This window comes from Velazquezella soli (genome assembly GCF_977018685.1).
Genome location: NZ_CDRNXF010000004.1, coordinates 3,086,651 through 3,201,438, shown reverse-complemented (window position 1 = coordinate 3,201,438; position 114,788 = coordinate 3,086,651). Strand labels below are relative to the sequence as shown.

The 114,788-nt window shown below is 61.6% G+C and carries 103 protein-coding genes, 1 tRNA gene and 1 pseudogene (2 of these 105 running past the window's edge); 50 read left to right on the top strand and 55 right to left on the bottom strand.

What is annotated here, in order from left to right:
- The 10 genes from AC0JZ8_RS19190 to AC0JZ8_RS19145 form a co-directional block, all read left to right on the top strand.
- Positions 1-281 carry the final stretch of a glycine--tRNA ligase subunit alpha gene (locus AC0JZ8_RS19190; RefSeq protein ID WP_192087167.1) on the top strand. The gene continues 655 nt to the left of window position 1, outside the view, so the window shows 281 of its 936 coding nt (coding positions 656-936); the start codon falls outside the window, past its left edge; its stop codon occupies positions 279-281.
- 94 nt (positions 282-375) lie between these two features.
- Complete coding sequence (locus AC0JZ8_RS19185; RefSeq protein WP_113109574.1) at positions 376-927, top strand: LemA family protein; 552 nt, start codon at positions 376-378, stop codon at positions 925-927.
- Positions 928-941: 14 nt separating this feature from the next.
- Positions 942-2,855 (top strand): DUF2207 domain-containing protein, encoded by a 1,914-nt coding sequence (locus AC0JZ8_RS19180; RefSeq protein ID WP_471893214.1) that lies wholly within the window; start codon positions 942-944, stop codon positions 2,853-2,855.
- A gap of 51 nt (positions 2,856-2,906) precedes the next feature.
- Complete coding sequence (locus tag AC0JZ8_RS19175; protein WP_192076508.1) at positions 2,907-3,170, top strand: type II toxin-antitoxin system RelE/ParE family toxin; 264 nt, start codon at positions 2,907-2,909, stop codon at positions 3,168-3,170.
- A 30-nt stretch (positions 3,171-3,200) separates the two neighbouring features.
- Complete coding sequence (locus AC0JZ8_RS19170) at positions 3,201-3,497, top strand: HigA family addiction module antitoxin (RefSeq protein ID WP_062579372.1); 297 nt, start codon at positions 3,201-3,203, stop codon at positions 3,495-3,497.
- Between the two features lie 96 nt (positions 3,498-3,593).
- Entirely contained in the window at positions 3,594-5,750 is a 2,157-nt protein-coding gene (gene glyS / locus AC0JZ8_RS19165; protein ID WP_471893213.1) for a glycine--tRNA ligase subunit beta, read from the top strand.
- 60 nt (positions 5,751-5,810) lie between these two features.
- A complete protein-coding gene (locus tag AC0JZ8_RS19160) occupies positions 5,811-6,062 on the top strand; it encodes a type II toxin-antitoxin system ParD family antitoxin (RefSeq protein WP_471893212.1) in 252 nt (83 codons plus the stop codon).
- Positions 6,055-6,360, top strand: coding sequence for a type II toxin-antitoxin system RelE/ParE family toxin (locus AC0JZ8_RS19155; protein WP_092661418.1), 306 nt, complete (start codon positions 6,055-6,057; stop codon positions 6,358-6,360). Before AC0JZ8_RS19160 ends, AC0JZ8_RS19155 begins: the two co-directional genes overlap by 8 nt.
- On the top strand, positions 6,357-6,842 hold the full coding sequence (locus AC0JZ8_RS19150; protein ID WP_471893211.1) for a 2-thiouracil desulfurase family protein: 486 nt from the start codon (positions 6,357-6,359) through the stop codon (positions 6,840-6,842). Before AC0JZ8_RS19155 ends, AC0JZ8_RS19150 begins: the two co-directional genes overlap by 4 nt.
- A gap of 227 nt (positions 6,843-7,069) precedes the next feature.
- A complete protein-coding gene (locus AC0JZ8_RS19145; protein ID WP_471893210.1) occupies positions 7,070-7,636 on the top strand; it encodes a DUF6101 family protein in 567 nt (188 codons plus the stop codon).
- 70 nt (positions 7,637-7,706) lie between these two features.
- Here the strand turns inward: AC0JZ8_RS19145 and ubiA are convergent, their stop codons facing one another.
- The 3 genes from ubiA to AC0JZ8_RS19130 form a co-directional block, all read right to left on the bottom strand.
- On the bottom strand, positions 7,707-8,666 hold the full coding sequence (gene ubiA, locus AC0JZ8_RS19140; RefSeq protein ID WP_471893209.1) for a 4-hydroxybenzoate octaprenyltransferase: 960 nt from the start codon (positions 8,664-8,666) through the stop codon (positions 7,707-7,709).
- A gap of 129 nt (positions 8,667-8,795) precedes the next feature.
- Positions 8,796-10,052 carry a class I SAM-dependent methyltransferase gene (locus AC0JZ8_RS19135; RefSeq protein WP_471893208.1) on the bottom strand — a complete coding sequence of 419 codons (1,257 nt, stop codon included), beginning with the start codon at positions 10,050-10,052 and terminating at the stop codon, positions 8,796-8,798.
- A gap of 154 nt (positions 10,053-10,206) precedes the next feature.
- Entirely contained in the window at positions 10,207-12,507 is a 2,301-nt protein-coding gene (locus tag AC0JZ8_RS19130) for a Tex family protein (RefSeq protein ID WP_471893207.1), read from the bottom strand.
- A 223-nt stretch (positions 12,508-12,730) separates the two neighbouring features.
- On the opposite strand from AC0JZ8_RS19130, the gene AC0JZ8_RS19125 reads away from it, so the two are divergent.
- The 4 genes from AC0JZ8_RS19125 to AC0JZ8_RS19110 all read left to right on the top strand — a co-directional run bounded on the left by AC0JZ8_RS19125 (position 12,731) and on the right by AC0JZ8_RS19110 (position 16,979).
- The gene (locus tag AC0JZ8_RS19125) at positions 12,731-12,946 is read left to right on the top strand and encodes a hypothetical protein (protein ID WP_092661426.1); all 216 of its coding nucleotides are present in this window, start codon (positions 12,731-12,733) and stop codon (positions 12,944-12,946) included.
- 81 nt (positions 12,947-13,027) lie between these two features.
- Positions 13,028-14,299, top strand: a complete 1,272-nt coding sequence (purD, locus tag AC0JZ8_RS19120) for a phosphoribosylamine--glycine ligase (RefSeq protein WP_471893206.1) — start codon at positions 13,028-13,030, stop codon at positions 14,297-14,299.
- Between the two features lie 105 nt (positions 14,300-14,404).
- Positions 14,405-14,914, top strand: a complete 510-nt coding sequence (locus AC0JZ8_RS19115; protein ID WP_471893205.1) for a plant virulence effector HPE1-like domain-containing protein — start codon at positions 14,405-14,407, stop codon at positions 14,912-14,914.
- Positions 14,915-15,143: 229 nt separating this feature from the next.
- Complete coding sequence (locus AC0JZ8_RS19110) at positions 15,144-16,979, top strand: methyl-accepting chemotaxis protein (protein WP_471893204.1); 1,836 nt, start codon at positions 15,144-15,146, stop codon at positions 16,977-16,979.
- A 4-nt stretch (positions 16,980-16,983) separates the two neighbouring features.
- Here AC0JZ8_RS19110 and AC0JZ8_RS19105 read toward each other — a convergent pair whose 3' ends face one another.
- From AC0JZ8_RS19105 to AC0JZ8_RS19090, 4 genes and pseudogenes are all read right to left on the bottom strand, one after another.
- Positions 16,984-17,376 (bottom strand): winged helix-turn-helix domain-containing protein, encoded by a 393-nt coding sequence (locus AC0JZ8_RS19105; protein WP_471893203.1) that lies wholly within the window; start codon positions 17,374-17,376, stop codon positions 16,984-16,986.
- A complete protein-coding gene (locus tag AC0JZ8_RS19100; protein WP_471893202.1) occupies positions 17,373-18,818 on the bottom strand; it encodes an FAD-binding oxidoreductase in 1,446 nt (481 codons plus the stop codon). The genes AC0JZ8_RS19105 and AC0JZ8_RS19100 overlap by 4 nt, the downstream gene beginning before the upstream one ends.
- Before the next feature lie 27 nt (positions 18,819-18,845).
- Positions 18,846-19,823: an L-threonylcarbamoyladenylate synthase gene (locus AC0JZ8_RS19095; RefSeq protein WP_471893201.1), complete on the bottom strand. Its 978-nt coding sequence runs from the start codon at positions 19,821-19,823 to the stop codon at positions 18,846-18,848.
- A 33-nt stretch (positions 19,824-19,856) separates the two neighbouring features.
- Positions 19,857-20,477 (bottom strand): annotated as a pseudogene (locus AC0JZ8_RS19090) (DUF6656 family protein).
- A gap of 405 nt (positions 20,478-20,882) precedes the next feature.
- On the opposite strand from AC0JZ8_RS19090, the gene AC0JZ8_RS19085 reads away from it, so the two are divergent.
- Complete coding sequence (locus AC0JZ8_RS19085; protein WP_092661436.1) at positions 20,883-22,127, top strand: aromatic ring-hydroxylating oxygenase subunit alpha; 1,245 nt, start codon at positions 20,883-20,885, stop codon at positions 22,125-22,127.
- A gap of 73 nt (positions 22,128-22,200) precedes the next feature.
- Here the strand turns inward: AC0JZ8_RS19085 and AC0JZ8_RS19080 are convergent, their stop codons facing one another.
- Positions 22,201-23,211 (bottom strand): transporter, encoded by a 1,011-nt coding sequence (locus tag AC0JZ8_RS19080; RefSeq protein WP_471893200.1) that lies wholly within the window; start codon positions 23,209-23,211, stop codon positions 22,201-22,203.
- Between the two features lie 202 nt (positions 23,212-23,413).
- On the opposite strand from AC0JZ8_RS19080, the gene AC0JZ8_RS19075 reads away from it, so the two are divergent.
- From AC0JZ8_RS19075 to AC0JZ8_RS19065, 3 genes are all read left to right on the top strand, one after another.
- Entirely contained in the window at positions 23,414-25,195 is a 1,782-nt protein-coding gene (locus tag AC0JZ8_RS19075) for an acyl-CoA dehydrogenase (protein ID WP_471893199.1), read from the top strand.
- A gap of 10 nt (positions 25,196-25,205) precedes the next feature.
- The gene (locus AC0JZ8_RS19070) at positions 25,206-25,982 is read left to right on the top strand and encodes a crotonase/enoyl-CoA hydratase family protein (RefSeq protein ID WP_471893198.1); all 777 of its coding nucleotides are present in this window, start codon (positions 25,206-25,208) and stop codon (positions 25,980-25,982) included.
- Between the two features lie 92 nt (positions 25,983-26,074).
- A complete protein-coding gene (locus AC0JZ8_RS19065) occupies positions 26,075-26,392 on the top strand; it encodes a hypothetical protein (RefSeq protein WP_062453659.1) in 318 nt (105 codons plus the stop codon).
- 17 nt (positions 26,393-26,409) lie between these two features.
- Here the strand turns inward: AC0JZ8_RS19065 and AC0JZ8_RS19060 are convergent, their stop codons facing one another.
- The 3 genes from AC0JZ8_RS19060 to AC0JZ8_RS19050 all read right to left on the bottom strand — a co-directional run bounded on the left by AC0JZ8_RS19060 (position 26,410) and on the right by AC0JZ8_RS19050 (position 30,141).
- Positions 26,410-28,014 (bottom strand): peroxidase family protein, encoded by a 1,605-nt coding sequence (locus AC0JZ8_RS19060; RefSeq protein WP_062579399.1) that lies wholly within the window; start codon positions 28,012-28,014, stop codon positions 26,410-26,412.
- 133 nt (positions 28,015-28,147) lie between these two features.
- Positions 28,148-29,395, bottom strand: a complete 1,248-nt coding sequence (locus AC0JZ8_RS19055) for a class I SAM-dependent RNA methyltransferase (protein WP_092661441.1) — start codon at positions 29,393-29,395, stop codon at positions 28,148-28,150.
- On the bottom strand, positions 29,392-30,141 hold the full coding sequence (locus AC0JZ8_RS19050) for a TlyA family RNA methyltransferase (protein ID WP_062579403.1): 750 nt from the start codon (positions 30,139-30,141) through the stop codon (positions 29,392-29,394). The genes AC0JZ8_RS19055 and AC0JZ8_RS19050 overlap by 4 nt, the downstream gene beginning before the upstream one ends.
- Before the next feature lie 132 nt (positions 30,142-30,273).
- Here AC0JZ8_RS19050 and AC0JZ8_RS19045 point away from each other — a divergent pair, with 132 nt between their 5' ends.
- Positions 30,274-31,284: a DUF4424 domain-containing protein gene (locus tag AC0JZ8_RS19045; RefSeq protein WP_471893197.1), complete on the top strand. Its 1,011-nt coding sequence runs from the start codon at positions 30,274-30,276 to the stop codon at positions 31,282-31,284.
- A 103-nt stretch (positions 31,285-31,387) separates the two neighbouring features.
- Here the strand turns inward: AC0JZ8_RS19045 and dxs are convergent, their stop codons facing one another.
- From dxs to AC0JZ8_RS19020, 5 genes are all read right to left on the bottom strand, one after another.
- Positions 31,388-33,307, bottom strand: coding sequence for a 1-deoxy-D-xylulose-5-phosphate synthase (gene dxs / locus AC0JZ8_RS19040; RefSeq protein WP_062453654.1), 1,920 nt, complete (start codon positions 33,305-33,307; stop codon positions 31,388-31,390).
- A 294-nt stretch (positions 33,308-33,601) separates the two neighbouring features.
- Positions 33,602-33,886, bottom strand: coding sequence for a HepT-like ribonuclease domain-containing protein (locus AC0JZ8_RS19035; RefSeq protein WP_062453653.1), 285 nt, complete (start codon positions 33,884-33,886; stop codon positions 33,602-33,604).
- Between the two features lie 67 nt (positions 33,887-33,953).
- Entirely contained in the window at positions 33,954-34,265 is a 312-nt protein-coding gene (locus AC0JZ8_RS19030; protein WP_471893196.1) for a nucleotidyltransferase family protein, read from the bottom strand.
- Positions 34,266-34,333: 68 nt separating this feature from the next.
- A complete protein-coding gene (locus tag AC0JZ8_RS19025; protein ID WP_192076524.1) occupies positions 34,334-34,600 on the bottom strand; it encodes an exodeoxyribonuclease VII small subunit in 267 nt (88 codons plus the stop codon).
- A gap of 5 nt (positions 34,601-34,605) precedes the next feature.
- Positions 34,606-35,538, bottom strand: a complete 933-nt coding sequence (locus tag AC0JZ8_RS19020; RefSeq protein ID WP_430250376.1) for a histone deacetylase family protein — start codon at positions 35,536-35,538, stop codon at positions 34,606-34,608.
- A 133-nt stretch (positions 35,539-35,671) separates the two neighbouring features.
- Here AC0JZ8_RS19020 and AC0JZ8_RS19015 point away from each other — a divergent pair, with 133 nt between their 5' ends.
- On the top strand, positions 35,672-36,070 hold the full coding sequence (locus tag AC0JZ8_RS19015; RefSeq protein WP_062453650.1) for an acyl-CoA thioesterase: 399 nt from the start codon (positions 35,672-35,674) through the stop codon (positions 36,068-36,070).
- 4 nt (positions 36,071-36,074) lie between these two features.
- On the opposite strand, the gene AC0JZ8_RS19010 is transcribed toward AC0JZ8_RS19015, so the two are convergent.
- From AC0JZ8_RS19010 to AC0JZ8_RS19000, 3 genes are read right to left on the bottom strand one after another with little or no spacing between them, the layout of a single operon-like run.
- Positions 36,075-36,638 carry a biotin transporter BioY gene (locus tag AC0JZ8_RS19010; RefSeq protein ID WP_062453649.1) on the bottom strand — a complete coding sequence of 188 codons (564 nt, stop codon included), beginning with the start codon at positions 36,636-36,638 and terminating at the stop codon, positions 36,075-36,077.
- Between the two features lie 29 nt (positions 36,639-36,667).
- Entirely contained in the window at positions 36,668-37,273 is a 606-nt protein-coding gene (locus AC0JZ8_RS19005) for an energy-coupling factor transporter transmembrane component T family protein (RefSeq protein WP_471893195.1), read from the bottom strand.
- On the bottom strand, positions 37,270-37,947 hold the full coding sequence (locus tag AC0JZ8_RS19000) for an energy-coupling factor ABC transporter ATP-binding protein (protein ID WP_471893194.1): 678 nt from the start codon (positions 37,945-37,947) through the stop codon (positions 37,270-37,272). The genes AC0JZ8_RS19005 and AC0JZ8_RS19000 overlap by 4 nt, the downstream gene beginning before the upstream one ends.
- A 109-nt stretch (positions 37,948-38,056) precedes the next feature.
- On the opposite strand from AC0JZ8_RS19000, the gene AC0JZ8_RS18995 reads away from it, so the two are divergent.
- Entirely contained in the window at positions 38,057-39,247 is a 1,191-nt protein-coding gene (locus AC0JZ8_RS18995) for a winged helix-turn-helix domain-containing protein (protein WP_471893193.1), read from the top strand.
- Between the two features lie 55 nt (positions 39,248-39,302).
- On the opposite strand, the gene glgB is transcribed toward AC0JZ8_RS18995, so the two are convergent.
- From glgB to AC0JZ8_RS18960, 7 genes are all read right to left on the bottom strand, one after another.
- Entirely contained in the window at positions 39,303-41,510 is a 2,208-nt protein-coding gene (gene glgB, locus AC0JZ8_RS18990; protein WP_471893400.1) for a 1,4-alpha-glucan branching protein GlgB, read from the bottom strand.
- Positions 41,510-44,854, bottom strand: coding sequence for a maltose alpha-D-glucosyltransferase (gene treS / locus AC0JZ8_RS18985; RefSeq protein ID WP_471893192.1), 3,345 nt, complete (start codon positions 44,852-44,854; stop codon positions 41,510-41,512). The genes glgB and treS overlap by 1 nt, the downstream gene beginning before the upstream one ends.
- Before the next feature lie 23 nt (positions 44,855-44,877).
- Positions 44,878-48,132, bottom strand: a complete 3,255-nt coding sequence (locus AC0JZ8_RS18980) for a maltotransferase domain-containing protein (protein WP_471893191.1) — start codon at positions 48,130-48,132, stop codon at positions 44,878-44,880.
- 133 nt (positions 48,133-48,265) lie between these two features.
- Positions 48,266-48,757, bottom strand: coding sequence for a cupin (locus tag AC0JZ8_RS18975; protein WP_062580184.1), 492 nt, complete (start codon positions 48,755-48,757; stop codon positions 48,266-48,268).
- A gap of 225 nt (positions 48,758-48,982) precedes the next feature.
- Complete coding sequence (gene ribB, locus AC0JZ8_RS18970) at positions 48,983-50,083, bottom strand: 3,4-dihydroxy-2-butanone-4-phosphate synthase (RefSeq protein WP_062453643.1); 1,101 nt, start codon at positions 50,081-50,083, stop codon at positions 48,983-48,985.
- Positions 50,084-50,093: 10 nt separating this feature from the next.
- Positions 50,094-51,191: a chorismate synthase gene (aroC, locus tag AC0JZ8_RS18965; protein ID WP_471893190.1), complete on the bottom strand. Its 1,098-nt coding sequence runs from the start codon at positions 51,189-51,191 to the stop codon at positions 50,094-50,096.
- Positions 51,192-51,350: 159 nt separating this feature from the next.
- On the bottom strand, positions 51,351-54,494 hold the full coding sequence (locus AC0JZ8_RS18960; protein ID WP_471893189.1) for a putative bifunctional diguanylate cyclase/phosphodiesterase: 3,144 nt from the start codon (positions 54,492-54,494) through the stop codon (positions 51,351-51,353).
- Between the two features lie 297 nt (positions 54,495-54,791).
- Here AC0JZ8_RS18960 and AC0JZ8_RS18955 point away from each other — a divergent pair, with 297 nt between their 5' ends.
- Positions 54,792-55,052, top strand: a complete 261-nt coding sequence (locus AC0JZ8_RS18955) for a DUF1344 domain-containing protein (RefSeq protein WP_062453640.1) — start codon at positions 54,792-54,794, stop codon at positions 55,050-55,052.
- A gap of 24 nt (positions 55,053-55,076) precedes the next feature.
- Here AC0JZ8_RS18955 and AC0JZ8_RS18950 read toward each other — a convergent pair whose 3' ends face one another.
- From AC0JZ8_RS18950 to AC0JZ8_RS18935, 4 genes are all read right to left on the bottom strand, one after another.
- Entirely contained in the window at positions 55,077-55,667 is a 591-nt protein-coding gene (locus tag AC0JZ8_RS18950) for a histidine phosphatase family protein (protein ID WP_174195751.1), read from the bottom strand.
- 7 nt (positions 55,668-55,674) lie between these two features.
- Positions 55,675-56,493: an enoyl-ACP reductase FabI gene (gene fabI, locus AC0JZ8_RS18945; protein WP_471893188.1), complete on the bottom strand. Its 819-nt coding sequence runs from the start codon at positions 56,491-56,493 to the stop codon at positions 55,675-55,677.
- Between the two features lie 150 nt (positions 56,494-56,643).
- On the bottom strand, positions 56,644-57,813 hold the full coding sequence (locus AC0JZ8_RS18940) for a DnaJ C-terminal domain-containing protein (RefSeq protein WP_471893187.1): 1,170 nt from the start codon (positions 57,811-57,813) through the stop codon (positions 56,644-56,646).
- 223 nt (positions 57,814-58,036) lie between these two features.
- A complete protein-coding gene (locus tag AC0JZ8_RS18935; protein ID WP_244474003.1) occupies positions 58,037-58,489 on the bottom strand; it encodes an RT0821/Lpp0805 family surface protein in 453 nt (150 codons plus the stop codon).
- A gap of 63 nt (positions 58,490-58,552) precedes the next feature.
- Here AC0JZ8_RS18935 and pdxH point away from each other — a divergent pair, with 63 nt between their 5' ends.
- Entirely contained in the window at positions 58,553-59,173 is a 621-nt protein-coding gene (pdxH, locus tag AC0JZ8_RS18930; RefSeq protein ID WP_062579430.1) for a pyridoxamine 5'-phosphate oxidase, read from the top strand.
- 21 nt (positions 59,174-59,194) lie between these two features.
- Here the strand turns inward: pdxH and AC0JZ8_RS18925 are convergent, their stop codons facing one another.
- From AC0JZ8_RS18925 to AC0JZ8_RS18905, 5 genes are all read right to left on the bottom strand, one after another.
- Positions 59,195-60,235: a polysaccharide deacetylase family protein gene (locus AC0JZ8_RS18925; protein ID WP_471893399.1), complete on the bottom strand. Its 1,041-nt coding sequence runs from the start codon at positions 60,233-60,235 to the stop codon at positions 59,195-59,197.
- 92 nt (positions 60,236-60,327) lie between these two features.
- Positions 60,328-61,119 (bottom strand): sulfite exporter TauE/SafE family protein, encoded by a 792-nt coding sequence (locus AC0JZ8_RS18920; RefSeq protein ID WP_471893186.1) that lies wholly within the window; start codon positions 61,117-61,119, stop codon positions 60,328-60,330.
- Between the two features lie 76 nt (positions 61,120-61,195).
- Entirely contained in the window at positions 61,196-61,636 is a 441-nt protein-coding gene (locus AC0JZ8_RS18915) for a bleomycin resistance protein (protein ID WP_062453634.1), read from the bottom strand.
- On the bottom strand, positions 61,633-63,048 hold the full coding sequence (gene tldD / locus AC0JZ8_RS18910) for a metalloprotease TldD (RefSeq protein WP_062453633.1): 1,416 nt from the start codon (positions 63,046-63,048) through the stop codon (positions 61,633-61,635). Before tldD ends, AC0JZ8_RS18915 begins: the two co-directional genes overlap by 4 nt.
- Before the next feature lie 122 nt (positions 63,049-63,170).
- Entirely contained in the window at positions 63,171-63,842 is a 672-nt protein-coding gene (locus AC0JZ8_RS18905; RefSeq protein WP_471893185.1) for an invasion associated locus B family protein, read from the bottom strand.
- Between the two features lie 326 nt (positions 63,843-64,168).
- Here AC0JZ8_RS18905 and coxB point away from each other — a divergent pair, with 326 nt between their 5' ends.
- The 11 genes from coxB to AC0JZ8_RS18850 all read left to right on the top strand — a co-directional run bounded on the left by coxB (position 64,169) and on the right by AC0JZ8_RS18850 (position 73,472).
- Entirely contained in the window at positions 64,169-65,053 is an 885-nt protein-coding gene (coxB, locus tag AC0JZ8_RS18900) for a cytochrome c oxidase subunit II (protein ID WP_062453631.1), read from the top strand.
- Positions 65,054-65,070: 17 nt separating this feature from the next.
- Entirely contained in the window at positions 65,071-66,807 is a 1,737-nt protein-coding gene (gene ctaD / locus AC0JZ8_RS18895) for a cytochrome c oxidase subunit I (protein WP_062579435.1), read from the top strand.
- 72 nt (positions 66,808-66,879) lie between these two features.
- The gene (gene cyoE / locus AC0JZ8_RS18890; protein WP_471893184.1) at positions 66,880-67,836 is read left to right on the top strand and encodes a heme o synthase; all 957 of its coding nucleotides are present in this window, start codon (positions 66,880-66,882) and stop codon (positions 67,834-67,836) included.
- Positions 67,833-67,973, top strand: coding sequence for a hypothetical protein (locus AC0JZ8_RS18885; protein ID WP_162734883.1), 141 nt, complete (start codon positions 67,833-67,835; stop codon positions 67,971-67,973). The genes cyoE and AC0JZ8_RS18885 overlap by 4 nt, the downstream gene beginning before the upstream one ends.
- A gap of 25 nt (positions 67,974-67,998) precedes the next feature.
- Complete coding sequence (locus tag AC0JZ8_RS18880) at positions 67,999-68,643, top strand: cytochrome c oxidase assembly protein (protein ID WP_471893183.1); 645 nt, start codon at positions 67,999-68,001, stop codon at positions 68,641-68,643.
- A 61-nt stretch (positions 68,644-68,704) separates the two neighbouring features.
- Positions 68,705-69,580: a cytochrome c oxidase subunit 3 gene (locus AC0JZ8_RS18875; RefSeq protein ID WP_062453626.1), complete on the top strand. Its 876-nt coding sequence runs from the start codon at positions 68,705-68,707 to the stop codon at positions 69,578-69,580.
- 114 nt (positions 69,581-69,694) lie between these two features.
- Entirely contained in the window at positions 69,695-70,462 is a 768-nt protein-coding gene (locus AC0JZ8_RS18870; RefSeq protein WP_471893182.1) for an SURF1 family protein, read from the top strand.
- 72 nt (positions 70,463-70,534) lie between these two features.
- Entirely contained in the window at positions 70,535-71,560 is a 1,026-nt protein-coding gene (gene ispH / locus AC0JZ8_RS18865; RefSeq protein ID WP_471893181.1) for a 4-hydroxy-3-methylbut-2-enyl diphosphate reductase, read from the top strand.
- A gap of 79 nt (positions 71,561-71,639) precedes the next feature.
- Positions 71,640-72,605 carry a homoserine kinase gene (locus tag AC0JZ8_RS18860; protein WP_471893180.1) on the top strand — a complete coding sequence of 322 codons (966 nt, stop codon included), beginning with the start codon at positions 71,640-71,642 and terminating at the stop codon, positions 72,603-72,605.
- Complete coding sequence (gene rnhA, locus AC0JZ8_RS18855) at positions 72,602-73,042, top strand: ribonuclease HI (RefSeq protein WP_209900065.1); 441 nt, start codon at positions 72,602-72,604, stop codon at positions 73,040-73,042. The genes AC0JZ8_RS18860 and rnhA overlap by 4 nt, the downstream gene beginning before the upstream one ends.
- Positions 73,043-73,163: 121 nt before the next feature.
- Positions 73,164-73,472, top strand: coding sequence for a Dabb family protein (locus AC0JZ8_RS18850; RefSeq protein WP_062453619.1), 309 nt, complete (start codon positions 73,164-73,166; stop codon positions 73,470-73,472).
- Between the two features lie 96 nt (positions 73,473-73,568).
- Here the strand turns inward: AC0JZ8_RS18850 and AC0JZ8_RS18845 are convergent, their stop codons facing one another.
- Positions 73,569-74,054, bottom strand: a complete 486-nt coding sequence (locus tag AC0JZ8_RS18845; RefSeq protein ID WP_062453618.1) for a peroxiredoxin — start codon at positions 74,052-74,054, stop codon at positions 73,569-73,571.
- A gap of 84 nt (positions 74,055-74,138) precedes the next feature.
- On the bottom strand, positions 74,139-74,981 hold the full coding sequence (locus AC0JZ8_RS18840; protein WP_245341481.1) for a protein-disulfide reductase DsbD domain-containing protein: 843 nt from the start codon (positions 74,979-74,981) through the stop codon (positions 74,139-74,141).
- A 280-nt stretch (positions 74,982-75,261) separates the two neighbouring features.
- On the opposite strand from AC0JZ8_RS18840, the gene AC0JZ8_RS18835 reads away from it, so the two are divergent.
- The 3 genes from AC0JZ8_RS18835 (at position 75,262) to AC0JZ8_RS18825 (ending at position 77,449) form a co-directional block, all read left to right on the top strand.
- Positions 75,262-75,891, top strand: a complete 630-nt coding sequence (locus AC0JZ8_RS18835) for a YqgE/AlgH family protein (RefSeq protein ID WP_062579450.1) — start codon at positions 75,262-75,264, stop codon at positions 75,889-75,891.
- A 103-nt stretch (positions 75,892-75,994) separates the two neighbouring features.
- Complete coding sequence (locus tag AC0JZ8_RS18830; RefSeq protein WP_062453615.1) at positions 75,995-76,186, top strand: CsbD family protein; 192 nt, start codon at positions 75,995-75,997, stop codon at positions 76,184-76,186.
- 111 nt (positions 76,187-76,297) lie between these two features.
- The gene (locus tag AC0JZ8_RS18825; RefSeq protein WP_471893179.1) at positions 76,298-77,449 is read left to right on the top strand and encodes a zinc-binding metallopeptidase family protein; all 1,152 of its coding nucleotides are present in this window, start codon (positions 76,298-76,300) and stop codon (positions 77,447-77,449) included.
- A gap of 95 nt (positions 77,450-77,544) precedes the next feature.
- Here AC0JZ8_RS18825 and AC0JZ8_RS18820 read toward each other — a convergent pair whose 3' ends face one another.
- The 4 genes from AC0JZ8_RS18820 to thrC form a co-directional block, all read right to left on the bottom strand.
- Positions 77,545-80,382: an EAL domain-containing protein gene (locus AC0JZ8_RS18820; protein ID WP_471893398.1), complete on the bottom strand. Its 2,838-nt coding sequence runs from the start codon at positions 80,380-80,382 to the stop codon at positions 77,545-77,547.
- Positions 80,383-80,453: 71 nt separating this feature from the next.
- Positions 80,454-81,065 (bottom strand): GNAT family N-acetyltransferase, encoded by a 612-nt coding sequence (locus AC0JZ8_RS18815; RefSeq protein WP_062453614.1) that lies wholly within the window; start codon positions 81,063-81,065, stop codon positions 80,454-80,456.
- A gap of 36 nt (positions 81,066-81,101) precedes the next feature.
- Positions 81,102-82,400, bottom strand: a complete 1,299-nt coding sequence (locus AC0JZ8_RS18810) for a M16 family metallopeptidase (protein ID WP_430256175.1) — start codon at positions 82,398-82,400, stop codon at positions 81,102-81,104.
- A gap of 41 nt (positions 82,401-82,441) precedes the next feature.
- Positions 82,442-83,836, bottom strand: coding sequence for a threonine synthase (thrC, locus tag AC0JZ8_RS18805; RefSeq protein WP_062453612.1), 1,395 nt, complete (start codon positions 83,834-83,836; stop codon positions 82,442-82,444).
- A 149-nt stretch (positions 83,837-83,985) separates the two neighbouring features.
- Between thrC and AC0JZ8_RS18800 the strand changes: the two genes are divergently transcribed.
- Both AC0JZ8_RS18800 and AC0JZ8_RS18795 read left to right on the top strand, forming a co-directional pair.
- The gene (locus tag AC0JZ8_RS18800) at positions 83,986-84,543 is read left to right on the top strand and encodes a PilZ domain-containing protein (protein WP_471893397.1); all 558 of its coding nucleotides are present in this window, start codon (positions 83,986-83,988) and stop codon (positions 84,541-84,543) included.
- A 126-nt stretch (positions 84,544-84,669) separates the two neighbouring features.
- Positions 84,670-87,462 (top strand): autotransporter outer membrane beta-barrel domain-containing protein, encoded by a 2,793-nt coding sequence (locus AC0JZ8_RS18795; RefSeq protein ID WP_471893178.1) that lies wholly within the window; start codon positions 84,670-84,672, stop codon positions 87,460-87,462.
- Position 87,463: 1 nt separating this feature from the next.
- Here AC0JZ8_RS18795 and AC0JZ8_RS18790 read toward each other — a convergent pair whose 3' ends face one another.
- The 3 genes from AC0JZ8_RS18790 to AC0JZ8_RS18780 form a co-directional block, all read right to left on the bottom strand.
- Positions 87,464-88,150 (bottom strand): HAD family hydrolase, encoded by a 687-nt coding sequence (locus AC0JZ8_RS18790; RefSeq protein WP_471893177.1) that lies wholly within the window; start codon positions 88,148-88,150, stop codon positions 87,464-87,466.
- A gap of 112 nt (positions 88,151-88,262) precedes the next feature.
- A complete protein-coding gene (locus AC0JZ8_RS18785; protein WP_471893176.1) occupies positions 88,263-89,900 on the bottom strand; it encodes a Na+/H+ antiporter in 1,638 nt (545 codons plus the stop codon).
- A 176-nt stretch (positions 89,901-90,076) separates the two neighbouring features.
- Positions 90,077-90,373, bottom strand: a complete 297-nt coding sequence (locus AC0JZ8_RS18780; protein ID WP_471893175.1) for a nucleotidyltransferase family protein — start codon at positions 90,371-90,373, stop codon at positions 90,077-90,079.
- Positions 90,374-90,519: 146 nt separating this feature from the next.
- Between AC0JZ8_RS18780 and AC0JZ8_RS18775 the strand changes: the two genes are divergently transcribed.
- Positions 90,520-91,650 (top strand): site-specific DNA-methyltransferase, encoded by a 1,131-nt coding sequence (locus AC0JZ8_RS18775; protein ID WP_062453606.1) that lies wholly within the window; start codon positions 90,520-90,522, stop codon positions 91,648-91,650.
- A gap of 232 nt (positions 91,651-91,882) precedes the next feature.
- Here AC0JZ8_RS18775 and AC0JZ8_RS18770 read toward each other — a convergent pair whose 3' ends face one another.
- The 3 genes from AC0JZ8_RS18770 to mutY form a co-directional block, all read right to left on the bottom strand.
- A complete protein-coding gene (locus AC0JZ8_RS18770) occupies positions 91,883-92,317 on the bottom strand; it encodes a VOC family protein (protein WP_062579460.1) in 435 nt (144 codons plus the stop codon).
- A 93-nt stretch (positions 92,318-92,410) separates the two neighbouring features.
- On the bottom strand, positions 92,411-93,025 hold the full coding sequence (locus AC0JZ8_RS18765; protein WP_062453604.1) for an HAD family hydrolase: 615 nt from the start codon (positions 93,023-93,025) through the stop codon (positions 92,411-92,413).
- A gap of 18 nt (positions 93,026-93,043) precedes the next feature.
- Positions 93,044-94,168, bottom strand: a complete 1,125-nt coding sequence (gene mutY, locus AC0JZ8_RS18760) for an A/G-specific adenine glycosylase (RefSeq protein ID WP_062453603.1) — start codon at positions 94,166-94,168, stop codon at positions 93,044-93,046.
- 92 nt (positions 94,169-94,260) lie between these two features.
- Here mutY and AC0JZ8_RS18755 point away from each other — a divergent pair, with 92 nt between their 5' ends.
- The 3 genes from AC0JZ8_RS18755 (at position 94,261) to smc (ending at position 99,279) form a co-directional block, all read left to right on the top strand.
- Positions 94,261-94,773: a DUF721 domain-containing protein gene (locus AC0JZ8_RS18755; RefSeq protein WP_471893174.1), complete on the top strand. Its 513-nt coding sequence runs from the start codon at positions 94,261-94,263 to the stop codon at positions 94,771-94,773.
- A 288-nt stretch (positions 94,774-95,061) separates the two neighbouring features.
- Positions 95,062-95,766, top strand: coding sequence for a DsbA family protein (locus tag AC0JZ8_RS18750; protein WP_113109616.1), 705 nt, complete (start codon positions 95,062-95,064; stop codon positions 95,764-95,766).
- A 51-nt stretch (positions 95,767-95,817) separates the two neighbouring features.
- A complete protein-coding gene (gene smc, locus AC0JZ8_RS18745) occupies positions 95,818-99,279 on the top strand; it encodes a chromosome segregation protein SMC (RefSeq protein WP_471893173.1) in 3,462 nt (1,153 codons plus the stop codon).
- Between the two features lie 275 nt (positions 99,280-99,554).
- Here smc and AC0JZ8_RS18740 read toward each other — a convergent pair whose 3' ends face one another.
- On the bottom strand, positions 99,555-100,535 hold the full coding sequence (locus tag AC0JZ8_RS18740) for a VOC family protein (protein WP_062579471.1): 981 nt from the start codon (positions 100,533-100,535) through the stop codon (positions 99,555-99,557).
- Positions 100,536-100,712: 177 nt separating this feature from the next.
- On the opposite strand from AC0JZ8_RS18740, the gene ppdK reads away from it, so the two are divergent.
- Positions 100,713-103,385, top strand: coding sequence for a pyruvate, phosphate dikinase (gene ppdK, locus AC0JZ8_RS18735; protein ID WP_192086908.1), 2,673 nt, complete (start codon positions 100,713-100,715; stop codon positions 103,383-103,385).
- 4 nt (positions 103,386-103,389) lie between these two features.
- Here ppdK and AC0JZ8_RS18730 read toward each other — a convergent pair whose 3' ends face one another.
- Positions 103,390-103,659 carry a hypothetical protein gene (locus tag AC0JZ8_RS18730; RefSeq protein ID WP_471893172.1) on the bottom strand — a complete coding sequence of 90 codons (270 nt, stop codon included), beginning with the start codon at positions 103,657-103,659 and terminating at the stop codon, positions 103,390-103,392.
- Positions 103,660-103,805: 146 nt separating this feature from the next.
- Here AC0JZ8_RS18730 and AC0JZ8_RS18725 point away from each other — a divergent pair, with 146 nt between their 5' ends.
- Together AC0JZ8_RS18725 and AC0JZ8_RS18720 are read left to right on the top strand one after the other, a co-directional pair.
- Positions 103,806-104,174, top strand: a complete 369-nt coding sequence (locus tag AC0JZ8_RS18725) for a hypothetical protein (protein WP_471893171.1) — start codon at positions 103,806-103,808, stop codon at positions 104,172-104,174.
- A 77-nt stretch (positions 104,175-104,251) separates the two neighbouring features.
- A complete protein-coding gene (locus AC0JZ8_RS18720; protein WP_471893170.1) occupies positions 104,252-105,148 on the top strand; it encodes a DUF1499 domain-containing protein in 897 nt (298 codons plus the stop codon).
- 7 nt (positions 105,149-105,155) lie between these two features.
- Here the strand turns inward: AC0JZ8_RS18720 and AC0JZ8_RS18715 are convergent, their stop codons facing one another.
- A complete protein-coding gene (locus AC0JZ8_RS18715) occupies positions 105,156-106,073 on the bottom strand; it encodes an MBL fold metallo-hydrolase (RefSeq protein ID WP_471893169.1) in 918 nt (305 codons plus the stop codon).
- Positions 106,074-106,267: 194 nt separating this feature from the next.
- Here AC0JZ8_RS18715 and AC0JZ8_RS18710 point away from each other — a divergent pair.
- Positions 106,268-106,341 (top strand) — tRNA-Gln (locus tag AC0JZ8_RS18710).
- Positions 106,342-106,593: 252 nt separating this feature from the next.
- On the top strand, positions 106,594-107,205 hold the full coding sequence (locus AC0JZ8_RS18705) for a helix-turn-helix domain-containing protein (RefSeq protein ID WP_162759497.1): 612 nt from the start codon (positions 106,594-106,596) through the stop codon (positions 107,203-107,205).
- Between the two features lie 264 nt (positions 107,206-107,469).
- Here the strand turns inward: AC0JZ8_RS18705 and AC0JZ8_RS18700 are convergent, their stop codons facing one another.
- Positions 107,470-108,165, bottom strand: coding sequence for a DUF6656 family protein (locus AC0JZ8_RS18700; RefSeq protein ID WP_113489988.1), 696 nt, complete (start codon positions 108,163-108,165; stop codon positions 107,470-107,472).
- Between the two features lie 522 nt (positions 108,166-108,687).
- Here AC0JZ8_RS18700 and AC0JZ8_RS18695 point away from each other — a divergent pair.
- Positions 108,688-109,860, top strand: coding sequence for a polysaccharide biosynthesis/export family protein (locus AC0JZ8_RS18695; RefSeq protein ID WP_471893168.1), 1,173 nt, complete (start codon positions 108,688-108,690; stop codon positions 109,858-109,860).
- Positions 109,861-110,205: 345 nt separating this feature from the next.
- On the opposite strand, the gene AC0JZ8_RS18690 is transcribed toward AC0JZ8_RS18695, so the two are convergent.
- From AC0JZ8_RS18690 to AC0JZ8_RS18680, 3 genes are read right to left on the bottom strand one after another with little or no spacing between them, the layout of a single operon-like run.
- Entirely contained in the window at positions 110,206-111,555 is a 1,350-nt protein-coding gene (locus tag AC0JZ8_RS18690) for a KpsE/RkpR family capsule polysaccharide export protein (RefSeq protein ID WP_209900112.1), read from the bottom strand.
- Positions 111,556-111,557: 2 nt separating this feature from the next.
- On the bottom strand, positions 111,558-112,217 hold the full coding sequence (locus AC0JZ8_RS18685; RefSeq protein WP_092661524.1) for an ABC transporter ATP-binding protein: 660 nt from the start codon (positions 112,215-112,217) through the stop codon (positions 111,558-111,560).
- Positions 112,214-112,930 (bottom strand): ABC transporter permease, encoded by a 717-nt coding sequence (locus AC0JZ8_RS18680; protein ID WP_430243913.1) that lies wholly within the window; start codon positions 112,928-112,930, stop codon positions 112,214-112,216. Before AC0JZ8_RS18680 ends, AC0JZ8_RS18685 begins: the two co-directional genes overlap by 4 nt.
- A gap of 284 nt (positions 112,931-113,214) precedes the next feature.
- Here AC0JZ8_RS18680 and AC0JZ8_RS18675 point away from each other — a divergent pair, with 284 nt between their 5' ends.
- The gene (locus AC0JZ8_RS18675; protein WP_471893167.1) at positions 113,215-114,543 is read left to right on the top strand and encodes a capsular polysaccharide export protein, LipB/KpsS family; all 1,329 of its coding nucleotides are present in this window, start codon (positions 113,215-113,217) and stop codon (positions 114,541-114,543) included.
- A gap of 36 nt (positions 114,544-114,579) precedes the next feature.
- Here the strand turns inward: AC0JZ8_RS18675 and AC0JZ8_RS18670 are convergent, their stop codons facing one another.
- On the bottom strand, positions 114,580-114,788 hold the 3' portion of the coding sequence (locus AC0JZ8_RS18670) for a hypothetical protein (RefSeq protein ID WP_062453565.1). It continues 151 nt past the right edge of the window; 209 of the gene's 360 nt are visible here — the last part of the coding sequence; its start codon lies off the right edge, out of view — the gene reads right to left on this strand; the stop codon is at positions 114,580-114,582.

Sequence of the window (114,788 nt, the reverse complement as noted above, 5' to 3'; positions counted from 1 at the left end):
ACCGTCACTTCATCGATGCCGAAAAGGAATGCCAGGCGCTGCTCGCTTTCGGCGCGCCGAGGGATCAGGCGAACCAGATGCTGCACAAATGCGTCTTCCCGGCCTATGACCAGTGCATCAAGGCATCCCACGTGTTCAACCTGCTGGATGCCCGCGGCGTGATTTCGGTCACCGAACGCCAGAGCTATATCCTGCGGGTGCGCACACTGGCCAAGGCCTGCGGCGAAGCCTTCCTGCTGACGGATGCCGGCGGCGCCAAACTCGGCCGGGAAGCTGCCTAGAGCGTTTCCGGGCTAACCCACCGATTTCCAGTGACAATTCACTGAACCCGACTTAGTCTCCGCCCGGCTATTGTTATCCGGGGGAGTTCTCGTCATGTATATCGCGCTCGGCATTCTTGCCCTCGTGGCTGTCTATCTCGTCGTCATCTATAACGGCCTCGTCAAGGCGCGACAGATGGCCGAGGAAGCCTGGTCCGGCATCGACGTGCAGCTGAAGCGTCGCGCCGATCTGATCCCCAACCTGATCGAGACCGTCAAGGGCTACGCGGCCCACGAAAAGGGCACGTTCGAAGAGGTGGTGCGGCTGCGCAACCAGGCGCAGGCGGTGCCGGCCGGCGACGTCGCGGGCCGTGCCCAGGCCGAAGGCATGCTTTCTCAAGCGCTCGGGAAACTGTTTGCACTCGCGGAAGCCTATCCGGATCTCAAGGCCAACCAGAATTTCTCCGAGCTGCAGGCCTCGCTCGAAACCATCGAAAGCGAAGTCCAGATGTCGCGCCGCTATTACAACGGTGCTGCGCGCGAACTGAACGTCAAGGTGGAAACCTTTCCTAACAACCTTGTTGCCGGCCAGTTCGGCTTCTCCAAGCGCGAATACTTCGAGATCACCAACGAAGCCGATCGCGCCGTTCCCACCGTGAAATTCTAAAGAGGAGCCGGCTGATGGTTCGGCGCCTTGTTCTCGCTGTTGTGCTTGTCTGCGCGGCATGGCTTCCGGCCGCTGCCGAAGAGTATATCCGCAGCTACCATTCCGAAATCGCAGTCGCGCCGGATGGCGAGCTTAAGGTGACCGAGACGATCGTCGCCACGTCGGAAGGTAACCGCATCCGCCGCGGCATCTTCCGCGATTTTCCGCTGACCATGGTCGATGCTGAGGGACGCACGGTCCGCGTCGGCTTCGATATCGTCTCCGTCACCCGCGATGGCCGCGATGAGCCCTACCGCACCGAGACGATCGCCGGCGGTATCCGCATCTATTCCGGAGACCAGGACGTTTTTCTGCGCGACGGCGAGCATACATTCGTGCTCACCTACAAAACAGACCGGCAGATCCGCTACTTTACCGATCACGACGAACTCTACTGGAACGTCACAGGCAACGGCTGGGATTTCCGCATCACCCAGGCCTCGGCCAGGGTCACGCTGCCGGATGGCGGGCAGGTGCAGCAGACGGCCGCCTTCACCGGCCCGCTCGGCTCGACCGCCCGCAATGCCCGCATGCAGGCAAACGGTGACAATGCTGTCTTCTCGACGACGCGACCGCTCGGCCCGCAGGAAGGGCTGACGATTTTTGCCGGCTTTCCGAAAGGTGTCGTGGCCGTACCCTCCAAGGATCAGGAACGCAGCTGGTGGCTACGCGACCATATGGGCACGCTGATCGCCGGCGCCGGCCTCCTAATCGTGCTGGCCTACTATTTTGCCGTCTGGAAACGCGTCGGCCGCGATCCGGCGCGCGGCATCGTCGTTCCGCGCTGGGATGCGCCGGAAGGCCTGTCCCCGGCGCTGGTCAACTATATCGACAACAAGGGCTTTTCCGGTGGCGGCTGGACCGCCTTTGCGGCGAGCGCCATCGATCTTGCCGTCAAGGGCTATGTCGTGCTCGATGATCTCTCAAAGCAGATCGTCATCAGGCGCACCGACAAGGGGAGCGGCCGCGATCTGCCCGCCGGTCAGTCCGTGATTCTCTCGGCAGTCGGCGGCAAGGGTGAAAGCTTCGTCATCGACAAGAACAACGGCACCACTGTGCAGACCGTCGGAAAGAATTTCCGGCAGGCGATCGAACGCGAACATCGCGGCAAATATTACAACGCCAACTGGGGCTATGTGCTCGGCGGCATCGGCCTCAGCGTCATCTTTCTCATAGCCTTGCTCGTGTTCGGCAATCTGGATCCGGATATGGTCGCCGTGCTGATTGTGCCGGTCTTCGTCGCTGTCTTCTTCGGCTTCATCGCGGTCGGCTTCGGCAAGAAGCTGCGGCGCGGCTCGTCGCTGTTTGGCCGCATCATGACCGTAGTCGTGCTCGGCTTTATCGGCCTCGTCGCGCTCTCCATCGTCTCCTCGGTTCTGGTGGCGCTCGTCTCCGAACTCACCGGCACCGATCACTGGCCGCTGCTCGTATCGGTCGGCGGCATCGTGCTCGCCAACGTCATGTTCTTCTTCCTGATGGGCGCGCCGACACCGATCGGCGCCAAGCTGATGGACGGGATCGAAGGCCTGCGCCTGTATCTGACCGTCGCCGAGAAGGACCGCATGAACATGGCCGGCGCACCGGAAATGTCGCCGCAGCATTTCGAAAAGCTTTTGCCCTATGCAGTAGCGCTCGGCGTCGAGAAGCCGTGGAGCCAGGCATTCGACACCTGGCTTGCGGCAGCCGGTCTCGGCGCCGCCTACACCGCCGCCTGGTATCACGGCGGCGGCTTCAACAGTTTCGGAGACCGCATCGGCGGCTTCTCCTCCTCCATGGCCTCGACCATATCCTCGACCCTGCCACAACCCACATCCTCCTCATCCTCAGGCTTCTTCACCGGCGGCTCCTCGGGTGGCGGCGGCGGTGGAGGCGGGGGAGGCGGCTGGTAAGCGCGACCCGTTGATGATTGTATCATGGCATGATACAGAAAGGTCTGCGACGTGATACGATCCTTCGGCAATGCGATGACCGAAGCGGTTGCCAACGGCAAACTGCCGAAAGGATTTCCGTCGGATATCGCGCGGCGCGCTGTTCGAAAGCTGACCATGATCGAGAACGCCGTGGAACTCATCGACCTTCGCTCGCCACCGGGTAATCACCTGGAAGCCTTGAGGGGAGATCGCTCGGGCCAGCATTCGATCCGCATCAACGATCAGTGGCGCGTGTGCTTTACGTGGTCGGATGGCGGCGCCGAACAGGTCTAGATCGTCGATTATCATTGAGGGAGAACAGTCATGGCAAGTGTCCTTCCACCGGTGCATCCGGGTGAAATCCTCCGCGAGGAATATCTCGTTCCCTTGCGGATGAGCGCCAGTGCGCTGTCTAAGAAACTCAACGTTCCCCGCACACGGATTGAGCGCCTGGCCGCAGAGCAGACGGCAGTGACGCCAGATACGGCCCTCAGGCTCGCGCGCTTCTTCAATACGACGCCCGAATTCTGGATGAACCTGCAGATCAGCTACGACCTGAAGATCGAGATTGCGGCAAAGAAGGATGAGATCGCGGCGATCCCCGTCATGAGTGCTGCCTAAGCATCGACAGACTTTCACCAACCCAAGTGATGACTTTTGCCGGCGGGCTTGCTAAGTCCGCCGCGACGTTATTTTCCAGCGCAAAGACATGAAACCATGCCCGATCTGCTCCTAGAACTCCGCTCCGAGGAAATTCCGGCCCGCATGCAGCGCAAGGCTGCCGGCGATCTGAGGAAACTCGTTACCGATGCGCTGGTGGATGCGGGCCTGACCTATGAGGGCGTTCGCGAATACTGGACGCCGCGGCGCCTCACGCTGGATATCCGCGGCCTCAATGCGCGCTCGGCCGATCAGCGCGAGGAGATCAAGGGCCCATCCACCAAGGCACCGGAACAGGCAATCGCCGGCTTCCTGCGCAAGGCCGGCCTCACCGATATTGCGCAAGCCCAAGTCGCCAGCGATCCGAAAAAGGGCGATTTCTACGTGGCCGTCGTCTCCAAGTCCGGCCGTGCGGCGGAAGAGATCATCGAAGCTGTTATGCCCGGCATCATTCGCTCCTTCCCCTGGCCGAAATCCATGCGCTGGGGTGCCGCCTCCATGCCGAAGGGCGCAAGCTTCGGCGGTATCGAGGGCAAGGGGTCTGAAAGCCTGCGCTGGGTGCGCCCGCTGCAATCGATCGTCTGCATGTTCGGCACCGAGCATGAAGAAACCAAGGTCATTCCGTTCCAGATCGACGGCATCACCGCAGGCAATGTCACCTATGGCCACCGCTTCCATGCGCCTGAGGCCATAACCGTGCGCCGCTTCGACGACTATGTGTCGAACCTCGAAAAGGCGAAGGTCATGCTCGATGCGGATCGCCGCAAGGACATGATCCTGCACGATGCCCGCGACATCGCGTTTGCCAACGGTCTCGACCTCGTCGAGGACGAAGGCCTGCTGGAGGAAGTCTCCGGCCTCGTCGAATGGCCGCATGTTCTGCTCGGCACGTTCGAGCAAGACTATCTGGAAATCCCGGCCGAGATCATCCGTCTCACCATCAAGACAAACCAGAAATGCTTCGTCACCCGTCGTCAGGGTGCTGACGATGGCAGCCTGTCCAACCACTTCATCCTCATCTCGAATATCGAGGCCAAGGATGGCGGCAAGGAAATCGTTCACGGCAACGGCAAGGTCGTGCGCGCGCGCCTCTCCGACGCCCGCCATTTCTGGACCCGCGACCAGGGCGACCTGCCGGATCTCGCGACACTCGAAGCCTCGGCCCAAAAATTCGGCCTCGATCTCAAGAAGCCGCTCGACCAGCGCATGGCAAAGCTCGATGCGCTCAACGTCACCTTCCACGCCAAGCTCGGCAGCCAGGGTGAACGCGTCACCCGCATCCGCGCACTGGCAAAGGAACTGGCACCGATCACCGGCGCCGATCCGGTTCTGGTCGATCGTGCCGCCGTGCTCGCCAAGGCGGACCTGCGCACCGAAGCCGTCGGCGAATTCCCGGAACTGCAGGGCCTGATGGGCCGCCGCTATGCGCTGCTGCAGGGCGAAGACGCATCGGTTGCCGCCGCCATCGAAGACCACTGGAAGCCGAACGGCCCCTCCGACCGCCTGCCGGAAGACAAGGTCGGCCTGACGCTCGCACTCGCCGACAAGCTCGACACGCTCGTCGGCTTCTGGGCCATCGACGAAAAGCCGACAGGCTCCAAGGACCCCTATGCGCTGCGCCGTGCAGCGCTGGGTGTCGTGCGTATTTTGCTCGAGCGGAAGGTGCGGTTGCCGTTGCTTGCGGTCACCAAGGATGCAGACCTCCTCTCCTTCTTCCACGACCGCCTCAAAGTCTATCTGCGCGACCTCGGCGCCCGTCATGACATCATCGATGCGGTACTGACGCCGGATGCTGACGATCTGCTGCTGGTCGCCCGTCGTGCCGAAGCGCTGACGGCCTTCATCACCTCCGAGGACGGAAAGAACCTGCTCGCCGGCACCAAGCGCGCCACCCAGCTGTTGGCCGCCGAGGAGAAGAAGGGCACCGTCGTTGCCGATGGCGTTTCGGAAGCTCTCCTGACGCTCGATGCCGAAAAGGCGCTCTGGGCGGCGATTTCGCAAGCCTCGAAGGAAGCCTCCGACGCGGTTGCCAAGGAAGATTTCCGCTCGGCCATGGAAGCCCTGTCGAAGCTCCGCGTCCCGGTCGATACGTTCTTCGGGGATGTTCTCGTCAATGACGAGGATGCAGCGATCCGCGCCAACCGCCTCGCTCTCCTGAAGGCGATCCGCGAGGCGACAGCCACCGTTGCGGACTTCTCCCGCATCGTGTCCTAACCTTTGTTCTCCATCGGCTCCGTGCTATCTTCATAGCGTGGAGCCGATAGGACAAAGCCCATGAACAAGCCCGTGCAGATCACCCTCGGCGAACCCTTCGCAGACTTCGTCGAAAACGAAGTGGAAAGCGGCCGTTTCGCCTCGCCCCAGGCCGTCATCGAAGCCGGCTTGCGCCTGCTCGAGAAAGACCACGCCAAATATGGAAAGCTGCGCGCGCTTCTGATCGAGGGCGAAAACAGCGGTCCGGCTGAGGTTTTCGATCGCGATGCGCTCATGGCATCGATAAAAAAGTCCTGGCAAGAACGTGGTTGATGTCCGGATACGTAGAACGGCTAAGGTCGACCTGCACGATATCGGCAAATATACCCGAAGCATCTGGTCGGCCAAGCAGGCAGAACGATATATCGATGACATCATGGACGTGATCGAGCTGATAGCGGAGCATCCGCTGTCGGGGCAGAACCTGTCTGGGATCCGCCATTCCTATCGCCGGCGCCGAGCCGGACATCACCTCGTATTCTACGCAGTCGTTCCGGACGGATCGGTCGAAATCATCCGCATCCTGCACGAAAAGAGCGACGCCCTCCGGCATCTCGATCCATCCGCATGACACGACAAAAGATCCTCATCAGCGCCTGCCTTCTCGGCCATGCCGTCCGTTATGATGGCACGGGCAAGCCGCTCGTTCATCCGGCGATCGAGCGGTGGCGGGAGGAGGGGCGTCTGGTGACGATCTGTCCGGAGCTCGCGGGCGGCATGAGCGTGCCGCGTCCGCCAGCCGAGATCGAGAATGGCATGACGGGCGAGGACGTGCTTGCCGGCCGCGCCCGCGTGCTCGAAATCACCGGCAGCGACGTGACGGCGGAGTTTGTGGCCGGTGCCCGCCGGGCGCTGGATTTTGCCAGGGAAAACGGTTGCACCCATGCGCTGCTGATCGACGGCAGCCCGTCCTGCGGCTCGGGCCTGATCTATGACGGGTCGTTTTCCGGGAGAAAGCACGCCGGCAACGGCGTCACCGCGGCGCTGCTTATCTCCGCGGGAATAGAGGTGTTTTCCCATACCGAGATCGACCGTCTCACTGTGCGGGTCTGATCCGTCCCGATGGGGCACACACTTGATCCCGTTCATCCTTCGGAAACTTAAAGCATATGCGGTTTCGCTAACCATTCAAAACGGCAGGTTTTCCTTAACCGCGATTTTTAAGCAGTCTCGAACAGCGCCCGCTTATTGTGAGCCTATCAGAGGACATAAGTCCCGCAGAGATACGCAGCCGGAAACACCGGAAACGGCTCTCAGGTAAAACAAGGGTAGCACAACCGATGACGAATACCGTTCTGAAGCCCGTCTGGGCAGGGTCGACATTGAGGATCGATCCGTCACGTTTTCCGCAGCAGGTCACCTATGCGATGAACGAGACGTCAGGAGATGTAACAATCACCATCGACGAGCGCGGAGCTGTTCTGCGCAAGATCCTGCCGGAAAGCGGTCTGCCGCTTTCCTTCGCTCTCCCGGCCCGCGCCTTCAAGGGTGTGGCCGCCCGCGCCATCGATCATGGCGATGGCGACGTCACTGTCACGCTTGAACTGCATCACGATGATCCGGATCTCTGCATCCCGCTTCTCGTCGCCCACGATCTCTGCGATATCGCTGCAGACTGGCGCAGCTGGTCGGATGCGTTCCGCATTCCGATGCTGATGGTCGAAGCCGATGGCATTGCCCGTCCGCTGGAAAACCACCTCGGCGACATTCGCACCGCCACGACCAAGCCGCGCCGCCGCCATTCCTATTTCGCAGAGCGCCGCCCGCGTTTCCTGGTGCGCCGCGCAACCGGCAGCCTCGGTGTTATCATGAAGATCGAAGGCAAGGAAATCATCGCGCGGCGTTAAGAGACGTACTCTTAAGAACCACCGCCCGCGAAAGTGCGAAGCCCGGCCGAACAGCCGGGCTTTTCCATGTTTACAATATAAGGCCCAAAATCAGTCCGCCGAACAGGACGGCGCCGACTTGTGTATTGAACTTGAACAGTTTGAGACACTGGTCGGGATTGTCGATATCGATGATCAGGATCTGCCAGGCGAGCATGACGGTCGCGGCGATCAATCCGACATAGGCGAAGAAACCCGCATCGCCGGCAATGTAGGAAAACAGCAGAAACACCAGCGTCAGACCGTAAAGCCCGATCAGCCAGGCCTTGGTATTGTCCCCGAACAGTCTTGCCGTGGAGCGCACGCCAACCAGAGCGTCGTCCTCCTTGTCCTGATGGGCATAGATCGTGTCGTAACCGATCGTCCAGGCAACGGCTGCCGCATAAAGCCATATCGGCGCCCAGGAAAGGCTCCCGAACACGCCGGCCCAGCCCATCAGCGCACCCCAGGAAAACGCCAGTCCCAGAAAGAACTGCGGCCAGTCGGTAAACCGCTTGGCAAACGGATAGATCGCGACGACCAGAAGCGACGCAATGCCGAGAAGGATGGAAAACGTATTGAACTGCAACAGCACGATCAGGCCGACCAGCGCCTGAACCGCCAGAAACACCTTCGCCTCGAAGCGGGAGACCCGGCCGGAGGGAAGTGGCCGCGAGCGGGTGCGCGCCACCTCATTGTCAATTTCGTGGTCGATCAGGTCGTTATAGGTGCAGCCGGCGCCGCGCATCGCCACGGCACCGATGAAGAACAGCACCAGATGCGAGATCAGCTGCCAGGGCTGGAACAGCCCCTCGTCCACCGCGGCATTGGCGGCAAGGGCTGCCGACCAGAAACACGGCCACATCAGCAACTGCCAGCCGATCGGCCGGTCCCAGCGCGCCAGCTGCGCGTAGGGCCAGGCGGCGCGCGGCAGCACCTGATAGACGAAATTGTCGGATGGAGCGTCTGAGACGCGGCCGCCGAAAGCATCGGAATTTGGTTTCTCGGTCATAGCCGATGTCATGCCCCCCGTGGTGGAAATCGTCAAGCGGGACGATCCGGACAGGGTGGTGCGACCCGCCGCGAGCCGTCTCTTCCAGCCTATGATCTTCCCCATAGACCCCGCTCAGCGCGTCCAGCCTCAACCTGCAATCTGCTCGAGCGGCATGCGGCCCTGTTCGAATGCGTAGAGCTCGGCCTCCCGCTTATAGATATAGTCGCGATTGTCCGGTACGGCCGTCCGCTTCTTGACGATCTGGATCTGGAAAATGTGAAAGGCCTCATGCGTGAAGGCCATTTCCGACGCGGCCAGATAGAACTCCCACATTCTCGCGAAGCGTTCGTCATAGAGCGCGATTGCCTTGTCCCGGTTCGCCATGAAGCGCTCGCGCCAGTGCCGCAGCGTATGCGCGTAGTGCATCGGCAGGATCTCGATGTCGGAAACCAGAAGTCCCGCTTTCTCGATCGCCGGCAGAACTTCTGAAAGCGAGGGAATGTAGCCACCCGGAAAGATGTATTTGTCCATCCAGGGATTGTTATAGACCGCCGGGTAGGGCTGGCCGATCGAGTGCAGCACCATCACGCCGTCGTCGGACAGCACGTCGGTGACCTTGTTGAAGAACTTTCGGTAGTTCAGCCGTCCCACATGCTCGAACATGCCCACCGAAACGATCCGGTTGTAGCGCTGGTCGGCGGGAAGGTGATAATAGTCCTGCAGCTCGAAGCGCACACTGCCCGCAAGCCCGCGTCGTGCCGCACGCTCTTTGGAAATCTTCAGCTGTTCGGTGGAAAGCGTGATGCCGGTTACGTCGACGCCGGACGATTCCGCCAGATACATCGCCATGCCGCCCCATCCGGAGCCGATCTCCAGGGCTTTGTGCCCGGGTTCTGCCAGAAGCTTTGCCACGATATGACGCTTCTTGGCGATCTGGGCCTCATCCAGCGAAATACCGGGCGGGTTGAAATAGGCGCAGGAATATTGCCAGTCCTCGTCCAGAAACAACGCGAACAGCCGTTCGTCGAGGTCGTAATGGTGGGCGACGTTGCGGCGGTTGTGGTTGATCGGGACACGATTGCGAAACTGCGATGCGATTATTCTGCCAAGGCTGCGCATGAGGATCTGGAAGGTCAGTCCTTCCTTCAGCGTGTTGTCCTTGATGAGCGCCAGGAACTCGTAAATGTCGCCCTGTTCGACGATGATCCGGCCGTCCATATAGAGTTCGCCGAGCTGCAGTTGCGGGTCGGAAACCAGCGCCTTTTCAGCCGCTTCATCGGTAAAGCGGATTGCAACGGTCCGTCCGCCGCCGCTGCCGTAATAGGTTTCCCCGCCCGAGCCGCGGACGATGAGAGTGCCATTTCTGATGATCTTGGAAAGCAGTCTGTGAAGGGACAAGGTCATGGACCCACTTCCTGAACACGATGGATGCCTTGCTGATCATCAAAATCTACCGTCTTTCAATTCAACTGCAAGCGCAAAAAAACGCAACTGGAAGTAGCTCCGTCGAGCCAGTGCTCAACGGAGTGCTTTCGAGGTTATCCAGGGCGTCGCAGGCTCAGCGGCGCTTCATAGCTTCGGCAAGCGCTGCACCGAACGCGCCCTGAGATGGCTCGCTGTCGGTCTTTGCAAACTTCGGATTGACGGGCTTGTCGCGATCACCGCCGCGGGGGCCCGGAGGCGGGGCTTCGCCGCCGTCCTTGCGCATGCTGAGCGCGATGCGTTTGCGCTTCACATCCACCTCGACAACGCGCACCTTCACCACGTCGCCGGCCTTCACCACCTCATGCGGGTCCTTCACGAACTTGTCCGCCAGCTGGGAGACATGAACCAGCCCGTCCTGATGCACGCCGATATCGACGAAGGCGCCGAACGCCGCCACGTTGGTGACGGTGCCTTCCAGCTGCATGCCGGGCTTGAGGTCGGTGATCTCGTCGATCCCGTCGGCAAAGGTCGCGGTCTTGAAGCTCGGACGCGGATCGCGACCGGGCTTTTCCAGTTCCGCGATAATGTCCTTGATCGTCGGCAGACCGAACGTTTCGTCGATGAACTGGCGCGGATCGACGGATTTGAGCGCTGCGCTGTCACCCATCAGAGAGCGCAGGTCGCGGCCGCAGGCGGCGACGATCTTCTTCGCGACACCATAGGCTTCCGGATGCACGGAAGACGCATCGAGCGGCTCTTTGCCGTTGACGATGCGCAGGAACCCGGCCGCCTGTTCGAACGTGCGGTTGCCGAGCCTTGCGACCTTCAGGAGCTCCCGGCGCGTGGTAAAGGCACCGTTCTGGTCGCGATGGGCGACGATCGCCTCGGCAATCGATTTGCTGAGGCCCGACACGCGCGACAGAAGCGGTGCCGATGCCATATTGAGATCGACGCCGACGGCATTCACGGCATCTTCCACAACGGCTTCGAGCGAACGCGACAGCTTGTTCTGATCGACATCGTGCTGGTACTGGCCAACGCCGATCGATTTCGGCTCGATCTTGACCAGTTCGGCAAGCGGATCCTGCAGCCTTCGGGCAATCGACACGGCACCGCGCAGCGACACGTCGAGACCGGGGAACTCGTCTGCTGCCGCCTGGGATGCCGAATAGATCGAAGCGCCGGCCTCAGACACGATCACCTTGGTCGGTTTGTTGCCCGGCAGGTTCGCCAGCATGTCGGCCACCAGCTTTTCCGTTTCGCGGCTGCCGGTGCCGTTGCCGATCGAGATCAGTTCTATTCTGTGCTTGGCGATCAGTCTTGCGAGTTCCGCCTGGGTGCCGCGCACATCGTTGCGGGGCGGGAAGGGGTAGACGGTGGTGGTTTCGAGAAGCTTGCCCGTGGCATCGACGATCGCCACCTTGACGCCGGTGCGGATGCCCGGATCGAGGCCCATCGTCGCGCGCGAACCGGCGGGAGCGGCCAGCAGCAGGTCTTTCAGATTGCGGGCAAACACATGGATCGCCTCCTGCTCTGCGCGTTCACGCATTTCCCGCATCAGGTCGAGCGAGAGCGAGACGGAGAGCTTCACCCGCCACGTCCAGCCGGCAACCTCCATCAGCCAGCGGTCGGCGGCACCCTTGTCGCTGATGTGGAAGGCGAGCGCGATGATCCGCTGCGCCGGCTTGATCGGCGAGGTGTCGTCGGCATCCACTTCGATCGTCAGCGTCAGGAATTCCTCGTTCCAGCCGCGCAGCATGGCAAGCGCACGGTGTCCCGGCGTGGTGGCCCAGCGCTCCGTATGCTCGAAATAGTCGGAGAACTTGGCGCCGGCCTCCTGCTTGCCGGCAACCACGCGGGCTTTCAGCACAGCACCGTCGCGCATGTGCTGGCGCAGCCGCTTCAACAGGTCGGCATTTTCCGAGAATGCTTCGGCGACGATATCGCGCGCGCCATCCAGCGCAACCTTCACGTCGGTCACTTCACCCTTGACGAATGTCTCGGCTAGCTTGGCCGGATCGAGCGTGCGGTCGGCCCAGATCGCATCGGCCAGCGGACCAAGACCGCGCTCGCGGGCGATTTCGGCGCGGGTGCGGCGTTTGGGCTTGAAGGGAAGATAGAGGTCTTCGAGTTCGGCCTTGGTCACCGCCTTGCCGATCTTGGCCGCAAGCTCGTCGGTCAGCTTGTCCTGGCCTTTGATCGAATCGACGATCGATGCGCGGCGTGCTTCCAGTTCGCGAAGATAGATCAGCCGTTCGGCAAGGTTGCGCAACTGGGTGTCATCCAGTCCGCCGGTCACTTCCTTTCGGTAGCGCGCGATGAAGGGCACGGTTGCGCCTTCGTCCAGAAGCCCGATTGCGGCAATGGCCTGGTCCGGGCGGGCGTTGATTTCCGCGGCGATCACGGCGGCGAGAAGGCGGTTTTCGACGGCCATGCAAGTCCTCGTTGGATAGGAGGCGAGACCATAGTCAAACTTTGCGGCAAGACAACCGACCATCGGAACGGTTCACAGCTTACCCAGGCAGTCGTCTCGGAATGGGGCGTCATTTACCGGTCGGTAACCGCGAACCGGTGGAAAAAGAGATGACACCTTCTCGCATTGTGCCAGAATCCTATAGTTGCTCCTGCCACATGATTTGGCGTGTAAGGAGGTATGAATGCCTAGCAAAATAGCCCATATACTGGCGTCCGACGATGCCGTTGGCTCCGAAGAACTGGAGGCGGCGATCATCTATCTCGACGAAAAACTGCAGGACGCGGCGCGGCGCAACGAGCCTGTCCCATTTCTGGCCTTTCGTAACAAAGTGATATTCAAAGCAACGTTGAGATTGCGCAGCGACAGTTATCGTCAGCAACCGGACCGGCCGTCTTGAATGCCGCTTTTGCCGGCGAGACTTGACCTTTTCCGTCCCTCGCCTTAACCGCCAGCACAGATGATAAATCGAGGGCGGCAGATGAAGGTTCTTCTTATCGGCACGGGCGGTCGCGAACATGCGCTGGCATGGAAGCTTGCCCAATCACCGAAACTGACGAAACTCTTTGCCGCTCCCGGCAATCCCGGCATGGCCGAAAATGCCGAACTGGTCGCGCTCGATGTCGACGACCATGAGGCGGTCCTTGCATTTTGCCGCAGCGAGGCCATCGATTTCGTGGTCGTCGGCCCGGAAGCGCCGCTGGTCGCCGGCATTGCCGATCGCATCCGGCAGGCGGGCATCGCCGTCTTCGGGCCATCCGCCGCCGCCGCCCAGCTCGAAGGGTCCAAGGGCTTCACCAAGGATATCTGCGCCCGCTACAATATCCCGACCGGCGCCTACCAGCGCTTTACGGACGGCGCAGCCGCCAAAGCCTATGTCGAGGCGCAGGGCGCTCCGATCGTCGTCAAGGCCGATGGTCTGGCGGCCGGCAAGGGCGTCACCGTCGCCATGACCGTGGAAGAAGCGCTGGCGGCGATCGACGACTGTTTCGATGGCGCCTTCGGGGCCGCCGGTGCCGAGGTCGTGGTCGAAGCCTATCTCGATGGCGAGGAAGCAAGCTTCTTCTGCCTCTCCGACGGCAAGACGGCGCTGGCATTGGCAACCGCGCAGGATCACAAGCGAGTCGGCGATGGCGATACCGGCCCCAACACCGGTGGCATGGGTGCCTATTCGCCGGCCCCGGTGATGACGCAAGATATGGTCGAGCGCACCATGAAGGAAATCATTGAGCCGACCATTCGCGGCATGGCGGAAAGCGGCTATCCGTTCACCGGCGTGTTCTTCGCAGGCCTGATGATCACGGCCAAGGGGCCGGAACTGATCGAATACAATGTCCGCTTCGGCGATCCGGAAACCCAGGTTCTGATGATGCGGCTGAAGAGCGATCTCCTGGAGATCCTTTACGCCGCCGCCACCGGCACGCTCGACGAGGTGAAGGCGGAATGGAGCGACGATGTGGCGCTCACCGTCGTCATGGCCTCGAAAGGTTATCCGGCCGCCCATGACAAGGGAACGCCGATCGCCTCGCTGCCATCAGCAGGCGAGGGCGAGAAGATCTTCCATGCCGGCACGGCGATGAAGGATGGCGCGCTGGTCGCAACCGGCGGCCGCGTACTCAACGTCACCGCGACAGGCAGAACGGTTGCGGAAGCCCAGGCAAACGCCTACCGGCTGGTCGACGCGGTGGACTGGGAAAACGGCTTCTGCCGTCGCGACATCGGCTGGCGCGCCATCGAGCGCGAAACCCGCTAGAGACGGTTCAGCAGCCGCGGTTTCGTTCAAAATTTACCAATTCTCCTGACGGGTTGGAAACGAAGCATTGCTATAGATTGTCGGACCAAACTCGGGAGTCCGGCGATGCATCGCGTTCTGATCACGGCAGCAACGGTAGCCGCAGCACTGCTGGCCGGCGGCGCACAGGCGTCGTCCGTCACCGCAACCAATGGCAGTCAGAAATCCTCGAGCATCGTATCGTGGCATTGCAGCGACTGCGAGCCTCCGGCCGCAAAGCCCGATCTGTCCAACTACAAGGTTCCGGTCCTCGAGCCCGGCACACAGAAGACCGAGATCATCGAGATCAACGGCGAAAAGCGTCTTGTCCGCACCGAAGCATGGTTCGGCGGATCGCCCGTCGTCTTCGTCGGAAAAGTACCGGCCTGGATGGACGCCGGAAAAACCATTGCGAACGTGCCGGCGCCGACCTCCACCTCGTTCGAAGAGATGATCGAGAATGCGCCACCGCCGCGCGATGGCATCGATCTGGAGGCCACCACGAGCGCTGTTGCGCCAGCCCCTCAAGTTGCGGAAGCCTCGGTGAAACCGATCACTTTCGAAGACTTCAGCCTCAGGCTGAAACGGGCTGAATAAACAGTCAGCAAGTCGTTGCAGGCAGTCAAGAAAAGGCCGCACAGTTACTGTGCGGCCATACGTTTTTCTGCGTTATTGTGTGATTAAATAATTATTTATGCATCGCTCATATGGTTGTTGCACTGCAATCATTGCAGACGACATGGTGCAGAATGTGCCGCCTCCCACAAACATCATTTTTCCCAAGGTGCGGCCTACGCGGTCGCTGCCGGTCACAGGTGAGCGGACCATGAAGAACCTCAAAATCTCCCACCAGCTGCTGCTGCTCGTGCTTTTGCTGATCGCCGGCTTTGCCGCTGCCACATACATGCAGCTGCGCACGTCCACCCAGGCGATCTACGCCGAACGTTACGGCATGCTGCGCACGCAGGTGGAATCCGGCATCGGTATCTTCAAGCGTTTCCAGGCTCTCGAGGCCTCCGGTGCGATGGGTCGCGAAGAGGCGCAGAAGCGGGCGTTCGAAGCCGTGTCGGCCATGACCTTCACCCCGGACGGCTACCTCTTTGCCTATGACTACGATGTGAACATGCGTGTCCATCCGGATCCCAAGCGGCTCGGCCAGAGTTTCAAGGGCAAGCCGGACAGCCAGGGCTTCATGTACCGTGACGAACTGGTCAAGATCGGCCGCGCCGGTGGCGGCACCGTCGATTTTCTCGGTCCCAAGCCTGGTCAGGAAGGCGATACCTTCCTGAAGAGCTCCTACGCGCTTGCCTTCGAGCCCTGGCAGCTGGTTCTCGTCACCGGCATCTACGTCGACGATCTCCAGGCGCAGATCCGCAGCGAAGTCTTCAAGGCGCTGTCCTTCGGCTTCGTCATCCTGGTCCTTGGCTCGCTGCTGGCCTTCGTCGTGATCCGCAACATCTCCGGTCCGCTCGGTGCGATCCGTCAGGCGCTGAACGCCGTGGCCGACGAAGACGTGACGATGCAGATCCCGCATACGGACATGAAAAACGAAGTCGGCCTGATGGCACGCGCCACCCAGGCGCTGCAGCAAAAGGTGCGCGAGCGCCATGCCATGCAGGAAAGCCAGCAGCGCCAGCAGGAGGAGCTCGACGGCGAACGCCAGCAGAACCTCGACATGCAGCGCGATGAAGCAGCGCTTCAGGCCCGCGTCGTCTCGACGATCGGCTCGGCGCTCGAACAGCTCGCCAAGGGTGATCTGACGGTTCGCTGCGGCGATCTCGGTACCCGTTACGCCGGCCTGCGCGACAACTTCGACGAAGCGCTCGGCCATCTCGAAGCTGCGATGTCCAAGGTCAACGACAAGGGTATCGATATCGGCGGCTCGAAAGAGGAAATCCGCCGTGCTTCCAACGAACTGTCGCAGCGGACCGAACGCCAGGCGGCCAACCTCGAGGAAACATCCGCCGCACTCGACGAACTGACCGTCGCTGTTCGCCAGACCGCCGACGGTGCACGCGATGCCGCCCAGCGCGTCACGGCTGTCAGCACCGAAGCCAATCGCAGCGACGCCGTCGTCGAGGAAGCAATCGGCGCCATGAGCGGCATCGAACAGTCCTCGGCGGAAATCACCAAGATCATCGGCGTCATCGACGAGATCGCCTTCCAGACCAACCTTCTGGCCCTCAATGCCGGTGTCGAAGCGGCCCGCGCCGGCGAAAGCGGCAAGGGCTTTGCCGTCGTCGCCCAGGAAGTGCGCGAACTGGCCCAGCGTTCGGCCGCCGCCGCCAAGGAGATCAAGGAACAGATCTCCCGCTCGTCCGGCCAGGTCGCAAACGGCGTCCGCCTCGTCGGCGAGGCCGGTCAGGCCCTGAAGCGGATTTCCGATCAGGTGAAGTCGGCCAGCGACATTGTCGGCCGCATCGCCCATTCGGCAGCCGAACAGGATACGACGCTGCGCTCGATCTCCTCGTCGCTCAACATGCTCGACCAGGCCACCCAGCACAATGCCGCGATGGCCGAAGAGACCACGGCTTCCGCCGAGGCTTTGTCTGCCGATACGGAAGAACTGCTCAACCTCATTCGCAGCTTCCGCGTCAGCGGCACCGGGCGTCAGCCGGGCTCTCTGCAGGGCATGGGTGAACGGATGCGCCGGGCGGGCTGATCGCTCAGTCGGCCTTGTCGCTACCGGCGGCCCGGAATTGCGGGTCCGTCACACAATCAAGCCAATCGAGGTCGGGTTGCACTGCAGCCCGACTTTTTGCTTCCATATCCCTGTAGCGGCCAAGAAGCTGCTGGCCGAATTCGGTCAGCCCCGCACCGCCGCCAGACTTGCCGCCATGCCGGGTCGAGATCGAGGGCTCCAGAAACATCCGGTTGATCTCGTCTGCCAGCAGCCAGGCACGCCGGTAGGACATGCCGATCGCAGCTCCGCCAGCCCGGATCGAACCATGCTCGGCAATAAGTTCGAGAAGCTGCGCCTTGCCGGGCCCCAGCCGGACGCCGTTTTTCAGATCGACGCGGATCGTCATGGTCGGCCGGTCCGGTGCCGGCTTGCTCATGGCAATGCCACGACCTTGCCGGGGTTCATGATACCGGCCGGATCGAAGGCGTGCTTGATGCGCCGCATCAGCTCCATCTCGATCGGCGGGCGGATATGCGCAAGCTCGTCGCGCTTCAGCTGGCCGATCCCGTGTTCGGCGGAAATCGAGCCGCCGGCATCCAGCACGATCCCGTGGACGATCGCATTCACCTCCCGCCAGCGGTCGATGAAGGCGGCCTTGTTGCCGGCCATGTCGTTGCTCAGCGGCTGGGAGATGTTGTAGTGGATGTTGCCGTCGCCGAGATGGCCGAAGGCGCAGATGCGGGCGCCGGGAACGGCGGCGAGAACAGCCTGCTCGGCTTCCTCCATGAAATGCGGGATCTTCGAGATCGGCACCGAAACGTCGTGCTTGATCGATCCGCCTTCAGGCTTTTGCGCATCCGACATGCTTTCGCGCATGTGCCACAGCGCCTTTTGCTGCGCGACCGACGAGGCGATTACCGCGTCGATGACCAGTCCGGCCTCGAACCCCTGTTCGAGCAGCGCCTGCACCATCGTGTCGGCGGTTTCGGCGGCGTCGGAAGTCGAGATGTCGATCAGCGCATACCATGGGTAGGGCTCAGACAGCGGGTCGCGCACGCCGTCGATATGCCGCGTGGTGAACTCGATGCCGATCCGCGGCATCAGCTCGAACCCGGTCAGCGCCGTGCCGCAGAGGTTTGATGCCTTCTGAAACAGCAAGAGCGCATCCGCGGGCGAAGCGAGCCCGGCAAGCGCCACCTGGTGCCCGACGGGCCGCGGATAGAGTTTCAAGACCGCGCCCGTAATGATCCCGAGCGTGCCTTCGGCGCCGATAAACAGGTCGCGCAGGTCGTAGCCGGTATTGTCCTTTTTCAGCTTGCGCAGCCCGTCCCAGATCTCGCCGGTCGGAAGCACCACTTCCAGCCCCAGGCAGAGCTGGCGCATGTTGCCATAGGCAAGCACCGCCGTGCCGCCGGCATTGGTGGAAAGGTTGCCGCCGATCCGGCATGAGCCTTCCGACCCGAGCGACAGCGGAAACAGCCGGTTGACCTCCTCCGCCGCCTTCTGCACTTCGGCAAGGATGACGCCGCCATCGACAACGATCACGTTTGCCATCTGGTCGATCTCGCGGATGCGGTTCATCCGTTCCAGCGAGATGATGATGTCGGATCCGCCGCTGCGCGGCGTCTGGCCACCGACAAGACCCGTATTGCCGGTCTGCGGCACGACGGCCGTCCCGGTCTCGCTGGCAAGCTTCAGGATCGCCGACACTTCCTGCGTCGAACCGGGCTTGAGAAGGAGAGGGGACGCGCCCTTATAGAGCCCGCGGTTTTCGACGAGATGCGGCGCAAGCTCCACCGGATCGCTGACCGCATGCGCAGCGCCGACGATCGCCGTAAACCGGGCAAGTAGATCCGGGGAAGGGAGGGGCATGTCCATGGCGTCTTCTCCTGAGCTTGTGTTTTTTTATTCGCGCGGGGCTGCCGCTCGGACCAGCCGGTCGTTGATGGCTTCGCCAAGCCCGGTATCGGGAATGGCTGTGACTGCAATGCGCGTCGCCCCCACCGCATCGGCTTTCTTCAGATAATCGAACAGATTGGCGGCTGCCTCGGCAAGATCGCCGGTGGGGCTGAGGTCGAACACTGCCTTCGCCTGCTCGATGCCCTCGATCGGACCCGATCCCAGCCGGATCAACGCCTCGCCCGGCGCCAGATGGGTCGCATTCAACCGCACGGCTGCCGATGGCGCATAATGCGAGGCGAGCATGCCGGGCGCTTCGATGATCGCCGCCGGTCCTTCCGGGCGAATGACGGCGCGACCGATCAGGGCCTCGATCTCTCCGGCCGCCAAGCCACCGGGACGCAAAAGCCGGACCGTCTCGCCCTCGACGCTGATAATGGTCGATTCGACGCCGACCGATGAGGCGCCGCCATCGAGGATCAGTTTCAGCTTGCTCCCGAGATCACCGGCGACGTGACCGGCACTGGTCGGGCTGATCCTGCCGGATGTGTTGGCGCTCGGTGCCGCCAGCGGCTTGCCGAAGGAGCGGATGAGATCGGCGGCAAAGCCCAATGGCAGGCGGATGCCGACCGTATCGAGCCCTGCAGTTGCGAGCGGATGGATACCGCTTTTTGGAATGAGCGGCAGGATCAGCGTCAGCGGCCCCGGCCAGAAGGCTTCCGCCAGCCGACGCGAGATCGGATCGAACGATGCATACCGCTCCGCCATCGCGACATCGGCCATATGGCAGATCAGCGGGTTGAAGCGCGGCCGCCCCTTGGTTTCATAGATGCGGGTGATCGCCGAAGGGTTCGTGGCGTCGGCGGCAAGCCCGTACACGGTCTCCGTCGGAATGGCGACCGGAAAGCCTTGCGACAGCACGGCGCACGCTTGGTCAAGCGCGCCGTTCCTGTCCGTCCTGATGTCGATGATCTCTGCCGTCATGTCCCGCTGTGCATAGCGCGGACTGAGACCGCGTTAAAGCGATTTGATGATCGCTCGCACGGCCTGGTCGGGCGCACCCAGCATCAGCACGTTCTTCAGCGCTTCCTACGGGTCGGTGGTCCGAAACAGAAGACCGTTCTTGCGGATGCTGCGGTCGATCTTCATCGACTGATCCGGGTCGCTTTCGGTCGCCACCGCGAAATACATGCGGGAATACTGGGTGTTGACCCGCTTGAAGAACTCGTCCTCATCGCCGATCTCGGCCAGGAAATTGGCGATGTAGAAAGACCATTTCACCTTCGCCTTCGGCGAAAACAGGGTGCTTGCGGCGGTGACATGGCAATAGCCGAGATGCGGGGTTTGCTCCAGCGTGCGGTGGAACACCATTTTCGGGAACTGGATCGAGTGATGGAAGCCGTTGATCCGCTGATGCGTGCGCTCGCCGGCGGACTCCAGCTTGAACCCGGTCCGCTCCGCCACTTCGTCATAGGTGAGATAACGGCGCTCCTTGGGCAGCCACAGCGGTTGTGTCCTGGAGATACGGCCTGTGCGCAGGAACTCGGAATGCCCGATCGCGCTCGTCGGCGCCTGCGCCGACACCGGCGGTGGCGGCCGGTTCGCGTCGTAATAGCGTAGCTTTCCGGTCGTCTGCATGCGGCTGGCCCCTTCGCGCAAAAAGAAGTCTAGCCGGAGCGGTTTAACAGCCGGTTTACGTCTCAACGCACCGCGAGAAGCACCCTGTCCCCCACTTGTCAGCGGAAAACCGAAGCCGTCATGTGAGCCATCGTCGTCAATGCGTTTTCCGATGTCGCAATGTCGCCTGTGCGACAGGCAGCGCGAGTGCTTAAATCGGCAAAACTCATGGAGTCGCCTCGGCTAGGGACGGCGTTAAATTGGGAAGCCGGCAGGCGTGACGAGAACCCTCGGCCGATCCGGTGCCAGTCTGGGGACGTGATTGACGACCGATCGCGGTGGACGTTCGGGGTAGGATTGGGGGCAGGAGGTCTGTCCGCATTACCCCCCAAGTCTTTCGCTAGTGGAATTGACGAGGAAGACACGATGGACATTCACAGCCAGGTTCTGCGGCAGCTCAACAATCGCCGCGAAGGCTTCAGCCTCGAACAGCCCTTTTACATCGATCCGGACTATTACAAGCTCGATCTGGAAATGATCTGGTATCGCGACTGGCTTTTCGTCGGCCATGATTGCGAAATCCCGAAGGCCGGCAATTACGTGACGCTGCAGATCGGCGACTATCCGGTCCTCGTCCTGCGGACCCGCGAAGGCGAGATCCGCGCTTTCCACAACACCTGTCGCCACCGCGGCCACCGCGTCTGCACCAAGGATAGCGGTTCTGCGACCCGTCTTGTCTGTCCCTATCACCAGTGGACCTACCAGCACGACGGCACGCTGATGTCGGCGCGCCATATGGGCGATGATTTCGACAAGAAGCAGTTCGGCCTGAAGCCTGTCCACTGCGAATCCGTTGCCGGCTATATCTTCGTCTGCCTTGCCAACGAGGCGCCCGATTTCGCTCCCGTCCGCGCCACCATCCAACCCTATATGGCGCCGCATCGGCTGGCCGAAACGAAGGTCGCTGCCAAGAACACGATCATCGAAAAGGGCAACTGGAAGCTCGTCTGGGAGAACAATCGCGAGTGCTACCACTGCGCCGCCAATCATCCGGAACTCTGCCGCACCTATCCGGAAGCGCCGACGGCGACGGGCGTGCAGGGCGCCGGCGACGATCCGTTCATTTCCGAGCACTGGCAGCGCTGCGAGGCGGCAAACCTGCCAAGCACGTTCAACATGTCGACGGACGGCCAGTACCGCGTCGCCCGCATGCCGCTGATCGAGGATGCCGAAAGCTACACGATGAACGGCCGGCCGGCAGTCGCCAAGGCGCTGTCGGAGGACGTGACGATCTCCCATATCGGCACCATGCTGATGTTCCACTATCCAACCACCTGGAACCACATGCTGGTCGACCACGCGATTTCCTTCCGCGTCATTCCGCTCGGGCCGGAAGAGACAGCCGTCACCACCACATGGCTCGTCAACAAGGATGCGGTCGAAGGCGTCGACTACACGGTCGAGGAACTCACCCACGTCTGGAACATGACCAACGACCAGGACCGCCAGATCGTCGAGGAAAATGCCTTCGGCATCCGCTCGCCCGCCTACGAGCCGGGTCCCTATTCGGAAGCACATGAAGGCGGCGTCATGCAGTTCGTGGAATGGTACGCGAACTTCATGACCGATCGTCTCAAGGGCGATCAGACCAAGCTTCACGCCGTCGCCTGATCCGGCGAAACCGTGCACGATAAGACAGCCCGTCCGGCATGCCCGGGCGGGCTGATTTCGTTTTGGCCGAAGTTTAGAAAATTCCCGTTCGCTTCAGAAGCCACCAAGCGATTGCTGCCGCAAGCACCATGAAACCCAGCGCGAACGCCGTGCCGTGCAGACCCTCGGCAAACGGCAGCGATGACGTGTTCATGCCGAAGAAGCCGGTGACCAGCGATGGCGGCAGCAGGAAGGCGGTCATGATCGAGAGGATGTAGAGGTGCCGGTTGGTCTCCGATGCCTGTTTGGAATCGATTTCCTCATGCAGCAGCCGGGCCCGCTCCTGCAGCGCATAGACGTCGTGATCGACGGCTTCGAGCCGGCCGATCAGCCGTGAGGCGATATCGTCGAACCCGGGCGGCATATCGTCGTCGTCGGCCGCCGCCGCGCGTCGCATCAGCGACAGGGTCGTGCGCAGGTGCCGGTGCAACCGCACCACCATACGCCGCACGGGAGCAAGCCGCCGGCGTTCGTCGCGCGGCACGTTGTCGTAGACGAAATCTTCGATCAGGTTCAGCTCTTCGGTAAATTCCATCACCATCGAGATCATCGTGCGCTGGAATTCGGCCACCAGCGTCTCGAACAGGTCGAGCGGCTTTTTGTATCGGCCGGCATTCTTTTCGATGGCGCCGCGCACCCGGTCGACCGAACGCAGCGGCTGCAGCCGCGTGGTGATGATCACCTTGTCGGAGGCGAAGAAATGCAGCCAGCCGATATCGCGCGTGTCGCTGTCGAACTCCCGCTGGAAATCGATCAGCGTGCCATAGACGGCCTGCTCGTCCAGCGTGATCGACGCATGCGTTTCATGGGTGGTGAGCGCGACTGCTGCTGCCGGCGGCAATCCTGCGAAATTCTCCAGGAACGCGCCGACCCGCAGATCTGCAAGGTTGAGATGCAGCCACAGGAAGCCGTCGTCGATCGCGAGGTCCGAAGGCGTCGCCTCCAGCGAAAGCCGCGAGCAGGTGCCAGCCTCGCCGGGCCGGAAATGATAGGCCCAGACAAGCCCCGGCGTGGCGGGAATAATCGGAGAATTTATCGGAGGCATGGACTTAAGACCTGCAAGCATGACGCTCCTCATTAGGCGCTATGTGTGACACCTGTTGCAACGGGGATTTTCTCGTATCCTGCCGCGGAACCGCGATGGATCGATTGACAACCTCGTTTACGTTTACGTAAAAAGCCAGTGGGAGTTCGGTGATCGCACCTGCGTCATCGACCGGAAGAATTGTCAATTTGGGAGAAGCGACATGTACAAGGCACCCGTGGAGGAGATTGCCTTCACCTTGAACCATGTGGCGGGTCTTGCCGACGCGCTGGAGATCGGCCGGTTCGGCGACCTCTCCCCCGATCTCGTCGATGCCATCCTGGCAGAAGCCGGTCGCTTTGCCAGCGACGAAATGGCGCCGCTGGGCGATATAGGCGATCGCCAGGGCGCGCGGCTTGAGGACGGCGTGGTGAAGACGCCGGATGGCTGGCCGCAACTTTATCGCCAGTGGCGCGAAGGCGGCTGGAACGGCCTGACGGCACCGGAAGCGTTCGGCGGTCAGGCGCTGCCGCATATGCTCAACGTCGCGACGCTGGAAATGTGGAATTCCGCCTCGATGGCCTTCGCGCTCGCGCCGACGCTCACGATGGGTGCGATCGAGGCGCTCGTTGCCCATGGCAGCGACACGTTGAAAGCCACCTATCTCGAAAAGATGGTCTCGGGCGAATGGACCGGCACAATGAACCTGACGGAGCCGCACGCGGGCTCCGATGTCGGCGCGCTGAAGAGCCGCGCCGAACGCCACGCCGATGGCAGCTACCGCGTGTTCGGGCAGAAGATCTATATCACCTGGGGCGAACACGACGCCGCCGACAATATCATCCACCTAGTCCTCGCACGTCTCCCCGATGCGCCGGCCGGCACGCGCGGCATTTCGCTGTTTCTGGTGCCGAAATTCCTGGTCGGTGAGGATGGATCGCTGGGTTCGCGCAACGACGTGTTCTGTCATTCGATCGAGCACAAGCTCGGCATCCACGGCTCGCCCACCTGCACGATGATCTATGGCGACGGCAAGTTCGGCGATGGCACCGGCGCGATCGGCTATCTCATCGGCGAAGAAAACCAGGGCCTCGCCTGTATGTTCACGATGATGAACAACGCCCGTCTCGCCGTCGGCATGCAGGGTGTCGCGATCGCCGAAGCCGCGACCCAGAAGGCGGTCGCCTATGCGTCTGACCGAACCCAGGGCAGGGCTCCGGGCTCGATTGGTCCGCAAATGAGCCCGATCATCCAGCATCCCGATATCATCCGCACCCTTTTGACCATGAAGGCTTTGACGCAAGGGTCGCGCGCCATCTGCTTTGCCTGCGCCCACGCAATCGACATGTCGCATCACCTCGAAGGCGATCAGGCCACCCATTGGGTCGAGCGCGCCGCACTCCTGACGCCGATCGCCAAATCCTTCGCCACCGATTGCGGCGTCGATGTCGCCTCGCTCGGCATCCAGGTGCATGGCGGCATGGGCTATATCGAGGAAACCGGCGCCGCACGTTACCTCCGCGATGCCCGCATCGCCCCGATCTATGAGGGCACTAACGGCATCCAGGCAATCGATCTCGTGCTGCGCAAACTCCCGCTTTCCAAGGGCGCGCAGGTGCGGACCTTCATCGGTGAACTGCGCGAGATTGCAGCGCGGGTGGAAAGCCTCAACGCATCAGGCTTCGGCGGCACGGCTGAACGGCTAAGCGCATCGATCGACGATCTCCAGGCGTCGACCGACTGGCTGCTGGAGGCGCAGGCCGCTGGCCGCGTGGCGGAAGCACTTGCGGGCGCGACACCCTACCAGCGTCTGTTCGGCCTTGTCCTGACCGGGGCCTATCTCGCCAAGGGCGCGCTCGTCGCATCCGAAGACGGATCGGGCGACAAGCGCGTGTCGCTCTGCCGGTTTACGGCCGAAAACATGCTGTCGGAGACCGCAGCCTTGAAGGACCGCGTCATCGCCGGTGCCGAGAGCCTGGAAGCTGCACGCATCGTGCTTGCCTGAGGAGAATGCCGTGAGCGACGCCACCCCAACAGCAGACAGCCACGTCCTGATCGAACGCCCTGCGGATTTCGAGGGCGTGCTCACGATCCGATTCAACCGGCCGGAAAAGAAGAACGCGATCACCTCGTCCATGTATCACCGCATGACGGCGGCGCTCGCAGATGCCAATACCGACGACACGATCCGCGCGGTCGCCTTTCTTGGCACCGAAGGCTGCTTTTCCGCGGGCAATGACATGGCGGATTTTCTGGCCCACGCGGTCTCAGGCACGGACGAACCACCGGCCGCAGCCCTCTTCATCCGGGCGCTGGCGCTCGCGCAAAAGCCGATGGTATCAGGCGTCGATGGCCTGGCGATCGGTATCGGCACCACGCTCAACCTTCACTGCGACCTGACGATCGCCTCGTCCCGCAGCCTGTTCAAGACACCCTTCGTCGATCTGGCGCTTGTGCCGGAAGCAGCCTCCAGCCTTCTGGCGCCAAGGGTTATGGGCCACCAGCGCGCCTTTGCGATGCTGGTTGCCGGCGAGGGGTTCTCTGCCGATGCCGCCCACGAGGCCGGCCTTGTGTGGAAGGTGGTCGAGCCCCAGGCCGTCGAGGCGGAAACGCTGGCTCTCGCCGCAAAACTGTCGGCAAAACCACCGCAGGCCTTGAAGATAGCCCGCGATCTGGTGCGGGGACCTCGCGACGACGTGCTCGCCCGGATGGACGAGGAACTGACGCATTTCTCTGCCCGGCTGAAAAGCGCCGAAGCTCGCGCCGCTTTCGAGGCCTTCATGCGGCGTTAACGCTGAGTTGCATCAAAGTTCCATCCACGCCGCGCTGCGCCTTCATTCGCAAGGCAAGCGTGGCTAGATACTCCTCAAACGAGGAGGACATCATGCGTACAGCCCTGACCGGCCTGCTTTCTCTTGCAACTCTTGGCCTCTCCTGCCTGCCCGCCGCTGCTGGGCCGGCATTTGCCGCGTCCGCCAATGCAGCGAACGCGCCGATCACCCTGATACAGAGCCAGCAAAGTCTTTCCGAGCAGACGGACCGGCGCGACCGACGCCGTCAGCGCTATGTCTGCGTGGTGCAGCCGCGCCAGAGCGACGACCGCGACCGTCCCTATGTCTGCCGGGCCGATGAAGGTCGGGTCGGCGGTACCTGCCGCTGCTCCGGCGTCACAGGCACCGGCAGGCTCGATCTCGACGACTAGAGCATGTCCTCCACCCGTCAGCCGTCGACCTTCTCTTCTGCGGGTTGCGGCACAGCCGCACCGAGAGGATTGACGTCACCGACGAACTTGACGAGATCGGCCATCGTAAAGTGGCCGGGCGTGTCGCTCGGCAGTTCCGGTTTCCAGTCGGAGCGCAGCCACAGGAACGACTCGTGGTCGCCATGCACCATGCCGAGGAATGTCTCGGCGATGATGGTGGATGCCATCGGCCCGAGCCGTCTTCCCTTGTTGAAGACCTCCGCTTCCTTGAGAACGTAATACCACAGAGGTGTTTCCTCGAGCATCTTGTGCTGCTTGGCCGCCTTGCCGTCCGGACCCGTGGCAATCTGCTCGGGCGTCAGTGGCTGAAGACCCATGGCGCGACAGATTGCTTGCCCGGAGGGAAGTCCGATCTGTACGCCGCGACGCAGGTTGCGGAAGGCAAGGTCAAATTCCCGCGATGCAACCGAGCCATCACCAGGTCCGCCGGGCAGGGTGTGCAGGGCGGGTGTGATGAACGGGTCCAATCGCCGGCTGTGGTTGATGGCGAAATTGGTCTCCTTCTCGCCTTCGGGCGTATCCAGATCGTAGAACCGCCGCCAGTCGACGACCCAGTTCGACGGGAGCGCGGCAAACCCGACGCCCGGGTCGTTGGCGAGCTCGCCGGTAATGTTCCCGGACTTTCCGGTGAACAGGAACAGGAGGTCGAGCGTCGCGTTCGCAAGACTATCGGCTGTAGGGTTGAACACCCGGTTGTGGCTATAGCTTTCCCGCACCATCGAATGGCCGAGCCGGTAGCACGCGGCGCCGAATTCGGCGGGCATATAGGGCCGCTGCTTGAACCGGTAGAACCGCCGACCCTCCTTCTTGATCTTCTGGATCAAGCCAGGCTCGGTCAGACGTTCCACGAAATCGAACAGCACAATCCACTGGTAGTGCCAGGTGACGATCCGCCGAGCCTCTTTGAAGAGCGCGGTACCCTTGAGGTCAGGCCTTTCCGCTGCGACCTTGTCGAACACCTTGTTGTGAAACTTCAGCATCAGCAGATGCGTCTGTGCCACCAGCAGGTTCTCATCGTTGCGTTCGTCGAAGATGAGCGCGTGGCCCTCCTGGTTGCGTGGAAGGTCGTTGGGAAGATCGGGGATCGCAGCGCCTTGCTGATCCGATGACGCCGCTGCCCGTCCGATCAACAGTTTGCCGGAAGTTTGCAGCGTTTCGACGTCGCGTTGGTAAAGATAGGGATGGATACCCGGCCCATCGCCGTAGAGCGAATCGAGATCGAGCGCCGGTGTCCGGAAGTTGGTGGTCGCCTTCGGGTCGGCATGCTGCTGGTCGAGAGGCGTCGTGTCGAGCGTGATATCATGGTCGATGAACTGGCCAAGATAGGTGTAGCCGGCCGGGATATTCGGGTTGTCCTTGCCCGGTTCCGGATTGCCGTCGTCGAGCAGTTTATCCGCCATAGACTTGGCCAGGGCGGCAAGCGCATCGTCGCTTGCCGAAAACGGTAAGAGATTGGGAAACATGATCCCGAATTTCCCGGGATCACCGATGCCGTCGAAAGAATGCAGCGTTTCCGGCTTCATGCCGCGCACGCCATGCCCATGCATTGCGATCTGTGCCATGCTTTCCCCCCTTGGAGATCGCACTGGCGGCAAGTCATTTGCCGCCTTGGATGCGACACGGGAAAGCTACGCCTCTATGGCTAGGTTGTAAACCAAGGTTGCACAACCGAATTGCGTTCTGTCAAGACTAGCGTCAAACTTTGCTGAGCAGCGCGACGGCCTCGACATGCGGCGACCAGAGAAACTGGTCAACCGGGGTCACGGAGACGATCCGGTACCCGGCATCGACAAGGATCCTCAGATCCCGCGCCAGTGTCAGCGGATTGCAGCTGACCGCAGCAATCGTCTTGATGTTCGACCGCGCCAGTTCCTTGACCTGCACTTCGGCACCCGCCCGCGGCGGGTCGAAGACGACGGCATCGAAGTGCTTCAGGTCCATCGGGATCAGCGGCCGGCGGAAGAGATCGCGCTTCTCGATGCTGACGGGCTTCAGCCCCTGGCTGTTGCGGGCCGCATGGTCCAGCGCCTTCAGTGCCTTGTCGTCGCTTTCCACCGCGTGCACGCGTGCCGTTCTCGCCAGTCGCAGCGCAAATGTGCCCGAGCCGGCAAACAGGTCCAGCACCCGCTTGGCCTTGCCCATATGGCCATGCACCAGCGTCGCCATGGCTTCCTCTGCCTCTTTCGTCGCCTGCGTGAAGCTACCGGGCGGAGGAGAAACTTTGACGCCACCGAAATCGATCACCGGCTTTTGCGGCTCCAGCACGATTTCGCCATTGGCCGAAACACGGGCGATGCCCTTCAGCGCCAGAACCGTCTCGGTCACCTTGCGGCGCTGCTTGTCCGAGAGCGGCTTCAGCCCCTCGGCCGCGATATCGAGACCGGAGAGGCTTTCCAGCACCGAGATGCGGAACGTCTCCGAGCCGGTTGCGAGCGCCATGCCGATCGCGCGGATCGCATCAAGCCGCGCCACGATGCCGGGCGCGGCGATCGGACATTCGACGATGGAGATGATATGGTTCGTTTCTGCCCGGTTGTAGCCCAGCAGAAGCTCCTTCTCCGTCTTGCGCGCGGAAAACACCGTGCGCCGCCGCTCGCCCGGATGACACTCGACCGTCTCCTTGACGTCGGGCGTCAGGCCCTTGGATTTCAGCGCGTCGATGACGAGCTGGCGCTTGAAGTCATTATACGGCGCCTTGGCGAGATGCTGCAGCGAACAGCCGCCACAGGCATCGCCATCGGGTCCGAAGTGGCGACAGACCGGTTCGATCCGGTCCGGCGAAAGGTTGCCCGTCGACATGACCGTGCCGTGGTCGCCATTGCGGGCGATCGCCAGCGTTTCGCCCGGAAGAGCATAGGGAACATAGACCGGCCCGTCCTCGCCGTTGGCGACACCGTCGCCCTGTGCGCCAAGACGGTTGATGGTGACGTGAACCGTGCTCATTCCGGCTTCCGTCCTGCCAGGAGAAACTCCTCGTTGCCATCACCGCCGGCAATCGGCGAGGGGATCAGGCCAAGGCTTTCCCAGCCCATGTCTTCCACCAGCCAGCGTTCCAGCTCAGCCGCCACCGCCGGTGCCGTGTCCGGTTCCTTCAGGAGGCCCCGCTTGCCGATCGCGTCGCGGCCGGCCTCGAACTGCGGCTTGACCAGCAGCGCGCAATAGCTGCCCGGCAGCGCCAGTTCCAGCGCCGGCGGCAGGGCCAGCTTGATTGAGATGAAGGACACGTCCGAAACGACGAAATCGATCGGCCGGTCGTCGATATCGTCAGCCTCGAGATAGCGGGCGTTGACCCCCTCGATATTGCTGACGCGCGGATCATCGGCAATCCGCGGATGCATCTGCGCGTGGCCGACATCGAGCGCCGTTACATGCGCTGCGCCGCGGGCAAGCAGGATTTCGGTAAAGCCACCGGTGGATGCGCCCACATCGAGACATTCGCAACCGGTGGGATCGAGCTTGAAATGATCGAGTGCGGCAACCAGTTTCAGCGCCGCGCGCGACACATAGGCGCTCGCCGGATCGTCCATCTCGATCTGCGCGGTCGAGGACACGATCTGTCCGGATTTGGTAATGATGCGACCGTCGACCTTGACGGTGCCGCGGGCAATCGCGTCGCGCGCGCGCGAGCGGCTGTCGACGAGGTTGAGGGTGACCAGAAGCTGGTCAAGTCTTTGCTGAATGGATGACATGCCTTCCCATGACGCGGGCGAGCCCCGCACGCAAGACAAAAACGCGTTTCGACCTGCCGGACAAGCCTCCGACGGCCTTTTATAGTTCGCGCCTTCTGCCTATTGTTGCCGCGCCAACCGGGAGGGGAATGGATGAGACGCTGGACAATCGCCTTCGGGGCCACGCTGACGGCCGGCCTGCTTTTGGCTGCACCGCCGCTTATCGCCAATGATACGACGGCGGAACTGACGACCGGCGGCCTCGTCTATGTCCAGACCGCCGATATCACGATGGCCGAAGAGCATCTTCACCTCTCACGAGAGGAAGTCCGGGTCGACTACATCTTCAGGAACGACACCGACAAGGATGTCGAAAGCGTCATCGCCTTCCCGATGCCGGACATAACTGGCGGTGCCCTGAGCGACATAGCCTATGGCGACCCGGAAGCCGACAACTTCCTCGGCTTCACGGTCCTGCAGGACGGCCGCGAGATCAAGCCGCAGCTCCAGCAACGCATCATTGCCACCGGCATTGACCGCACCGAAGACCTCGTCGCCCACAAGGTACCGCTTCTCCCCTATAGCGACAGAACCACCGAGGCCCTCAAGACCCTGCCCGATGACGTGAAGGCCGACTTTCTTGCCAAGGGCCTGATCCGGATCGATCGCTACGATGCCGGAAAGGGCTGGCAAGAGGACATCACGCCGGCATGGACGCTCCGCTCCGCCTATTGGTGGAAGACGAGATTTCCCGCGCAAAAACCGGTCAAGGTCAGCCACCGCTACAAACCGAGCGTCGGCGGCACGGTGGCCATGACCTTCATCGAAAACGGCAAGCCGGCCTATGAGTACGCCCGCTACGTCGAACGCTACTGCATCGACGACAGCTTCATGAAGACAGCCGCAAAGCTAGAAACCGCAGCCACCAAGGGCGGCCCGCACTATACCGAACAATGGCTGTCCTATGTGCTGACCACCGGCGCAAACTGGTCCGGCCCCATCGGCAAATTCCGCCTGACAATCGACAAGGGCAACCCCAAGGATTACGTCAGCGTCTGCGCCACCAACATCAAGAAAACCGACCCGACAACCTTCGAGATGACCGCCGAGGATTTCACGCCGGAGAAGGACCTGCACGTGCTGTTTCTGACGGCGGGGGAGTAACGAAGGAACTCGCCCGGACGAACGTCTTCATCTCGCCCTGTCGAGTGCTAGCAAGACATCTGAGTCACGAGACGGACGGGCAAGGAGAGCGAGGCTGAGGCCTTTACCCCGCAGCGCCAACTCCGACTTGGGTCTTGCCTAGCGCATTGAACACCGTCTTGACGATGCCGGCGCGGTCGAGGCCGGCTTTGGCGTACATCACGTCGGGGCTTGCCTGTTCCATCCAGACATCGGGCAGCACCAGCGAGCGAACCTTCACACCGTGATCGAGCAGGCCTTCGGTGCTGAGGAACTGCAGCACATGGCTGCCGAAGCCGCCGACTGCGCCTTCCTCGATGGTGACAAGCACTTCGTGATGGCGGGCAAGCTGGCGGATCAGGTCGTGGTCGAGCGGCTTGGCAAACCTGGCATCGGCCACCGTTGTCGACAGACCGGCGGCATCGAGATCTTCCGACGCCAGCAGACAGTCCTTGAGGCGCGTGCCGAACGACAGAAGCGCCACTTTCGACCCCTGCTTGACGACGCGGCCCTTGCCGATCTCCAGGATCTGGCCGCGTTCCGGCAGTTCGATACCGACGCCTTCGCCGCGCGGATAGCGGAACGAGATCGGGCCTTCGTCATAGGCCGCGGCAGTGCGTACCATATGCTTCAGTTCGGCCTCGTCGCTGGCGGCCATCACGACCATGCCGGGGAGAGTCGCAAGAAAGGTCGTGTCGAACGAACCGGCATGGGTCGGCCCGTCAGCACCGACGAAACCGGCGCGGTCGATCGGGAAGCGCACCGGCAGACCCTGGATCGCCACGTCGTGGACAACCTGGTCGTAACCGCGCTGCAGGAAGGTGGAATAGAGCGCGCAGAACGGCTTGAAGCCTTCCGTCGCAAGGCCTGCCGCAAAGGTAACGGCATGCTGTTCGGCAATGCCCACATCGAATGTGCGGTTGGGGAAGGCAAGCTGCAGCTTGTCCAGCCCCGTACCGTTCGGCATCGCGGCAGTCACGCCGACGATCTTGTCGTCAAAACCGGCTTCCTGAACGAGGGCGTCGCCGAACACGCTGGTATAGGACGGCGCATTTGGCTTGGCCTTGGCCTGCGCGCCGGTGATGACGTCGAACTTGTTGACGCCGTGATACTTGTCGGCCGCAGCTTCGGCGGGGGGATAACCCTTACCCTTCTGCGTGACGACATGGATCAGCACCGGGCCCTTGGCATTGTCGCGCACATTGCGCAGCACCGGCAGAAGATGCTCGAACGAATGACCGTCGATCGGGCCGATGTGATAGAAACCCATCTCCTCGAACATCGTGCCGCCGGTCACATAACCGCGGGCGTGTTCGACGGCACGGGTAATCGCCCGGTCGATATTCTTGCCGAGATAGCCGGTCAGCTTCTTGCCCACTTCGCGCATGCCCATATAGGTGCGGCCGGAAGCAAGGCGGGCGAGATAGGCGCTCATGGCGCCGGTCGGCGGCGCGATCGACATGTCGTTGTCGTTGAGGATGACGATCAGCCGCGCGTCGAGCGCACCGGCATTGTTCATCGCCTCATAGGCCATGCCGGCCGACATCGCGCCGTCACCGATCACGGCAATCACATTGCGCTTCGAACCGGCGAGATCCGAACCCACTGCCATGCCGAGGCCGGCCGAAATCGAGGTCGAGGAATGCGCTGCACCGAACGGATCGTATTCGCTTTCCGCGCGGCGCGTGAAGCCCGAAAGACCGTCCTCCTGGCGCAGCGTGCGGATGCGGTCGCGGCGACCGGTGAGGATCTTGTGCGGGTAGCACTGGTGGCCCACATCGAAGATCAGCCGATCGTCAGGCGTATTGAACACCTTGTGGATGGCGATCGTCAGTTCCGTGACGCCGAGGCCGGCACCCAGATGTCCGCCGGTCCTGGAGACGGCGTCGATCATCTCGTCACGCAGTTCGCGGGCAAGCTTCGGCAGGTCGCGGTCATCGATCTTGCGAAGGTCGGCGGGAAGCTTGACGGTGTCGAGCAGCGGCGTCTCGGGCAGGGGTGTCACAGAGGCTGGCTTTCTCTTCTTTTGTTCTCAAAAGCAACTATCACCCTAACATGAGGATGAAACCGGCTTTTTCAAGTTGTCCACGGAGACAACCTTGCCGCGGTTTTAATCGATTTCAGCTGACGGGCAAGGGGAGGGACTCGGGGAAGGGAGGTTGTCGCCAACGGCACGAACTCCTGGTCGTCATCAGGTACGATGTCGGAGGACCAAGGCATGATCAGCGTTTCAACCGCATCGCAGGCAGATGCATCATCCGGATGGGATCGATGCCCGGGAAGAATGATGTCGGCCTTCCTACAGCGTTTCCTGATCTTCAGGGTAGCGCGCGAGGAAGGTTTCGAGTTCGAAAAGGAGGGGCGGGAGGTGCCGTGTGACAATTGCCCAAGTGGTTTCATCAAGAATATCATCGTATTCATGCCGGAGCATGTTTCCAAAACCCCTGATGGCGCCCCAGTTGTGGCTTGGAAAGATTTCTTCTGCCGTCGAGCCAAGCTTGAAAGAGGCTTCGGAAATTCGTGCTAGACATCGCTCAGACGCATCCCGTGTAATCTTGCTGACAGAGTACGCGTCGAAATCCATACCGTGTGTATATTCGAGAATGGATTGACCGTTCTCGACAATGTCTCGGAAACGGATCAGAGGACGCTTAGTAGGCAATCGCCCTATCCCTCTCCACGCTCCGGCTGAAACGTTTCCGGCGCAACGGTTCGGGAACTATGTCAACGCTGCTTACACCAGTAATGCCAACGATCAGGGCACGTAGCTCTTCGACGGCCGTAAAATACCCCCAGCCAGACTGGATGACCGGCTCTGAAAACGTCACCAGAACATCAAGATCTGACTCGTCCGTCGCCTCGCCACGCGCTACCGAGCCAAATATCGACATCTGTTCCGCGCCTGCGGCACGAAGTTCGGCCTCGTGCTCGCGAAGCTTGGCGATGACCTGGTCCTTGTCCATGGGGAGACTATAGCGCAGGTCGGAATTTCAGTCGAGATGCAACTCAGGGCTTCATGCGAGCGAAGACCTCACTCGCCGTCGAGCGGCTCCACGCCCTGCGGCTTGCCGCTTCGGTCAAGGCGGATCTTTTCGATCCGGCTTTCGGCGGCGTTCAGAAGCTTTTCGCAATGCTTCTTCAGCGCTTCGCCGCGCTCGTAGATGGCGATGGATTCGTCGAGCGCCACGTCGCCGCGTTCCAGCCGCGCAACGATGCTTTCCAGCTCGGCAACGGCCTTTTCGAAGGAATAACCACTGACGTCGATCGGAGCGTTCGGCTCGCCTGGGGCTTCGGTCATGTCCTTCATCCTCTCATCAGTCTGCAGATATGCAGGCCGGCCGATTCCGCCAGCCCTTCCAGATCATAGCCACCCTCGAGCAGGCTGACGACCCTGTTGCCGGCGTATTTCCCCGCAATTTCCATCAACCGGCCGGTCGCCCAGTCGAAATCGTCACCGACAAGATTGATCTGCGCCAGCGGATCGCGATGATGCGCATCAAAGCCTGCCGAGATCAGCACCAGATCCGGCCGGAAGTTTTCGAGCGCCGGCAAGACGCGGCTCTTGAAGGCATCGCGAAAATGGTCGCTGCCGTCATTGGCCGAAAGCGGCGCATTGACGATCGTGTTTTTCGTGCCCGTCTCGTCTCTGGCGCCTGTGCCGGGATAAAGCGGCATCTGGTGCGTGGAGCAAAACAAAACGGACGGATCGTCCCAGAAGATGTCCTGCGTGCCGTTGCCGTGATGCACATCCCAGTCGACGATCGCGACCCGTTCCACGCCATAGACCTGCTGCGCATGGCGGGCGGCAATGGCGATGTTGTTGAACAGGCAAAAGCCCATCGCCTTGGTCTTTTCCGCGTGATGTCCCGGCGGACGCGAGGCAACGAATGCGTTGTCCACCTTGCCGGTCATCACGTCGTCGACGGCCGCGATCGCGCCGCCGATGCCGGTCAGCGCCGCCTGCAGGCTCTTCGGCCCCACATGCGTATCGGCCTCGATCTGCAGGATCGTGTCTTCCTCGGGGATCTTGCGCATCACCCAACGCAGGTGTTCTTCCGGATGCGCCAGAAGCACCGTGTCTTCGTTGGCCTGTGGTGCCTGTTTGCGGTCGAGCTTGTCGAAATTGGGGTGTTCGAGCGCGATGTTGAGCGAACGCAGCCGGTCTGCCCGTTCAGGATGGCCTTCCGGCGTCGCATGCTCGAGAAATATGGAGTTTTCGTAAAGGCGCGTGGTCATTGGGCGGCCTCGTGAGGTATGTTGAGCTCGGACATGGCGCAGAACGGCGATGTTTTCAAGCGCATACCCCTTGCTCTTCACCGGATTTGCCGTGAAGTAGGCGCATTAGGCGTTTTTTGGAGTGCGGGCAGGAATGGCGAAGGATATCGGCAAGACCCATGATTTTCGCGTTGCCTATCGCGATGTGGATCTTAACGGCGAAATGTTTCGCGCTGCCTATATCGGCCTTGCGGAACAGGCGGTCACGGAATTCTGGCACCGCCGCAAGCCGGCAACGGATGACCCGTTCTTTGCGGTCGGCAAGATCTCCTGCACCTATCACATGCCGCTGAAGCTCGGCGATCTCGTCCATACCCATGTCGGAGTGAGCAAGATCGGCGGCAAGTCCGCAGGCTTTATCGTCCGCTTCACGCGCGGCAGCGATGAGGTGGCCGAAGCCGAAATCGTCTGGTCCGCATGCGATCCGGAAACCCGGACGCCGGCCGCGCTGCCCGAAGACCTGCGCGACTGGCTGTATCAGTTCCTCGACTGACTGCTTACGCGCGCTGCGGCAGCAGCGGATAGCCTGCCATCACGGCCCGCCCGGCGAGCGCCGCAATCACAGCCTTCAGGACGTCGCCCGGAATGAAAGCGAGCGAGCCGAGAAACGCTTTGACGAAGCCCATGCCGGTGATCAGCGCCAGATAGGTGATGCCGATCCCGTAAAGCACGATCACGCCGCCCATCAGGGCTGCGATAAAGAAGTTCACGCCCTGCACCAGCCCCGCCTGGTCGCGACCCACCATGATCTGCGACAGATATCCGGTTACCATCGCGGCAAACACCCAGCCGATCAGATAACCGGTCGTCGGCGCCATGAAGACGGCAAGGCCGCCGCGGCCGCCGGACAGAACCGGCAGACCGATCGCTGCAAGTACCAGGACCAGGAGGACCGCGATCGTGCCGCGCTTGGCGCCGAGCACGACGCCGGCCAGCATCACGCCGAGCGATTGCGCCGTGATGGGGACGGGAATGAAACCGAGCATGACCGGCGGCACCAGTCCCAGCACGATGATGATAGCGGCAAACAGGGCGGCCAGAACGAGATCACGAGTAGGCAAATAGCTATTCCTTGACGACTGAATCTGTATCACTTCTGCGCACGGATTGCCCGGGCGTCAATTGCGCTGGCAATCTCGTCGGCATTCTTCAATGTGAGGATGATCAGCGGGACGATGATGGAGAGGGTTCGAGGGCGCAACCCTCGCGCGATATGGGCGTCGCGGATGGCCCGGTGGCGCAGCAGGATTTCCGGAATGAAGCGAAGGACAAGGCCGATCGACAGGCCGATATCCGCAGCTTTTACAAGCCCGAGCTTTTCAAGCGGCAAAGCCGCAAATGTCACTTCCGTAATAAAATCGCCGGTAGTAGTCGTGGCCGTCACCGCGGACGCAAGAAGCGCCAGCGCCGAGAGCCGGAAAAACACGCTGACGGCCTCGACAGGGCTGTTGAAAACCAGCGTGAACAGCGCAACGGCTGCGATGGTGAGGAAAAGAACCCGCAGCCGCAGCCATGTTTGCCGCCATCCGATTCGCAGCGAAGCGAAAAGCAGGCCGCTGGCGACCGCACCGACGCCAAGCACTAACGGCGACTGGATGAGGAACAGAGCAAGGCTTGCGGTAGCCAGCAGCACAAGCTTCGCCCGGGCCGAAAGCCGGTGCAGAAAGCCGCTGCCGTCCATGTAAAGCGTCTTCATGCGGCAAGCTCGCGGTAACGGGCGATGATCTCGGCAGCGTTTCCGTCGCCGGCAAGCCGGCCGTTGTCAAACAACAGAACCCGCTCGAAGCCCGCGATGAGATCGAGGTCGTGGGTCAGCACGATGACGTTTTCGGGGAGCTCGCTGATCGTTCGAGCCACCAGGTTGCGGTTCTTCAGGTCCAGCTGGTTGGTCGGCTCGTCCATGATCAAAATGTCCGGTTCCGTCACCAGAACCGAGGCAAAGGCCGCAAGCTGCAATTCGCCGCCGGAAAGCTCGTGCGAGCGACGGTCGGCAAGATGTCCGATGCCGAAGCGCTTGAGGATCGCCGTCGTTCGGGCCTCGATCTCGGCTTTCGAAAGCTTGCGGGGCGTGAGGCCGAGCGCGATGTCTTCCTTCAGGATCGGCAGGATGATCTGGTTTTGCGGGTTCTGGAAGATGAAACCCACCTGGCTGCGGGCGCGGTCGGTGTCGGCCTTGGTATCGAAGCCGTTGACCACAACAGTGCCGCTAGCGGGAGAAACCAGCCCGTTGATCATCCGCGCAAACGTCGTCTTGCCGGAGCCGTTAAGGCCGATCACGCCGATGCGGCGCTCGGTCAGCCGCACCGTCAGCGGATGCAGCGTGACACGCCCCTCGAAGCGAGCTTCGGCCTTGTCGAAATGGATGTCCAATGCCGGTCCTCGGTTGCTGAACGGTCTATATCGCGGCGGGAGCAGAGCGGGAAGGCGGAATGAAAAGTGAACATTGCATCCGGTCCACTGTCGCCCTAGTCTCGTTGCCATGGCGATTCTGATCGACAATGCCCGGGCAAGACGGATTTTCATCGAACGGCAGCAGCTTTCCGCACCGCCGACCCGTGCGCTCAACAAGGCCGGTCTTCTGCAACTGATCGACGATCTGGGCTTCGTGCAGGTGGATAGTATCGCCACCGTCGAGCGCGCCCATCACATGATCCTGTTTTCGCGCAACCAGACCTATCGGCGCGAACATCTGACGTCGCTCTTGGAAAAAGACGGCGAGCTGTTCGAACACTGGACCCACGACGCCTCGATCATTCCGGCGCGTCTGTTCCGCTACTGGAAGCACCGCTTCCGCCGCCGCGAACCGATCCTGGCCGAGCGCTGGCGCAAATGGCATGGCGAGAGTTTCGATTCCGCCTTCGAGGACACGTTCAAGCACATCTCCGAAAACGGTGCGATCATGTCGCGCGACATGAAGATGGAGGATCACAAATCCGGCGGCTGGTGGAACTGGCATCCCAACAAGACGGCGCTCGAATATTACTGGCACACCGGCAAGCTTTCGATTGCCGGCCGGGTGAATTTCCAGAAGATCTACGATCTGACCGAGCGCGTCATTGCCGCCCACCATCACGAACCCGACGTCAGCCACGAGGAGTTTGTCGACTGGGCCTGTCGCAGCGCGATGGAAAAGCTCGGCTTTGCCACATCGGGCGAACTTGCTGCCTTTTGGGATATCGTCACACCGGAAGAGGCGAGGGACTGGGTGAAGGCCCATCGCGACGAACTCTGCGAAGTCCTGATCGAATCCGCCGATGGCAGCCGGCCGCGTGCGTCTTTTGCCTTTGCAGGCTTTCCCGAGAACCTCGGCGATATTCCCGAGCCGCCGGCACGGGTGAGGGTGCTGAGCCCGTTCGATCCGCTCCTGCGCAACCGCGACCGGGCGGTGCGGCTGTTCGACTTCTTCTACCGCATCGAGGTCTTCGTGCCCGAGCCGAAGCGGCAATACGGCTATTACGTCTTTCCGCTTCTGGAAGGCGACCGCATGATCGGCCGCATCGACATGAAGGCGGAGCGCAAGTCCGGCGTGCTCGATGTCAGGCGGCTGTGGCTGGAAAAGGGTGTTCGGGCATCCGCAGGCAGGCTGGCCAAGCTCGATGCCGAGCTGCAGCGGGTGGGGCGGTTTGCCGGCGTGGACAAGGTCGTCTATCGAGACGGCTGGCGGGACTAGGTCCCGTCAGGCGTTTCATCTCTTGGAAGCGCTCAATCCGGGTGATGCCGGGGACTTAACCCCGCCACCGCAGATACACTGTCGCCAGTGGCGGAATGTCGAGAGCGACGGACGCTGTCTTGCCATGCGCCGACTGGTTTTCCGTCCAGGCTTCGGTCTGGCCAAAATTGGTGCCGCCGTAGATTGCGGCATCGGTATTCAGCACCACTTCCCAGCGTCCCTCGAACGGCACGCCGATCCGGTAGCCATGCCGCGGCACAGGCGTCATGTTGGAAGCGACGATGATCGCCGACTGCCGGTCCTGCGACAGGCGCAGCATCGCGGTAACGGAGTTTTCCGCATCGTCGGACACGGCCCATTCGAAGCCTTCAGGATGGAGATCGCCATACTGAAGCGCCGGCTCGGCCGAATAGAGCGCATTGAGATCGGCGATCAAGCGCTGCATGCCCGCATGATCGGGGCTGTCCAGCAGATCCCAGACAACGGACGCGTCGTGGTTCCACTCGGTCACCTGAGCGACTTCGCCACCCATGAACATCAGCTTCTTGCCGGGATGGCCCCACATGAAACCGTAATAGGCCCGAAGGTTGGCCATCTTCTGCCAGTGGTCGCCCGGCATCTTGCCAAACAGCGAGCCCTTGCCGTGCACCACTTCGTCATGGGACAGCGGCAGCATGAAGCGTTCGGAATAGGCATAGACCATGCCGAAGGTCAGGCTTCCGTGCTGGTATTTGCGATAGACCGGATCTTCCTCCATGTAATGGAGCGTGTCGTGCATCCAGCCCATGTTCCACTTGAAGTCGAAGCCCAACCCGCCGTGCTCGACGCTTTCGGTCACACCCGGCCAGGCGGTCGATTCCTCGGCCACCGTAAAGGCATGCGGGCACCGTTCATGGATGATGCTGTTCAGGTGCTTGAAGAATTCAACGGATTCAAGGTTTTCACGTCCGCCATACTTGTTGGGGATCCATTCGCCCTGCTCGCGGCTGTAATCGCGGTAGAGCATGGAGGCCACCGCATCGACGCGGAGCGCATCGATATGGAAATGGTCAAGCCATTCCAGCGCTGACGCGATCAGGAAGCCTTTCACCTCGTTGCGACCGAGATTGTAGATCAGCGTGTTCCAGTCCTTGTGGAACCCTTCGCGTGGATCGGCATGCTCATAGAGCGCCGTTCCGTCGAACTGCGCCAGCCCCCAGACGTCGGTCGGGAAATGCGCCGGCACCCAGTCGAGGATAACGCCGATCCCGGCAGCATGGCAGCGATCGATGAAATAGGCGAAGTCCTCAGGCGTGCCGTAGCGTCCGGTCGGCGCAAACAGACCGAGCGGCTGGTAGCCCCATGAGCCGCCGAACGGATGCTCCATGATCGGCAGCATTTCGATATGGGTAAAGCCGAGCTTCTTGACGTAGGGCACGAGGCGCTGGCTGAGTTCCACCCAGTCGAGCGTCCGGTTGCCTTCCTCGGCAATCCGCACCCAGGAACCGAGATGCACCTCGTAGACGGACATCGCGCCTTCGCGGGCACGGTCCTTGGCCTGTGCCGCCATCCAGTCGCCATCGGTCCAGCGGAACGGCTTGGACGAAGCGATGACGGAGGCAGTCGACGGCGCCGCTTCTGAGGCACGCGCGATCGGGTCGGCCTTCTGCGCCAGCATATTGCCGTGAGCGTCGAGAATTTCGAACTTGTAGCGCTCGCCATGGGTCAGCCGAGGAACGAACAGTTCCCAGACGCCGGCCTGCGGCCGCAGCCGCATCGGGTGACGGCGTCCGTCCCAGGCGTTGAAATCGCCGACCACCGAAAGGCGCGTGGCGTTCGGTGCCCAGACGGCGAAACGCACGCCGGAAACCCCGTCCACTTCCATCGGGATCGCGCCCAGCGTACGGCCGAGATCGTAATGGGTGCCCTGGCCGATCAGGTGCAGATCGAGATCGCCCAGCAGTGGCGCAAAGGAATAGGAATCCTCGGTTTCCTGGATTGCTTCCGGCCATTCGATGCGCAGGAAATAGGGCGCAGTCGAATTGGTCACGCCGGCAAACAGACCGCCGGGGTGGATGCTGTCCAGCTCCGCGACGACCTTGGCCGTATCGCGCTCGACGACCTCAACCGACAGCGCCCCGGGAAGCAGCACCCGCACCACGGTGAGGTCGCCGTACTGATGGCGGCCGAGAATGGAAAAGGGATCGCCATGACGGCCGTCGACGAGGGCCTGGAGGCCCTCCTCAACGGTTCCGATGATGAGGTCCGTGCGCTCGTATCGCATCACTCTGTCTCTCCCTTGGGTGCATCAGGGGTGGAATTGCTGTCGGTGTCGAGAAGCCGCGCCGCGATGGTCGCAAAACCTGCGAGCGGCAGGGGCAGCCACTTCGGCCGGCTGCGCACTTCGTAGGCGATCTCGTAGGCGGCTTTTTCCAGCAGGAAGAGGTCGAGTATTTTCGACCGCTTCTCGTGCGGGATGTTGAGCGAGTCGGACTTTTCCACAGCATCGAAATAGGCCTGCAGGAATGCCGGTTCCGCCTTGTCGATGAAGCGGCTGACGAGCTCCGGATGACGGGCGTCGTCCACTTCGCTGACGACCTCCCGATCGAGATCGGCCGAGGCTGCGAGATAGCTGAGCGACCGCAACAGGCCGGCCACGTCGCGCAGCGGGTTTGACTTCGCACGACGTTCCTCGAGATCGCGGGCGGGTTCGCCCTCGAAGTCGATGATATAGGCGTCGCCCTCTGCCACCAGGATCTGGCCCAGGTGAAAGTCCCCGTGGGTACGGGTCATCAGCGTCGAAATGGCAAAGCCGGACAGCGTCTCGACAAGGCCGAACAGGTCTTCGCGACGGCTGAGGATCATGCGTGCGTCTTCTGCGGCGCGACCTTCCAGTCCCTCGCTGTTCAGTTCGAGCATGGTCAGGCTCTGGTCGATCTGAGCCGTTACGCCCGCGCGCCATCTCGAGATATCGGCGTCGCCAGCCCAGATCGGGCTGAATGCCTCGTCATCGGTCGGCTGGGCCAGTGCGACATGCAGCTCACCAAGCCGTGTTCCGATGGTGGCCGAAAGATTGACGAGCGGCTTGAAGTGCTCGTCGATCCCTTCGCCCTCGAGCCCGGTCACCACAATCTCGTCGATTGCGCGGCGCAGGTTGCCGAGCATCCAGTTCCAGGCATCGCCCTGATTGCGGATCGCGCGCTGCACGATGATCATCGTGTAGCGGTTGCCCTCCGGCGAGGTGCGGGCGACTTCGCCGAGCAGCTGTCCCGTATTCTGGTAGCCGACATTGGTGAGATAACGCGTCATCTCCACTTCCGGGTGGATACCCGGGAAGATGTGACGGATCAGCTTCACCATGGCGAGATCGCCGATGATCAGCGAGCTGTTCGACTGTTCGGCCGAGAGCCAGGTCACCGGCATGTCGTCGTTGAAGTTGAGCTGGTCGAGAGTGTCGGTGCCGACGAATTCAAGGGCGCCTGAAACGCCCGAGATCACGGCCCGTTCGGACAGTCCGCGGATAACGCCGCGCGCCAGCCCCTCCATGGCAAAGCCGTCGGTCAGGAAACCGACCCGGCGACCCTGACGGATGCGGGCGAGCGCCAACTGCTGGGCAAGCGCCGAAGGCTGGGCTTCATCCCAGGCGATGGCGAGCGGCAGGAGATAGGTATCCAACTTGCCGGCAACATCGACCTCTAGCTCGCCGAGCAGGATGTTGTTGGCAAATGCGATCGGCGTCACGTTGGCAAGCCGCGCCGAATTGAGGATCGAGCCCTTGGAGCCGAACCAGCGGCGTTTCGAGAGGTATGGCGGCAGGATATCCTTGGCAAACATCTTCGACAGCGGCGAGTCTTCGCTGAGCTCCTGCAGGTCACGGCGAACGACCATGGTCACCATGTCCTGCATCTGCTCCGGTGGCTCCTTGCGCCAGACGGGGCCGTCGGAACTTTCCACCAGCTGGAACCAGAAGAAGCCGTAGGGCGGCAGCGTCAGCAGATAGGTCAGCTGACCGATCGGCGGGAACGGCGACATGCCGGACATCTCGATCGGCACCCAGCCGGCAAACTGCGACAAATCCAGTTCCACCGCCTGCGGCAGGCGTGAAAGGTTGGCGACGCACAGGATCGTCTCACCCTCGTATTCGCGAAGATAGGCAAGGATCTTGCGGTTCCCGGGCGTCAGGAAACGCTGCGTGCCGCGGCCGAATGCGGCATGCTTGTTGCGCAGCGCAAGCATCCGGCGCATCCAGTTCAGCAGCGAATGTGCGTCGGCGCCCTGCGCTTCGACATTCACCGCCTCATAGCCGTACTGAGGATCCATGACCGGCGGCAGCACGAGGCGCGCCGGATCGGCCTTGGAGAAACCGCCATTGCGGTCCGGAGACCACTGCATCGGCGTGCGAACGCCGTCGCGGTCGCCCAGATAGATGTTGTCGCCCATGCCGATCTCGTCACCGTAGTAGATGACGGGAGTTCCGGGCATGGAAAGCAGCAGGCCGTTCATCAGCTCGATCCTGCGGCGGTCGCGCTCCATCAGCGGCGCAAGACGGCGACGAATGCCGAGATTGATGCGGGCGCGCCGGTCGGCGGCATAGATGTTCCAGAGGTAATCGCGCTCTTCGTCGGTCACCATCTCGAGCGTCAGCTCGTCGTGGTTGCGCAGGAAGATCGCCCACTGGCAATTGTCCGGGATTTCAGGCGTCTGGCGCATGATATCGGTGATCGGGAAGCGGTCTTCCTTGGCGATCGCCATATACATGCGCGGCATCAGCGGAAAGTGGAACGCCATGTTGCACTCGTCGCCATCGCCGAAATATTCGCGCGTATCTTCCGGCCACTGGTTGGCTTCCGCCAGCAGCATCTTGCCGGGATGGGTGCTGTCGAGCGCCGCGCGGATCTTCTTCAGGATGTCGTGGGTTTCCGGCAGGTTCTCGTTGATCGTGCCTTCGCGCTCGATCAGATACGGGATGGCGTCGAGGCGGAAACCGTCGATGCCCGTATCGGCCCAGAAACGCATGACTTCGAACAGCTCTTCGAGAACGGCTGGGTTGTCGAAGTTAAGGTCGGGCTGGTGCGAATAGAAGCGGTGCCAGTAATAGGCGCCGGCAACCGGATCCCATGTCCAGTTGGACTTTTCCGTATCGAGAAAGATGATCCGCGTTTCCGGGAATTTCTGGTCCGTATCCGACCACACGTAGAAATCCCGCTCCGGCGAACCGGGAGGCGCATGACGTGCCCGCTGGAACCACGGATGCTGGTCGGACGTGTGGTTGATGACGAGCTCGATCAGCACCCGCAGATTGCGCGCATGGGCGGCAGCCACGAACGCCTTGAATTCGTCCACCGTGCCATAGTCCGGGCTGACGCTGGTATAATGGGCAATATCGTATCCATCGTCACGACGCGGCGACGGAAAGAACGGCAGCAGCCAGATCGTGTTGGCGCCGAGCGAAGCGACGTGATCCAGCTTCTCGTGCAGCCCCTGAAAGTCGCCGATACCGTCGCCATTGGCGTCGTAGAACGACTTGATATGCAGCTGATAGATAACTGCATCCTTGTACCATAGTGGATCGTCGTTCATCGCTTGATTCTGGTCCTGGCCCTGGTTTCGGCCGCTCGTGATGTCCATGATGTCTCCTCCCATTCTTGTCTTTAACGGACGCGCCAGATGGAGAATGGCAGGCCGGAGTGAGGGTCGAGGCGGATGCGCTGCACCTTGCCGGTCAATGAGAAGCGATCGCCGCCGATGACATCCTCAAGATCGAGGGTTCCATGATCCGGCAGGCCGAACGACCACAGCGGCAGTTCGATATCCGCTTCCTGCGCATTGTGCGGATCGAGGTTGACGGCGATCAGCAGCACGTTCTCGCGGCCGGCACTGGCCTTTTCGAAGAACATGATGTTGTCGTTCCAGGCGGGCAGGAGCTGCAGACCGAGATGCGAATGCAGCGCCGGGTTCTCGCGGCGGATGCGGTTGAGAAGGGCGATCTCGCCCTTGATGTGACCCGGACGGTCGTAATCCCAGGCACGGATCTCGTACTTCTCGGAGTCCGCATATTCCTTGCGCTTGGCGTCTGGGCGTCCCTCGCAAAGCTCGAAGCCGTTATAGACGCCCCAGAGGCCCGAGAGCGTTGCGGCCAGCGCTGCACGGATCAGATAGGCTGGACGCGGTGCGTTCTGCAGGAAATCCGGGTTGATATCGTGCGTGTTGACGAAGAAATGCGGACGGAAGAATTCCTTCGGCTCTTCTGTGGTGATCTCGCGCATATACTGCTCGAGCTCCCACTTGGCATTGCGCCAGGTGAAGTAGGTGTAGGACTGCGAGAACCCGACCTTGGCGAGGCGATACATCACCTTCGGCTTGGTAAAGGCTTCCGACAGGAAGGCGACGTCCGGATGGCGCGAGCGGATGTCGGCGATCATCCATTCCCAGAACGGGAACGGCTTCGTATGGGGATTGTCGACGCGGAACAGCTTGACGCCGTTATCGACCCACTTCTGCACGACGTCGCGCAACTCGATCCACAGCGAAGGCACCGCGTCCTTGGCGTAGAAATCGACGTTGACGATGTCTTCGTATTTCTTCGGCGGGTTTTCGGCATAGCGGATCGTGCCGTCAGGCCGCCAGTCGAACCAGCCGGGATTGGACTTCAGCCACGGGTGGTCGGGCGATGCCTGGATCGCGAGGTCGAGAGCGAGCTCCAGCCCGTGCTCCTTGGCGGCATCCACCAGCCGGCGGAAATCCTCGAACGTGCCGAGCTCCGGATGGATCGCGTCATGGCCGCCATCTTCCGAGCCGATCGCGTATGGGCTGCCCGGATCATCAGGGGCCGGCGTCAGCGTGTTGTTCTTGCCCTTGCGGTTGGTCGAACCGATCGGATGCACCGGCGGGAAGTAGAGGACATCAAAGCCCATCTCCCGGATGGCCGGCAACCGTGCGATCACGTCGTCGAACGTGCCGTGACGGTTCGCATCGCCGCTCTGGGAGCGCGGGAACACCTGGAACCAGCTCGCAAACGCTGCGGCCGTCCGCTCGGCATCGACCGGGATCGAGGTTGAGCGAACCCGATGCGGGCGGCGGTCGGCTTCCACCATCAGCTCGGCCGTGTCGGCCAGCAGTAGCGTTTCGATCCGCTTGGGATCGTCCTGCGCCGTCAGCGTGTCGAACAGCACCTTCAGCTCGGTCTTGAGGTCACCCGTGGCATGATCCAGCGCATCAAGCACCAGATTGATGCCTTCCTGGATCTCCAGCCGCAGATCGAGCCGCGCCTCGTGCTTCTTGGTGAATTCGTAGCGGAAGATCTGAAAGGGGTTCTTCCAGGCCTCGATTGCAAACTCGTGGCGACCCATCCGCTTCAGCGGAAATTCTGCCGCCCAACGATCGTTGGTGACAAGCGTCATCGGCACTTCGGTCCACTGGTCCTCGTCGGCCGCACGCCACATGACCGATGCCGACAGCGGATCGTGCCCGTCGCCGAACACGTCGGCTTCGACCTTGACCGTCTCGCCAACAACCCGCTTCACCACGAAACGGCCGTCATCCACCGACGGCGTGATCTTCTCGATTGCCAGCCGCGGCGTGGCTGCGGCCTCTGCTGCGGTGGAAACAGGAACAGCTTCGATGATCGGCTGCGAGGCATGGCCTTCAAAAACGCGCAGTTCGCCCGGCTTCAGCATGAGATCGGGTGCAAAAATGTCGGCGTCATTCCCCGGCGCCGTCAGCGGCAGGAAAGGGGAGGCTGCTTCACGCAGCACGTTGAACGGAGCCTTGGTAACCCTGCGGAGATCGCGATTCAGCATCACGACGCGGATCTTCGACGACGCGCGGATATCCTCATGGTCGGTCTGCAAGAGCGCCACAGCCTGGGTCTGGCTGGTGGAAATCAGCCGCAACGGCTGGCGGCCGAACCCGGCCGATGTCTTGTTCGGCGCGGCATTGATGGCACGGATGTCGCTCGACAGGTCGAACACGCCCTGGTCCTTGAGTCCACGCAGACCCATTCCGTCACCGGTCAGCGGGTCGAGCGGGATGGATGAGCCGTATTCGAAGCCCATCGGCACCATGAGGCCGCTGGCGAAGGTCGACGCGAGCTTCAGGGCCCGGACCGCTCGGCGCTCCGACACTTCGGTTCCGTCAATGCCATGCGCCATGCGCTTGCCGAACGGGGCTTCCGGAAAGGTGATCTGGTAGCCGAGTTCGCGCTGCACCTCGTATTCGTCGAGGATCCAGCGTTCCTCCATGTTCCACCAGGCAAAGGACGAAAAGCTGCCGTCGAAGCCAACGCCCTTGAGCGCCTTGCGATCTTCAAAACTGGTGCCTGGCGTCCAGGCAAGGAAGATGGTGTCGGAGACGGCACTGCGGGCCGCAGTGATCAGGCCCTTCCAGACGTCAGGCGCGACCTTGCCAATGCCGATGCAGCGGAAGCCGGCGATGCCAAGCCCGGCCAGCCGCGCCAGTCGGCGGCGCCAGTCATCGAGCAGCTGCGTTTCATGAGTGATATCGATCGTGCGGCTGCCGCTTTCCTGCGGCGAGCGACGCGGGTCGAATACGACGGCGCTGCCTTGGTTCGAGGCATCGGCGATACGATCGATGGCAATGTCGAGCATCAGCTTGATGCCATGCTCTTTAGCGGCACCTGTCAGTGCCTTCACGCCGTCGTCGACGATTTCCCCAAGTCCCAGCGCCGGATCAAGCCTGTCCAGGTCTCCGCTGACGAAAATGCTCGTGTCCGCGCCGCGTGCAAACAGCGGCGCGCTGAGGACCGTATCGAAGCCGAGATCCTTCGCATGGGCAAAAACCTGGCGCCAATCCTGCAAGCCTTTGAGCATGAGAGGATGCACGTAGTAGATTTGCGGCGGGAGCTTTGACAGCGGGGTGGACGAGGCGAATTGAGGACGCGTGTTCATCTTTATAGCCTTGGGTTGCCGGGCCGTAGAGCGGGTGGCGATCAGCGGGGTAACTGCAAGGCTGGTGTGCTTGTTCCGATAAAATTGTGCCTATCGGATTTTTGCGCACGCATTAGATGTACATGAATGAACCCTAACGGACCCAGTGCCGAAGGAGGGGGCCGTCGCGGCCACGAAGCGGATCGGTCTGCGGCACGGGAAGGCTCGAAATTCGGCTGAGACCCTCAGAATCCGCGGGTCCGGTCTGGAGATCCGCACGCTGTCCTGGCGGATAGGCGCCGACAACCACGAAGTCGCGGCTGGCCTCCAGCCGCATGTGCCCGGTGCCGGCCGGCAACACGATGCAATCGCCGCCATGGACTGAGATTTCGGTGCCATCCGGACCGCCGATCAGCAGCAGGCCGCGACCATTTGCGATGCCGAGGACCTCGTGGGCGCCCGTGTGGTAGTGCTGGTAATCGAATACGCCATCGCGCCAGATGCCCTGCCAGCCGTTTTTCGCAAAAAGGTCTTCGAACAGGCTGGCGGGGTCGCCGACCAGAGGGTCGATGGCAAGGGCGTTGCGGTAGATCAGAGCCGGAAGGTGAGGGTGGTTGGGCACGAAGCCGCTCGGCGGAAACGTCATGCTCTCGACGGTCGTCCTTTCAGCGGAGACGGCGGGATCGAGGGCTGGCGGAACGATGTTCAGGCTTCGGGTCACGGACTTGATCCTTGCACGGTTGCGTCTGTCGGACGTCGCCGGCATTTTCCAGCAACGTCCTGAGACTGAACCCGTGCGCAAATGCGATGTTCCCGCGACAACCTCTATTTCAAAAGGTCAGCACGGAAACACGCTCCGCTCAGTGGCCGTTCAGCAGATCACGGTCTCGGCGATCTGGATGCCGAACCCTTCGAGGCCGACGTAATGACGTTCGCTTCTGGTCAGAAGCTTGATCGAAGACACGCCGAGATCGCGCAGGATCTGGGCGCCGAGGCCGATTTCCAGCCACTCGCTGTCGCGGACCTTGGCCTCCGCGTGCGATTCCTCGCCGAAGCGGACCTTGCGCGACGTCGTGCTGGCACCGACGCCAACCGAACCCTCGCGCAGATAGATGATGACGCCGCGACCCTCGTCGGCGATCTTTGCCATGTAACGGTCCACGGAGCGCGCCGCGCCGAACACATCGCGCGCCACGTCTTCCAGATGAAGGCGGACCGGAATGTCGACGCCGTCCCTGATATCTCCAAACACGATGGCGACGTGCTGCATCGTCTCCCAGGGCAGGGAGTAGGCGTGTGCCTTGGCCTTGCCCTTCGGGGTCTCGATGTCGAACGTGCCGTGCAGCTCGATCAACGTTTCCTTGCGCTGGCGATAGGCGATGAGATCGGCAACGGACACCTGCTTCAGGCCATGGGTGATCGCAAATTCCGTCACCTGAGGACCGCGCGTCACCGTGCCGTCGTCGTTGACGAGTTCGCAGATCACGCCGATCGGCGGCAGGTTGGCGAGCTTGCACAGGTCGACGGCCGCTTCCGTATGGCCGGACCGCATCAGAACGCCGCCTTCGCGGGCAATCAGCGGGAAGATGTGGCCGGGACGCACGAAGTCGGCCGGGCCGACATTCGGGTTGGCGAGGTTGCGCACCGTCAGCGTCCGGTCGTCGGCCGAGATCCCGGTCGTCGTGCCGTGCTTGAAATCCACCGTCACCGTAAAGGCGGTCGTATGCGCGCTGTCGTTTTCCGCCACCATGGCGTTGAGGTTCAGGCGCTTGGCTTCGCTGCGCGGCATCGGCGTGCAGACGATACCGGATGTGTGGCGCACGATGAAGGCCATCTTTTCCGGCGTGCAGTGAACCGCAGCGACGATCAGATCGCCTTCGTTTTCGCGTCCGTCGTCATCGGTAACAACGACGATTTCGCCGGCTTCGAAGGCGCGGATGGCGTCGACGACGCGCTTCTGATCGTAGGGCATGTGATGATTCCTAGCGGGTTTTACCGGTCTGACCCCGGTCACGGAGAAAATGGTCGGCGATCGTGCAGGCCATCATCGCCTCCCCGATCGGCACGGCGCGGATGCCGACGCAAGGATCGTGGCGACCCTTGGTGCGAACATCCACATTGTTGCCATCAGCGTCGATCGACTGGCGCTCGCTCAGGATCGACGAGGTCGGCTTGATGGCGAAGCGGGCAACGATCGGCTGGCCGGTCGAAATGCCGCCGAGAATGCCGCCAGCATGATTGGAGAGGAAGATAGGCTGGCCATCGTTGCCCATCCGCATCTGGTCGGCATTGTCCTCGCCGGAAAGCTCGGCGGCGGCAAAACCATCGCCGATCTCGACGGCCTTCACGGCATTGATCGACATCAGGCCGGAAGCAATTTCCTGGTCGAGCTTGGCATAGATCGGTGCGCCAAGCCCTGCGGGAACGCCTTCCGCCACGACCTCGACGATCGCGCCGATCGACGATCCGGCCTTGCGGATGCCGTCGAGATAGGTTTCCCAGACAGGCACCATCTCAGGGTCGGGGCAGAAGAACGGGTTCTCGTTGACCTGGCTCCAGTCCCAGTTGTCACGGTTGATCTTGTGCTTGCCGATCTGCACCAGGGCTGCGCGCACGGTCATTCCCGGCACGACCTTGCGGGCAATCGCGCCGGCAGCGACACGCGCTGCCGTCTCGCGGGCCGATGAGCGGCCGCCACCGCGGTAATCTCGAATTCCGTATTTAAGATCGTAGGCAAAATCCGCATGGCCGGGGCGATAGCTGCGGGCGATCTCGCCGTAGTCCTTGGAGCGCTGGTCGGTATTCTCGATCAGCATGGAGATCGGGGTGCCGGTCGAGATCATCGTCTCGCCGTCGGCATCCATCATCACGCCGGAGAGGATCTTGACGATATCGTCCTCGCGCCTCTGGGTCACGAAACGCGACTGTCCGGGCTTGCGCTTGTCCATCCAGGCTTGGATTTCGGCAAGCGTGAAGCGCAGGCCGGGAGGGCATCCGTCCACGACGCAGCCGAGCGCCGGCCCGTGGCTTTCGCCCCAGGTCGTGACACGGAAAAGATGACCGAAAGTATTGTACGACATTTCACTAACCGGCTTCGGAGGGGCCGCCTCCGTCAATCTTGGACGTCAAACTTTGACGCGGATGTCTTATGGAAAAGGTCGGCGGGCGACAAGCCCTTCTTGCCCCATATCGGGCTGTCGATGCCGGACATGGATGCACGGCCGGCCATTCTGTGCCATTCATGCCGCCTGTTTGAGCCAGTCGGCTCTGGCCGCCTCAACGAATTCGTCAAAGGGCAGGGCCTTGGCAAAGGCATAGCCCTGCAGAAGGTCGCAGCCGAGTTCGCGCAGCAATTCCGCATGCTGCATCGTCTCCACACCTTCCGCCACTGTGTCGATGCCGAGCGAGCGGGCAATGTCGACGATCGAGCGGACCATGGTCCGTTCCTGCGGCGCTTCGAGGATCGGCATCACCAGCTGCCGGTCGATCTTCAGCCGCTTCGGTTTCAGCTTCAGCAGCGAGACGATCGAGGTATGACCGGTCCCGAAATCGTCGATCTCGATGTCGATGCCCATTCCCTTGATGCGTTCGATATTGCCCGATACCGACACGTCGCCGTCGTCGAGGAAAATCGACTCCACCAGCTCGAAACAGATCTCGCCGGGTGTGATGGACAGCGACTCGAGGTTGGCGATCAGGTTTTCGTCATGCAGCCGCTTCGACGAGACGTTGACGGAGACCTTCGGCACCTTGAGGCCGAGCGCGGTCCAGCGCATCTTGTCCTTCAGCACCGTCTCAAGCACGATCTGGTCGAGCACCGCCGACACGTTGAGGTCTTCCGCGATCCTCAGGAACCGCGCCGGCGCCAGGATGCCGTGATGCGGATGGTTCCAGCGCAGCAGCGCCTCGGCCCCGGTCAGTTCACCGGTTCTGGCGCAAAACTGCGGCTGGTACCAGGTCACGAACTCGCCGTTGTCGATCGCCGAGAGCACTTCGTCGGCGGTCCGTTTGTGGCTGACGATCTCTTCCTGCAGGACGAGCGTGAAGAATTCGAAACGGTTGCGGCCGAGGCCCTTGGCTCGGTAGAGCGCGATGTCGGCGTTGACCAGCGTGCGTCGTGCATCGACATTGAGACCGGTTGCCTGCGCAATGCCGATCGAAACGCCGCACCGGCAGGAAAAGCCGTCGAAGTCGAAGGGCTGACGAAACTCGGCGATGATCCGCTGCGAAAGCTCGGCCACGTCCTCGATGGATGCGGAATTGTTCATCAGGATGACGAACTCGTCGCCGCCGATCCGCGCAACGATATCCTCGTCACGCACGTTGCGCGACAGGATCCGGGATGAATGCACCAGCATCGCGTCACCGGCGGCATGGCCCATCGTGTCGTTGATCTGCTTGAACCGGTCGAGGTCGAGATGGAGGATGAAGAACTTCTGCCGCTCCACCTGGCTTGCACGCGAGAGGTGGTCGAGTTCCATGTCCAGTTTGCGGCGATTCCCAAGCATCGTCAGCGGGTCGTGCAGCGCATTGTGCTCGATGCGGGTCTTGGCCATCTGAAGCTCGACATTGCGAGCATCCGATTCCGCTTTCGCAGACTTGAGCTCGGTCGTCATCACCGCATCTTTGGTCACGTCGAAGGCGAGCCCGATAAGCTTGCGTGAACCGTCGCGACCGATCACCAGCTGACCGACGGACCGGATATAGCGGAGGCTGCCGTCAGATTGCGGCACGCGAACGATCAGAGCCTCCTCGACGTCGCCGGAAAGGTAACGCATTGCCGCGTCAAGAGCACTCTGGCGATCCTCCGGAACCAGCAGAGACAGCCAGAAGTCGTGGGGAAGGGGGCCGGCAATCGGGGCAACGCCATAAAGCTGGCACATGCGAGCGTCCCATATCTCGCTGCCGGTTGCCGGATCATATTCCCAGACGCCGCATCCGTAGGAACCGAGTGCGAGGTCGAGCTTGCGCGACAGACCTTCCAGTTCCTGCTCCCGGTCCGACAATTCGTCGAGCGCCAGTTCGAGCTCGGCATTCTTGACCTCGCTATTGTCTTTCGCGTCGCGCAGGGTCTGTGCCATCGTCACGTCGGCGGTGACGTCCCAGACGATGCCGGTCGCCTGGATGCCGCGCTCGTTCTGGACCCTCGCGCCGGCGGAGCGAAGATGCCGGATGTCGCCGCCGGGCAGGATCAGGCGATAGGTCTCGGTCGATGGGCTGTCGGTGCAGAGAACTGTAAAGAGATGCGCTTCCGCGACAGCCCTGTCCTCAGGCGCGATCGATGCCATCCAGTCATCGAACCGGTTGCCGGTGGTGGCTGACGGATTGGCGTGGAGAGCGGCGGAGCGATCGTCCCAGGAGAGCTGCACACCCTCATCGGTCACTTCCCAGATGCCCATCATCGACGCTTCCATGGCAAGCCCGAACCGTCGCGACAGTGCAAACAGCTTGTTTTCGCGCAGCCGCAGCGTCTCGATATGCCGGTTGCGTTCCGAAATCAGCGAGGTCGCAATGAGCACCGGCAAGACGATCGCAAGCGATGCCAGCGCCAGGATCAACCGGAACCGCATCTGACCGGCGGGCGAAGCATTCCAGCCGACGCGCGGCGCCGCAAGGATCTGCCAGTCCGTACCCTTGACGGTGATCGACCACCGGACCGGATCGCCGCCCTTTACCGCTTCATTGCCGTAAAACACGGCCTGGTCGGCTCGACTGTTGTCGACGAGCGCGAGATCGAGCCAGTCGAAGACCGTCTCGGACGTTTGTGCCGCGTCGCCAACCTGAGGGCGTGTCGCGGGATCAAGCAGATCGGCGACATCGAGGACGAGAACCAGAGCGCCCCAGAGCCCGGCTTCCTGTCCGCTGGCGGAAGGCACCGGCATGATGAGGGTAAGCCTGCCCGTCTGCGATCCGGTCAGCACGCTTGGGCGCGCCTTGTTGCCGGCCCGGTCGAGATCCGCCTTAAGACCAGCAAGATCGATACCGGTCTCACCGGCCAAGCTGTCGCGGCGGAAGAAGGTCGTTGGTGTGAAGCCCGGTGCCGCGATCACTGCGGAAAGGTGTGGCAGGTCGGCGAGTGCCTGACGAGCGGAGGTCTGCATATCGTTGGGCTTGTATCCTGCCTGACCGATCAACGCATTGCGCAAGCTATCGGCGACCGCGAAATCAAGCTCCAGTCGCGAGGCGATCTGACGGGCCGCCGTGCCGGCCGCGCGTGTCGTGGCGGCGTGAATATCATCGCGATGTTTCTGCACGAATCGGTGATCGAGGACCACCGCGGTGACGATAACTGTCAGCGAAACGAGGAAGGCTGCGACGGCAGGCGCGCACGCACTGCTGAAAGGGCGAAACCTTTCGGTAATGGAGGAACGCCAGAGCGCCAAAACTGAACACCTTCTCGTTAACTCTTGTGACCGGGTATAACTGTATTGTGGCGCAGTTAATTTCCCATTCCACATCCGCCTTAGAGCTGTGAAGCTGCGTTTTATTGCAAATAGTTGGTAAACGCGGTCACTAAACGTTCGATTTGGTCTTGAGACGTCTTGAATTTGGAAGAATATGGTTAATAATCAAACTGTTGTTTGTAGCGAAAATGTCATGCTGGCGAGCAATTTTCGCCACAATCGGCAGGCTATCTTGCACCGAATTAGTACAGACCGTTTGTTCCAGGGATCTTCATCATGCGTATCCTCATTGCTGCCTTGCTTGCGACCGCCGGTGTTTTCTCGCCGCTGAGCACTTGGGCGCAGAGCGTGGACGTCGAGGCGACGATCAAGACGATCGACGCCAAGTCGCTCAGCCTGACGCTGGACGACGGCAAGACCTACAAGGTGCCGGAAGAGTTCAACTTCGAGGGCCTGAAGGCGGGCGTCAAGGTTCTGGTGTTCTACACGGTCGTCGATGGCAACCGCGTCGTGGACGATCTCGAAATCGTACAGTAAGGGCCGGAACCGGGCCTCAGCGGCTCAGAGCCATTCCATCCGGCCGGCGAGCGGCTCCACTTTCAGGATACGGTCCTGATGGATGGCGATGGACGATGCTTCTTCTTCTCCAACGCCGCCGATCAGGCGAAAGATCGACCTGATGACGCCGCCATGGGCAACCGCCACGGTCGGACCGGTCAGAGACTGCATCCAGGCGCCAATGCGCCATGACAGGATTTCGTAGCTCTCGGCAGTTTGGCCCGGCGGAATGAAGCTCCATTTCTGGCGCTTTCTTTCCTTCAGCAGCTCGGGCTCGAGTTTTTTGACTTCAGCCAGCGTCTGGCCTTCCCAGTCGCCGAACGAAACTTCCACCAGCCGGTCGTCGGTCCGGTAGGCGAGGGGATCGAGCCCCATCGCTGTGCGCAGCCGCTCCATCGTCTCGCGGGTGCGCGAGAGCGGGCTTGCCACGAAGTCGAAACCGGCGACATCGTCGCCGAGCAGATCTCTCAACGCTTCACCATTGCCGGTAGCCTGAAGACGGCCCGTATCGTTCAGAGGAATATCCTTCTGACCCTGAAGCCGGCCTTCAGCGTTCCAGTCCGTCTGGCCGTGACGGATGACGTAGAGAAGCACGGGGCGCTCAGTCCTTCACGACGGAAATGTCAGGCGCGTCGACGGCCTTCATTCCAATGGCGTGATATCCGCTATCGGCATGGTGGATTTCACCGGTGACGGAGCGCGACAGGTTCGACAGAAGATAAAGGCCGACATCGCCCACTTCCTCGATCGTGACCGTGCGGCGAAGCGGTGCGTTATACTCGTTCCATTTGAGGATATAGCGGAAGTCGCCGATGCCGGACGCAGCAAGCGTCTTGATCGGGCCGGCCGAGATCGCGTTGACACGGATATTCTTCGGTCCGAGGTCGACCGCCAGGTATTTGACGCTGGCTTCAAGTGCAGCCTTGGCAACGCCCATGACGTTATAGTTCGGCATCACCTTCTCGGCACCGTAATAGGTCAGCGTCAGCATGGCGCCGCCGTCCGTCATCAGCTTTTCGGCGCGGCGTGCGGCCGACGTAAAGGAGTAGACCGAGATCTGCATCGTCTTGGCGAAGTTGTCAGGCGTCGTATCGACATAACGGCCGGTCAGTTCATCCTTGTCGGAGAAGCCGATCGCATGCACGAAGAAGTCGATCTTGCCCCACTTCTTCTCGATGTTGGCGAACACCTCATCAATGGTCAACTCGTCGCTCACATCGCAGTGGCCGGCCATGAAAGCGTTGATTTCGGCAGCGAGCGGTTCGACCCGCTTCTTCAGGGCGTCGCCCTGGTAGGTCAGAGCAACTTCGCCACCCTGATCGTGAATGGCCTTGGCAATGCCCCATGCGATGGAGCGATTGTTGGCGACACCCATGACGACGCCGCGTTTGCCTGACATGAGGCCGGAAGCCTGAACCATGAATATCCCCTGGAAACTCGATTTGGCCTTGCCTATGACATAGGCAGGGCAAGGGTTCAAGCTTGCGGATACCAACTCGTAGGCCCACTCTTTGGCGAAAGGGGAGGCCAACGTTTCAGCTGTCGCCGGAGCCGGTTGGGGATCGATGTCTTACAGATACAGCCCGTGGCGCATGTGGCGCATCAGATCGGTCACCTTCGGGTCGGGCTTTTCGAGAAGCACAATGCGCAGTTCCGCCACCAGATCGCCGCGGCCGCCTGCATCGTTGTAGAGCCCCATGCCTTCCAGCCGGATTGCCTGATCGGACCCCGACCATGCGGGAACCGCGATCGTCTGCTCGCCTTCCGGCGTCTTCAGCATCGGCTCGGCGCCGAGAACGGCGTCTTCGAGAGAGATCGGCAAAATGGTGTGGATATCGAAACCGCTCACCCGGAAATCCGCATGCTTGGCCACTTTCAGGGTCACCACGAGATCGCCCTGCTTCATCCCGGGAAGCTTCAGCCCCTGGCCCTTCAGCCGCACAACATGACCCTCGGTCATGCCCGCGGAAAGCGAAACGCGCACGTCACGATCGTCGCTGGAATGCACGACGACCGAACCCCTGTTGAGAAGGTCTTCGATCGTCACGACCGCTTCGGCCAGAAGATCCGGTGCCGTTTCGAGAACGGTCACGGTTTCACCGCGGATGCGCCGCAGCAGCGTGTTGAGAAGACCGGAACCCATGCCGGTGGTCTGCGGGGCCGGGCGGCTACCGGGACCCTCATCCGCTGCATCGGCTCCTGTCGCGTCGCTTTTCGACGATGGACGAGCGGCCTGCGCGGTCGACGCCTCGTCTGCGGTTTTCTTCTGTCCGGAGTCGGCGGTCTGGCCGTCTGGCGAGACGCCGAAGATACGCTCGACCATGTCTTCGGCCGGTTCCGGCGGAGCATCGCCGCGGGCCTTGCCGTTCTGCTGTTGCTGCTGCGCTTGGGATTGAAGCACTTCGGCCTGCGCCCGCTTGGCGCTGGCACGGGCAAGCTCTTCCATCACTTTTGCCGCGCGCTCGCGGGAAGCCTTGGCACGCATTTCCGCTTCGCGGGCTGCCTGGCGCTGCTGCATGAATGTCTGTTGAAGAGCGGATGCGCGGTCGTAGCGCTTGCGCCGCTCGGGATCCTTCAGCACCTCATAGGCCTGGCCCATTTCGGCGAAGCGCTCGCCGGCATCGGGGTCGTCCTGGTTCTGATCGGGATGTATGGTCTTTGCCTTCGAACGCCACGCCGATTTGATCTCGTCAGCGTTGGCGCTCCGATTGACGCCGAGAATAGAGTAGGGATCGCGCATTTTGAAACCACCCGTAAAGCTTGGGGCGGTGGGTCGCGTATCCAATTCCGGACCCCCCGTAACTCAACAACTCTCGCGGCAGCCTTCGGTTCCTCATGCCCCGAGGCTGGCCGGATCACAGGCAGTAACCGTATGGAGGAATTGCTGAATCAGAGGTTACGGAGAGAAGGTCGATGCATGTTACGGTAAACAAAACGTTTACCGCACAGTGCTGGCCTTAACACTACTGGCGGTCAAATGCCGTGAGCGACCAGTCGCCCGTTTCGGTCCGGCATGCCTGACCGGAAAACAGCGATATTCCTTCATAGGAATGGCGGCTGGTGGTGAAGGCGCGGCAGAGTAGGCCGGCGCTCCGGTCCTCGTGGATCGAGGAGACGACACCGGCACTGCCGGTCGCCGAATTTGCCCAGGGAAGGGGGTTCGCACCCACCTTGGCGAGATCGGCCGAGGTCACGGCATTGCGCACGGTGGCTTCGTCCGATTGCGGATCACCCGCTTTTGGCTTGCTGGGAATGCTGCTCGTCGAGATACTACGATCGACCTTGTCCGCGCCGCCGAACACATCCATGCTGGTGCAGCTGCCAAGCGAACCGCACAATGCGACGATCGCGATGATTCGCAGGCTGGCGCCATTCAGGCTCTTTGTACGGCACATCGAATTTGCTATCACAATCACCTTGCATCCTGTCCGGCCAAGTGTCTCGGGCATGTTCATCAGATCGGGAGCACTTTAGTCAATATGTCGGAAAACGGGTTAACAAGCGGTGACTTCACGCAGGAAAGTGAACCCTTCACCTTATTTGGGTCGTGGTTGAAGGATGCCGAATCCAGCGAGATCAACGATCCGAACGCCGTCGCGCTTGCGACCGTCGATGAACATGGGCTTCCCAATGTGCGAATGGTCCTGCTGAAGGGCTACGACGAGGACGGGTTTGTATTCTATACGAATTTCGAAAGCCAGAAGGGCGAGGAAATTCTCGGCCAGAAAAAGGCTGCGATGGTCTTTCACTGGAAGTCGCAGAGACGTCAGGTGCGTCTGCGGGGCCCTGTCGAGATCGTCAGCGATGCCGAAGCGGATGCCTATTATGCGACGCGGCCACGCGGAAGCCGAATCGGCGCCTGGGCCTCGAAACAGTCACGGCCGCTCGAAGGCCGTTTCGCGCTGGAAAAATCCGTGGCCGAATACACCGCGAAATTTGCGATCGGCGAGATACCGCGGCCACCGCACTGGTCCGGTTTCCGCATCCGTCCCGTGTCGATCGAGTTCTGGCACGATCGACCGTTCCGCCTGCATGACCGGATCGAATTCCGCCGCGATACGCCAGACGGTGCCTGGGAAAAGGTGCGGATGTATCCGTGAGCGACCGATGAGAGCTTGCGCCTAGCGCGCAAGCTTGAAGGGAATGCCCGAGGCGAGCGCCGACACATAGCGCGCCCGCTGGTAATGGCCGTTCAGCGAAATCCGCGGCAGACCCGTCAGCCGGGTCAGCCATTTCTCGCAGATCGTGCCCGGCTGGGTCGTGACGGCGACCGAAAAGCCGAGGTCGCGGGCGATGCGGTAGTCGCGCTCGCCCACCGCCTTCCGCGTGCCGTAGGGATAGGCGATCGTGGTCGGCCGTATCCCGGTCAGTTCTTCCACATAGTCGGCAGAACTCGCCATCTCGGCCCGCGCCTGCGCTTCCGACAGCCGCCCGACGGCGCGATGACTGATTGTGTGGGCGCCAAGTGTTGCGAGCTTGTGCCGCGAAAGTTCGCGGAGCTCGGCCGGATCCATCGTCAGGTCGGCGGTCATCTGCAACGGGTCGATACCGTAACACCGCACAAGCGCATCCATCCTGGAAACGGCACTTGCCTCGTCATCGCGAAACACGAGATCGGCAAACCGGTCGAAGGCGTCGAACTTCTGCTCTTCACAGCCGAGCTCGATCCGCTCGGGTCCATTGCCGAAATCGAAACTCAGCTCCCGCTCGCGACCGATCAGGTCCGCCATTGTCTCCCACCACATCGAATGGGTCCGCTCCGCAAAGCCGCGGGCGACGAAAACGGTGAAGGGCACGCCGTATCTCTCGAATACCGGCAGCGCATGTTCGGCGTTGTTGCGATAGCCATCGTCAAGCGTGAAGGCGGCAAACGGCTGGCCGGCCGGATTGGCAAGCCGCTCCGGCACGTCCTCCAGCGGCACGAACGCATATCCATCCGCCGAGAGCCGTTCGATCGCATCGGCCAGGAATTCCGGGGTAACCTCCAGATGACCGCTCGGCTGGAACGCGAGCGATTGTTTGGGGCGCACGTGATGAAGCGTGAAGATAGAACCACGACCGCGCGCACCTGCCAGCATGCCGGCCCGCGCGAGTGCTGCCGACGCCTCGAGACCCGTCGTCGTGACCTGACGTTTCAGACCACGGACCCATGCCGCCGGCAACTTTGCTTTCAAATTCACCATCGTCGCCACGCCCGTTCAACCCCGAGATGCAACCTACCGTGTCAGCCGTTAAGCGTTGCTGAAGACCTGTTTTAGCGAATCATGCCGTCAAACAGCGGCAGGCCGATCAGGGCGGCGGATGCGATCAGGCAAAAGCAGATACGCCGGAACGTCGCCTCGCTCGCACGCCCGAACAGCCGTGAACCCGCGTACAGCCCGATCCCGTAGCCCGGCCCTGCGATCAGCGCGATCAGCAGCACCTCGAACGTCAGGATGCCGCCGATCAGATACGACACTGACGAGATGACGCTGGCGAGCGCAAAATAGAGGACGAGGTTTGCCCTGACGACATCAGGTGCCGTCGCGCCGCCAAGCCAGTAGGCAACGATCGGCGGTCCCGACATCTGCGCCGCGCCTCCAAACAGGCCGGCCAACGCCCCGACCCCAACGGTCAACGGCGCCTTCGGCCGGCCCTGGTAGCGCCAGCCGGAGATGAGGAACACGAGTAGGCACAAGACGACGACCGAGATGATCCAGCGCAGGGTGACGGAGGGAAGCAATGCCAGCGCCGCCGCACCGACGGGCACGCCGACGACGGCACCCATCATCATCGTGAACACCTCGCGCCGGTTTGCCCTTCGCCAGCCGTCCGGCACCATCCCGAGCGTCATCACGCCATCGATGACCAGCAGCAGCGCCGCCGCGAGTTTCGGACCGATCGCCGTGCCTGCCAGCGGCACGAAGATCAGGGCGCCGCCAAATCCCGAGAACCCGCGGGCAAGGCCGGCGATCATGGCGGCTGAGAACACGAAGGCGAGTTCACCCGGCGAATGGCCGGGAAGCCAGAGGCTGAACATGTCGGCAATGGGGGTGGAGGAGGGCATGGATCGGCTTGCACTGTTACAAAGCCGGCAACTGCAGGGATTTGGCCGAAGGTGTCAAGCCGTCACGCCGACGGGTTCAGAGCGGCAGGGGCCGCTCTCCCAGATGTTCGAACAGCCGCAGCAGATATCCATCAGGGTCGGCAACAATGAACTGCCGATTGCCGACCTCATGATCGCCGCGGCGATACCACTTGTCTTCCGGTTCGAGCTGAAGGGGCACGCCCGCTGCCTGCAGCCGCGTCAGGATCGCTCCCGAGGATGGAACCTCGATCTGCAGGTTCAAGCCGCGACCGAACGGATAGGCGGGGGACGCCCCGTCGGGCAGAGCAAAATCTCGGCCGATACCGATCTGGTCGATCATCAGTTGCGCCTGGCCAAGCGCCAGGAATGCAAACCCTTCGTCCGGACGGTCATAGACGATATCGAAACCGATCAGCTCGCAGTAGAAATCGCAGCTTTTGCGCCAATCGCTGACGGAGAGCTCGGGAACCAGCGCGTTGGACCGGTGCCGCGTCACGCCTTGGTGCCGCCCACCGTGACCTGATCCATCCGCAGATGCGGCTGGCCGACGCCAACTGGCACCCACTGGCCGCCCTTGCCGCAATTGCCGATGCCGGTGTCAAGCTTCAGGTCGTTGCCGACCATCGAGATGCGCTTCATCGCGTCCGGTCCGTTTCCGATCAGCATCGCACCCTTGACCGGCGCGCCGATCTTGCCGTTCTCGATCATGTAGGCCTCGGTGCAGCCGAACACGAACTTGCCGGAGGTGATGTCCACCTGTCCGCCGCCGAAGGACACGGCATAGATGCCCTTCTTGACCGATGCGATGATCTCTTGCGGGGACTTGTCGCCGCCCAGCATGAATGTGTTGGTCATGCGCGGCATAGGGATGTGCGCATAGCCCTGGCGGCGGCCGTTGCCGGTGGGTGCCACACCCATCAACCGCGCATTCTGGCGGTCCTGCATGTAACCAACCAGCTTTCCGTCCTCGATCAGGACGTTATAGGCCGAAGGCGTGCCTTCGTCATCGACGGTGAGCGACCCGCGGCGGTTGTCGATCGTGCCGTCGTCGACGACGGTGACGCCGGGGGCTGCCACCATCTCGCCCATCAGACCGGCAAAGGCCGATGTTTTCTTGCGGTTGAAATCGCCTTCCAGCCCGTGGCCGACAGCCTCGTGCAGCATCACGCCCGGCCAGCCATTGCCAAGCACCACATCCATCGTACCGGCCGGTGCGTCGATCGCCTCGAGATTGACCAGTGCCTGGCGAAGCGCCTCGTCGGCGCCTGCCTGCCAGTTGCCGGTCGCGACGAAATCGCCGAACCCGATCCGGCCGCCGGTGCCGAACGAACCCGATTCCTGGCGGTCGCCGTCACCCACGACGACGGAAATGTTGATGCGCGTCATCGGCCGGATGTCCTGCACCCGGTGCCCATCGGCGCGCAGGATGTCGACCACCTGCCAGCTGGCGGCAAGGCTTGCCGAAACCTGCCGTACCTTCGGATCCTTGGCGCGCAGATAGGCGTCGATCTCGGTCAGAAGCTTGGCCTTGGCCTCGAAGCTCGGAGAGCCGATTGGGTTCTCGTCGCCATAGTACTTCTTGTTGGTGCGCTGGGGTGCGGCGGCATAGGAGCCGGAATGGTTGGCGGTGACGGCGCGCACGGCATCGGAAGCGCGCGATAGCGCGGACGCCGAAAGCTCGCCCGCATGCGCATACCCGACAGCCTCGCCGGCGACGGCGCGCAGGCCAAAACCCTGGTCGGTGTTGAACGAACCACCCTTCAGGCGGCCATTGTCGAACGAAAGCGATTCCGCCTGGGCATGCTCGAGATAGAGCTCGCCATCGTCAGCGCCTGACAGCGCCTGGCTCAGGATCGAACGCAGCTTCGTCTCGTCGCAATCGAAGAGGGAGATCAGGTCGGTGTTCATTGTTCTATGCTCCGCTTGCGCACGTCAGTGCATTCGGGACCGAGGGGCGCGAATGCATACGCGCCCAAGTCGAGATATCTGGAGCCCGATGTAGTTCCGGCAATCCGCCGAAACAAGCGTCTTTACGGAAGCGCGTCGTAGCCGGGGCCAAAACCGTTGAGCTCGATCGGGATGCCGACGCGGTCCTGATCAGCGGACTCGCGCAGCGCGAACACGGCGTTCTTGCCGGCGCGAAGGATGCGCATCAGCTCGTCGTCGATTTCCACTTCCACATAGCAGCCTTCCGAGAAGCAGCGGGTGAAATAGGCGCGGCCGATATTGTTGCTGTCGACATAGAGCTCCATGCCGTCCTTCAGGAGAACGCCGAGCGGGGCAAGGATGCGCAGGATGCGCGCCTTGCGGTCGGCGGTCTTGAGGACGACGACGGACAGGCCGACTTCCGGGCGATCTTCGGCGATCACGTTCTGCATCATCGCGCACTGCTCGACGGAGGCACCGGCCGGCTTGTCGCAGATGATCGACCAGGCACCGTGGTTTTCCTTCACGTTGCCGGGCTGTGCCGGAGAACCGGGGGCAGGGCTCTGTGGCGCCTGCTGTGCATTCTGCCCGGTCTTCGGTGCGGCACCAGTCGATGGGGCAGGGGCCGATGGGGCAGGAGCCGGCGCGGAAGGAGCCGGTGCCGATGGGGTGTTGGGAGTCGGCCGAGGTCCCGGCTGCTGCGCGACTGCGGGTAATGCGACGGCCCCCGCAAGCATCAAGGCAAGGCAGGCGCGAAGGCGGTAGGGACGACGCATGTAGACCTCTAAACGGACGAATCAGTGTGACTATTCTTGGCGGTCCTACGCCGAAATGAAAGGCCTCGCTCTCTTTTCAGCCGAGTACGGCGAAAATGGGACTTGAGGGGTTTGCGACTGTGCGGCGCCATCTGGTCAAGCAATGCCGCATGTTCCTGACGGCGCAGGCACTCGGCCGCATGCCGATAGGTTCAAAATGCCGCATGAGCAATGCCGCGCAGATATTGCGACGACCCGCAAACTGTGATTGAACCAAACCAGGCGCTTGAATTCCGCATGCTGTTCGATCGCGGGACTCGGGCGCATGGGAGAGAGGGTTTATCGTTATGTTGAGAGCTTACGCCGCAATGGCGTCGCTTATCTGTCTTTTCACAGCTTCGCTGGCCCATGCGGACCAGCCGAGGCCATGGCAGATGGATTTGCAGGCGCCCGCGTCACCGATCATGCACCAAATTCGCTGGTTCGAGCACTATACGCTCTGGTTCATCGTGCCGGTGACATTGCTCGTTCTGGTGCTGCTGATCATGGTTGCGGTCAAGTTCCGCGCCAGCCGCAATCCGGTTGCTTCGCGCACCAGCCACAACACGGTCATCGAGATCGTCTGGACCGTGGCGCCGGTGCTGATCCTGTTCTTCCTCGCCATCCCGTCCTTCAACCTTCTGAACGCACAGTTGGAAATTCCGGATGCGGACATGACGGTCAAGGCCACCGCCACCCAGTGGCAGTGGAACTACGAATATGAGGGTTCCGGCGAAACGCCCGTCGCCTTCGACAGCTACATGCTGAAGGATCCGGATCGCGCTGCCGCCGGCAAGACCGATATCGATCGCTATCCGCGGCTGCTCGCCGTCGACAACGAAATGATCATTCCGGTCGGCAAGACGGTACGCATGCTGGTGACGGCAGCGCCGTCCGACGTGATCCACGCCTTCGCCATGCCGGCCTTCGGCGTCAAGATCGATGCCGTTCCCGGCCGTCTCAATGAGACCTGGTTCAAGGCCGATCGCGAGGGGATGTACTACGGCCAGTGTTCCGAGCTTTGCGGCAAGGATCACGCCTATATGCCGATCGCCATCCACGTCGTCTCCGAGGAAAAGTACAACACCTGGCTTGCCCAGGCCGCCAGCGACCTTCCCGGTGCTTATAAAGCACTGGTCGCCGATGCCGGCACGGCCAAGCCCGCCGACGGCCTTGCCGTCGCTGCGAAGTAATCAGGAGGCTGACGATAATGGCCGGACATACCACTCATACGGATCCCCATGGCGCTCACGCCCATGACGACCATGCTCATGATGCCCATGCCCGCGCGTCTCACGACGATGCGCATGCGCATGGCGATCATCATTCCCACACACCGGGCTTTGCCGCCCGCTGGCTGTTTTCGACCAACCACAAGGATATCGGTACGCTCTATCTGATCTTCGCGATCATGGCGGGCGTCCTCGGCGGCCTTCTGTCGGTTGCGATGCGCATGGAGCTGCAGGAACCTGGCATCCAGATCTTCCACGGTCTGGCGGCCATGGTTTACGGCTTCGAGGGCGATGCCGCGATCGATGGCGGCAAGCACATGTACAATGTGTTCACCACCGCGCACGCGCTGATCATGATCTTCTTCATGGTCATGCCGGCGATGATCGGCGGTTTTGCCAACTGGATGGTGCCGATCATGATCGGCGCCCCTGACATGGCCTTCCCGCGTCTGAACAACATCTCCTTCTGGCTGATCATCCCGGCATTCCTGCTTCTGATGCTGTCTATGTTCGTTGAGGGACCATCCGGTGCCTATGGCGCGGGCGGCGGCTGGACCATGTATCCGCCGCTGTCGACCTCGGGTCATCCGGGTCCGGCCGTCGATCTGGCGATCCTCGCACTCCACGTTGCAGGTGCCTCGTCGATCCTCGGTGCGATCAACTTCATCACCACCATTCTCAACATGCGCGCTCCGGGCATGACACTGCACAAGATGCCCCTGTTTGCCTGGGCCGTTCTGGTTACTGCCTTCCTACTGCTTCTGTCTCTGCCGGTTCTCGCCGGTGCCATCACCATGGCGCTGACCGACCGCAACTTCGGAACCACGTTCTTCTCGCCTGAAGGCGGCGGCGATCCGATCCTCTACCAGCACCTGTTCTGGTTCTTCGGTCACCCGGAAGTCTACATCCTGATCCTGCCCGGCTTCGGCATCGTCAGCCACATCATCTCGACCTTCTCGAAAAAGCCGGTCTTCGGCTATCTCGGCATGGCCTATGCGATGGTGGCGATCGGCGCGGTCGGCTTTATCGTCTGGGCCCACCACATGTACACGGTCGGCCTGTCGCTCGATGCGCAGCGCTACTTCGTCTTCGCAACCATGGTTATCGCGGTGCCGACCGGCATCAAGATCTTCTCCTGGATCGCGACGATGTGGGGTGGCTCGATCACCTTCAAGGCGCCGATGGTCTGGGCAATCGGCTTCATCTTCCTGTTTACCGTGGGCGGCGTCACCGGCGTCCAGCTCGCCAATGCCGGCCTCGACCGGTCGCTGCACGACACCTATTACGTGGTGGCTCACTTCCACTACGTCCTGTCGCTCGGCGCCGTATTTGCAATCTTTGCCGGCTGGTATTACTGGTTCCCGAAAATGTTCGGCTACATGTATAGCGAGAAGGTGGCGCACCTGCATTTCTGGGTGATGTTCGTGGGCGTGAACCTGGTGTTCTTCCCGCAGCATTTCTTAGGCCTCGCCGGCATGCCACGCCGCTATATCGATTATCCGGATGCCTTCGTGGGCTGGAACTACATCTCCTCGATCGGTTCCTACATCTCCTTCGCCGGTGTTCTGGTCTTCCTCTTCGGCGTCTGGGAAGCCTTCGCCAAGAAGCGTGTCGCCGGCGACAATCCATGGGGTGAAGGTGCAACGACGCTCGAGTGGCAGCTGTCTTCGCCGCCGCCTTACCACCAGTGGGAACAGCTGCCGCGCATCCGCTAAAGGCAGCGTTCCAACAAGGGACATCGCGTGTGACACGCGCTGTCCCCCGAAAATGCAAGGTTTTTAGGTCTCATGACAGTTATCGATGATCGCGACGCTCTCGGCAATGACGCAGGCCTGTTCCTGTCTGAAGCGGGCGCGCGCGATTTCTTCGAACTTCTGAAGCCGCGGGTCATGTCGCTCGTCGTCTTCACGGCGTTCGCAGGTCTCGTTCTGGCGCCCGGCACGCTTAATCCGGTTCTCGCTGCAATCTCGGTTCTCTGTATCGCGGTGGGCGCCGGTGCGTCCGGCGCGCTCAACATGTGGTACGACGCCGATATCGATGCCGTCATGACCCGCACCGCCAAGCGCCCAATTCCTGATGGTCGCGTGCGGCCGAGCGAAGCGCTTGCCTTCGGCCTGACGCTGTCGGTGTTTTCGGTGGCGATCCTCGGTCTCGCCGTCAACTGGCTGGCCGCCGGCCTGCTCGCCTTCACCATTTTCTTCTACGCGGTCGTCTATACGATGTGGCTGAAGCGCTCGACGCCGCAGAACATCGTCATCGGCGGTGCCTCCGGCGCCTTCCCGCCCATGATCGGCTGGGCCTGCGTCACCGGCGGCATTTCGCTCGACAGCGTCATCCTGTTCCTCATCATCTTCCTCTGGACGCCTGCCCACTTCTGGGCGTTGGCGCTCTACAAGATGCGCGATTACGGCTCGGTCGGCGTGCCGATGATGCCGAACGTTGCCGGCGAGCGTTCCACCAAAATCCAGATGCTCGCCTATGCGGTTCTGACCGCTGTTCTCGGCGTCGCCCCCAGCTTCACCGGCCTTGCCAGCATCGGCTACGGCATCTTAGCCGGCGTGCTGGGGCTGATCTTCATTGCCTGTTCCATCTCAGTCCTGCGCATGCCTGAAGGCGACGAGCGGATGGTGCCGGCGCGCAAGATGTTCGGCTACTCGATCTTCTATCTCTTCATCATCTTTTCCGCGCTGCTTGCCGACCACGCGGCAGCCGGTGTGGCGACCCTGATCGGAAGCCTTCTATGATTGACACCGTCAAGCTCAACGACGCCCAGAGAAAGTCCCGCCGCAACAGAAATGTGGCGCTGGGACTGGTCCTCGCAGGGCTGGTCGTCCTTTTCTACGTGATGACGCTGGTCAAAGTCGGCGGCGTCGGCAACTGACCCAGAACGCTTGAGGAGGAGGCACATGGGAGGAAAGGTTCACGGGAATGGTCAGGGCAACGCCCAGCGGCCGGGCCATGGTCAGGCAAAGCGGGTCAGCAATGCCGCGATCTTTGCCGGTTGCGCTGTGTTCGTCACCTGCATGGTGGGCGCCGCCTATGCGTCCGTTCCGCTCTACCGCCTCTTCTGTCAGGTCACCGGCTATAACGGCACCACCCAGCGCAGCGAGCAATATTCCGATACGATCCTCGAGAAGACCATCAAGGTCACGTTCGACGCCAATGTGTCGCCCGGCCTGAACTGGGATTTCAAGCCTTCGAAACCTGTGGAGCTTAAGATCGGCGAAACCGGGCAGGTGTCGTTTACCGCGAAGAACCGTTCGCCGGTGGCGACGACTGGAACCGCGGTCTTCAACGTCACCCCCATGGAGGCGGCGGTCTATTTCAACAAGGTCCAATGCTTCTGCTTCACCGAGCAGACCCTGCAGCCGGGCCAGACGATCGATATGCCGGTCGTCTTCTTCGTCGATCCCGAGATCGTCAAGGCGAACGAGACGAAGAACATCAAGACCATTACCCTGTCCTACACCTTCTATCCGGGCAAGGAGCCGGCGCCGAAGCCGGTTGCGGCCTTGCGGAATGAAGTGCAGGATAAGGGCAGTAAGCTTTAAAATGGCCCGCCGTTTTTGGCGGGTGGAACACTTGCGGTAAGCACCCTTGGGAGGGGCAGGCATGGCAGAAGCGCACCAGAAGAACCACGATTATCACATTATCGACCCCAGCCCTTGGCCGCTTCTCGCCTCGATCGGCGCCTTCGTCATGGCGTTCGGCGGCGTCGGATACATGCGCTACCTGAAGGGTTCGGAATTCCACATTTTCGGCATGAACCTGGCAACGCCATGGGTCTTCTTCATCGGCCTCGCGATCGTCATCTACGTGATGATCGGCTGGTGGTCGGATACGATCAAGGAAGGTAATGCGGGCGCCCATACGCGCGTCGTGTCGCTGCATCTGCGCTATGGCATGATCATGTTCATCGCGTCGGAAGTGATGTTCTTCGTCGCCTGGTTCTGGGCCTTCTTTGACGCCAGCCTTTACGCCAACGAGGCGATCCAGGCGTCCAGAACACAGGTTCTCGGCGGACAATGGCCGCCAAAGGGCATCGAGGTTCTCGATCCATGGCATCTGCCGCTCTATAACACGATCATCCTGCTGCTGTCAGGCACCTGCGTCACCTGGGCTCACCACGCGCTGTTGCACAACGATCGGAAGGGCCTCGTCACCGGCCTGTCGCTGACAGTCGCACTCGGCGTACTGTTCTCGTTCGTGCAGGCCTACGAATATGCCCACGCCCCGTTCGAATTCGCCAATTCGATCTATGGCGCCACGTTCTTCATGGCCACCGGCTTCCACGGTTTCCACGTTCTGGTCGGCACCATCTTCCTGCTGGTCTGCCTCATCAGAGCCATGAACGGCGGCTTCACCTCGGAAAAACACTTCGGCTTCGAAGCAGCCGCCTGGTACTGGCACTTCGTCGACGTCGTCTGGCTCTTCCTGTTCTTCTCCATCTACATCTGGGGCGGCTGGGGCGCACCGCTGGCGCATTGATCGGGGTTTCCCCTCTCACACTCCTCACGGCCCTTTTCCCCAGAGGGAGAGGGCCGGTCGTAGACAGGTCGGGGAGCAAACGCCGAGGGCGTGCAGAAGGCCGGGTCTGAATACATGACACATCAAGTCGATATGGCGGGCGCTCGCAAGCGGCGTCCGGTCAAGACCATCGCCACGATCACCCTCATCCTCGCCTCGCTCGCCATCCTCCTTGCTCTCGGCACCTGGCAGATGGAACGCCTGCACTGGAAGGAAGGGCTGCTTGCGGATATCGCCGAGCGGCGCAGCGCAGTTCCCGTACCGCTTGGAGACATCGAACGGCTCGCGGCCAATGGCGGCGATATCGAATACCGCCGCGTTGCGCTGTCAGGCACATTCGACCACGCCAAGGAGCGGCATTTCTTCGCCACGTTCCAGGGCCAGACCGGTTTTTACGTCTACACCCCGCTGATTCTTCCCGATGGCCGCGCTCTTCTCGTCAATCGCGGCTTCATTCCCTACGAGATGAAACAGGTCTCGACGCGCACCGCCGGCGAAGTTGCGGGTGAGCAGCGGCTGACCGGCTATGCCCGAAGCCGACTGGCGCAAAAGCCATCTTCCATCGTGCCCGATAACGATATCGCCAAGAACATCTTCTTCTGGAAGGATCTAGACGTCATGGCGTCGTCATCAGGTCTCGATCCGGCCAAAACCCTGCCGTTCTTTGTCGATGTGGATGATCAGGTTCAAAATCCCGGCGGCTGGCCGAAGGGCGGCGTCACCCAGTTCGATCTCCCCAACAGCCATCTCCAATACGCCTTCACCTGGTATGGGCTGGCCGCAGCTCTGGTGGCGGTCGTCATCGGCGCATGGTGGCGCCGTGCCAAGCCTGCGACGCCATAGCCCTCACTTTTTTCTTGGCGTGGCGGAGCCGGCTCGCCTATATGGGGGGCTGCAACGGCTTACGGAAGCGACATGAACATCCAGGTCACAAAACCGGCTCTCACGATCCGCCTCTGCGGTCCGCGCGGCTTTTGCGCCGGAGTCGATCGGGCAATCCAGATCGTCGTGCTGGCGCTGAAAGCCTATGGCGCGCCGGTCTATGTTCGCCATGAGATCGTCCACAATCGCTATGTCGTCGAAGGACTGGAAGCCAAGGGCGCCGTCTTCGTCGAGGAACTGGATGAGATCCCGGCGGAGCATCGCCAGCAGCCCGTCGTATTTTCCGCCCATGGCGTGCCGAAATCGGTGCCCGAGGATGCCCAGGCCCGCAATCTTTTCTATCTCGATGCCACATGCCCGCTCGTCTCAAAAGTCCACAAGCAGGCGATGCGCCACCAGCGGCTTGGCCGCCATGTGGTGCTGATCGGCCATGCTGGACATCCGGAAGTGATCGGCACAATGGGCCAGTTGCCGGAAGGCACGGTCTCGCTTGTCGATACGATCGCCGATGCGGAAGCTTATGTTCCAGTTGATCCCGACAATCTCGGTTACGTCACCCAGACGACGCTCTCCGTGGATGATACGGCCGGTGTCATCGCCAAGCTGCAGGAACGCTTCCCGAACCTGACGGCACCGGCAGCCGACAGCATCTGCTACGCCACCACCAACCGCCAGGAAGCCGTCAAGGAAGCAGCCCCCGGCTGCGATCTCTTCATCGTTGTCGGCGCACCGAACTCGTCCAACTCCAAACGTCTCGTCGAAGTCGCACTGCGGGCCGGCGCCCGACGTTCGATCCTGGTGCAGCGCGCGTCCGAGCTGAACTGGGACGAAATCGGCCAGATCGAGACGCTCGGCCTCTCCGCCGGCGCCTCCGCCCCCGAAGTCATCGTCGACGAGATCATCGAAGCCTTCAAGCAGCGGTTTTCGGCTGAAATCGAGCTTGCGATCACCGCCGAGGAAACCGAAAACTTCCTCGTCAACCGCGAACTCCGCTCCGTCCCCCTCACCATCGAAGACATGGCCTGGGTCAACGGCGAGCGCCCTCTCTCCGCTGGATGAACCGCCTTCGGCTCTAGCGAAGCACCGGCCAAGCCGCTAGGAAGAGATCCAGCGCAACGATCATCAGCGGGACGAAATCTTGGCCGTCTATACCGATATCACCGAAATCGACCTGAACCGGTTCCTGGCCGAATATGATGTCGGGGAGCTCACGTCCTACAAGGGCATTGCCGAGGGCGTCGAGAACTCGAATTTCCTGCTGCACACAACCCGCGAGCCGCTGATCCTGACGCTGTATGAAAAGCGCGTCGAGAAATCCGACCTGCCGTTCTTTCTGGGCCTGATGCAGCACCTGGCCGATCGGGGTCTGTCCTGCCCGCTGCCTTTGCCACGCCGCGACGGGCAGTTGCTAGGCGAACTCTCGACCCGGCCGGCGGCCCTCATCTCGTTTCTCGAGGGCATGTGGCTGAGACGGCCGGAAGCCCGCCACTGCCGCGAGGTCGGCAAGGCGCTGGCGCAGATGCATCTGGCCGGCGAAGGGTTTGAGATCAAGCGCCCCAACGCGCTGTCGCTCGATGGCTGGAAGGTGTTGTGGGAGAAATCCGCCGACCGCGCCGACGAGGTCGAGAAGGGGCTGCAGGACGAGATCACTTCCGAGCTCGAATTCCTTGGCCTCAACTGGCCGAAGGATCTTCCGGCGGGCGTCATCCATGCGGATCTGTTTCAGGACAACGTCTTCTTCCTCGGCGACGAACTGTCGGGCCTGATCGACTTCTACTTCGCCTGCAACGACCTGCTCGCCTACGACGTATCCATCTGCCTCAATGCCTGGTGCTTCGAAGCGGACGGCAGCTATAACGTTGAGAAGGGTATGGCGATGCTGGAAGGATATCGCAGCGTCCGGCCGCTGTCTGATGCGGAGATCGCCGCATTGCCGGTGCTTGCCCGCGGCTCGGCCCTGCGCTTCTTCCTGACCCGGCTCTATGACTGGCTGACGACGCCCGAGGGCGCGCTGGTGGTCAAGAAGGATCCGCTCGAATACCTCCGCAAGCTGCGGTTCCACCGCGGCATTTCCTCTACTGCAGATTATGGACTGACATCATGAAACAGGTCGACATTTTCACCGACGGCGCCTGTTCCGGCAATCCCGGCCCGGGCGGCTGGGGCGCTATCCTGCGTTACGGCGAAACCATCAAGGAACTGTCCGGCGGCGAGGCCGAAACGACCAACAACCGCATGGAACTCATGGCGGCCATCAGCGCCCTCAACGCGCTTAAGGACACGTGCGAGGTCGATCTCCACACCGACAGCAAATACGTGATGGACGGCATTTCCAAGTGGATCTTCGGCTGGAAGAAGAACGGCTGGAAGACGGCCGATAAGAAGCCCGTCAAGAACGGTGAGTTGTGGCAGCAGCTCGATGTCGCCAACCAGCGCCACAAGGTCAAATGGCACTGGGTCAAGGGCCATGCAGGCCATCCGGAAAACGAACGCGCCGACGAACTGGCCCGCACCGGCATGGCGCCTTTCAAGAGAAAGTAGCGGTTGCTCTTGAGGGTGGTTTACAGCAAAGGTGCGAAGCGGTTTCCCGTCGGGCATAGCGTTGAAGCAGGCTCCACGACGATTTCGCGCCATACAGAACAGCCATAGGGTGGACCCACCGATGATCCTTCATTGCGTCTTCATGCGCTTCAAGACTGCATTGCAGCCGGCAGAGAAGCAGGAAATCTACGACGCCGTTCACGGCCTCAAAACGCTCATTCCCGGCATTGTTGATGTGAAGTCCGGCCCGAACGCCTCATCGGAAGGCCTGAACGGCGGCTTCCTCGACGGCTTCATCGTCACCTTCGACACGCTGGAAAGCCGTGACGCCTATCTCGTCCATCCCGACCATATTACCGTCGCCGAACGAATTGTCGCCGCATCCGATGGCGGCGTGTCGGGCCTGATGGTTTTCGATATGGCAGTGTAATGGTTCGAGGCGGGCTCTAGCCCCTCGCAGCGTCTCATTCGCAATGGGAATGAGGGGCATGAGCCCCTCAAACGATCTCGTGGAATATTAATTGACTTAGAGGCGTTCCAGCATCGCGTCGGCACCCGAGACGGTGGCCTGGCCAGGGCTTTCCTCGATGTCGAGTGACTTCACCACACCGTCCTCGACCAGCATCGCGTAGCGCTTGGAGCGCACGCCAAGCCCGCCGGCGGAAAGATCGGCATCAAGGCCCATCGCCTTGGTAAAGGCACCGTCCCAGTCGGCCAGAAAATGGATCTTGTCCATGCCGCCGGTCTGCTGTGCCCAGGCGCCCATTACATGCCAGTCGTTGACGGCAACGACGGCGATGTCGTCGACGCCCTTGGCAAGCAGCGCGTCGCGATTGTCGAGATAGCCGGGCAGGTGGTTCAGCGTGCAGGTGGGCGTGAAGGCGCCAGGTACCGCAAACAGCACGACCTTCTTGCCGGCAAACAGCGCGTCCGTCGAGATCTCGACCGGGCCGTCAGCAGTCTTTTCCTTGAAGGTGGCGCTGGGTAGTTTTTCACCGATGGCGATGGTCATGGGATCTCCTGTTTGCTTGAAGTTTGCCGTTCGGCGGAACTATAGGTCGCGGTCGGCAAGAGGCAAGCGAAGACGGGAGGGGTCTCAGTCGAAAACGATGGACGTCTCCATGGACCGACTGCCGCTGGTCGCCAGAATGCCCCACCGTTTGCCGCTGATGTCGTAATTGTCAGGCAATTTGCCCACCGGCATATCCAGCGTATAGGCATGACCCTGCCGCTTCGCATCGACGCTTTCGAACAGGACATGCCCCTCGGGACCGGTCACCACCACCTGCGGCGGCGCGGTCGCACTGTCCGGCAGCCGCAGCGTCAGCCGTAGAACCTTTCCGCCCTTCACCATCGCATAATCAGTCACGGCAAAATCGTTGGCCGGAGGCGAGGGGAGTGCGGCACTGGCGGCGTTGAGGATCATTGCCTCTTCCACCGGCGTGCCCCGGACCGCTTTCATCGGCAGAGAGAATTCGGCCTGGAAGGGTATGCAGATATTACGGCAAATGCCGATAAACGCGGAAACGTCGATGCTTGCTGCCCCCAACGGCAAGACCTGTGAGGCTTGCCCCGCCTTGGTCGGCTTGTCGAGCTTCAGCGCAAACGGAAATGCCACGGCGCGATCATAGCCGATGTCGGTCACGTCACCGTTGGTGATCAGCTTTGGAACCGGATAGGACATCGTCTGGGAGGTGATCCCACTTTCGCGCGAAAATGTCAGTTGCGGCGGAATGCCCGCTTCACCCGGCTCTTTCCAATAGGTGATCCAGCCATCCTTCGGCTCGATCTGCATCGCTCCGCGCACGGTTCCATCGGGCTCTGGAGGCATGGTGACGATCCGCATGCGGCCGCCCTCGTTGGTGGCCCAGGGCGTCATTTCCGCCAGAGCATCGGCCGCAGCCGTCTGCAATCCAAGGCAGATGGCAGCGCCAAGCAACAGGTTTGCGGTTGTGGTTCGAATTGGGGTCAGGCTCCTCATCGCTCAGGGATTAACCGTTAAATGTTGAACGAACCAGCAGCGCTTTCGAAAAACAGGATCATTTTCCGTTGATCGCCACGGTTCGTGCCCCATGTTTCAGGAACGCTGCTGTGAAGCAGCAGCCACGGCACGCTCTCACAACCAGGCGGGCCCGGCCTTCAAAGACAGTCAGTACAGACATTTCAAACGGCCGCAGTTTTGCTAGAATAGGTTTCAAAGCGCTGCAGGTGGAGGCATGATGGCTTTTTCGCTTCTCTCGGGTGCTCAGGACGACGGCGGCAAGGGCGGTCGCGAACGCGGCTTTCTTGACGGACAGTTCCTGATTGCGATGCCGAGCATGCAGGATACCAATTTCTCCCGCACGGTCATCTATGTCTGCGCCCATTCTCCGGCCGGCGCCATGGGGTTTATCATCAACCGCGCCCAGGAAATTTCCTTCACGGAAGTGTTGCGGCACCTCAAGCTCTTGGACGAGCACGAGATCATTGCCCTCCCGCACGAATGCCGTGAGTTCCCGATCCTGTCTGGAGGTCCGGTGGAAACCGGTCGCGGCTTCGTGCTGCATTCCGACGACTTCTCGAGCGAATCCTCCATTCCCGTCAGCGACGATATCTCGCTCACCGCCACGCTCGATATCATCCGCGCCATCTGTGACGGCAGGGGGCCATCACGCGCTACCATGCTGCTCGGTTACGCAGGCTGGGGTGCAGGACAGTTGGAGCGGGAGATTTCCAGCAACGGCTGGCTGAACTGCCCGGCCAGCGAAGATCTGATCTTCGGTACGACGCTGGAAGACAAGTACGAGCGCGCGCTCGCCTCGATGGGCGTGACGCCCGCAATGCTCTCCTCCGACGCCGGCCACGCCTGAATTTCTGAAATTCTTGAGCTATGCCGGAACGAACTGCCAAGGCTCGGAGTTCTCCTAGTGCAAGACATCGAAAACGATGCCGCTAAGCTCAAGGAGAAACACTATGGGTAGCACCAGCGATAAAATTTCCGGAATGGGCAATGAAGTCTCCGGTAAGGTCAAGCAGGCTGTCGGCGACATGACCGACAACCACGAGCTGGAAGCCAAGGGCGCTGCCCAGGAAGCCAAGGGCGAAGCCCAGCAGGCCAAGGGTAAGATCAAGGAAGCCGGCAAGGACATCGTTGATCGCGCCTAAGCGATCCGAATCCGCCAAATCCAGAAACCTGTTCCGGTCCTACCGGGGCAGGTTTTTTATCATCCAGAATTCAGTTCACCCCAACTTCCACTTCGTCTAGCGGATCTGTCCATGCGCCTCTTCGACTGCGATCACTGCGGCCAACCGGTTTATTTCGACAATCGCAACTGCGTCCACTGTGGTTACAAACTGGCTTTCGTTCCGGAAAAGCTTGCCATCATGGCTCTGGAGCAGGACGAGATGGTTTCGGGTCCCGACGCCCCCGTGGCGGACCCGACCTGGCACCTGTTCGGTGACCTCGACAGCAAGGTGAGGCTCTGTGCCAACAGCAGCCTGGATATCTGCAACTGGACGGTCGTTGCCGAGGACCCGAACCCGTTTTGCCCGGCTTGCCGGCACAACCGCCTGGTGCCTGACGCCTCGACCGAGGAGGGGCTCGACCAGTGGCGTCGCATCAGCCAGGCGCAGCGCCATCTGTTCTATTCGCTGATGAAATGGAACCTGCCGCGCACCAACCGCGAAGAAGATCCGCAGGGCGGCCTCGTCTTCGATTTCCTGATCGACGAGATCCAGCCGGATGGAACGGTGAAGCCCGCCATGACCGGCCACGAAGACGGCCTCATCGCCATCCGCGCTGCCGAAGCCGACGACGCGACGCGCGAGCAGATCCGAATATCCATGAACGAGCCTTATCGCACGATGCTTGGCCATTTCCGCCACGAGACCGGCCACTACATCTGGGACAAGCTTATCCGCGACGGCGGCAGGACCGATGCATTCCGCGCCGTGTTCGGCGACGAGACGATGGATTATGCCGACGCGTTGCGCCGCAACTACGAAGAAGGCCCGCCGGTCGGCTGGCAACAGTCCTATATCAGCACCTATGCGAGCTCGCATCCGTGGGAGGATTTTGCCGAAACCTTCGCCCACTACATCCATATCGTCGATACGCTGGAAATGGCACGCGCCTACGGCCTGTCGATCGATCCGAGACGCCACGGCGAACTGGCGGCAGAAGTTGCGTTCCAGCCCTACGAGGCAGCGAGCGCCGAGCAGCTCGTTCGGGCGTGGATTCCGTTCAGCATGGCATTGAACAGTATCCACCGCGCCATGGGTGTGCCGGATCTCTATCCGTTCATCCTCGCCCCGGCGGTCACCACCAAGCTGCAGTTCATCCACGACATGATCCAGGAAAACCGCCGTCAGCATCCGGGCGCGACTTGGGAAGCCATGAGCGGCGCTGCGATGGCAACGGCTGTGTGATCAGGCTCTATGCACGCGGACGGGCCTGACATCAGGCCTGTCAGGCTGCTCGTCTCCCTCATCCTCGCCACGAGGCAAGATGAGGAAGTCGGAACTCAAGCCCGTTTCGTCAGCGGAAACCGTTCTTTCAGCAGTCGGCCAATCGCATCCGTCGTCGCCGGCGGGCCGAACAGGTAGCTCTGGCCGAAATGGCAGCCCATCTTGGCAAGCTCTGCCGCGTCTTCGTCGGTCTGGATGCCCTCAGCCACCACGTCCATCTCGAGCGCCCGCGCCATGGCGATGACCGAGCGCAGAAGCACAGCACGCTTGTCGGTGGCATCGCGCACCAACGACTGGTCGAGCTTGATAGTGTCGAACGGGAACTGCGTGAGATAGCCGAGCGAAGAGTAGCCGGTACCGAAGTCGTCGAGCGCGAGGCTGAGGCCGGTCTCTTTGAGCTTGGCCAGAACAAGACGCGCCTGTTCCGGGTTCTCCATCATCAGCGACTCCGTCAGCTCCAGCTTGAGCTGGCCCGGCGCCACCTGCGTCCGCTGCAACAGCGCCCGGACGTCATTGTAGAGATCGGCGTTCAGGAGCTGCGCACTCGAGACGTTAACGGATACGAAGATCGGCAGCGAACCGGTTTGTGCCTGCCAGGACGTGAGGTCTGAGGCCGCCCGTTCCATCGCAAAGAGGCCGAGAGGGCCGATCAGGTCCGACATTTCGGCGATCGGAATGAATTCGGAGGGCGGAATACTGCCGCGTTTTGGATGTTCCCAACGCATCAGCGCTTCGAAGCCGGCGATCTCGCCATCCACAAGCCTGATGATCGGCTGATAGGCGAGTGTCAGTTCGCGTCGCTCGATTGCGCGGCGAAGGTCGGTTTCGATCTGCAGACGATCGGTGCCGGTCGAGCGGAATGCCGGACGAAACGGTTCGACGCGATTGCCGCCGGCGCGCTTGGCCCGGTACATCGCCAGTTCCGCATCGGCGAGAAGTCCCGGGGCGCTTTCCTGCTGATCTACCCAGGAGGCTAGGCCGATCGAGGCGGTGAGCACGATCTCGCGGTTGGCAAAGTTGATCGGCACCATGATTGCCTTGGACACCGCATCGGCGAAATCCGCGACCTTGCCCGGGTCCCGCTCGGACACAAGGATGAGGCCGAACTGGTCGCCGGCAAGCCGTGCCAGCGTATCCTGTGGCTTCAAGAGACGACGCAGGCGCCGCGTCAGCGCGATCAGAATGTTGTCGCCTGCGGCAATTCCAAGCGAGTCGTTGACCTGCTTGTAGCGGTCGATATCGATCGCCATGACGGTTGGGCGCAGATGCCCGTCGCTGGGTGCCAGCGTCAGTACCGATTGCAGACGGTCGAGGAACACCTGGCGGTTCGGCAACCCGGTCAGGTTGTCATGCATCGCGTCCTGCAGCAGACGCTCGATCGAGTTCTTCTGCTCGGTCACGTCGATGACGGTGCCGACGCAGCGGATGATTTCGCCGTTTGAGCCGAGCACCGGCCGTGCGCGGATCTGCAGCCAGTGGAAATGCCCGTCTTCCGCGCGAATCCGGAATTCGTGGTTCAACCGGCCGCGGCGATGTTCCAGCAGCACGTCCAGCGTGGCGCGGAACCGGTCGCGGTCATCGGGATGAAGCCGCGGCAGCCAGTTGCGCACCGGCCCGTGCATGGAGCCTTGCTCGAGGCCAAGCCGCGTCGAGATGTCGGGCGTAGTCACCACGCGGTCGCGCGCCACATCCCAGTCCCACACGGTGTCGCCCGAACCGGTCAGCGCCAGCGACTGCCGCTCCAGATCGGAAAACAGACCCTGCTGGTAGGCGCCGCCGGCAAAGGCGTGCTGCATCACGGTAAAGCCGATCAGAAGCACGATCAGAACCAGTCCGCCGCCAAGCGCCGGCTGCACGATGTCGTTGTCGAGCTGGCCGGTCACCGTCAGCCATCCCCCGAACAGCCAGACCAGCAGCAGCGCCCAGGTCGGCACCAGAAGGATGGCGCGGTCATAGCGGTTGAAGCCGAGATAGACGATCAGGAGGATGCCGACAGTACCCGTCAACGCAAACGAAAGCCGCGCGATACCGGATGCGACAGACGGATCGTAGATCGCCACACCGCCGAGGAGCACGAGGCCGGCCACCCAGGCAAGCGTCGCATAACCCAGATGCACGTGCCAGCGGTTGAGGTTGAGATAGGTAAACAAAAAGATGACGAGCGACGAGGCAAGCGCCACTTCGGCTGCGGCACGCCATATTCGCTCGTCGGACGATGTCACGCTGATGAGCTTGTCGAGAAACCCGAAGTCGACGCAGATATAGGCAAGCACCGCCCAGGCAAGGGCTGCCGCCGCCGGCAGCATGGATGTTCCCTTGACCACGAACAGGATGGTCAGGAACACCGCAAGCAGACCGGCAATGCCGAGCACGATGCCCTTGTAGAGCGTGAACGAGTTGACCGAATCCTTGTAGGCATCCGGTTGCCAGAGATAGATCTGCGGCAGCGCCGGCGTCGAAAGCTCGGCGACGAAGGTGATCGTGGCGCCCGGATTGAGCGTGATGCGGAACACGTCGGCATCGGGGCTGGCGATACGGTCGAGCGCAAACCCTTCGGATGGCGTGATCGAGATGATGCGCTGCGAGCCGAGATCCGGCCAGAAAACCTTGGAATTTACGAGCCTAAAATGCGGCGCGACGATCACCCGCTCCAACTGCTCTTCGGAAACGTTGGAAAGCGCGAACACCGCCCAGTCGCCCTGGTGCGACGGCGAAGATGCGCGCACCTCGATGCGGCGACGGATACCGTCGGCAGCAGCGGCCGTGGAAACCTGAAAGGCCTCGCCCTGGTTGGCGTAGATGTCGGTCGTGCGGGTCAGGTCGAGCGCGGTGTCGTCGCGCGAGATTTTCACCGGCTCGGCCGCCTGTGCAAACGTCGCCGCCGCAAGAAACATCAGGACAGCGGAAACGATTCCAAGAACTGACGGCAGGCGCGGCATGGCCGAGAAACTCATGTGACGCAGCATCATGTGTTCAGCATTTTCGCAAATTCACCATCTTCTGGCAGTCGGGAGAAAATCACGTGGTCGCGCCACTCACCATTGATCTTGAGATATTTCCGCAAAAGACCTTCCCGCTCGAATCCGGCCTTTTCGAGAAGCCGGATGCTTTTCCAATTGTCCGGAATACAGGCTGCCTCGATCCGGTGCAACTGAAGTCCGCCGTAGATGTAGGGGATAGCCATCTCCAATGCGGCCAACATATGGCCTTGGCCCGAATGTTTCTCGCCCATCCAGTAGCCGACCATGCAGCTTTGCGACGCGCCGCGGCGGATATGGCCGATCGTCAGGCCCCCCAAAAGCTCCATCGTGTCGCGGCGGAAAAGCAGCATCGGCATGGCAACGCCTGACGCATGTTCCTGGGTGGCGCGCACCACGCGAGCGCGAAACGCCGATTCCGTCAGCTCGTCAGGGCGCCAGGTCGGCTCCCACGGCTGCAGGAACGCCCGGCTTTGCGACCGCAGCGTCATCCAGGCCTTGTAGTCGGCATAAAGCGGCAGGCGCATGATGTGGCGCTCGCCTGAGATCTCCGGTGTGTCCGGATGTCGCGATAGGAACCGAAACACGGACTTGGCCATGGTGCTTGTGTGCTCCGGGCAGGGCAGGCGGCTTGATCAGCCGGCCGCCTTTTTGGTTGTCACGCCTGGTGAGGAAAGCGACGCCGCGATCTCTTCCATCGACGGCAGTTGTGCGATCGGACCGACCGCCGAAAGCGTAGGCACCGTGTCGAAGAACAGACGTCCGGCAAGATCGGTCAGCCGCTGGGTCGTGATCCCCTCCAGGCGCTCCATCATCTCGTCATTGGGGATCGGCTTGCCGTAGAGCATCATCTGGCGGGCGATCTGGCCGGCGCGGGCGGCAGGGCTTTCCTGGCCCATCAGAAGCTGGGCGCGGATCTGCGCACGGGCCCGGTCGATTTCCGCCTGATGGATCTGCTCGGATGCCTTGCGCAGCTCTTCGACGACGACAGGCACGAGGTTCGGCAACTCGTCGCCGTTAGTCGCCGCATGGACGCCGAAAATGCCCGTATCGGAAAAGCCCCAGTGGAACGCATAGACCGAATAGCAAAGGCCGCGGCGCTCGCGCACTTCCTGGAACAGCCGCGAGGACATGCCGCCGCCGAGGATGTTGGCGAGAATCTGCGAGCAGTAGAAGTCCCGCTGGTGATAGGCCTTGCCCTCGAAGCCGATCAGCAGCTGGGCATCCATCAGGTCGCGGTCTTCGCGGGTGTCGCCGCCGATATAATGGGCGGGCTCGAGAACGGGCGTCGCACTCGGCATGGTCGGCAGGCTGGCGAACCGCTCCTCGACCTGCTTGCAGAACACCTGGTGGTCGACAGCGCCGGCCGCGACGATGAACATCCGGTCGGTCGTATAATTGCGCGAGAGATAGCCGCGGATCTGCGGCGGCGTGAACCCTTTTACCGTCTCCGGCGTGCCGAGAATGGCGCGCCCGATCGTCTGGCCGCGATAGGCGACTTCGGAAAAGCGGTCGAACACCACGTCGTCGGGCGTGTCGTTGGCCGCGCCAATTTCCTGCAGGATGACGTGCTTTTCGCGGCGCAGCTCTTCCTCGTCGAATTCCGATTCCGTCAGGATATCGGCAAGGATATCGACCGCGAGCGGCACGTGGTCCTTGAGCACCCTTGCGTAATAGGATGTGGTTTCGGTCGAAGTCGCGGCATTGAGTTCGCCGCCGACATCCTCGATCTGCTCGGCGATATCGCGGGCACTGCGCCTCGCTGTGCCCTTGAACGCCATGTGCTCGAGAAGATGCGCGATGCCGTGCTCGTTCTCGGTCTCGTTGCGGGCTCCGGACTTGATCCACACACCGAGCGCGACGCTCTCCAGGTGTGGCATGGTCTCGGTCACGACTGTGAGCCCGGAGGGGAGCCGGGTGATTTCAACATTCATATTCACGTCTTCGCGTCTTTCCGGCGCTGCCGATAACTGGCTCAATTGGCCCGTGCGTGGTCGCCGATGAATGTTTCAACGGCCTTCAGCTCGGCGTCCAGCGTATCGAAGCGCTCCTCCCTGTGCATCAGATCAGCAAGCCATGATGGAAGTGCCGGATCAATTCCGCAAGCGGATTTTACCGCCGCCGGGAATTTGGCGGGGTGGGCCGTGGCCAATGTCACCATCGGGCTGCCGGGTCGCGCGTTCTTCTGAGCCACGAAAACACCGGTCGCTGTATGCGGGTCGAGCAGGTAGCCGGTGGCTTCAAGCGTCTCGCGGATTGTCTCGGCAACCTGCTCCTGCGTGGCGCGGCCGGCGCGGAATTCGCGCTTGATCGCCTTCAGCGCTTCCGGCTTGATTTCGAACGCACCCGATTGCTTCAGGCTCGCCATGGATGAGCGCACGGCGCTCGGATCGCGGCCATAGGCTTCAAACAGAAGCCGCTCGAAATTCGACGAGATCTGGATATCCATCGACGGCGACGTGGTCGCCATCACGCCCTGCATCTCGTAGCGCCCGGTCTTCAGCGTGCGGGCAAGAATGTCGTTGTCGTTGGTGGCGATCACCAGCCGGTCGATCGGCAGGCCCATTTTCTTGGCCACGTAGCCTGCAAAAATATCGCCGAAATTGCCTGTCGGCACCGTGAACGATACCTTGCGATCCGGTCCGCCGAGCGAAACAGCAGCTGTAAAGTAATAGACCACCTGCGCCATGATGCGGGCCCAGTTGATCGAGTTGACGCCCGAAAGCTTCACCCGGTCGCGGAAGGCGACATCGTTGAACATCTCTTTCACGATGTTCTGGCAGTCGTCGAAATTGCCCTTGAGCGCCACCGCATGCACGTTGGATGCGGTCGACGAGGTCATCTGGCGCTGCTGCACCGGCGATACCTTGCCTTCGGGAAAGAGGATGAAGATGTCGGTCCGGTCGCGCCCGGCAAAGGCATCGATCGCCGCACCGCCCGTATCGCCCGATGTCGCGCCGACGATCGTCGCGCGCTCGCCGCGCTCGGCCAGAACATGATCCATCAGCCGCGCCAGCAGCTGCATCGCCACATCCTTGAAGGCAAGCGTCGTGCCGTGGAAAAGCTCGAGAACGAAATCGTTCGGGCCGGTCTGCACGAGCGGTACGACCGCCGGATGACGGAAGGTCGCATAGGCCTCGTTGATCATGGTCTTCAGCTTGTCGTCCGGAATTTCCCCGTCGACAAAATGCTTGAGGATCTCGAAAGCCACTTCCGCATAGGACTTTCCGCGCAGATTGCGGATGTCCCGCTTGGACAGCTGCGGCCAGTGGCGCGGCAGGTAAAGACCACCGTCGCGGGCAAGGCCAGCCAGCAGTGCATCACGAAAGCCGAGAGCGGGCGCTTCGCCCCGGGTAGAAATGTAGTCCACGACCGATAATCCCCAATCGATTTTTATTCGCGCCGCTGGTATAGACGATTGAAATCTCCGGTGAAAGACTGGAAAACGGCGCTGCGTTACGCCATGAGCATGTTTGGCGCGGCAAGCCGGTCAAAAGGGATGGAACAAGGTTGAGTATTGTGTTTGGCAAGATTTCCCATGGTCTCGTAACGGTATCCCTCCTGACGGCGCTCGCCGGCTGCAACTCGTCCTCTCCGGCGGGTGGCCTTGCGCCGACGGCACAGGCTGAAACCCCGGCGGTGGTGCAGGCCTATTGCCCGCAGGTCGTTCTGCGCGAACAGACGGCGATACGCCAGGAATACGCACGCGGCGGTCAGGATGATCCGCAGAAGCTCGTCTACCAGGCATCGCTGGCCGACGCGACGCGTCAGTGCACGGCAAACGAAACGACGATGACCATCAATGTCGTCGTCCAGGGCCGCCTCGTCGACGGACCTGTCGGTGCGCCGGGCCGCGTGACCCTGCCAATCCTGGTCGAGGTCGTCGATGGCGACAACACGATCTACTCGCAAAAGGTCGCCTATCCGGTCGATCTTCCGGCCGGCGGCACGCAGTTCATCTTCCAGAAGGCGGATGTGCAGATCCCGAACGCGCAGGGCGGCGCATCGCGCTTCACCCGCGTCCGCGTCGGTTTCGACAATGGCGCACCCAGCAAGAAGCCCGCACGCCGCAGCTAAGCCTGCGGCCACTCCGGTCGGGCGCTGACGGCGCCCGTTTAATCCTCGGTTAACCATAAATCCGTACCCAGTATTTGAAGATCGTCACGGGCGCGTCGCCCGCGACCATTCGAGACAGGGTTTGGGATGATTGCTCCAGCTATCGTGGCGGACGCGAAGCGGCGTCTGCGGCTTTGCACCGCCATCGTCACGCTGGCAGCGCTCGTTCCCGGCGGCGCATCGGCGCAATCGGCCTGGACCGGCGCCTCCGACAACGATTTCAAAAACGGCGCGAACTGGACAACGGCACCGGATGCCCCCGGCGCATCGGACGCAGCCTCGATCGGCTCCGGCGCCCCGACCGTCGCAACCGATGCCACCGTCGACACGCTCGCGGTGTCCGGCGGCACGCTCCACGTCGATGCATATCTGACAGCGACGAGCGGCACGACCCTGTTCGACATGGGCCGCATGGAGATCTCGGAAAGCGGCACGCTGTCATCAGACGTCACGATGTCCGGCGGCTCCATCAGTAACTCGGGCACGCTCAACGGCGACCTTGCATCTTCGGGTGGCGAAGTCGTCAACGACGGCACGATAGACGGCAAAACGACGCTCTCCGGCGATGCGCAGATGACCAATAATTTCGTCGTCACCGATGTCGATGTCGAAGCGACGGCCCGGTTCGTCAACAATTCCGGCGCCACGGCCGATGCCGTCACCAATGCGGGCACGACCTCTAACGCCGGCACGATCGCATCGCTCACCAATACCGGCGGATCCTTCACCAACGATGACGGCGGCACGGTCACCGGCGATACGGTGGTCTCGGGCGGCACAGTCACCAACAACTTCGTCGTCACCGACGTCGATGTCGCTGAAACAGCCAGTTTCGTCAACAATTCCGGCGCTTCGGCAGCGGCCGTTGCCAACGCGGGCACGGCGTCCAATGCCGGCACTGTCGAATCGCTTGCCAATACCGGCGGCAGCTTTACCAACAACGGCACCATTTCAGGCGCAACGTCACTCGAGAGCGGCACGCTCACCAACAATTTCGTGGTGACGACGGTCGATGTCGCGGCGGCTGCGATCTTCGTCAACAACTCAGGTGCCACGGCCGGCGACGTCTCCAACTCAGGCAATGCCTCGAACGCCGGCACGATCGCCTCGCTCAGCAATACCGGCGGCACCTTCACCAACAATGACGGCGGCGAAATCACTGGAAGCACCACCGTGACAGGCGGCACGGTCACCAACAATTTCGTCGTCACCGACGTGGATGTCGCGGCAGCCGGCAGCTTCGTCAACAATTCCGGCGCGGTCGCCGGCGATGTCTCGAACGCCGGAACCTCATCCAACGACGGCACCATCGCCTCGCTCACCAACACCGGTGGCAGCTTTTCCAACACGGGCGAGATCAGCGGCGATGCGACGGTGACGGGAGGCGTGCTCGTCAACGACGGCACGATCGGCGGCGCGATCGATATCGGCACGGATGGCATGCTGGCAGGCACAGGCGAGATCGGTGGCCTCACCGTCAGGTCAGGCGGCACGCTGTCACCCGGCCCGGGTATCGCGACGCTTGCCGTCAATGGCGATGTCACCTTCGAAGCCGGCTCGACCTATCAGGTGGAAACGGAAACGGACGGCACGTCCGACAGCCTTGCTGCAACCGGGTCCGTCAGCATCGAAGGCGGCACGGTAAAGGTTCTCGCGGGTAGCGGCACTTATTCACCCGCTACGACCTACACGATCATCACAGGCGAAAGCGTTACCGGCGCCTTCGACGATGTCATCACCGACCTCGCCTTCCTGTCGCCCATCCTTGCCTATGGCGCCGACGATGTGACGCTGAGCCTCTACCGGAACGATGTCGATTTCGCCGATGTCGCGAACACCGCCAACACGCGCGCAACCGCGACAGCAGTCCAGTCGCTCGGAACCGAAAACGATATCTTCCTCGGCGTTCTCCAGCAAAACGCCGATGGCGCTCGCGATGCCTTCTCGCAGCTTGGCGGCGAGATCCACGCCTCGCTAAAAACCCAGCTTCTAAGCGACAGCCGGCTCATTCGGGACGCCATCGTCGACCGGGTGAACGGCGCCGTCCCGATCCGCGCATCGGCCGATGGTGCGACCAGCTTCTGGGCAACCGGCATCGCAGCAACTGGGCAATTGCGCAGCGACGGCAACGCGGCCGGCATCGACAGCCATGCGGCGGGGTTGATCGCGGGCTTCGACGGGCAGGCATCCGATCACTGGCGGCTCGGCGGATTGTTCGGCTACAGCAATGCCTCTGCGGCTAGCGAGGCGGACTGGGAGAGCTATGATGCCGGGCTCTACGCCGCAGCGACATGGGGTGACGTTACCCTCACATCAGGCGCGGTCTATTCCGAAAACCGCATCTCGACGTCGCGCAGCGTCGACTTCGGCACGTTCACGGATGATCTCCAGGCCGATTACAGAGGCGCCACCCGCCAGCTGTTTACCGACCTGTCCTGGAAGACGACGGGAGGTCCGGTCACGCTGCAGCCCTTCGCAAGCCTTGCCTATATCAATCTCGACACCGATGGTTTTCGCGAAAAGGGCGGGGCGGCCGCTCTGACCGGTAATGGCGAAACGGACAACATCGCCCTTTCCACATTCGGCCTTCGCTGGTCGGCGCAAATGCCCGTCGAGGACCTGCCGCTCACCGTCTCCGGCATGCTCGGCTGGCGTCATGCAATGGGCGACCTGACGCCCGCATCCCGGCTCGCCTTTGCCAGCGGCGGCAGTCCGTTCATGCTGGAAGGCGTGGCTTTGCCGCGTGACACGGCCGTCGTCGAAGCCTCCGTCACGGCGCAGGTCTCAAAATCCGCGCGGCTGAAGCTCAGCTATTCCGGCGAATTTGCCCATTCGCTGACGAGCCATACCGCCAGCGCCAGCCTCGCAGTGCAGTTCTAGATTAGATCCCGCCCCATTCACCGAGTGCGGCAATCACCGCCGGCAGGTCGCTCATGCGCGAAATCACCGTTTCGGCGCCGGCATCCGTCAGCCGGTCCGCATGGCTCGGATAGGTATGCGATGCTCCGGTAAAGCCCACCACCCGCATGCCGGCCGTGCGTGCACCATGGACGCCATGGGTGGAATCCTCGATCACCAGGCACCTGTCCGGCTCGACGCCGAACTGCTTTGCGCCATGCAGAAAGATATCCGGCTTCGGCTTGACGCGGTCGGGACCGAGGTCCTTGGCGGAATAGATATGATTTTCGAAATAGGGCTTGAGCCCGACCTTGGTCAGCATCATGTCCAGCCGCTGGCTCGAAGAATTCGAGCAGATGCAGCGCTGCGTGGTCAGCCGCGACAGCGCGAACTTGACGCCGTCGATGATCTTGACGCTGCGCTCCAGCCGCTGGTCGAGCAGCTTTTCCGATTTGTCGAGCAGCGAGGCCGACAGGGGAATATCCGCTTCCTTTTCCACCTGCAGAAGAATGTTCTTCCAGGTCATGCCGGCGAAGCGCTCGCCCATTTCCTCGACGCTGATCGGATAGCCCGCTTCCGTCAAAAGCCGGGATTCGACCTGCGCCGCGATGATTTCGGAATCGACGAGCACGCCGTCGCAATCGAAGATGATGAGGTCGAAGCCGCTCATGATGGATACTCTTTGATGAAAGAAGGTGAGGGCGATCTACACGAGGGCAGCGCCGGAAACAATGCGGAGGGCGATTTCCTCTACCGCCAAAGCGGCAACAACACGGCGCGCCTCAGAAACCGTAGCGCGCCTCGGCAAGATCGATCTCGCGAACCAGCTTGCGTGCGATTTCCTCGGAAATCTTGCGCCGGCGGCCGAGCCTGAACAGCTCGTCCCGTTCGGCGCGAAGGGCGGCCAGCCTGAACCGCTTGTCGACCTCCTCCATCTTGCGCAAAAGGTCTGCCTCGTCCCCCATCTTGGAACGGCCCTCGATCCGCTGCCGGTAGAGTTCCATCAGCCGCGTGCCGACCTCACCGTAAAGATCGGCGTCGGTGCGGCCTTCGCTCATCGCATGCTGCAGTTTCTCGATCATTCGGATCGCCGCCTCTGCCGCCGCAATCCGGGCAATATCCTCTTCCTGGAGGTGGTCAGGTTCCGGCGGCAATTCGAGGTTCTGGAGAAGATAGGGAAGGCCGATACTGGCCGCCGTCAGCGACAGGATGATCACCCCGGCTGCCAGGAATATCACCAGATCGCGTGCCGGAAACGATGTGCCGTCGTTCATGGCAAGCGGCAGGGTGAGAATACCCGCAAGCGTGATCGCACCGCGCACGCCGGCAAGCGACATGGCCGCCAGTAGCCGCCAGTGCGGCTTGCGGATCGCCTCTCCGCGACGCGCGGCGCGATAGAGGGTGAAGCGCAAGGATACCCACACCCAGGCAAACCGCAGGGCCGCAAGTGCGGTGGTGATGACCGCCACATAGGCGATCAGCCAGATCGGGTGGAGGTGGCCCGTCTCGGTGACGATCCTGGCGGCGCCCGAGACGATGCCCGGCATCTGTTCGCCCAGCAGCACGAAGATGATGCCGTTCAACGCAAACTGCACCGTGTCCCACACCGCGTAGCGCCGCATGCGGGTGGCAGCCATCGTCTGGCCGCGCAATTCGGCAAAGCTCATGGTGATGCCGGCCGCAACGGCTGCCAGAATGCCGGAGCAATGCAGGTGTTCGGCCAGAAGATAGGCGCCGAACGGAATGAGCAGGCTGATCAGGATCTGCGCACCGGGTTCTTCGCCCAGCTTGCGCGACACGTAATACTTCGCCTTCATGACCACGAATGTGGTGCCAAAGCCGATCAGGATGCCGCCGATAGCCACCCAAAGGAACGTACCCACCGCATCCGTCAGCGAGAACACGCCGGTCAGCACGGCGGCCACCGCAAACTGCATGCAGACAAGGCCCGACGCATCGTTGAGCAGCGATTCGCCCTCCAGAATATGCATCAGCCGGCCAGGGATCGGCACCCGCGCGGCAATCGCCGAGACGGCGATCGGATCGGTTGGCGAGAGAATGGCGGCGAGCGCGAAGGCGACCGCAAGCGGTATCGCCGGGATCATCCAGTGGACCAGAAAACCGATCAGGATCACGGTGAAGATGACAAGCCCGAGCGCCAGTTCCAGGATCACCGCCTTGTCGCGGAACAGCCCTTCCTTCGGAATGCGCCATCCATCGAGAAACAGTAGCGGCGGCAGAAACAGCAGAAAGAAGAAATCCGGATCGAGCTGCACCGCAGACCCCGTCACGCCGGCGATCGCGGCCCCGAGCGCGATCTGCACCAGCGGCAGCGGAATGCCGACAGGCGAAAGCCTTGCCAGCGTGCCGCTCAGAACCACGGCGAGAAGCAGGACCAGGGCAATGGTGATGCTTTCCATGGTGGCGCTCCTATCCGTTCCGGTTCCGGCCTGAATAAGAAATGGGAATGGATGAGGCAAGGGCCGGGAAGGGGGGTGCGACCTTTAAGACCGGCTCAGTCGTTCTTGTAGGCCCAGCATCGCGGCTTTGAGCGGCGGCAGGTCATGCGCAATGACGTCCCAGATAAATTCGTCCATCAGAACACCTGCGTTGCAGAAAGTTCTATCCGATCTTTCAGGATCGGATGAAGGCTGTCCCGCGTCGTGACGTCTACAGGCACGACAAGTTCATCCTCGAGAAACAGCTTGATCCCGACAAGATCGAGCAGAGAGAACTTCTTGCTCTCGTCATAATCGATAAACAGATCGAGATCGCTGTCGGGTCCGGCTTCGTCGCGGGCAACCGAGCCGAACAGATAAAGCGAGGTCGCGCCGAGCGCCCTGATCGCGGCGGCCTGCCGTCTCAGCTTCTCGATCGCCTCTGCTTTTTTCATGAGTTGTAGCCTAGCGCATCTTCGCGCCGCTTCCCATCATTTTGCTTTTTTCCAGAAACAGGCCACCGGCTTCAGTCTTTGGTAACCAAAATGAGTAACCATAACAGTCAGTAAATTCGTATCCAGTACAGCGTAGCGAGTGTCTCATGGCCGCAGTCCTTCCTTTGATCGACCTCCAGAAACAGGCCCGTCCTCACGCCTGGATGAACTCCATCATCAAGGGCGATTGCGTGGCAGCCCTCGAGGCGCTGCCGGATAAATCTGTGGATGCGATCTTTGCCGATCCGCCATACAACCTGCAGCTCGGCGGCGCCCTGCATCGCCCCGACCAGAGCCTGGTCGATGCCGTCGATGACGACTGGGACCAGTTCGCTTCCTTCCAGGTCTATGATGCCTTCACCCGCGCCTGGCTGCTTGCCTGCCGCCGCGTGCTGAAGCCCAACGGCACGATCTGGGTGATCGGCTCCTACCACAACATCTTCCGCGTCGGCGCGATCATGCAGGACCTGAATTTCTGGCTCCTCAACGATATCGTCTGGCGCAAGACCAACCCGATGCCGAACTTCAAGGGCCGCCGGTTCCAGAACGCCCACGAGACGATGATCTGGGCCAGCCGCGATGCCAAGGCCAAGGGCTACACGTTCAATTACGAAGCGCTCAAAGCCTCCAACGACGACGTGCAGATGCGCTCCGACTGGCTGTTCCCGATCTGCTCCGGCGGCGAACGCCTGAAGGGTGACGACGGCAAGAAGGTTCATCCGACCCAGAAGCCGGAAGCGCTGCTCGCCCGCATCATCATGTCCTGCACCAAGCCCGGCGATGTCGTGCTCGACCCGTTCTTCGGTTCCGGCACCACGGGTGCGGTGGCCAAGCGTCTCGGCCGCAACTTCGTCGGCATCGAACGCGAGCAGGATTATATCGACGCCGCATCCGCCCGCATCGCGTCGGTCGAACCGCTCGGCAAGACGGAACTGACGGTCATGACCGGCAAGCGCGCCGAACCCCGTGTCGCCTTCAATTCACTGGTCGAAAGCGGTCTCGTCAAGCCTGGCCAGATCCTCACCGACGCCCGCCGCCGCCACAGCGCCATCATCCGCGCCGACGGCACGCTGACCTCGAACGGGGACGCCGGATCGATCCATCGGCTCGGCGCCAAGGTTCAGGGGTTTGATGCCTGCAACGGCTGGACATTCTGGCACTACGAGGAGGCAGGCGTCTTGAAACCGATCGACGACCTTCGCACCATCATTCGCAACGGCCTGCCAAAAGCGGACTGAGCCACCAGTCCCGGGACCAGATCCCATGTCAGCTCGCGAGCTTCCTCTTCCGGTTTTGTACCTCTAGTCCCGGAAGAGGATCATGTGACGCCCGGAGTGTGAAGGCTCCGGGCGTCATCTTTTTTATGGGGCAAATGCACTGATTTCGGGGCCGCAACGACACAGGCTCTGATCAGAGTAACCCTGAACACCTCCGAATTAGAATGTTTCGGCCCGTCCGCCGATCACCCGGCTAGGTTGCCTGCCGTCCATCCGGGTATTCTGCAGGCCCCTTGATCTCGATCTTATTGCCAAACGGGTCATGGATGTAGAACGAGTGCCCCATGCCCCGGGCGCCGCCATGAAACGCTTCCTGGACGATCTCTACCCCGTGCTTATCGAGATGCGTACGCAGTTCGTCATGGTCGAAAGGGCTGGTCGCAAGACAGACATGATCGACATTGCGCCCACCGGTCACCGGAGGCGCTGCTTTCGTTCCGCCCGGGTGGGTTACATCCCACAAGACGATCAATGACGAGCCGAACCAGACCTGCTCCATCCCCAGTGCCGGATAGGAATAGCCAGGCCGGCACCCCAGGACATCCGTGTAGAACGTAAGCGCACGTTTCATGTCGTCGATCAGAAGAACGATGTGATCAATGCCGACGGGAGCGAATGGAATTGCCATGAGGGGTGCCGTCTTAACGTGAGGTCGATTGCAAAACGAGGTGGGTGGGCCGGGAACTTATATCGTCAGCATACCGGCAACCACCCCCAAACCTTACACCTCGATACCGTGATCCCTCAAATCCTTGCGCAGCGTTTCCGGATCCGTGAAATGCACAGCGTGCCAGCCCGCTGCCCGCGCGCCTTCGACGTTGGGATAGCTGTCGTCGATGAAGATCGAGGCTTCGGGGGTGAGGCCGAAATCACGGGCGTGCTTTTCGTAAATGGCCACATCCGGCTTGATCAGGCCGATCTCGCCCGACACTGTAACGCCGCGTGGCTTGTCGAGAAACGGGAATTTCCGGCGGGCTTCAACGAACGTGTCGGCGGCGAAGTTGGTGAGCATGGTTACGTCGCGACCGCTCTCGATCAGGCTTTCAAAGATGGCGACGGAGCCGTCATAGGCATGCGGCACCATTTCGTGCCAGTGCTGGCGGAAGGCGCGGATATTGGCTTCCTGTTCCGGATGCTGCTCGAGCAGCAGCGCTTCGGCCTCATGCCAGTTGCGGCCGCGGTCCTGTTCCAGGTTCCATTCGTGGGTGCAGACGTTGTCGAAGAACCACTTGCGTTCGGTCTCGTCGGGAATGATCCGGCTAAAGGGAAGGTTGGGATCGTAGTGGATCAGAACCTTGCCGATGTCGAAAACGATGTGATCAATCTTGGCCGCCATAGAGGATGTTTCCTGCTGTCAGTTTGGAGCTTTTGCGAAGGCGAGTGGTATAGCCTGGACGATTGCTTTTTTCATGACGGTCGGCAAGGCCTGGTTCTCCAGGCTCTCCACCGGTTCCCACCAGCCATTGTCCACAGCCACCTTGGTCACCTTCGCGCGAAAAATCGAAAGCCGCAGCTCGAAATGGGTGAAGACGTGAATGACCGTACCACAGGCCTGCCAGTCGGCAGACGGGATCGGCGCGTGATCGATCGTCGTGCCGCCATCGAGCCGCGCCGTCCATGCGGTCGTCGGCACTTCCGTCATGCCGCCCAGAAGACCGGTCTCGATGCGCTTTCGAAGCAGCACCTCGCCATCGGGCGTCACCGCCACGAAGGCAGCGCCTTGGCGAACAGGCTTTTCCTTCTTCGCGGCCTTCACCGGAAACCGCTCGGGATCGTCGCTGGCCAACGCCAGACAGTCGTCGCGGAACGGACAGAGCGCGCAGGCGGGACGTTTCGGGGTGCAGATCGTCGCGCCGAGATCCATCATCGCCTGGGCAAAATCGCCCGGCCGGTCCGATGGCGTCAGCTTCACGACCTTTGCCTTCATCACGGGCTTGGACCTCGGCAGCGGCGCGTTGATCGCATAGAGACGCGAAATGACCCGCTCGACATTGCCGTCCATCACGGCCGATTGCCGGTTAAACGCGATCGCGGCAACGGCCGCCGATGTATAGTCGCCGATGCCGGGCAGGGCGCGCAGGCCCTCTTCCGTATCGGGAAACACCCCGCCATGATCGGCTGCGACCGCTTCGGCGCATTTCTTCAGGTTGCGGGCGCGGGCATAGTAGCCAAGCCCCGCCCAGGCCGCCATCACGTCGTCGGAAGGGGCTGCGGCAAGATCGGTCACCTTCGGCCAGCGCTCGAGAAACTTTGCGAAATACGGTTTGACCGCCTGCACCGTCGTCTGCTGCAGCATCACTTCTGATAGCCAGATACGGTACGGATCAGGCCTGATCCCGGCTTTGGCAGCCGTCGGGCTGATGCGCCAGGGCAGCTCGCGGTGGTGCCGGTCGTACCAGGCGAGAAGCCTTTCCGCGTGGGTCGGGCCATCGGTTGGGCCATCGGCCGAATTCGTCGTCTTGGGAAGCGTCTGGAGCATCGTTTGCCGTTTGCCGCTGGAATGGCCTATAGGTATGCGTCAATGCGCCGGCATCAAGGACGGCACAACCTCAGGCGGCCAGTTATCCAGCGATGAATGCTCCGAAACCTCCGTTCCGCCGCAAAGGCGCGCTGCAGATCTCCGAAGTGGCGAACGGCATCATCGATCCGGTGCTGGCACGCCGCGCCGGCATATCCACCGCGCTGCTCGGCTCCTGGGACGCGATCGCCGGCGAGGATTTCGCCGATTGCACGCGGCCGGAAAAGATCGCCTGGTCGCGCTATAACGATGGCTATAGCGAGGGAGGCCACCAGCCTGGTGTCCTCACTATCGCCTGCGAAGGGTCTCGCGCACTGTTCCTCGGCCATGCCCAGGGCGAACTGATCGCCCGCATCAACGGCTTTTTCGGCTTTCCGGCGGTGCGCCAGATCCGCATCGTGCAAAAACCGGTGTCGCAGACCTTCAAGCATCCGCGCAAACTGCAGCCCCTCAAAGGCGAAGCGGCGAAACGGCTGGAGGGCATGATGGAGGGGATCGAAAGCGAAGCGCTGAAGAAAGCCGTCGCTAGGCTCGGCACCGCCGTTCTCCAGCAGAAGCGCAAGTAAGGGGATCTGGCCCACCCTCGCCACCCTCATTCCTGTGCTCGTCACAGGAATCCAGCCCCAAGTCCTTGGGCTGAAATAACTCTTTCCAGCGGGGAATATGCTTCGCCAGAATTGCTCTACTGGTCTTAGAGAAAACTCACATCAGCAGCAGCAATCAGCAGAACTATCCCCTCTCACCCCCATTTCGTCACAATTCTTTGAAGGGATTTAACACTCCACCGCTTGTCGGGGCCAAGTCGCCACGATACGGAATATCGAACTTTTTAAAATCTCGAACACGGGTGTTCCATGCAGTTGAACGATAAGACCATCACCAGACGCGCGCTTCTCGGCGGAGTGGCGGTCACGGCGCTTTGCCTGTCGCTGCCGCTCGGCATCTCCGACGCCTTTGCCCAGGCACTTCCGGAATCGCAGGGCGATGTGGATATGGCGGCGGCGCTGAAGCCTGGCACCCTGCCGGAAATGGCGCTCGGCGAAGAAAACGCCAAGGTCACCGTCATCGAATACATGTCGATGACCTGCCCGCATTGCGCACACTTCCACAACACCACGTTCGAGACGATCAAGAAGAACTATATCGATACCGGCAAGGTTCGCTTCATCATCCGCGAATTCCCGTTCGATCCGGTCGCGACCGCTGCCTTCATGCTGGCCCGCTGCAACCCGCAGAACCCGGCCGAACTCGCAACGTCCGCGCAGTATTACCCGATGGTCTCGATGCTGTTCAAGCAGCAGCGCGCCTGGGCAGCCCCTGCCGACAAGGATGTGCGCGGCGCTCTCCTGCAGTCGGTCAAGCTTGCAGGTTACTCACAGCAGAGTTTCGAAGCCTGCTTGACGAACCAGAAGCTTCTCGACGACATTAATACCGTCGTTAAGCGGGGCAACGAGGAATTCGGCGTCAATTCCACGCCGACCTTCCTGATCAACGGCAAGAAATACTCCGGAGATATGACGGTTGACTCCATGTCGAAGCTTTTCGACAGCCTTCTGTAAGATCGCCACCCCGGCGGGTAGGGGACCCGTCGGCGGGAGAAAGGGCGCAGCATGAAATTCAACAAGCTGCGCGTCGTGGGCTTCAAGTCCTTCGTCGAGCCGACGGAATTCATCATCGAGCGAGGGCTGACCGGCGTGGTCGGCCCCAATGGCTGCGGCAAGTCCAACCTTGTCGAGGCGCTGCGCTGGGTGATGGGCGAAAACTCCTACAAGAACATGCGCGCGTCCGGCATGGACGACGTGATCTTTTCGGGCTCGGGCAACCGTCCGGCCCGAAACAGCGCCGAAGTCGGCCTCTATCTCGACAATTCCGATCATACGGCACCCGCTGCCTTCAACGATGCCGACGAGATCCAGGTGTCGCGCCGCATCGAGCGCGAAAATGGCTCGCTCTACCGTATCAACGGCAAGGAAGCGCGCGCCAAGGATGTGCAGCTGCTGTTTGCGGATGCCTCGACCGGCGCTCGCTCGCCCTCCATGGTTGGGCAGGGGCGGATCGGCGAGCTGATCAATGCCAAGCCCCAGGCCCGTCGCCAGCTTCTGGAAGAAGCGGCCGGCATTTCCGGCCTGCATTCGCGCCGCCATGAGGCCGAACTTCGCCTGCGCGCCGCGGAAACCAATCTGGAGCGGTTGGAAGACGTCGTCGCCCAGCTGGAAAGCCAGATCGAAAGCCTGAAGCGCCAGGCACGCCAGGCTAACCGTTTCCGCATGCTGTCGGCCGATATCCGCGCCCGCGAGGCGATGCTTCTGCATATCCGCTTCGTTCAGGCCCGCGAGGCGGAGGCGGAGGCCGAAACCGCGCTCAACCAGGCCACCAACATCGTCGCCGAAAAGGCACAAGGGCAGATGGAAGCGGCAAAGGCGCAGGCGATTGCCAGCCTCAGACTGCCGGAATTGCGTGAGGACGAGGCAAAAGCCGGTGCCGCCCTGCAGCGCCTGCAGATCGCCCGCGGTCAGCTGGAAGAAGAAGCCGGCCGCCTGCTGCGCCGTCGCGACGAACTGACGCGAAGACTGTCGCAGCTTGCCGAAGATATAAGCCGCGAGGAACAGCTTGCTGCCGATAACACCGCCTTCCTCGAAAAGCTGGATGGCGAAGAAGCCGAGCTGACCGAGACGCTGGCAGATTCTGGTGCGGAAGCGGACGACCTGCGCGAGGCTTTCAAGGCCGCGGCCGCAACGCTTGCCGACAGCGAGAAGCTGTTTGCCGCAGTCACCGCCGAACGGGCCGAAGCGGCTGCCGGACGCAATGCGCTGGACCGGCTGATCCGCGATCTCGCCGAACGACGCCAGCGCCTCGACCGGCAGATGGCCGATGCGACTGGCGAACTCGACGCGATCGGACAAAAGCTCTCCGGCCTTGATGATCCCGCAGAGCGGCAGGACGCGGTGGAAGCCGCCGAAATCGCCGTCGAAGATGCGACGATCGCGGCGGAAGAAGTCGAGTCGGCGCTCGCCCATGCGCGCTCTAACGAACTGATGGCCCGCGGCCCGGTGGAAGCCGCCCGCTCGGCGCTGAACGCGCTCGAAACCGAAAAGCGCACGATTTCCCGCATGCTCGCCGCAGGCGCCCTGTCCGGTGGCTTCGTCCCCGTCGCCGAAATGATCCGTGTCGACCGTGGCTATGAGGCAGCGCTCGGTGCAGCCTTGGGCGATGATCTCGAAACACCTGTCGATGCATCCGCCTCCGCCCACTGGTCGATCAATGGCGACGGCGCCTCTGATCCCGGCCTGCCGGAGGGTGCGCAAGCCTTGTCGACCTATGTGACGGCGCCGCCGGAACTGGCGCGCCGGCTCGGGCAGATCGGCGTGATCTCGCAAGACGACGCCGAGAGGCTGATGCCGCTGCTGCGCCCTGGCCAGCGCCTCGTGACCCGAGAGGGTGCCGTCTATCGCTGGGATGGCCATATCTCGGGCTCCGAAGCGCCGGGTGCGGCTGCCCTTCGCCTGTCCCAGAAAAACCGTCTGTCGGAGCTGGAAGGCGAGATCGACGAGGCGCGCGATATCCTCTCGGAAACCGAGGATGCGCTGGCAGAAGCTGGCACCGCCATATCGATTGAGGAAAAACGGCTCGCCGAAGCGCGCGACCGCAGCCGTTTTGCCGCCCGCCAGTTGAGCGATGCCCGCGATGCGCTTGCCGCTGCCGAACGGGCAGCCGGCGATCTCACCCGTCGCCGCGATGTGGTTGCGGAAGCGGTCAGCCAGCTGACCGGCCAGATCGAGGATCTCGGTGTCCAGGAAGAAGATGCGCGCATCGAGCTCGAGGACGCACCGGATCTCTCCGCCATTGATGCCAAGCTGTTGAACCAGCAAAGCGTTGTCGCCACCGATCGGGGCCGTCTCGCCGAAGCGCGCGCCGCCTATGAGGGCCAGAGCCGCGAGATCGAGGTGCGCAAGCGCCGCATCGCCGCGATCGCCCAGGAACGTGCCGCCTGGGTCTCCCGCATCGCCAGCGCCGCCGATCATATCGGCAGCCTTCGACAGCGCGAGGAAGAGGCGCGCGACGAGATCGTCGATCTCGAAGCAGCACCCGAAGAATTCGACGAGCGCCGCCGCGCACTGATCAACGAATTGCAGAAGGCCGAATCAGCCCGCAAGTCCGCCTCCGATCGGCTGGTCGAGGCGGAAACCCGCCAGCGCGAGACCGACCGTATCGCCGCCACGGCCTTGTCGGAACTTGCCGAAGCCCGCGAAAAGCGCGGCCGTGCCGAAGAGCGTCTGGTCTCCGCCGCCGAAAAGCGCCACGAGGGCGAGCTGCGGATCCGCGAGGCGCTCAATGTGGAGCCGCATGACGTGATGCGCATCGCCGGCATCGCGCCCGGTGCCACGCTTCCCGACATCCGCGAGATCGAACGCGAAGTCGATCGCCTCAAAATGGAGCGCGAGCGGCTCGGTGCCGTCAACCTGCGTGCCGAGGAAGAGCAGAAGGAGCTTTCCGACAAGCTCAGCGCTCTGATCCACGAGCGCGACGACATCATCGACGCCATCCGCAAACTGCGTGGCGCGATCCAGAGCCTCAATCGCGAAGGACGCGAGCGCATGCTGGCCGCCTTCGATGTGGTCAACAAGCAGTTCCAGCGGCTGTTCACGCATCTCTTCAATGGCGGCACGGCAGAGCTGCAGCTGATCGAGAGCGACGATCCGCTCGAAGCCGGCCTCGAAATCCTCGCCCGCCCGCCGGGCAAGAAGCCGCAGACGATGACGCTTCTGTCAGGTGGCGAGCAGGCACTGACGGCGATGGCGCTGATCTTCGCCGTCTTCCTTACCAACCCCGCACCGATCTGCGTGCTGGACGAAGTGGATGCGCCGCTGGACGACCACAATGTCGAGCGTTACTGCAACCTGATGGACGAGATGGCCGCGTCGACCGAGACGCGATTTATCATCATCACCCACAACCCCATCACCATGGCCCGCATGAACCGTCTGTTCGGTGTGACCATGGCGGAGCAGGGGGTGTCGCAGCTGGTGTCCGTAGATCTGCAGACGGCGGAACTGCTGCGCGAAGCCAGCTGAGCCAGCGCTTTCCCGGTCAACCGGTCGCGGCCTCCGTATTTCTACCTACGTCAATTTACCCATATGGGACATCAGCGTCTCGGCGTAGTGTAATTTAACTAAAATCATATTGACGTGTGGTGCCTCGATGCCGCAAGTTCAGCATCGAAGTACCGCCGATATAGAGACCCCCCGCACGGGTTTTCCTGTCCTGTGCGGAAGGCTTTGCGGGGCCGATGTGATCCGGCCCCGCAAAGCGTTTTCATCTCTTTCCGACATCCGCGCCGCAGGCGTCTTTACAGCCCCGTCAGCCGCACATTCGTCCCCCAGGGGTCGAGAATGTCGATATGATCGACAGCCCTCGTGAAGCTGACCGACGCCTGTTTCAGCTTGTCCTTCAGCGCCAGCAGGTCGCTCTTTTCTGCAAATTCCAGCGAGAACCAGTCGAGCCCGGTTTGCGTCTCTTCCCGCATTCCCGCACCCGCGCTCTGCCAGGTGTTGAAGGCGAGGTGGTGATGGTAATGGCCGGACGAGAAGAAGCCCGAGTCGTCCCGGTTGCCGCGTGTCGATGACAGGCCGATCAGATCGCCATAGAAGGCCCGCGCCTTGTCGATCTCGCCGACCCGCAGATGGATATGACCGATCCTGAGGTTGGCGGGCGCTTTTGTGTAGGTGTCGCGGTTGATGTCGGTAGTGGCGACGATATCGTCCACGTCGAGCGCATTGGTGCCCATCGTCACCACCTCGCCCTCCCATGTCCACATTTCGTGCGGCCGATCCCAGTACACCTCGACGCCGTTTCCTTCGGGATCGGTCAGATAGACAGCCTCGCTGACGCTGTGATCGGCAAATCCTGTGATCGGAAATTGCCGCTGCGCCACATGCACCAGCCAGCGGGCGAGATCGCCGCGGTCCGGCATCAGGTAGGCAATGTGAAACAGACCGGCAGAACCCGGCGTCTCGAAGGCGGCCTCTGCCGAACGGACGAGATGCAGAAGCGGCGATCCCCCCGCACCCAGCACGACGCGATCGCCGGAAACATCATCCTGCTCGATGATCTCGAGCCCGAGCATGCCCTGGTAGTACGCGGTCATGGATTTGAGGTCCCGCACCCGAAGCGCCGCCTGATCCACATGGACAGGCGTCGTCACGGCAAAGGGCAGGGCAGGTGCAGCCATCGCCGCGCTCGTTCCTTCCGCCAGCAGCGCGCCGTTAAGGGCGGCCGTCGCAGACACGACACCCGCCAGTTTCAAAGCATTCCGTCTCGTGATGGTCATCGAAGGCCCTGCAGGTTCCGGCGGCGTTATAGAGACGCGCTAACCCATGCGCACGTCACTTTCCTGTCAGGCATGAGAACTCACCGATTTTGCTGCGCTGCAACATAATCCTGACGCATAATTCCCAAACGATCATAAACGCTGTAAATGCTTGAGAAGACTGGGTGGAGATGCGAAATGGCGAAATGGGTCTATCGCTTCGGCGATGGCAAGGCGGAAGGAGGCGCTGGTGACAGCATCCGTCTTGGAGGCAAGGGCGCAAACCTCGCGGAAATGGCAAGCCTCGGCCTGCCGGTGCCGCCCGGACTGACGATCGTCTGCGATGCCTGTACCCATTATTTCGAAAACGCCCGCATGCTGCCCGACGGTCTGAAGGCGGAAGTCCTCGATGGCATCGCCGCTATGGAAGCAATCACCGGCCGCCGTTTCGGCGCCGGCGTGCAGCCGCTGCTTCTTTCGGTGCGCTCCGGCGCGCGGGCCTCCATGCCCGGCATGATGGACACGGTCCTCAATCTCGGCCTCAACGACCAGACGGTGCAGGCGCTTGCTGAAGATTCCGGCGATGCCCGGTTTGCCTGGGATAGCTACCGCCGCTTCATCCAGATGTATGCCGATGTGGTGATGGGCCTCGACCACGAAATCTTCGAGGAGATCCTGGAAGACGAGAAGGCGCGGCTGGGACACGAATACGATACCGAACTTTGCGCCGCCGACTGGCAGCACATCGTCTCCCTCTACAAGCAGCTGATCGGAGAGGAACTGGAGACCGGTTTCCCGCAGGATCCGCATGAGCAACTCTGGAAGGCGATCGCTGCCGTATTCGCCAGCTGGATGAACCCGCGCGCGCAAACCTTTCGCATGCTGCACCGTATCCCCGAGGAATGGGGAACCGCGGTCAACGTCCAGGCCATGGTGTTCGGCAATCTCGGCTCCACATCGGCCACAGGCGTTGCCTTCACCCGCAATCCCTCGACCGGCGAGAAAGCCTTGTACGGCGAGTTCCTCGTCAATGCGCAGGGCGAGGATGTGGTCGCCGGCATCCGCACACCGCAATCGATCACCGAGGAAGGCAGGCTCGCCTCCGGTTCCGACAAGCCGTCGATGGAAAAGCTGATGCCGCAGGCATTCGCCGAGTTCCGCACGATCTGCGACCGGCTCGAAGCCCATTACTGCGACATGCAGGATGTGGAATTCACCATCGAGCGCGGCAAGCTGTGGATGCTGCAGACACGCAACGCCAAACGCACCACCCGTGCTGCGATGAAGGTCGCCGTCGACATGGTCGAGGAAGGCGTCATCACCGAGAGCCAGGCCGTCTGCCGCATCGATCCGCCCTCGCTCGACCAGCTGCTGCACCCGACCATCGATCCGCGCGTCGAACGCCATGTCATCGGCTCCGGCCTGCCCGCATCGCCGGGTGCTGCGACCGGCGAGATCGTGTTTACCGCCGAGGAGGCGGTCGAAGCCGACAAGGAAGGCCGCAAGGTCATCCTCGTGCGCATCGAGACCAGCCCGGAAGACATCCACGGCATGAACGCCGCCGAAGCGATCCTGACCACCCGCGGCGGCATGACCAGCCATGCGGCCGTCGTTGCCCGCGGCATGGGCATTCCTTGCGTCGTCGGTGCCGGCTCCATGCGCGTCGACCTGCGCAACGAGGTGCTTCTTGCCGCAAACGGCGTCAGCCTTAGGCGCGGCGAAATCATTACCATCGACGGATCCTCCGGCCAGGTGCTGAAGGGTTCCGTGCCGATGACCCAGCCCGCGCTGTCTGGCGATTTCGGCAAGCTGATGGCCTGGGCCGACAAGACCCGCCGCATGACCGTGCGCACCAATGCCGATACGCCGCAGGATGCCCGCGCCGCCCGCTCGTTCGGGGCGGAGGGTATCGGTCTCTGCCGCACCGAGCACATGTTCTTCGAAGGCGACCGCATCCACATCATGCGCGAGATGATCCTGGCGGAAACCGAGAAGGCGCGGCGCGCAGCGCTTAGCAAACTTCTGCCGATGCAGCGGTCGGATTTCACCGAATTGTTCGAAATCATGCACGGCCTGCCGGTAACGATCCGCCTGCTCGATCCGCCGCTGCATGAATTCCTGCCCAAGACCGAGGCCGAGATCGACGACGTCGCCCGCGCCATGGGCATGCCGCCGGCCTTCCTCGCCAGACGTATCGATGCGCTGCACGAGTTCAACCCGATGCTCGGCCACCGCGGCTGCCGGCTTGCGATCTCCTACCCGGAAATCGCCGAAATGCAGGCACGCGCCATCTTCGAAGCGGCGGTCGAGGCCGGAAAGACCACCGGCGAGCCGGTCGAACTCGAAATCCTCGTGCCGCTGGTCAGCCTGCGCAAGGAGCTGGATTACGTGAAGGGCGTCATCGATGCGGTGGCGAAAGACGTCGCCCGCGAAACCGGCGTGCCGATCGCCTATCTGGCGGGCACGATGATCGAATTGCCGCGCGCCGCCCTGCGCGCCCATGTGATCGCGGAAACCGCCGAGTTCTTCTCCTTCGGCACCAACGACCTCACCCAGACCACCTTCGGCATGTCGCGCGACGACGCGGCGGCCTTCATTCCCACCTATCAGCGCAAGGGCATTATCGAGCACGACCCGTTCATCTCGCTCGATTTCGATGGCGTCGGCGAACTGATCCAGCTCGCAGCCGAGCGCGGCCGCAAGACGCGGGCAGACCTGAAGCTCGGCATCTGCGGCGAACACGGCGGCGACCCGGCCTCGATCCGCTTTTGCGAAAACGCCGATCTCGACTACGTCTCCTGCTCGCCGTTTCGCGTGCCCATCGCAAGACTGGCTGCCGCCCAGGCGGCGATCGAGCGGACGAAGAGCTGACCGGTCAGTGGCGGTGAATATAAACCGGCCGCGTCACCACGATCGGCTGGCGCCCCATCATCGCATCGCTTTCCGCCCGCCATGCGCGTCGCTCGGCGCGGCGGTCGAGTTCGATATCGAGCAGGCAGCGCGCCATGGCATCGGTCCCGGGACGGAACCCAAAGCGCGCGCAGGACTGCTGATCCGCCGCCCGCCGCTCCTCCGGTGTGATGGTCTGGCAGGAAGTGAGTGCCGTTCCGATGACGGCCAGTGTGGCGAGAAGGGCAAGACGCATGACGGGCTCCAGATGATGGCTGCGGCACCCAGATGTCGCTTTCGCGGATCCCAACTCGGCACCAAACCTATAACGACGCAATGCTCCAGACATGTCAAAGCCTGTCACCAGTGGAGGTTGGATTGGCCCGGCACTCGTGTGACCGAATGAAGAAGGCAGGCATTGTTGCATGGGCGATCATCGCCGCCCTGTTTGCGTTCTACCTGATAACCAGCGTTCCATTTCCTTTTGTGCAGGCTTGGTGGCACGCTGCAGATGACGATCCGCACGACCGCTTTTCCAAACGCCACCGCATGGCCGACTGGCTCGTGGTGACAGGCGCATTGGAAGGCTTGAGCCGTGGCGAGGTCCTGGCGAAACTCGGACAGCCACCACCCACAGCCAAGTTCACGGACTATGATCTCGTCTATCACCTCGGCGATGAACGCGGCTTCTTGTCCATAGACTCCGAGTGGCTCGTGATGCGCCTGTCACAATCTGGGAACGTGACGGAAAGCCAGGTGATCCGCGACTAATAATCTGCAAGGATTCCATTCCCCGCCGCGCTGTTCTACAGAAGGAAAGAGACTTTGCATGGAGCCGCTTTCACACAATGACCGTCCGCTTTGTCCGGCCCGTTTCCCGCGCCGCCTATTTCGGGCGCAGGCTCGGCTTCTGCGCTTTTCTTCTGTTCGTGGTTTCAGCCGTTGCGCATCGGTTCGGGCCGCTGAACGAGCCGGATTTCGTGGCACTTGTGCTGTGTTCCGCAGCCATTGCGGCTGCCTCGGTACCGCTGTCGCTGCTGGGTCTCGCGCGGCTCTGGAGTGTCGGTGCAAGAGGAGGCGTTGCTGCTGCCCACGGGCTGGTGTTTGCAGCCGTCCCGCTTGCCGTCGTGGTGATGGGAACCGTGTCCTATCTCACGCTGCCGCCGCTTTACGACATCTCCACCGATATCGCCGATCCGCCTGCCTTCGTCTTCGAACCGACAGCTGACCAGCGCTTCCTGCAGCGGCGCCCGCCGATGGTCACGCCCACTGAGCGCCGCGCGCAGGTTGCCGCCTATCCGCGCCTCACCGGACGACGTTACGAAGGGGCCGTCGACCGCGTCTACGAAGGCGTCCAGAAGGCGCTGCGGTCCGCCCGGATCGGCATCGTCAAGACAGAGGGGCTGGAACTGGTGGAGCCCGACATCCTCACCCGTGCCGCGCCCCGCGACGAGCAGGCGCCGGTGCCGGATGTGGCGCCGGTGCCGCTGCGCCGGCCTGAACTCACGCTCGAGCCGACGATCGGCGCCGCCGGCGATGTGCTGCTTCAGGGCGAGACCCGCACGCTGGTGCTCGGCCTGCGCTTCGATATCGTGATCCGGTTGCGTGAAGATGCCGAGACGACATCCGTGGATCTGCGCGTCGTCTCGCGCTTCGGCCCGCATGATCTCGGCCTCGGGGCTGAAATTGCCCAGGATTTCCTCGATCGTCTCGATACCGAACTGCTCGGCATCACCGGTGGCTAAGCGCCCGTCAAGCCAGCGTATAGATGCCTGAAAGCGATGGCGGTCCGTCGGTTGCAACCTGTCCCTTGCCGATCAGGTCTTCCAGATGCGCCAGCACCGAAAGGGCGGCCGCACCATGCAGCCGCGGATCCGTCCGCGCATAGATCGCCGTCACCATATCCGGGATCAACCGGTCGCCGGCGCGGATCCGCTCCAGCACCGCACGCTCGCGCATCCGCCGGTGCGTCCGCAGGCCGCGCAGAAAAGAGGCGGGCTCCGTCACCGGTCCGCCGTGCCCTGGAAAGAAGATCCGGTCTTCGTCCCCGCGCGCCAGAAGCTTTTCGACCGACGCCATGAAATCCGCCATGGATCCATCCGGCGGCGCAACGATCGTCGTCGCCCAGGCCATCACGTGGTCGGCAGAAAACAGGATGCCGGAATTTTCCAGCGCGAAGGCGCAGTGGTTGGCGGTATGGCCGGGTGTATGGAGGACGGTCAGCGCCCACCCGTCGCCCTCGATCCTCTCACCATCACCGGCCGCGATATCGGGCACGAAATCGGTATCAGCGCTTTCAGCGAGCGGATTGATCTCGCCCGCGTGCAGGGAACGGGACGCCCGGTGCGGCCCCTGCGCCACCGTCAACGCCCCGGTCGCTTGGCTCAGCCGCCGTGCCAGCGGCGAGTGGTCGCGATGCGTGTGGCTGACAAAGATATGGCTGACACGCCGCCCCTCAAGCGCCGCCATCAAGGCTTCAAAATGCGCCTCGTCCTCCGGCCCCGGATCAATCACGGCCACCGACGATGTCCCGACGATATAGCTGTTGGTGCCATGAAAGGTAAACGGCGAGGGATTGCTCACCGTCAACCGCTGCACCCCTGCCGCGATCGTCACGGGCACGCCATAGGAGGGCGAAAAGGTCAGATCGAAATCAAGGTCTTCCGGCATGCTCAAAAACTGTCCTGCCGCCAAGGGCGCTTGTTGTCATCTCCCCGAGGTTTAGCACCCGATCAACGCCCGTAAACCCGAAACCCCGCGTTTATTCGTGACAATCCCGAATTTTGCCGTTGAGAGGGCGGCAAAGCTTTGCTAGAGCAAGGCCACTTCCGGTCCGGGCCAGCAATGATTTGCCCCCGACCTGTTGGGGCGTCGCCAAGCGGTAAGGCTCCGGTTTTTGGTACCGGCATCCCAGGTTCGAATCCTGGCGCCCCAGCCAATGCATCACGTTTCGTGCAAACCCTCCAACAAGTGACCGAGAAGCGCCTGGCCGCATATGGTCCTCAGATCCTGTGGTCTGCCGTGTTTTCCATAACTGACGACGTAGTTTATTTTAGACGAATGTAATTCTTTTGAAACCCTTGAGAGTTGCATATGCGAACAGGAAGAAATTGGTTCTTGTGTCGCATTAATGAGTTCATTCAATACAATCTCTCAAAGCCTTATCGATGTTTGGCTGCGGTCGGGCGAGATGGCAGACCCGGAAAGCGTGTATTCTAGCTTCGTCTCCAGCCTCTCCATCAAGATGGCGCTGTCCGTTGTCGCAACGGGAGACGAAGACCCGTATGACTGGCGGTTTCGGCGGGTGAGGGACTTTGGGTTCAAGAGCCATTTGCTTGGTCAATTGAGGCTGCAATTTCCCGATGCCAACCTTCGAGATCTCGATCGAGGCTTCGTCGATGAGGCCATCATCCCAACCTATTCCCGCTGTCTGCAGGTCGGGCGCCCGACGCTTGAGCTTGTCAGAACGAAGGTTCTCGGGGTCAGGATCGGCTACGAGCGACTGCTGCTTCCTCAAAAGTGCGAGGGAAGGCCGAACTGGTGTATCAGTCTGGTCGAAGGGCGGTTCTTTATTCCGCCGTCGAAAGAAGCAAAGACCGACATGACGGATGACAACATCATCCAGCTGCTGATCGAGGGGCAGACGACCAAGGAAATCGCCGAAGACCTTCACCTCTCGCCAAGGACGATCGAGCATCGCATCGACAAGCTGAAGGGTCGGTTCGAAGCCAAGAACCTCGTGCACTTGGTGGCAAAGCTCGTCGCCACGCAGATTGGTCATAGGGAAAGAGAGAACCCCTAGAGCGTTTCCTGGCAAGATTGAAGCATTCTGCTGCCTCGAACGATTGCAGATGGTTGCCCGGTCGGCGCCCGTCGTAGCCACATTCGACGGTCAAGTCGGCCGGGCGCTCAGGCCTCCCGATCCAGCCAACCCGATGGGCCGGGCAGCCTTTCGCCAGGATCAAAGCCGATCGGCTTTGACGTACCCACAGATATGCCCTTCGCCTTGCCTGTCCGAAATCCTGCGCCGGCAGGATGATTTACTCTCGCTGGGAAACGCTCTCGGTTACCGGTTTACAACCCGATTGATGGCAGCTCTTTCCCGGAGAGCCTCAAGCGACAATCCGGTACTTGTCGATGCGACATTGTAGAGGGCAGTGGAGATATTCTTGGTCTGGAAGGCCAGACCATTTTCGCCGAGCCGGTGATTGAAGCCTAGAAAATTGCCATTGCGGTCGAGGAGTACGTGGAGGCCGAAGAACATCTGGTCGAAGTCCTGGCTTCGCGGCTTGTAAAGATCTGTGCCGCCTGCGGACGTGTTGATCTCGCCGTCGAAATTCGCGATGAACATCTGCGTGACGGCGATGGCGTTGGGGCCGTGCTCGGTTACGACTTCCCCGAACTTGCAGGCTCCAAGATGCGGGACAGACTGCAGAATCGACGCACGAATTGCCTTGCGCATCCGGTGCCCTGTCGGAAGCGAAGAGGCGAAGAGGTGATTGGCATCGTCGCCGAGGATCGACAGGTTCTCCTTCGTGACAGCGATGACTTCTGAAAGAACCATGTCTGCGGCGAGCCGTCGAAACTTTTTGGCTGAGGTTGCCATCGGTTCCGGCTCGCCCGCTTCGCCATGAAACCAGCGTGTGTATTTCGCTGATGGGAGCGCAGCATCGCTAGAACTTGAGGCGGACAACGCCGTGCGCGAGATTTTCTTTACGTCGTCACCGAAACGGTCCCCGTACTGGAGCTTGGCTACACTCATGATGCCCTCTCTTCTTGCGTTGATGAAGAAGATATGAGTGCAGCCTTAAGAGGTTGCTCCCAGACGCTCCGTAGTTTCCCCCTCAATTGACGCAGGTCAACTTTCGCTAGGGGGCGCTTGCAGCATTTTGGAAAGGCGGTTCTTCGCAGCAATGGCAATGGCAATGGCAATGGCAATGGCATTCGGTATGCGGATAAGAATGGGTGCAGTGACACCGTGGTGCGCGGCTGCTGGAAGCGGGAGCGCTCCCACGCCCCGCGATGTTCTCGACTGGCACATAGGCGCAGCGGCCTTGATGTCTTAACCAAATTCCTTAGCCTTGCTTTAACCGCCGAAGCCTAGCGTCTGGAAACGGTTGAGGTGGTTAACTGAGACCGTAAAACCGCACCGATCCTAAATTTGGCAAGGGTAGGTGGCTGTCCACTTGTTGTTGAAGGCGCAGTGTGCTTTCAAGGGGCGTCCTTGCGCGACACCGGCCTTGCGTCGTGTCGGCCATCGACTTCGGAATCTGGAGTACTTGATTTGTTGCGAATGACTGCAGTCGTGTTCTGCGTGGCTTTGACGGGATGTCAGGCCGTTCCGGGGCAGGGGCCTTTGGCGTCGGCAATCACGACCGAGGGCGGTCAGTCCGCAGCCGAGTTGAATCGTCCGAATGCCGAGGTCTTTGACGTTGTCGACGTGGACAGCCGTTCCGCACGCCTTATCTCCGATTATGTCTCGACCGCGTTGAAGCGTCGATTTGGATTTGGCGGCGGCGGTGGCCGTGCCGTGATCGGCATCGGCGACCAGTTGCGCGTGACGATCTTCGAGGCCGGTGCAGATGGCCTGTTCTCGACACGCGAGTCGAAGCAGACCCCTATCGAGCTGGTCGTCCAGCCGGATGGCAAGGCCGCGATCCCTTATGTCGGCCAGGTGCGGTTCGCAGGCAAGACGCTTGAGGAAGCTCGCCAGTCCATTCTCACGGCGCTCCAGAGCAAGGCAGTCGAGCCGGATGTCATCGTGACAAGCGCAGACACGCCTTCACGCTCTGTGACGGTATCAGGCGCGGTGGCGAAGTCGTCGCAGACCCCTATCGGCCTCAGTGGCGACCATATCACCGATGTCATCGCCAAGGCCGGCGGCGCAACGGCGCAGCCCTATGAAACATATGTCACGCTTGTGCGCGGCAAGCGCACTGGCACGGTGCTTCTTAAATCGATCATCGACAATCCGAACGAGAACATTTTCGTCCAGCCGGGCGACCAGATCTTCCTGTCGCATGATTCGCGCACCTTCACGCTTCTGGGCGCGATCAAGGGCAACAGTCGCAAGGAATTCGGCGCGAACGACCTGAACCTTCTTGAAGCAGTTGCGATGGGCGGCGGCGGCGACGACGCGTCGGTCAATGGCAGCGGTTACTTCCTGTTCCGCTACGAGGAACAGGAAGTCGTTCAGAGCCTGCTCGGTCCTGCACGCCTCAATGCCATGTTGCGCAAGGGAATGAAGCTCAACAGAGACGGACGTTACCCGATCGTCTACAGGTTCGACATGAGCAAGCCCGACAGCCTGATCGTCGGCCAGACGTTCCCGGTCAAGAACCGCGACGTCATCTACGCGGCACGCCATTTCTCGGTCGACTTCACGAAGTTCCTGCGCATCATCGGCGCGCCGATCAGCACGGCGTATCAGGGCCAGCGCTTGCTGGAGGACTTGTAGCCCGCAGCCGCCGGAGCCCTCCCAAGGGATTTCGACGGTATCTTCAAGGGCCACTGCGACGGCGGAGCGCTGTTGCTTCATAGAGTTACGCCTAGGGCAGTGCCTGGCCCGTAAAGGGCTGCTGCGAGCCCGTATTCCCCATCACTACCTCTGCCAAACGCCTCGTAAGTTGTGCGCTGCCTGATCGCAGACCGCGCGACCTGCGGCCTGCAGAGAAGCCGGTCGGCAGATGGTTACGATTGAGAGCTCTCCGCGGTGCCATGACGAAAAATGCCGCCTTCCAAGGGAAGACGGCATCGATGATTGGCGTCGCGGCTTCAGCCGTATTTAGGGAATAGGCGAGGCCTAGTTCCTGTCGCGGATGTTGTAATACCCCATCACCACCACGCCCCACAGAAGCAAGCTGCCGATCAGAACCAGGAATGAGTTCAGTACGCGGGACGGATACTGCGCCATTTCCGAGAGGCTTGGACGAATGAAGACGGCCAAGTAGCGCTGCTTTGCGTTTGCATCGAGCCGCGCCTTCTCGAGGCTGGCGAGCGATGACGTGTAGGCACGTTCAGCAAATTCGCTACTGGTCTGCAGTGTCTCATACTTCTGGATACGACCGGCAACATCCGAGCCCGTAGCACTGCGGCCCTGCTTTCCGGCCGCGGTACCGCTACCGAAACGCTGCCGTTCCCGGTTAAGCTGGGATTCGAGGCTGGTGATCTGCGACCGCAGCACTCGGACGCGCGGCGTGTTTTCGCTCAACTGTGTCAATGCTGTGGACAGGTCCGTGCGCAACTGGACGAGTTGCTGTTCAAGCGAGCCGATCAACTGCGCAGCAAGCTTTGCACCTTCGACCGGATCAGCTTCCTGGGACGAGTCACGGTAGTCGCGCAGGGCTTCTCTGGCGCCGGCAAGCCTGTTTTCCGCCGTGCTAACTTCCTCCTGCGCCACTTTCAGGACTTCGGTACGGCCGTAAAGGGAAAGCTCGTTCACGAGCTTCTCGCTCTGGGTGATCACGAAATCGGCAATCTGCTGCGAATCCTCGGCCGAAAACGCCTTAACCTGAAGGTTCATGATACCGGATGTATGATCGAGATTGACGCTGATCATATTGCGCCAGTAGTCTAGCTTGTCCTCGATCGGCGCATCCTTCGAAATGCCGTAGAAAAAGTCGGATCCTCGTGGCGCAAAGATCTTGTCTATTCCGAACGCCTCGTCGATGGCCTGCACCATGCGCTCGCTCAGGATGAAGTCGAGGAGAACGTAGGAGTCCGAGATCGTGCTGCCGCTTGATGCCTGTCCAAATATGCCCATCAGGTCGGAAGCTTGGGCCGACTCGATGCTGCGCACAGAAAATGACGATGAACTGTGATACTGGTCTGCCGCTACGAACGCCATATAGAGCGAGCTCAAGGCCGTCGGGACAGCAACCGCTAGAACAAAGCTGGCGCCAATCACGAAATGTCTTGTTTTCAGCAGGCGCGTCTTGCCGACAGCGGCACTCGTCGAGACCGCATCTGAACTCGGCTCGGGTGCAACGACTTCCGGCTCCGATGGCGGAACAGGGGTGGCAGGAGCTTTGAGCGGGCGTTCCAGCAGTCCCTGAAGGAGAACCAGGTTCTTCGGCACCGGTCGCGGCTGGCGCAGCTCGGGTTCGATCCTGTTGTCGCCTGCACCGGCGATCTTCTGTTGCGCGTTGTCCAACCTCAATGCCTCTTCATATTGTTTTCGTGCACCGTGATGGCGTCTTCAAGTTTATCATAATACGTCAGCTTGCCGTCTTCCAGCACGATTCCGGTCTCGCAGTAATCCCGAAGCGTGCCAGCACTATGGGAAACCATGATAACATCTGAAGCGCTCAAACGCTCCTTGAATGTTTCCTTCGATTTCCGTTTAAAATTCGTATCTCCAACCGCAGTTATCTCGTCGACGAGATAATAATCGAATTTGACGCCCATGCTGACGCCGAACGCGAGGCGGGCTTTCATGCCCGATGAATACGTGCGCACCGGCGCCTGGAAAAAGGAGCCGAGCTCGGCGAATTCTGCGACATAGGCCACCAGTTCTTCCGTATCGACCCCGTAGATCCTCGCAACGAAGCGGACATTCTGTTCGCCGGAAAGATTGCCCTGGAAGCTGCCCGCGAACCCAAGCGGCCACGAAATTTTCCCCTGCCGGGTGACCTTGCCAGAGTCGAGATCCAGCGTCCCTGCGATGATCTGCAGCAGGGTCGATTTTCCGGCGCCGTTGCGGCCGAGCAGTCCCACGCTCTTACCACGCGGGATCACAATGCTCGCATTGTCTATGATCGTCTTCGAAACGCCCTTCATCCGGACACGTTTCGTGGCCTTGTCCAGCTTTATCATCGTGCTCTCAACACGCCTCTCGAAATGGTGAATATCGCCATGCCTGCGAACAGCAAGACGGTCGTGACGCGGAGGAGATAGTCCAGATCGAAGCCTATCGCCCGATATTCTGGATAGAGTCCGGTCCGAAACAGCATGACAAGATGTGCAATCGGGTTGATCAGAATGGCATCACGCGCCACGGGTGGCAGTGAATCCGGTAGGTAAAAAATCCCTGAGATCAGGAACAGCGGCCGGCTGACGATGCCGAAAATCTTGTCGTACAGTGGAAATCGCTGGAACAGCACATTGTTGGCGAGCGCGAGCCCGAGCGCGATGAGGCTGCCGAGGCTAATCGCTGTCAGGATCGGTGACAACCGGATCGTCGGCGTTGTTTTCAGCTGCATGATCAGCGGTGCAATGATGCAAATCGCAACCACGCAGGTCGTGCAGAACTGCAACGAGAAGCGGGCCGCGATCGTGTCGATCGGAGCAACATTTGGATAGCTCAGCAACGGCCGGTTGGCATTGACGGCGCTGTTTAGATAGCCGGCCATTGCCGCATAAAACTGGAAACAGACAAAGCCGCTGGCAAAGAACAGTGGGAAACTGGTTCCCAGTGCAGGCTTGTGCGCGATCGCCATGAAGATCAGCGACATGAACGCGATATAGGCGATAGGCTCAAGCAGCGCCCACAGGTATCCGCCCGGGTTCTTTCCGAACCGGGTCGACATCTCTCGGATGACGAGAGCTGTCACGACGCGCAAGTGGGACGTAAAGTAGTACAAACGACCTCGTGATTTGCTCGCGGGTTGAAACTGGACTTGCCACGCCGCCGCAGGGCATGTTCTTGCACCTAAAATATGTCATTTGAAGGGAATACGCCAGTGGTTCGAATCATGCCGATTGAAAGGCGTGCCAGCGATCCCTGTTGACCTAATGACCTCCACCAACCATTCCCGTAGACCTTACCCATCGCACCAACACCAACACACCCAACGAAGGAACCCAATCGAGGATGATTGCCGCTGGAGCGCTGGACCTTAGTGGACGATCCGTGTTTGCGGTGCATATCCGGCGCTGGAAGCGGGCGATGCTGGAGGCGTATTTTCCGGAAACGGAGTTTCGGTACCTGCCGCTTTACCTGAATGACCGGACGTTTATGCGCGACTGGCAGGATGCCATTCTTGCGACGCCCGGCGCGACCCTGCTGGTCTGGAGCCGGAATGTCTCGGATGCCATCCTGGAATTCGCGCATTCCAACCATATCCCGGTCGTGTTTCTGGAAGACGGGTTCATCCGCTCGCTGGTCGGCAATGCCAGCAAGAGCCTGCCGTTCTCGCTCACACTTGATAGCCGCACGCCCTATTTCGACAGCCGCCAGCCTTCCGATCTCGAAGATATCCTGAACAGCTATGATTTCGATGCCGACCCTGATCTGATGGAGCGGGCAAGGGCCGGCATCGATCTTCTGCTCCGGTCCGGCCTCAGCAAATACAATGCCGCTGCCCGACAAGGCGCAGGAGCAGATCTCCTGGCGGCAAGGGCTGTACCGGCCGATGCTGTGGTGCAGGCGCAACGTCGCATCCTTGTTATCGGCCAGGTGGAGGACGACGCGTCGATCCGCTTCGGCTGCGATCGTCCGTTTACCAACAACGACCTCGTGCGGTTGGCAGCCACGGAAAACCCGGATGCCGAAATCCTCTACAAGCCGCATCCCGATGTTCTGAACGGTGTCCGTCGGCAGTGGTCCGATCCGTTAGACGTCGCCCATCTCGCAACAATTGTCTCCGCGCCGGTGTCGCTTCCGGAGCTTCTCGCGCGCGCCGATCATGTCTACGCCATAACGTCGCTCGCAGGTTTCGAAGCGCTGCTGCGGGGCCTTCCCGTGACGCTGGCTGGATGTCCGTTCTATGCCGGGTGGGGCCTGACCGACGATCGGCAGCCGAACCCGCGGCGGGGCCGCAGGCTTACTATCGAACAGCTGTTCGCCGCGGCCTATCTTTTCTATCCGCGCTATTTCAATCCAGTCGATGGAACCCAGATCGATTTCGAAACCTGTCTGGCGCTGGCGCTCCAGTGGCGGGAAAAGGGCATGCCGGAAACTCAAATCAGGGAAGTGCCGATACCGGCGCGGCCGGGCTTCGCGATGAGGGGGGCCTATGGCCTGTTCGGCTGGCGGCATCTGCTGACCGTGCCGATTGCTTGGCTAATTGCTAAGGCGGGGTCAGAGCAGGATGCGCGCGATTTCCGCCGGAACCCGATCCTGTTCTTCCGCGAGCTATCCAATCCGTGGCTGAGACGCCTCGGACGGATCCTCTATCCCCTCGATGGGGAGAGCCGTTGAGCGGGCATCGCCGAGTGACGGCGATGCCCGTTCCATTTACTTCTTCGGCAGCAGCAGTTCTTCGCAATAGCTTGGGCCAGTGGAGCCGGGACGATCTGCGGTGATGGTGATGTCGCGGATCGTGTAGCTTTCGGAAACAGTAACCTTGGCCGAGCAGCTAACGCTTACCGATTTGCCGTTTGCAAGCTTGATGCGGGTATAGCCGCCGCGCCAGTTGTAGATCGTCGAGCTGCCGCTATCGACAT

Excerpts from the sequence above, each read along its gene's own strand:
- AC0JZ8_RS19185 (WP_113109574.1), top strand. The coding sequence starts at position 376 with ATGTATATCGCGCTCGGCATTCTTGCCCTCGTGGCTGTCTATCTCGTC.
- AC0JZ8_RS19180 (WP_471893214.1), top strand. The coding sequence starts at position 942 with ATGGTTCGGCGCCTTGTTCTCGCTGTTGTGCTTGTCTGCGCGGCATGG.
- AC0JZ8_RS19170 (WP_062579372.1), top strand. The coding sequence starts at position 3,201 with ATGGCAAGTGTCCTTCCACCGGTGCATCCGGGTGAAATCCTCCGCGAG.
- glyS (WP_471893213.1), top strand. The coding sequence starts at position 3,594 with ATGCCCGATCTGCTCCTAGAACTCCGCTCCGAGGAAATTCCGGCCCGC.
- AC0JZ8_RS19160 (WP_471893212.1), top strand. The coding sequence starts at position 5,811 with ATGAACAAGCCCGTGCAGATCACCCTCGGCGAACCCTTCGCAGACTTC.
- AC0JZ8_RS19150 (WP_471893211.1), top strand. The coding sequence starts at position 6,357 with ATGACACGACAAAAGATCCTCATCAGCGCCTGCCTTCTCGGCCATGCC.
- AC0JZ8_RS19145 (WP_471893210.1), top strand. The coding sequence starts at position 7,070 with ATGACGAATACCGTTCTGAAGCCCGTCTGGGCAGGGTCGACATTGAGG.
- ubiA (WP_471893209.1), bottom strand. The coding sequence starts at position 8,666 with ATGACCGAGAAACCAAATTCCGATGCTTTCGGCGGCCGCGTCTCAGAC.
- AC0JZ8_RS19135 (WP_471893208.1), bottom strand. The coding sequence starts at position 10,052 with ATGACCTTGTCCCTTCACAGACTGCTTTCCAAGATCATCAGAAATGGC.
- AC0JZ8_RS19130 (WP_471893207.1), bottom strand. The coding sequence starts at position 12,507 with ATGGCCGTCGAAAACCGCCTTCTCGCCGCCGTGATCGCCGCGGAAATC.
- AC0JZ8_RS19125 (WP_092661426.1), top strand. The coding sequence starts at position 12,731 with ATGCCTAGCAAAATAGCCCATATACTGGCGTCCGACGATGCCGTTGGC.
- purD (WP_471893206.1), top strand. The coding sequence starts at position 13,028 with ATGAAGGTTCTTCTTATCGGCACGGGCGGTCGCGAACATGCGCTGGCA.
- AC0JZ8_RS19115 (WP_471893205.1), top strand. The coding sequence starts at position 14,405 with ATGCATCGCGTTCTGATCACGGCAGCAACGGTAGCCGCAGCACTGCTG.
- AC0JZ8_RS19110 (WP_471893204.1), top strand. The coding sequence starts at position 15,144 with ATGAAGAACCTCAAAATCTCCCACCAGCTGCTGCTGCTCGTGCTTTTG.
- AC0JZ8_RS19105 (WP_471893203.1), bottom strand. The coding sequence starts at position 17,376 with ATGAGCAAGCCGGCACCGGACCGGCCGACCATGACGATCCGCGTCGAT.
- AC0JZ8_RS19100 (WP_471893202.1), bottom strand. The coding sequence starts at position 18,818 with ATGGACATGCCCCTCCCTTCCCCGGATCTACTTGCCCGGTTTACGGCG.
- AC0JZ8_RS19095 (WP_471893201.1), bottom strand. The coding sequence starts at position 19,823 with ATGACGGCAGAGATCATCGACATCAGGACGGACAGGAACGGCGCGCTT.
- AC0JZ8_RS19085 (WP_092661436.1), top strand. The coding sequence starts at position 20,883 with ATGGACATTCACAGCCAGGTTCTGCGGCAGCTCAACAATCGCCGCGAA.
- AC0JZ8_RS19080 (WP_471893200.1), bottom strand. The coding sequence starts at position 23,211 with ATGCCTCCGATAAATTCTCCGATTATTCCCGCCACGCCGGGGCTTGTC.
- AC0JZ8_RS19075 (WP_471893199.1), top strand. The coding sequence starts at position 23,414 with ATGTACAAGGCACCCGTGGAGGAGATTGCCTTCACCTTGAACCATGTG.
- AC0JZ8_RS19065 (WP_062453659.1), top strand. The coding sequence starts at position 26,075 with ATGCGTACAGCCCTGACCGGCCTGCTTTCTCTTGCAACTCTTGGCCTC.
- AC0JZ8_RS19060 (WP_062579399.1), bottom strand. The coding sequence starts at position 28,014 with ATGGCACAGATCGCAATGCATGGGCATGGCGTGCGCGGCATGAAGCCG.
- AC0JZ8_RS19055 (WP_092661441.1), bottom strand. The coding sequence starts at position 29,395 with ATGAGCACGGTTCACGTCACCATCAACCGTCTTGGCGCACAGGGCGAC.
- AC0JZ8_RS19050 (WP_062579403.1), bottom strand. The coding sequence starts at position 30,141 with ATGTCATCCATTCAGCAAAGACTTGACCAGCTTCTGGTCACCCTCAAC.
- AC0JZ8_RS19045 (WP_471893197.1), top strand. The coding sequence starts at position 30,274 with ATGAGACGCTGGACAATCGCCTTCGGGGCCACGCTGACGGCCGGCCTG.
- AC0JZ8_RS19035 (WP_062453653.1), bottom strand. The coding sequence starts at position 33,886 with ATGGATTTCGACGCGTACTCTGTCAGCAAGATTACACGGGATGCGTCT.
- AC0JZ8_RS19030 (WP_471893196.1), bottom strand. The coding sequence starts at position 34,265 with ATGGACAAGGACCAGGTCATCGCCAAGCTTCGCGAGCACGAGGCCGAA.
- AC0JZ8_RS19025 (WP_192076524.1), bottom strand. The coding sequence starts at position 34,600 with ATGACCGAAGCCCCAGGCGAGCCGAACGCTCCGATCGACGTCAGTGGT.
- AC0JZ8_RS19020 (WP_430250376.1), bottom strand. The coding sequence starts at position 35,538 with ATGACCACGCGCCTTTACGAAAACTCCATATTTCTCGAGCATGCGACG.
- AC0JZ8_RS19015 (WP_062453650.1), top strand. The coding sequence starts at position 35,672 with ATGGCGAAGGATATCGGCAAGACCCATGATTTTCGCGTTGCCTATCGC.
- AC0JZ8_RS19005 (WP_471893195.1), bottom strand. The coding sequence starts at position 37,273 with ATGAAGACGCTTTACATGGACGGCAGCGGCTTTCTGCACCGGCTTTCG.
- AC0JZ8_RS18995 (WP_471893193.1), top strand. The coding sequence starts at position 38,057 with ATGGCGATTCTGATCGACAATGCCCGGGCAAGACGGATTTTCATCGAA.
- glgB (WP_471893400.1), bottom strand. The coding sequence starts at position 41,510 with ATGCGATACGAGCGCACGGACCTCATCATCGGAACCGTTGAGGAGGGC.
- treS (WP_471893192.1), bottom strand. The coding sequence starts at position 44,854 with ATGGACATCACGAGCGGCCGAAACCAGGGCCAGGACCAGAATCAAGCG.
- AC0JZ8_RS18980 (WP_471893191.1), bottom strand. The coding sequence starts at position 48,132 with ATGAACACGCGTCCTCAATTCGCCTCGTCCACCCCGCTGTCAAAGCTC.
- AC0JZ8_RS18975 (WP_062580184.1), bottom strand. The coding sequence starts at position 48,757 with ATGACGTTTCCGCCGAGCGGCTTCGTGCCCAACCACCCTCACCTTCCG.
- ribB (WP_062453643.1), bottom strand. The coding sequence starts at position 50,083 with ATGCCCTACGATCAGAAGCGCGTCGTCGACGCCATCCGCGCCTTCGAA.
- aroC (WP_471893190.1), bottom strand. The coding sequence starts at position 51,191 with ATGTCGTACAATACTTTCGGTCATCTTTTCCGTGTCACGACCTGGGGC.
- AC0JZ8_RS18955 (WP_062453640.1), top strand. The coding sequence starts at position 54,792 with ATGCGTATCCTCATTGCTGCCTTGCTTGCGACCGCCGGTGTTTTCTCG.
- fabI (WP_471893188.1), bottom strand. The coding sequence starts at position 56,493 with ATGGTTCAGGCTTCCGGCCTCATGTCAGGCAAACGCGGCGTCGTCATG.
- AC0JZ8_RS18940 (WP_471893187.1), bottom strand. The coding sequence starts at position 57,813 with ATGCGCGATCCCTACTCTATTCTCGGCGTCAATCGGAGCGCCAACGCT.
- pdxH (WP_062579430.1), top strand. The coding sequence starts at position 58,553 with ATGTCGGAAAACGGGTTAACAAGCGGTGACTTCACGCAGGAAAGTGAA.
- AC0JZ8_RS18920 (WP_471893186.1), bottom strand. The coding sequence starts at position 61,119 with ATGCCCTCCTCCACCCCCATTGCCGACATGTTCAGCCTCTGGCTTCCC.
- tldD (WP_062453633.1), bottom strand. The coding sequence starts at position 63,048 with ATGAACACCGACCTGATCTCCCTCTTCGATTGCGACGAGACGAAGCTG.
- AC0JZ8_RS18905 (WP_471893185.1), bottom strand. The coding sequence starts at position 63,842 with ATGCGTCGTCCCTACCGCCTTCGCGCCTGCCTTGCCTTGATGCTTGCG.
- coxB (WP_062453631.1), top strand. The coding sequence starts at position 64,169 with ATGTTGAGAGCTTACGCCGCAATGGCGTCGCTTATCTGTCTTTTCACA.
- ctaD (WP_062579435.1), top strand. The coding sequence starts at position 65,071 with ATGGCCGGACATACCACTCATACGGATCCCCATGGCGCTCACGCCCAT.
- cyoE (WP_471893184.1), top strand. The coding sequence starts at position 66,880 with ATGACAGTTATCGATGATCGCGACGCTCTCGGCAATGACGCAGGCCTG.
- AC0JZ8_RS18885 (WP_162734883.1), top strand. The coding sequence starts at position 67,833 with ATGATTGACACCGTCAAGCTCAACGACGCCCAGAGAAAGTCCCGCCGC.
- AC0JZ8_RS18880 (WP_471893183.1), top strand. The coding sequence starts at position 67,999 with ATGGGAGGAAAGGTTCACGGGAATGGTCAGGGCAACGCCCAGCGGCCG.
- AC0JZ8_RS18875 (WP_062453626.1), top strand. The coding sequence starts at position 68,705 with ATGGCAGAAGCGCACCAGAAGAACCACGATTATCACATTATCGACCCC.
- AC0JZ8_RS18870 (WP_471893182.1), top strand. The coding sequence starts at position 69,695 with ATGACACATCAAGTCGATATGGCGGGCGCTCGCAAGCGGCGTCCGGTC.
- ispH (WP_471893181.1), top strand. The coding sequence starts at position 70,535 with ATGAACATCCAGGTCACAAAACCGGCTCTCACGATCCGCCTCTGCGGT.
- rnhA (WP_209900065.1), top strand. The coding sequence starts at position 72,602 with ATGAAACAGGTCGACATTTTCACCGACGGCGCCTGTTCCGGCAATCCC.
- AC0JZ8_RS18850 (WP_062453619.1), top strand. The coding sequence starts at position 73,164 with ATGATCCTTCATTGCGTCTTCATGCGCTTCAAGACTGCATTGCAGCCG.
- AC0JZ8_RS18845 (WP_062453618.1), bottom strand. The coding sequence starts at position 74,054 with ATGACCATCGCCATCGGTGAAAAACTACCCAGCGCCACCTTCAAGGAA.
- AC0JZ8_RS18835 (WP_062579450.1), top strand. The coding sequence starts at position 75,262 with ATGGCTTTTTCGCTTCTCTCGGGTGCTCAGGACGACGGCGGCAAGGGC.
- AC0JZ8_RS18830 (WP_062453615.1), top strand. The coding sequence starts at position 75,995 with ATGGGTAGCACCAGCGATAAAATTTCCGGAATGGGCAATGAAGTCTCC.
- AC0JZ8_RS18825 (WP_471893179.1), top strand. The coding sequence starts at position 76,298 with ATGCGCCTCTTCGACTGCGATCACTGCGGCCAACCGGTTTATTTCGAC.
- AC0JZ8_RS18820 (WP_471893398.1), bottom strand. The coding sequence starts at position 80,382 with ATGTTTCTTGCGGCGGCGACGTTTGCACAGGCGGCCGAGCCGGTGAAA.
- AC0JZ8_RS18815 (WP_062453614.1), bottom strand. The coding sequence starts at position 81,065 with ATGGCCAAGTCCGTGTTTCGGTTCCTATCGCGACATCCGGACACACCG.
- AC0JZ8_RS18810 (WP_430256175.1), bottom strand. The coding sequence starts at position 82,400 with ATGAATGTTGAAATCACCCGGCTCCCCTCCGGGCTCACAGTCGTGACC.
- AC0JZ8_RS18795 (WP_471893178.1), top strand. The coding sequence starts at position 84,670 with ATGATTGCTCCAGCTATCGTGGCGGACGCGAAGCGGCGTCTGCGGCTT.
- AC0JZ8_RS18790 (WP_471893177.1), bottom strand. The coding sequence starts at position 88,150 with ATGAGCGGCTTCGACCTCATCATCTTCGATTGCGACGGCGTGCTCGTC.
- AC0JZ8_RS18785 (WP_471893176.1), bottom strand. The coding sequence starts at position 89,900 with ATGGAAAGCATCACCATTGCCCTGGTCCTGCTTCTCGCCGTGGTTCTG.
- AC0JZ8_RS18780 (WP_471893175.1), bottom strand. The coding sequence starts at position 90,373 with ATGAAAAAAGCAGAGGCGATCGAGAAGCTGAGACGGCAGGCCGCCGCG.
- AC0JZ8_RS18775 (WP_062453606.1), top strand. The coding sequence starts at position 90,520 with ATGGCCGCAGTCCTTCCTTTGATCGACCTCCAGAAACAGGCCCGTCCT.
- AC0JZ8_RS18770 (WP_062579460.1), bottom strand. The coding sequence starts at position 92,317 with ATGGCAATTCCATTCGCTCCCGTCGGCATTGATCACATCGTTCTTCTG.
- AC0JZ8_RS18765 (WP_062453604.1), bottom strand. The coding sequence starts at position 93,025 with ATGGCGGCCAAGATTGATCACATCGTTTTCGACATCGGCAAGGTTCTG.
- mutY (WP_062453603.1), bottom strand. The coding sequence starts at position 94,168 with ATGCTCCAGACGCTTCCCAAGACGACGAATTCGGCCGATGGCCCAACC.
- AC0JZ8_RS18755 (WP_471893174.1), top strand. The coding sequence starts at position 94,261 with ATGAATGCTCCGAAACCTCCGTTCCGCCGCAAAGGCGCGCTGCAGATC.
- AC0JZ8_RS18750 (WP_113109616.1), top strand. The coding sequence starts at position 95,062 with ATGCAGTTGAACGATAAGACCATCACCAGACGCGCGCTTCTCGGCGGA.
- smc (WP_471893173.1), top strand. The coding sequence starts at position 95,818 with ATGAAATTCAACAAGCTGCGCGTCGTGGGCTTCAAGTCCTTCGTCGAG.
- AC0JZ8_RS18740 (WP_062579471.1), bottom strand. The coding sequence starts at position 100,535 with ATGACCATCACGAGACGGAATGCTTTGAAACTGGCGGGTGTCGTGTCT.
- ppdK (WP_192086908.1), top strand. The coding sequence starts at position 100,713 with ATGGCGAAATGGGTCTATCGCTTCGGCGATGGCAAGGCGGAAGGAGGC.
- AC0JZ8_RS18730 (WP_471893172.1), bottom strand. The coding sequence starts at position 103,659 with ATGCGTCTTGCCCTTCTCGCCACACTGGCCGTCATCGGAACGGCACTC.
- AC0JZ8_RS18725 (WP_471893171.1), top strand. The coding sequence starts at position 103,806 with ATGAAGAAGGCAGGCATTGTTGCATGGGCGATCATCGCCGCCCTGTTT.
- AC0JZ8_RS18720 (WP_471893170.1), top strand. The coding sequence starts at position 104,252 with ATGACCGTCCGCTTTGTCCGGCCCGTTTCCCGCGCCGCCTATTTCGGG.
- AC0JZ8_RS18715 (WP_471893169.1), bottom strand. The coding sequence starts at position 106,073 with ATGCCGGAAGACCTTGATTTCGATCTGACCTTTTCGCCCTCCTATGGC.
- AC0JZ8_RS18705 (WP_162759497.1), top strand. The coding sequence starts at position 106,594 with ATGGCAGACCCGGAAAGCGTGTATTCTAGCTTCGTCTCCAGCCTCTCC.
- AC0JZ8_RS18700 (WP_113489988.1), bottom strand. The coding sequence starts at position 108,165 with ATGAGTGTAGCCAAGCTCCAGTACGGGGACCGTTTCGGTGACGACGTA.
- AC0JZ8_RS18685 (WP_092661524.1), bottom strand. The coding sequence starts at position 112,217 with ATGATAAAGCTGGACAAGGCCACGAAACGTGTCCGGATGAAGGGCGTT.
- AC0JZ8_RS18680 (WP_430243913.1), bottom strand. The coding sequence starts at position 112,930 with ATGTCGACCCGGTTCGGAAAGAACCCGGGCGGATACCTGTGGGCGCTG.
- AC0JZ8_RS18675 (WP_471893167.1), top strand. The coding sequence starts at position 113,215 with ATGATTGCCGCTGGAGCGCTGGACCTTAGTGGACGATCCGTGTTTGCG.